This is a genomic window from Inquilinus sp. YAF38, from assembly GCF_052113205.1.
GTDB lineage: Bacteria > Pseudomonadota > Alphaproteobacteria > DSM-16000 > Inquilinaceae > Inquilinus.
This window is the reverse complement of record NZ_JBFRCU010000012.1, coordinates 1-115,343: the sequence shown is the minus strand read 5'-3', so window position 1 is coordinate 115,343 and position 115,343 is coordinate 1. Positions and strand designations below refer to the sequence as shown.

Genomic DNA, 115,343 nt, shown 5'->3' with positions numbered 1-115,343 from the left:
ACCAGTTCGTGGTCTCCTACTTCCTGGCCACGCCCGGCGTCACCACCCTGCCGGTGGAGATCTACTCCGCCATCCGCAAGGGCTTCACGCCGGAGATCAACGCCATCTCCACCATCCTCCTGGGCGCCTCGATGGTCCTGGTTCTCGCTTTTGCCCTGCTGTCGAACATGGGAGGCGCCCGTGAGCGGCGTTAACGGGGTTGAGGTCACGGCCATCAGCAAGCGCTATGGCCCCGCCACCGTGCTGGACCGGATCAGCGCGACCTTCGAGGCCGGGCGCTTCACCAGCCTGCTCGGCCCCTCCGGCTCGGGCAAGACCACGCTGCTGCGCATCGTCGCCGGCTTCGTGGTGCCGGATGAGGGCGAGCTGCGCATCGGGCCCGAGGAGGTGACGCGGGTGCCGGTGTGGAAGCGGCGCATCGGCATGGTGTTCCAGTCCTACGCCCTGTTCCCGCACATGACCGTGCTGCAGAACGTGATGTTCGGGCTGAACCGGCGCGGCGTGCGCGGCCCCTCCGCCGCCAAGGAGGCGCGCGAGGCGCTGGAGCTGGTGCGCCTGACCGGCTTCGAGAGCCGCAGCCCGAAGCAGCTGTCGGGTGGGCAGCAGCAGCGCGTCGCGCTGGCCCGCGCCATCGTCACCAAGCCGACCGTGTTGCTGCTGGACGAGCCGCTGTCGGCGCTGGACCGGCGGCTGCGGCAGGAGATGCAGGTCGAGCTGAAGCGGATCCAGCGCGAGAGCGGCCTGACCACCATCTTCGTCACCCATGACCAGGAGGAGGCGCTGACCCTGTCCGACCGCATCGCCATCCTGGATCGCGGCCGGATCGTGCAGGACGGGGCGCCGGGCGAGATCTACGAGCAGCCGCGCACCCGCTTCGCCGCCGGATTCCTGGGCGACGCCAACTTCCTCGAGGGCACAGTCGTGGCCGGCAGCGTCGAGGTGCCGGGCGGCACGGTGCGGGTCGCCGGTCCGCTGCCGGCGGCCGGGTCCAAGGTCACGCTGGCGGTGCGGCCGGAGAAGATGACGATCCTGGCGCCGAACACCGCCAGCCCGTTCGACAACCACCTGCCGGCGACGCTGCGCGAGGTGATCTATGCCGGCGCCGTCTCGACCTATCTGCTGGCCGGGCCGGACGGGCGCGAGCTGAAGGTCTTCGCCCAGAACCGGTCCCAGGACAGCGCGGCACCGGAGCCCGGCGCGTCCGTCACCCTGGGCTGGTCCGCCGCCCACACCATCGCGCTGGAGGACTGATGCTGCGCTTCGGGCCGCTGTCACCGAACACGATCCACATCGCCATCGACCTGCAGCGCCTGTTCGCCGAGGACACGGTGTGGTCGACCCCGGCGCTGATGGGCATCGTCCCCAATGTCGCCGCGCTGGCCAAGGCCGGCCGCACGCTGTTCCCGCGCTTCGTGACGCCGGAGCGGGCGGAGGACGCCCCCGGCACCTGGCGCCGCTACTACACGCATTGGGCCGCGGTGACCCGGCCGAGCCTGGCGCCCGGCATGCTGGATCTGGTGGCCGATCTCGCCGCCCTGGCCGAACCCGGCAGCGTCATCGACAAGCCGACCCATTCCGCCTTCGCCGCGCCGGAATTCGTCGACCGGCTGGCCGCGTTGGGCGCCGACACGCTGATCGTCACCGGGGTGGAGACCGATGTCTGCGTCCTCGGCACCATCCTCGACGGCATCGACCGCGGCTTCCGCATCGTCGCCGTGGCCGACGCGATGACCAGCTCGTCGCTGCCCGGCCATCACGCCACGCTGGACCTGATCCTGCCGCGCTTCGACCAGCAGGTGGAGATCGTCACGACCGAAGCGGCCCTGCGGGCCTGGAGCTGAGATGCTGCGCGATACCACCGTCCCGCTCGCCCGGGCCTGGAACACCTGGTCCAGCCGCCCGGCCGAGATGGTGTTCCTGCCGCTCGGCGTGCGGGTGACGCCGCTGGCCTATGCCGACAGCAGCCGCAGCGCGACGCTGTTCCCGGCCAAGTCGGTGCGCTACGGCCGCCACGCCCTGGATGGCGGACTGGTGGAGCTGGACCTCGACCATGCCGGCACCGGCCTGGCCTGGCGCTGGGCCAAGCGCGGTCCGTTCGAGCTGTCCGGAACCTGGCGCACCACGAAGACCGGCGAATGGGGCCTGCGGTTCTGGTTCAACCTGTGCCTGTCGGCCGAGGATGGCCAGACCGTGCGCTGGGACCCCGCCGGCGCCGCCGTGGTCAAGGTCGGCCACCGCTTCGTCGCCCTGGCCAGCGCCGAGCCGCCGGTGCAGGTGACCGGCCACGCCACGGTCGAGGCCGTGGCCGCGGATTACGAGACGAACGGCTATTTCCACCTCGCCTCGCGGTCGGAGGCGGCGCCGGTGCTGGTGCTGCGCTTCAACCTGGAGATGATGCGCAATGGCGGCATCGGCGTCGCCGTGGCCGACCGGGCCGATCTGGCGGTCGAGCGCGCCAAGGCGCTGGCGGCCGAGCCCGGCGAGGCCCCTGCCCTGCCCGGCCAGACCGGAACGCAGGCCGGGGCGCTGGACGCACTGCGCGACGTGATGGCCTGGAACACGGTGTGGGACGAGGTCAACCACCGGCCCTACACCTCGATCAGCCGGAACTGGAACCTGTCGAAATTCGGCGGCTTCGGCGTCTGGCTGAACGACCAGCTCTACAACGCGCTGCTGACCGGGTACCTGGACCAGGAGATGGCGCGCGAGAACCTGGCGGCGTCGCTGGCCAGCGCCACGCCGGAGGGCAACCTGGCCTGCCTGCTGACCGCCAACGACGCCTGGGTCGACCGCACCCAGCTGCCGATCGGATCGTTCCTGCTGTGGCTGATCTATCTCCGCGCCCGCTCGCGGCCGATGCTGGAGCTGGCCTATGCCACGCTGGCGCGCAACCACGCCTGGTGGTGGCGCGAGCGCGACCCGCGCGGCCGGGGCTTGGTCTCCTACGGCACCTCGGATGTCGGCGAGGGGCTGTACAAGGGCACCTCCTTCGGCGCCCGCAACGAATCCAGCATGGACAACTCGCCGATCCATGACCAGGCGGCCTACGACCCGGAGACGCGCACGCTGCGGTCGGAGGATGTCGGGCTGAACAGCCTGCTGGCCTTCGACGCCGAGGTGCTGTCCTGGATCGCCGCCGAGCTGGGCGACGAGGCCGCCGCGGCCGCCCATGCCGAGACCGCTGCCCGCACCCGGGCGAAGATCGGCACGGAGCTGTGGGACGACAGCCGCGGCATCTTCGCCAACCGGCTGTGGTCCGGCGACTTCGTGCGCAGCCTGGGGCCGACCAGCTTCTACCCGCTGATCTGCGGCGCCGCCTCGCCCGACCAGGCGCAGCAACTGCTGGCCCATCTCGAGGACCCGGCCACCTTCGGCGGCGAGTTCGTCATCCCCGGCACCACGCGGGACGACCCGGCGGCGAAGGACAATTCCTACTGGCGCGGCCGGATCTGGCCGCCCTTGAACTGGATGGTCTGGCACGGGCTGCGCCGCAACGGCTTCGAGGCCGAGGCCGCGCGCCTGGCCGATGACAGCGTCCGCCTGTTCGCCCGGGCCTGGGACGAGCGCCGGCTGTGCCCGGAGAACTTCAACGCCGAGACCGGCGAGCCGATGGACCAGCCCGACACCGAGGGCTTCTACAGCTGGGGCGCGCTGATGCCGGCTTTGGGCGTCGCCCAGGTGATGGACATCAATCCCTGGGGCGGGTGGGAGCTGGTGAATGGCGGCACCGACGCGACGCTCGGCCCGATCGCCAGCCCGGCCGGCGCGGTGACGGTCGCGATCGCGGACGGCGTGCTGGCGCTGCGCCGCGGCAGCCGGATCCTGCTGGAGACCAATCTCCGGGGCCGGCTGTCGCAGCTGCGCTTCGGCGAGGGCGACATCGCCGTCACCCTGCCGCCGGAGCTGCCGCCTGGCGCCTGGCTGCGCTTCCCGTCGCTGGCGCCGGACCGGGTGCTGGACCTGCGCCTCGGCGACGAATCCGCCACCCCGCGGGCCGAGGGCGGCGTCACCGTGGACCTGACCGCCGGCGCCGCCAGCCGCACCCTGCGGGTGATCCTGGCCGCATAGCGAGACCTTTTCAGAACAGCGGCCCATCCCTTGGCCGTCATTCCCGCGAAAGCGGGAATCTCCCGCCGGTGAGTGCGTTGCGAGATCCCCGCTTTCGTGTTTGGTCCCGGGAGATTGGAGAGTGCCTCGAGCGGGGCGTGGTAGCCGAGGCATTTGAGTCTGGTGCGATTGTAGTCGGCAACGAAGCGGGCCAGGAAGGCATCGCGTTCGGGATGGCTGTCGAACTTGTTCTTGCCGCCGTTGCGGGCGGCGGCGCGGTGGCCGCGGAGGGCTTCGGCGAGGCGACGGTTGAAGCGTTCGACCAGGCCATTGGTCTGTGGCCGGAAGGGCCGGGTGAGCCGGTGGGCGATGCGGTTGTGCTGGCAGACGCGATCGAAGGGGTGTCGTCCGGAAGGGCGTCCCTCAGGCTTGTCGGGCATGTCGACGGCGAAGCGGTCGGTGAACTCGCTGCCATTGTCGGTGAGGATGGTGTGGACCGGGTATGGGAAGTCGGCCAGGAAGCGCTTCAGGAAGGCGGCGGCGGTGACGGCGTCGCGGCGGGTGTGGACTTCCAGGTAGACGTAGCGGGTGGCCCGGTCGATGGCGACGAAGGCATAGCTCTTCTGGCGCTGGAGGGCGGGCAGGTGCTTGAGGTCGATGTGGATGAAGCCGACGGTGGCGTGTTCGAAGACGCCGGCGGGGATCTTGTCGGGTGTCGGCCGGCGGCTCAGGCCGTGGCGGCAGAGGCAGCGATGGATGGCGCTGCGCGACAGGTCGGGGCGGACACAGCGGCGCATCACCTCGACGATATCGTCGAGCGGCAGGGCCAGCATACGGCGCAGCTCGCAGACCAGTGCCTCATCCAGCGCCGTCAGACGGGTGGTCAGCCGCTTCGGTGTGTGCGGGCGATCCCGGACGCTGTCGCGGCCGCGCCAGCGACGGATGGTGGTCTCGCTCACTCCGAGCTCCGCAGCCAAGGCGGCGACCGACTGGTCACTCGTCTGGATGTAGGCCCGGATCTTCGGGGTGGTGGTGGCGTTGGCGTGCAGCTTCAGTTCCATCCGAGCCGCTCCTTCACATACCTGACGCCCTGTTCTACACCAATTCCGTCTCTCCAATCTCCCGGGACCAAACACGAAAGCGGGGATGACGGATTGGGGGGATATGAAAACGTCTCGCATAGCGGGAGCCTCAGCCCACCGGCGCCTCGCCATAGGCTTCGCTGGCGGCGAGCAGCTCCTGCGTGTAGGGGTGCGCAGGCGTGCCGGCGCGCAACGTCGCCGCGTCGAAGCCGTCGACGATCCGGCCGCCCTGCATCACCGCGATGCGGTGGCACATATGGGCGACCACGGCGAGGTCATGGCTGACCAGGATATAGGTCAGGTTCCGCTGCGCCCTCAGATCCATCAGCAGGTTCAGGATCTCCGCCTGCACCGAGACGTCGAGGGCGGAGGTCGGCTCGTCCAGCAGCAGCACCTCCGGCTGCAGCATCAGGGCGCGGGCGATCGCCACGCGCTGGCGCTGGCCGCCGGACAGCTGGTGCGGATAGCGGAAGGCCGCCGTACGCGGCAGCCCGACCGAATCCAGCGCCGTGCCGACCGCATCGGCCGCTGGAACCATGCCCTGGTTGCGCAGCGGCTCCAGCAGCTGCGCCTGGATGGTCTGGCGCGGATGCAACGACCCGTAGGGGTCCTGGAACACCATCTGCACCCGCTTGAAGAAGCCGCGCGGGCGGTGCGGCGGCAGCACCGTGCCGTCGAGCCGAACCTCCCCGCCATAGTCGGTGTTCAGCCCGGCCAGGGCGCGCAGCACCGTCGACTTGCCGCAGCCGGATTCGCCGACCAGGCCGAAGGTCTCACCCGCCGCGACGGCGAAGGAGACGCCGGCCACCGCCGGCGGGGCGTCGGCGAAGCGCACGACCAGATCGCGGACCTCGATCATGGCGTGCCTCCTGCCCCGGCCAGCCAGGCCGGGTCGCGGCGCAGCACCGGCAGCCGGTCCTGGGTACGATGGATCGAGGGCAGCGAGGCCAGCAGGCCGCGGGTGTAGGGATGTTCGGCCCGGTCGAGATCGGCGGCCGGCAAGGTCTCCATCACCCGTCCGGCATACATGATCACCACCCGGTCGCAGAAGCGGCGGACCAGGTTGAGGTCGTGGCTGATCAGGATCAGGCCGAGGCCGCGGCTCTCGATCAGCTCGTCGAGCAGGTGCAGCACCTCGAGCCGCACGGTGACGTCCAGCGCCGAGGTCGGCTCGTCGGCGATCACCACGTCCGGGCCGGCGATCAGCATCATCGCGATCATGACGCGCTGGCCCATGCCGCCCGAGATCTCATGCGGGTACAGGCGCGCCACCCGGGCGGGGTCGCGGATCTTCACCGCCTCCAGGATCGCCAGGGTGCGCTCGCGCGCCTCGCGGACCGGCCCCTTGTGATGCAGCCGCCAGGCCTCGGCGATCTGCTCGCCGACCGGCACGACCGGATTCAGCGAGTATTTCGGATCCTGCAGGATCAGCCCCATGCGCCGGCCGCGCAATTCCATCATCTGCCGCTCGCTCGCCGCCAGCAGGTCGGTGTCGCGGAAGGCCATCCGGTCGGCCGTGACCTTGGCGCCGGACGGCAGCAGCCGCATCAAAGCGCGGCCGACGGTGGACTTGCCGGCACCGGACTCGCCGACGATGCCGAGTTTTTCGCGCCCGAGAGTGAAGGAGACGCCATGCACCACCGGCACCGCGCTGGCGCCGCGGCCGAAGGCGATGCCGAGATTGCGGACCTCGATCAGGGGGCTCATTCGCCGGACCTCGGGTCGAGCACGTCGCGCAGCGCGTCGCCGGCCAGGTTGAAGGCCAGGCTCACGACCGCGATGGCGATGCCGGGCGCGGTGATCACCCAGGGGCAGTCGATCATGAATTCGCGCCCGGTCGAGACCATGGCGCCCCATTCCGGCAGCGGCGGCTGGGCGCCGAGGCCGAGGAAGCCGAGCCCCGCCGCGGTCAGGATGATGCCGGCCATGTTCAGCGTCAGGCGCACCACCAGCGACGGCAGGCACATCGGCAGGATGTGGCGGGTGATGATCCGGGTCTTCGACGCCCCCTGCAGCCGCACCGCGGCGATGAAATCGGCCTTGCGCAGGCTCAGCGCCTCGGCCCGGGCCAGCCGCGCCATCGGCGGCCAGGCGGTCAGGGCGATGGCGATGATGGCGTTGGTGATGCCGGGGCCGAGCGCCGCGGCGAAGCCCAGCGCCAGCACCAGGCCGGGGAAGGACAGGAAGATGTCGGTGACCCGCATCAGCACCTCGTCGGCCCAGCCGCCGAGATAGCCAGCGCAGGCGCCGATCAGCAGGCCGATCGGGGCGACGATGACGGTGACCAGCAGGATGATGTAGATCGTCGTGCGGGCGCCGTAGACGACGCGGGCGAAGACGTCGCGCCCGAACTCGTCGGTGCCGAACCAATGCGCCGCCGAGGGCGGCTGCAGCCGGTTGACCATGTCCTGCGCGATCGGGTCGTAGGCGGTCAGCCAGGGCGCGGCGACCGCCGCCACGACCAGCAGCAGGATGACGGCGAGCCCGGCGAGGCCGAGCGGATGCGTGGCGAAGCGCCGCCAGCCGCGATAGAGCTGCTGCATCGCCGACTGGAAGACGGTGCGCGGCGCGTCCGCCTTGAGCCAGGCGCGCAGGCCGCCTTGGGGGGCGCTGAAGGTCGCGGTCATCGGGTGCGCGGGTCCAGGATGCGGTAGAGCCGGTCGGAAACGATGTTGATGACCAGGAAGGTGATGCCGATCAGCAGCACCGCGCCCATCACCACGTTCATGTCGTTCATCTTCAGCCCCCGGGTGAGGTACTGGCCAAGGCCGGGCCAGCCGAACACCGTCTCGATCAGCACCGCGCCGTCGAGCAGCCCGCCGAAGGTCAGCGCGATAACGGTGAGCAGCTGGACGCGGATGTTCTTGAAGGCGTGGGCCCAGATCATCCGGCGGCGCGACACGCCCTTGGCCCGGGCGGAGACGATGTATTCCTGGCCCAGCTGCTCCAGCATGAAGCTGCGGGTCATCCGGCTGATATAGGCGACCGAGTAGTAGCCGAGGACGGCGCCGGGCAGGATGATGTGGTCGAGCGCGTCGCGGAACACGTCCCATTCGCCCTGCAGCGCGGTGTCGAGCAGCAGCAGCCCGGTGATCGGCGGCACCATGCCTTCGTTCAGGATGTCGATCCGGCCCGAGGCCGCGACCCATTGCAGCTTGGCGTAGAACAGGATCAGTGCGATCAGGCCGAGCCAGAAGATCGGCACCGAATGGCCGGCCAGCCCGACCACCCGCGCGACATGGTCGATCGGCTTGCCGCGGTTGACCGCGGCGACGACACCGAGCGGGACGCCCAGCAGCGTGCCGCACAGGATGGCGACGAGGGCGAGCTCGATCGTGGCCGGAAAGACGCTGAGCAGGTCGGCCGAGACCGGCTGGCCGGTGGTCAGCGACCGGCCCATGTCGCCGGTGACGACCCGGCCGACATAGGACACGAATTGCTGCCAGACCGGCTGGTCGAGGCCGAGCTCCTGGTAGACCCGGTCATAGGTGGCCTTGTCGACCTCCGACCCCGTCACCGCCAGCACCGGATCGGCCGGCAGCAGCCGCCCCATCGAGAAGGTCAGCAGCAGCAGCCCGACCAGGGTGACGACGACCGACAGGGTGCGGCCCGACAGGCGCCGCATGCGCAGGAAGCGCGCCGGCCGGTTGAACGTGTCGATCGTCGTCATCGGCGCCTCAGTTCTTCTTGACGTCGAGCCAGCGCGTCGACCAGGTCGGGTTGCCGGCATAGCCGCTGATGCCCTGGCGGATGACATAGGGGTCGGTGCGCTGCAGCACGATGATCAGCGGCGGCACCGTCTCCTTGAACTTCTGGTCGATCTCGGTGAACAGCTGCGCTCGCTTGGCGGGGTCGGTCTCGCTCTTCGACGCATTGACCAGCCTGGTCAGCTCGGGCGCATCCAGCGCCGTGCGCCACAGGTAGTAGCCGCCGAGCTTCGCCTCGTCGCGGTTGTCCGGGTTGTAGGCGTACTGCACCAGCGTGCCGAAGGGATCGGGCAGCCGCGAGCCGGAGTTGCCGACCAGCACCTGGTACTTCCGGGCGCGGAAATCCGGCACATGCTCGCCGGGGACGACCTCGAACTCGACGCCGGCCTTCTTGGCGCTGGCCTGCAGCGCCACCGCCATCTTCAGGAGCGCGTCGCCCGACGGGTACAGCGTCTTCTTCAGCCCGTCCGGATAGCCGGCCTCGGCCAGCAGCTTCTTGGCCAGCTCGGGATCGTACTGGTAGCCGGTCGGCTCGCCCGTCGGGGCGCCGGGCATGCCCTTGGGGATGATCGACTGCCAGGGGAAGCCGTTGAAGTTCATCGTGGTCTCGGCCAGCGGCTTCCAGTCGATGATATGCTGGAACGCCTCGCGCACCTTGGGCTTGGCCAGGTCCGGGTCCTGGGTGTTCATGGCCATGTAGTAGAAGCCCAGGCCCGGCCCGGGATCGACCACGGCGCCCTTGGCCTTCAGCGCCTCGATATCGCTGTTCGCCATGTACTGGCCGATATCGATGTCGCCGGCCTCGACCTGCAGCCGCAGGTTGCCCGACTCCGGCACGTGCCGCATGACCACGCGCTTCATCGCCGGCGCGCCGCCCCAATAGTCCGGCCGCGCGTCGCACAGCAGGATGTCGTTCGGCCGCCAGGTGGTGAGCTTGAAGGGGCCGCTGCCGGCGCTGTTGGCCTTCAGCCAGTTCTGGGCCAGGTCGCCGTTCTGCTCGTGCTCCAGCGCCGTCTTCTTGTCGATGATGCCGAGCGAGGCGCCGGCCAGCGAATAGAGCACGAGATCGGTCGAGACCGGCTGCGGCAGGCTGATCACCAAGGTCCGCTCATCCTTGGCCTGGACCAGTTGCTCGACATTGTCCTTGGTGAAGCCCCAGAGCGCGATATCGGTCGCGCCGACCTGTCCCATCTTGATCACGCGCTGGATGGTCCAGGCCGCGTCCTCCGCCGTCACCGGGTTGCCGGAGACGAAGGTCGCGCCCTGGCGCAGCGTCAGGGTGATGCTGCGTTTGTCGTCGGCGACGACCCAGCTTTCGGCCAGCATCGGCCGGATCGTCTGCAGGTCGTCGGGCTTCACCATCACGAGGTTGTCGTAGAGATTCGACACCACCTCGGACGGCGTGCGGGCGTTGATTGCCGCCGGGTCGAGCGACGGCACGGCGCTGAGCTGCGTGCCGATCACCAGCGCGTTCGCCGGCGAGGCCGCCTGGGCGCCGGACAGACCGAAGGCGAGCGCAAGGGCCGCGGTCGCGGCCAGTAGGGACAGTCTCATTCTCGTCCTCCCTGTTGGGCGGATGCCCGCCTTTGTTGGTTGTTACGGAAACGCCGACGATCCGTCCGGGCGGCGGCCGACGCGGCGCTCCCAATGGATGTAGCCGTCGGTCTTCAGCACCTCCTCGTCGATCTCGACGCCCCAGCCCGGACGGTCGGGGCGCAGCTCGAGATAGCCGTCGCGCGGCAGATACGGGTCCTTCACGTACCAGGCGCCGGCCGAAGGGTCGGCCTTCGCCCCGCCGCCGCCCGCCTCGAAGGTGTAGTTCGGGCCGTGCGGCAGCCGGTATTCGAGGATGCGGAAATTCGGCTGGGCGGCGGAGAAATGCAGGTTCACCGCCGTGGCCAGCGGGCCCATCGGATTGTGCGGCGCGACGGTGACGTAATGCGCCTCCGCGATCGCCGCGATCTTGCGCATCTCCAGCAGGCCGCCGACGACGCAGATGTCGGGCTGGATGATGTCGGCGCCGCGATGGGACAGCAGGCGCAGGAATTCGAAGCGGTTGTACAGCGACTCGCCGGTCGCCAGGGTGCAGGCCATCTGCCGCTTGATGTCGCCCCAGACCTCGACATTCTCCGGCCGGATCGGCTCCTCGAAGAACAGCGGGTCGTAGGGGGCCAGCGCATTGCCCAGCTGCACCGCCTGGTGCGGCTCGAAGATCCGCGCATGGGCGTCGAAGGCGATCTCGTAGTCGTTGCGCACCGTCTCCCGCAGCGAGCGGAAATACTCGGCGCTGGTGCGCACCACCTCGCCCCAGCGGTTCTCGTAGATGTTGATGCGGTACGGGCTGAGCTTGAAGGCGGTCAGGCCCCAATTCTCGTTGAGCCGGTCGAATTCTTCTCGCGCGGCCGGCGCATCCGGAGCGGTGTAGACGCCGGCATAGACGCGCACCCGGTCGCGGACATTGCCGCCCAACAGCATGTAGACCGGGACGCCGAGCGCCTTGGCCGAGATGTCCCACAGGCAGTGGTCGATCGCCGAGATCGCCGCCAGGGTCAGCGCGCCCGGCGGGAAGCGCGTCTGCTGCATCAGGTACTGGACGATGTACTCGATCCGCCGCGGGTCCTGCCCCTGCAGGAAGGTGAACAGGTACTCGAGCAGCGGCGCCAGTGCCCGGTCGGGCCCGTGATTGTAGCACTCGCCCCAGCCGGTCAGGCCGTCATCGGTGTCGATGGCGACGAGCAGACGCGGACGGTCCTTGTCGCGCGTCATATAGGTCCGCAGACGGTCGATCTTCACGCCGCGTATCCTTCCCAGGCCCTGTTGCTTCCTCGCGGCTAGACTTAACCCGATGAGACCTGATATATCAAGTCTCAAGAAATTGCCGGCGCCGGAAGCCGCCCGATCCAGCAAGAGGACAGCGTGCACCGCCCCTTGACATCCCTCGATCCGAACATGCTGAAGGGGCTGCGCGAGCACGTTCACGAGCAGCTGCGCCAGGCCATCATTTCCGGCCAGCTGCCGACCGGGTCGCTGCTGAACGAGCGCCAGGCGGCGGCGGAGCTGGGCGTCAGCACCACGCCGCTGAAGGAGGCGCTGCGCCGGCTGGAGCTGGAAGGGCTGGTGCGGACCGAGCCGCGCCGCGGCATCCGCATCACCTTCGACGCCGCCCAGGCCGAGGAGATGGCGCTGGCGCGCGCGGCGCTGGAGAGCATGATCGCCCGCCTGGCTGCGGCGCGGATCACGGACGAGCAGATCGCGGAGCTTCGCGCGGTCGGCAACAGCATGCGCCAGGCGACGGCGGCGGGCGTGGTGCGCCGGCTGATCGCGCTGAACGAGACGTTCCACGACACCATCCACGCCGCGTCCGGCTGCCGCTATCTGCAGCGGCTGCTGGCCGGGCAGCTGGTCTATGACAAGGCGACGCGCCGTTTCCTGCTGAACGATCCGGACGAGCGGGGGCGCGCGCTGCAGGAGCATCTGAGCATCCTCGCGGCCCTCGAAGCGCGCGACGAGGACGCGGCCGAACGGGCGATGCGCGACCACATCGTGCGGTCGGGCCGACAACATGTGCAGACGGCGTTCGCGCGCCGGAAGGAGTAGCGAAGAATGGACAACCAGAACGGCCTGCGGCGCGCGCTATGCGGCATCTCGGGCGTGCACGCGACCGCCTATGCCGCCGATGGCGGCGTCGACGCGGACCTGACCGGCCGGATCGTCGAGCGGATTGTCGCCGGCGGGATCCACAACATTGTCGCTGCCGGCAACACCGGCGAGTTCTACGCCCTGTCGCCCGACGAGGTGCGGCTGGTGCACGACACCGCGGTGTCCGCCGCCCGGGGCCGCAGCAACGTCGTCGCGGCCGTCGGCCGGTCGCTGACCGAAGCGATCGCGCTGGGCCGCCGCGCCAGGGAGGCCGGGGCGAACGCGATCATGTCGCACCAGCCGCTGGACCCCTTCGCCGCGCCGCAGGCGCAGGCCGCCTATTTCCGGGCGATCGCCGATGCGGTCGACCTGCCGCTGGTCGCCTATGTCCGGTCCGACGCGATGGGCTTGGCCGATCTGCTGTCGGTCGCCAACCACCCGAATGTCGTCGGGGTGAAGTTCGCCACCACCAACCTGATGCTGCTGGCCGAATGCGTGCGGTCGAGCGATGCCGCCACCGCGGTCTGGGTCTGCGGCCTGGCCGAGGGCTGGGCGGCGCCGTTCTATGCCCTGGGCGCCCGCGGCTTCACCTCCGGCCTGGTCAATGTCGACCCGGCCCGGTCGCTGGCCATCCATGCGGCGCTGGAGGCGGGCGACTATGCCAAGGCCCGCTCCCTGGTGGCCGAGATCGCGCGCTTCGAGACGCTGCGCACCCGCTACGGCAATGGCGCCAACGTCACCGTGGTCAAGGAGGCGCTGGGCCTGCTGGGCTTCCCGGCCGGGGCGGTGCGGCTGCCCGGGCTGCCGGCCCTGGATCCCGCCGACCGCGAGACGCTGGTGCAGGAGATCGCGCGCTGGGGCTTCGGCGGACGCTGATCCGCTGCACGGCCGGCGGGCGGCCGGCCGCGGCCTATCCCCGGAACCGGACGCGGTTGAAGCTGCGCTCGAGCTTGGCCTGGCCGAGCTCGAGGACGATCGACATCAGCCAATAGATCGCCGAGGCCGTGATCAGCATCTCGACATGCCGGAACTCGGTCTGGCCCTGGGTGCGGGCGAGATACATCAGCTCCCACACCCCGATGACGGAGACCAGGGTGCTGTCCTTCAGCATGGCGATGAACTGGTTGCCGGTCGGCGGGATGATGACCCGCATCGCCTGCGGCAGGATCACCTTGCGCAGCACCATATGCGGCGCCAGGCCCAGCGCCCGCGCCGCCTCCCACTGGCCGCGCGGGATGCTTTCGATGCCGGCGCGGAAGATCTCGGTCATATAGGCGCCGTAGCACAGCGATAGGGCGGCGATGCCGGCCGGCACGGCCTGCACGACATAGCCCAGCTGCGGCAGGCCCATATAGATGATGTAGACCTGCATCAGCAGCGGCAGGCCGCGGAAGATCGAGGTGTAGAAGGTGGCGAGCGCGAAGGCGATGCCGTTGCGCGACAGCTTCGCGATCGCCCCGGCCATGGCCAGGACGAAGGCGATCGCGATCGAGGCAGCCGAGACGTAGAGCGTCGTCGTCACGCCCTGGGTGATCAGGAAGCCGATCTTGCGCTGGACGAATTCGAGGCTGAGGTCGAACGATCGGAAGAAGATCACGATCCAGAACATCAGCTCGGTCCAGATCACCCCGATCTGCCAGACCCGTGGCAGGAACACGATGACGTAGAAATTCGCCAGCATCGCCACGGTGATGACCGCCGCGGCGGCGACATTGCCGGCCCAGCCTTCGGCCGCGGGCTCGCCGATCAGCGCGACGCCGATCTGGCCGAGCCAGGTGCCCTTCAGCCCGCAGGCCCAGAACACCAGGAACAGCCCGAGCGCCAGCGCCAGGAAGACAGCCGGCTTGGTGGATAGGCGGGGGTATTCGACCTTGTCCGCGTACATCGTCTCCCCGCTCCGTTCTCGAAGGCCGGCGTTCAGGCGGCCTTGCGCTCGCGCCAGGCGTCCATCGCCTGGTAGGTCCAATAGGTCAGCTGGGCCGCTACCCGTCCGAAGGGGCCGCCGTTCCAGCCCAGCCCGAAGGGCTCGAACAGCCGGTAGCGGTCACTGTCTCCCACGATCGCCTCGGCGATGACCTTGCCGCCGATCGCAGTGGTGTTCATGCCGTGGCCGCCGAAGGCGGTGCAGTACCAGACGCCAGGCTGCAGCCGCCCGATCTGCGGCATCAGGTGGCGGGCATAGGACATCAGCCCTGACCAGGCGATCTCGACCTTGACGTCGGCGAGCTGCGGATAGGTCGTCACCATCTCGCGCCGCAGCCGCTCGGCCAGGTCGCGCGGGTCGCTGGTGCGGGTGGTGATGCGCCCGCCCCACAGAATCCGCTCGCCCCCGACCACCCGGTAGTAATCGCCGGCCCGCCGGTCGTCGCCGATTCCGGCATTGGTCCGGATCGCGTCGGCGATGCGGTCGCGGATCGGCTCGGTCAGGAGGATGTAGGTGGCGATGGGCAGGAAGGCCCGGCGCAGCGCCGGGCAGACGGAATCGGTGTAGCCGCCGCCGGTGAAGACGACGTCGCCGCATTCGACCCGCCCGCCGGCCGTGGTCACCACCTTGCGCGGGCCGTCCAGCTCCGCCCCGGTGACAAGGCTGTCCTCATGCACCACCCCGCCCAGCCGCTGCAGCTCGCGGACCAGGGCACGGGCGTAGTTCAGCGGATGGAAGTGGAAGGAGTCGGCGTCGTAGAGCGCCTGATGGTATTTCGCGGACAGGAGGAGCGACCGGACCTCCTCGCGCGGCATGAAGCGCAGCGGGCGGGCGAAATCGCGCTCCATCCGGTCGCGATAGGCCTGCAGGCCCGCGGCGCCGTCGTAGCGGATCGCGGCGAGAATGCCGGGGACGGGTCCCGCCTCGGCGATATCGAGATCGCGGATGTTGTCGGCGACGATGCGCACGCCTTCGACCGACAGGCGGTACAGGGAAGCGGCGGCGTCGCGGCCGGCCAGTTTCTCGATCGCGCCGAGGCCGGTGGCGTATCCGGGCGACACGAAGCCGCCGTTGCGGCCGGATGCGCCCCAGGCGATGCGGCGCCCCTCCAGCAGCACGACCTGCCGGCCGCGCCGCGCCAGCTCCAGCGCCGCGGTGATGCCGGCGAGGCCGCCGCCGACGACGCAGGCATCGGCGCTCAGCCTGCCAGCCAGGGGCGGGAATCGTTCATCGGCAGCCAGCGTGCGGCTGTAATACGTGTCGGTGTAAGAGGCCGGCATGGAGTCTCCGGGGACGGCTGTCACGAGGCGCGGCCGCCGAACGGCCGCGCCGGCAACGGGTGACCGGACGTCACTTCGCTGTCGAGACCATCATCTGGCTGTAGTCGCGGCCATACCACTTCTGGGAAAATTTCGAGATGGTGCCGTCCGCGCGCATCGCGCCGATAACCTCCTTGAGCTTGGCGTCCCACTCCGCATCGCCCTTGTCGGCGACCACGACCAGCGGCTCGAAGAAGGCGTAGTCGCCCGGCAGCACCTTGACCGGATAGCCGTTCTTGATCGCGCCGAGCGCCGTCTGCTCCGGCGCCACGATGGCGTCGATCCGCATGCCGTCGCCGAGGCGCAGGTCGTCGAAGGGTTCGATCGACCCCGGATAGGTGCGGACCTCGCCCGGCTCGACGTCATAGGTGAAGGCCGGCACGTCGGGCGCGTCGATCTGCAGCCGCCGGTTGATGTAGTCCTCCGACGTGGTCGAGGTCTCGACGCCGATCACCTTGCCGTTCAAATCCGAGCGCTTGGTGGCCTTCGAGTCCTTGTGCACCACGAAGACGTATGGGCTGAAGTAGTAGATTGCCGGAAAATCGAGCACCTGGGACCGTGGCTTGGTCGGCGTGATCGAGCCCACCGCAACGTCCCAGCGCCCCTGCCATCGACCACCGGTCATCACCTGCCATTCCGGCGTGTCGAACTTGACTTCGACACCCAGGCGCTTGGCGATCTCCTTCGCCATGTCGATGTCGAAGCCGTCGAGCTCGTTGGCGTCGTTCAGAAACCCCTGCGGCGGCCAGTTCGCGTTGGTGGCGACGTTCAGCACCTTGGTCGACATCACCCGGTCCAGCGTCTGGCCCGCCTGGGCCGGCGACACTGCGAGGGCCAGCACCGCGACGGCGGCAGCGGCCGACAGAATTTTCCCGAACATGCTCTCCCCTTATGTTGGTTTTATGCTTCGCCGAGCATAGACACAGTGTCTGACGACTGACAAGTCGGGTGCCGCGGAATCATTGCGGCGGGCCGACCGCTATTTGCGCGCGAAGCTGAACGAGAAGGCGCTGCCGCGGTGATAGTCATGCGCGTAGAGGACCGGGCGGCCGGACGCCGAATAGCAGATCTCCGAAATCAGAAAGGCCGGTCCGAAATCCGCAAGATTGTGTGAATCGACAATATCCTGCGGCAGAAAGCCGGCGGAAGCGGTGGCGGCGGAGGCGCGTGGCCGGTGGCCGCAGCGGTCGAGGAGATCGCACAGCGACCCGCCCCAGTCCAGAGCCGTGAGGTCGGCCGGCAGGATGGGCCGCGGCACCAGGTCGACCGAGTAGATGATCGCCGAGCCGCCCTGCAGTCGCAGCCGCTCCAGTCTGACAACCGGTGCGCCCTTGGGGATCCCGAGGGCTGCGGCCGTCTCCTGGTCCGCGCCGATTTCGGACAGGTCCAGAACCTTGTTCTCCGGCGTGTAGCCGAAGTGCCGGACCATGTCGGTCGCGCTCTCGAAACAGGTGATCGGGCGCTTCACCCGCACCGCCGCGGCGGCGGAGACGAAACGCCCCCGGCCATGAACGACCGAGACCATCCCTTCCTGTTCCAGCAATTTCAGCGCCTCGCGCAGCGCTGGCCGGGAGATCCGGAAGCGTTCGGTCAGCTCCGCCTCGGTCGGCAGCTTGTCGCCGGGCTGTAGCTGGCCGCGGTCGATCAGGGCGGTAATCTCGTCCCGGAGCCGGACGCTCAGCGCTCGCTCGTCCCGAAGCGCGGTGGCCATGAACGCCCTCCTCAGCCGATCTGCAGCAGCCGGCGCTGCGGCCGTCAGACAACATCGAGAGAGACGCGGCACACGTCAAGCCTGACCAACAAGTTTTCTGCAGAGTCCGGTTGTCTGACATCTCGCGTGCTGTTACGACAGACAGACCGACCACCTCAGCCAGCCGAGAGGCGATTGCGATGCTGAATTTCGATGAGCAGCGATACATCCGGATCCAGTCGGGCGCGACGGCGACGGCGGAGCAGATCCACGCCGCGATCCAGGCCTGCCTCCGGGCCGGGGCTGAGAACCTGTTCTTCCTGGGCACCGGCGGCGCCGCCATCCTGATGCAGCCGGCCCTGCAGCTGCTGCAGCGCCGCTCCACCTTCCCGGTGTTCGCGGACTCCTCGGCCGAGCTGGTGCTGGCCGGATCGAGGCATCTCGGGCCGAAGTCGATCGTCGTCATCCCCTCGCTGTCCGGCACGACGGCCGAGAGCGTCGAGGCGCTGGCCTTCTGCAAGGCACGCGGGGCGACGGTGCTGGCGCTGGTCGGGCACGGCGGCACGCCGCTGGCCCAGCAGGCCGACCATGCGATCGTCAACTTCGCCGAGGACGACACCTCCTGCGAATCCTTCTACCTGCAGTCGCTGTTCGTGGCCCTGTCGATCCTGGAGCATCGCGGCGAAGGCCCCGACCGAGCCGCGACCATCGCCGAGCTCGGCCGCTTGCCGGAACTGCTGGTCGGCCTGAAACGGGACTTCGAGCCGGAGGCGGAGGCCTTCGCCCGGGCCCTCGCGGCAACGCCCTATCACATCGTCACGGCAGCGGGCTCGGCCTGGCCGCAGGCCTTCTATTACGGCATGTGCATCCTGGAAGAGATGCAATGGATCCGGACCCGGCCGGTGCATGCGTCGGACTTCTTCCACGGCACGCTGGAGCTGGTGGAGCCGGGCGTCAGCGTCGTCCTGCTCAAGGGCGAGGACGAGCATCGCCCGCTGGCCGAGCGGGTCGAGCGCTTCGCCCGGCAATACACCGACAGGCTGCTGGTGCTGGACACCGCCCGGTTCGCGCTGCCGGGCCTGTCTCCGGAGGTCCGGGCGCTGATCTCACCCGTTCTGCTGGCCGCCGCCCTGGAGCGGGTCAGCGCCCATCTCGAGGTGCTGACCGACCATCCGCTCACAACCCGGCGCTACTACAAGCGGGTCGCCTATTGAGGGCATGATGCCGCCAAAGCGGGACGATCAAGGAGCGGCATGAGCGGATTCGAGATCGCGACGGTCGGCGACAACTGCATCGACCGATACCTGCCGGCCCGGCAATCGGCGGTCGGCGGCAATGCGGTGAACGTGGCCGTGCATCTGCGCCGGCTGGGCCGCCGGGTCGGGTATTTCGGCGCCGTCGGCGAAGACCAGGACGGCCGCCGGGTGCTGGCGTGCCTGGCCGCCTGCGAGGTCGACACCAGCCCGGTCCTGCTGCGGCCGTGCCGCACCGCCGTGACCGATCTCGACATCGACGCGGCGGGCGACCGGATCATCGCCTTCGAGGATTTCGGCGCCTGCGCCGGATACCGGCCGCCGGAAGCCGACCGGGCGCGGCTGCGCGGCATGCGCCATGTCCATCTCGGCTGGCTGGACGATAGCGGCGCGTTGCGACGTGAGCTTGCCGCCGCGGGCGTCTCGGTCTCGCAGGACCTTGCCGTCAATCCCGGCGCCCACGGGCTCGCGATCGCCTTCGGCTCGGCCGGCGAGGACCGGGCCCGCGCCCGACTGCTGGCCCGGGAGTTCCTGGATCAGGGCGCCCGGATCGCGGTGGTGACCTGCGGCGCCCGGGGCAGCGTCGCCGCGGACGGCGCGGCGATGGTCGAGGCCGATGCGGCCCCGGTCGAGGTGGTCGACACCACCGGCGCGGGCGACACCTTCATCGCCGCCTTCATCGACGCGCATCTGGCGGGCGGCAGCCTGGGCGCCTGCCTGGAGGCCGCGCGGCAGGCCGCCGCCCTCACCTGCCGCCATCTCGGCGGCTTCGCACAAGCGCTTCAGCCGCTCCCCTGAGCGTCTGTTTCCGCCGAGATCGCCGCCGCCTCAGCGCCCGTTGAAGTAGGGCGCCCGCCGGAGCCGGGTCTGGACATAGACGTGCTCCTGGTGGGTGCCCGGCGCGTAGGACCGGTCGGAGCCGGGCACGGCGACGTTGCGCTCGCTGGGAAAGCGCGCGACGAAGTCCTCGTCGATGTCGCAGCCCAGGCCCGGCGCGTCGGGCACGGCGATCGAGCCGCCTTCCTGCACCGGATGCGGCACCACGGTCCGGGCCCGGCCCGGCCAGTCGGCGTCGAGCCGCTCCAGGATCAGCCCGTTCGGGATCGCGGCCAGCAGGTGCAGCGCCGAGTACTCCGCGACCGGGCCGAGCGAGCCGGAATGCGGCGCCATCATGATGTGGTGCGCCTCCGCCATCGCCGCGATCTTCCGCATCTGGGTCAGGCCGCCGGCCCGGCCGGTGTCGGGCTGGATCACGTCGACCAGATCGTGCTCGATCAGCTCGCGCTCGCCGAAGATCGTCGCCATGCGCTCGCCCGCCGCCAGCGGCACATGGGCGGCGTCGCGGATGCGCTTGTAGCCGTCCAGGTTGTCCGGCGCGATCGGGTCCTCGATCCACAGCAGGTCGTAGGGTTCCAGCGCCCGCGCCAGCCGGGCCGCGTCGGCCGGGGTCAGCCAGGGCGGGCCGTGCAGGTCGATGGCGATGTCGACCTCGTCGCCCACCGCCTCGCGCAGCGTCGCCACCTTGCGCACCGGGTCGGCGACGCCGCCACATTTGATGGTGCGGATGCCGTGGCTCTTCACCGCCAGCGCCGCCTCGGCCGTGTTGGCGTGGGAGTAGATCGGGATCCGGTCGCGCATCTTGCCGCCGAGCAGGTTCCACACCGGGACGCCGAGCGCCTTGCCCTTGATGTCCCACAGCGCGACGTCGATGCCGGTCATGGCCCCGGCACCGACCGTGCCGAGCATGCCGTGCCCCATCGTCGCGACCTGCATCTTCTGCCACAGCCGCTCGATATGCGTCGGGTCCTCGCCGATCAGGAGGCCCTTCAGGTCCTGCACCGCGGTCTCGATCACCCGCGGCCAGCCGGAGCATTCGCCGATGCCGACGATGCCGGCATCGGTGTAGACCTTGACGAACAGCCAGTTGCGGAAGCCGCCGAGCTTGCCCTCCGCGATCGCCGCATGGTTGGTCCGGCCGTCCGTCGCCCATTTGTCGGGGTCCGGCGGGCCGGCCTGCATCAGGAAGGTCCGGATGTCGGTGATCTTCATAGCGCGACGCTCCGCTCGGAGGGTTCGATGTAGCGGGTGCGGTTGTGAATGCCCCGGCGGCGCGGATCGGGCCGCGGTACGGCGGAGATCAGCGCCTTTGTGTAGTCGTGGACCGGCGCCTCGCAGACCTCGTCGGCCTGGCCGATCTCGACCAGCCGGCCGCGATACATCACGCCGACTCGGTCGCACATGTAGCGGATCACGCCGATGTCGTGGCTGATGAAGATGATGGCGAGGTCGAGGTCGTCCTGCAGCTTCAGCAGCAGGTCCAGCACCTGGAAGCGCAGCGAGACGTCGAGCGCCGAGGTCGCCTCGTCGGCGACGATGACGCGGGGGTTCAGCGCGATGGCCCGGGCGATGCCGATGCGCTGGCGCTGGCCGCCGGAGAAGGCGTGCGGGTAGCGCTCGCGCCAGGCGGGTTCGAGGCCGACCTGGCGCATCAGCCCGGCGACGCGCTCGTCCAGATCCTTGCCCCTGGCGATGCCGTTGACCAGCAGCGGCTCACCGATCACCTGGGCCACCGTCATGCGCGGGTTGAGCGAGGAGACCGGGTCCTGGAAGATCATCCGGATCTCGCGCCGACAAGCCAGGAGCGTCGGCTTGTCGGCTTTCGCCAAATCCACCACGGCGCCGTCGGCGCGGCGGTAGCGGATGGACCCGCCGGTCGGGTCGTAGACCCGCAGCAGGCAGCGCCCCATCGTGGTCTTGCCGGAGCCGGATTCGCCGACGATGCCGAGCGTCTCCCCCGCCCTCACCTGCAGCGACACGCCGTCGACGGCGGCGAAGGCGGCGCTGCCGGTGCCGAACTGCATCCGAAGCCCCTCGACCTCGATCACCGGCGGGCGGTCGGCCGGCAGTGTGGGGCGTCGGAGGCGGATCTCGGCCTTGTCCTCGAGCTTGAGGACCGAGCCGATCAGCATCTTGGTGTAGGGGTCTTCCGGCGCGTGGAAGATGCGGTCGGCCGGACCGTGCTCCATCACCCTTCCGTGATACATCACCAGCACGTCGTCGGCGATCTCGGCCACCACGCCCATGTCATGGGTGATGAACAGCACCGCCATGCCGAATTCGGCCTGCAGCCGCTTGATCAGGTCGAGGATCTCGGCCTGGGTGGTGACGTCCAGCGCCGTCGTCGGCTCATCGGCGATCAGCAGCTGCGGGTTGCAGGCCAGCGCCATGGCGATCATGGCGCGCTGGCGCATGCCGCCGGAGAACTCGAAGGTATAGCGGTCGATCGCCCGCTCCGGCCGTGGGATCTCGACCTGCTTCAACAGCTCGATCGTCCGCGCCCGGGCTGCGGCCTTGCTCATGCCGAGATGCAGGCGCAGCACCTCCATGATCTGGTCGCCGACCGTGTGGATCGGCGACAGCGACGACATCGGCTCCTGGAAGATCATCGCGATCTCGCGGCCACGCACCCGGCGGATCGCTCGGCTGCGCGGGTGCAGCTTGGCGAGGTCGACGCTGCTGCCGTCGGCCCGGTTCAGCACCATCTCGCCGGACACGATGCGCCCCGGCGAGTCGACGATCTGCAGGATCGAGCGGGCGGTGACACTCTTGCCCGAGCCGCTCTCGCCGACGACGCACAGCGTCTTGCCGCGCTCGACCGTGAAGGAGACGCCATCGACCGCTTTGACCAGCCCGGCGCGGGTCGGGAAATGGGTCACCAGGTCGCGCACCGCCAGGACCGGCTTCGGACGGCCGGGGAATGGCACCGGGGCGGCGGGAGGGTTCGTCATCGGGCTCTCCGCCGTCACTTGTTGTAGGGGTCGGCCGCGTCGCGCAGGCCGTCGCCGAGCAGGTTGAGCGCCATCACCGCGACGACGACGAAGGCGCCGGGCGCGAACAGCCAGGGTGCGGTCGCGATCGACCGGATGTTCTGCGCCTCGCGCAGCAGCACGCCCCAGGAGATGGTCGGCGGCTGCAGCCCGAGGCCGAGGAAGGACAGCGCCGTCTCGGCCAGGATCATCGCCGGAATCGCCAGCGTCACCGAGGCGATGATGTGGCTGAGGAAGCTCGGCATCATGTGCCGGAAGATGATCCGCCCCTCGCCGCAGCCGTCGAGCCGGGCGGCGGTGACGAACTCCTCGGTCCGCAGCGACAGGAAGCGGCCCCGCACGACGCGGGCCAGCTGGGCCCAGCCGGTCAGGGAGAGGATCACCGTGATCATGAAATACTGGGTGATCGCCGGCCAGTCCTGCGGCAGGGCGGCGGCCATGGCCAGCCAGATCGGGATGGTGGGCAGGGCCAGGACGAATTCGATCACCCGCTGGATCACGAAATCCGGCTTGCCGCCGTAATAGCCCGAGATGCCGCCGAGGACGAGGCCGATGGCGAGCGACAGGAACACGCCGACCAGGCCGACCGACAGCGAGATCTGGGCGCCCTGCATGATCCGGCTCCAGACGCAGCGGCCCAGCCGGTCGGTGCCGAACAGGAACAGCGGCTGCTTCGGGTCGGCCGAGGCCAGGAGGTGGATGTCGGTGGTGAACAGGCCGAGCACTGAATATTCGTAGCCGCGGCCGAACACCGAGATCGCGACCTTCCGGGTCGAGTCCTCCTTATAGACGGCGGCGAGCGTCTCCGGGTCGCGGGTCAGCTTGTGCGGGTGGAGGTAGAGGCCGACCTGCAGGCCGCCATCCTCGCCCCGGTCGAACAGATGGATCGCCTGCGGCGGGTGGAAGGCGGCGCGGGCGTTCTGCTGGCTCGGGTCGTTGATCGCGAAGAAGCCGGGCACCGCGGCGATCACGTAGAGGATGATGACGATCACCAGCGAGGCCATGGCCAGCCGGTGGCGGCGGAAGGCCCACCAGATCAGCTGCCATTGGGAGGCGACGGCGAGCTGGCCGGCGGGCGCGACGGTCGCGAGGTCGGTCATGGAGGCCCCCTATTCGAGGCGGATGCGCGGATCGACCAGCGCCAGCAGGATGTCGCTGATCAGCGACCCGACCAGCGTCAGCGCGCAGATCAGGAGCACGAAGGCGCCGGCGAGATACATGTCCTGCGCCATCAGCGACTGCAGCAGCAGCGGCGCCGCCGTCGGCAGGTTCAGCACGATCGCCACCACGATCGAGCCCGAGACCAGGTTCGGCAGCAGCCAGGCGAGGGTGGAGATGAACGGGTTGAGCGCCACCCGCACCGGATACTTCAGCAGCAGCCGGAACTCCGACAGGCCCTTGGCTCGGGCGGTGGTGACATAGGGCTTGTGGATCTCGTCCAGCATGTTCGCCCGCATCACCCGGATCAGGCTGGCGGTGCCGGAGACCGCCAGGATCAGCACCGGGATCCACAGATGCTGCAGCAGGTCCCACGTCTTGGCGATGCTCCAGGGCGCCTTCTCATAGGCCGGCGAGAACAGGCCGCTGACGTCCTGCCCGAACTCGATGGCGGCGACATACATCAGCACCAGCGCCAGCAGGAAGGACGGGATGGCGAGCCCGGCGAAGCTGATGGTGGTGACGATGTAGTCGCCGATCGAGTATTTGCGCACCGCGGAATAGACCCCGATCGGCAGCGCGATCGCCCAGGTCGCGATCAGGGTCGCCAGGGTCAGCACCAGGGTCAGCGCCATGCGTTCCCAGATCAGGTCGCTGACCGGCTGCTGCCATTCGAAGGACAGGCCGAAATCGCCCCGGGTGATGATGCCGCCGATCCACTTGGCGTATTGCAGCAGCATCGGGTCGTTCAGGCCGAAGCGCTCGCGCAGCGCCGCCGCGGCGTTCTGGTCGACGATCTCGTTCGAGGCGGCCAGCGTCGCGACATAGCTGGTCACGAAGTCGCCGGGCGGCAGCTGGATCAGGACGAAGGCCAGGAAGCTGACCGCGAAGAGCGCGGGCACCATCCACAGCAGGCGCTTGGCGATGAAGCGGAGCATCCGGGACTCTCCTCGGAACGGTCGCTGAGCGGCGGAGGAAAGCCGTCAGCAGTCTCTTGCGAATGGATGCTGCAAACGAGAGTACTTTTCCGACGTGTCATCCTCGGGCTTGACCCGAGGATCCAGAGGCTGTCGAGGCGTCCTGGATTGCCGGGTCAAGCCCGGCAATGACAGTTCAGGATTGGTTCATCGTTACTTCGGTCCGCGAGCACACCCTCAACTGGTGAAGAAGAATTGCTGCGGCATGGCCGGGGCGGGATTCGGCCAGGTCCAGGAATCCGGCTCCTTCTCCGGCACGTTGACGAGATTGTTCTTCACCACGCCGAAGGAGTTGACGGCGAGGCAGATGCCGACCGTCTCGAACGCCTCGGCGGTCAGGTCGAACAGCTGCTTCATGATCGCCCCGCGCTTGTCGAGATCGGCGGTGCTGCGCGCCTGGTCGAACAGCTTCATGCGCTGCTTCTGGCTCTCCGGCGGCTCCTCGCCCGACTGGCCGTTCGAGACGTACCACTGGGTCCAGGGAATGGCGTAGCGCGAACCCTGCGGATGCTGGGCGAAGAAGTCGCGCGGGTCGAACATCGGGTCCAGCCCGCCCGGGCCCGGCCAGACCTGGGCGTCGTGGTCGTTGCTGTCGCCGCGGGTGTAGTACAGCGCACGCTCGATGGTGTTGACCTTGATGTCGATGCCGATCGCCGCCCAGTGCCGCTTCACCAGCTCGAGCACATCGACCAGGTCGGCATAGAGGGTCGGGATCACGTCGATGGCGAAGAAGATCTTGCTGCCGTCGGGATGCAGGCGGAAGCCGTTGCCGTCTTTCTTGTCATAGCCGGCCTGGTCCAGCATCGCGCCGGCCTTGTCGGCGTCGAGCTCGGTGAACTGCCGGGCCAGCGTCTCGTGGTACCAGGGATGGCTCGGCCGCGGCCCGGCCTGGTACGGCTCGGACTGGCCGAAATAGACCAGCTCGATGATCTCGCCCCGGTCGATGCCCAGCGACAGCGCCTGGCGGACCTCCTTCTTGCCGAAGAAGGCCTTCAGCTTCGGGTCCTTGTGGCAGATGTTCAGATAGATCTGGCACTGCTGCGCCGCCGAGGGCTCCAGCTCGATCAGGCGGTAGCCGCCCTTCTCGCGGTTCTGCGACAGGGTCGGCTTGTTCTGCAGCAGGTTGACGTGCCGCTCCTGGATGTCGAGCTTGCCGGAGATGGCGTCCAGCAGCAGCGATTCGACATCCTGCGAGATGCCGAAGTACAGCTCGTCGATATAGGGCAGCTGGTTGCCCTCGGTGTCGACCTGCCAGAAATACGGGTTGCGCTTCATCACCACGCGGGTGGTGCCGCCGACATAGGGCTCGACGACGACCCAGGGGTCGAGCGTCGGCTTCTCCGGATTGGCCCAGCGCTGCGGGATCTCGATATCGCCGTTCTTGGCCCGGAACAGGTCGGTCCATTTCTGCAGGTTGGCCTGCTTCACCTGATCGTCGAGCTTGTCGTTGTACTTGGGATGGAACTGGCTGGCGTAGTGCTTGGCGAACAGCGTCGGGTGCTGGCCCAGCGGGGTCGCCAGCGTCTCCAGATAGGTGGCATAGGGCGCGGCGAAGGTGAATTTCACCGTCGCATCGTCGACCTTGCTGACGACCACCGGCTTGCCGGCGATGGTCAGCTGCGACGGGACCGAGCCGTAGAGCTCACTGTTCTTGGCGCAATCCTCGATCGAGAAGACGATGTCGTCCGCGGTGAAGGGATGGCCGTCCGACCATTTCATGCCCTTGCGCAGGTGGAACACGAACTCGGTGCCGTCGGGGTTGACGTCCCAGCTTTCCGCCACGTTGGGCAGGGCCTTGGTGAAGCCGAGGTCCCAGCGCACCAGGCCCTGGTTGCCGACCACGCGCAGGATGCCGTTGTGGTCGGCCGACCCGCGCAGGCCGCGGTGCAGCGTTCCGCCATAGGTGCCGACCTTGGTCAGCGGCTGCACCACCAGCGGGTTGGCCGGCAGGCGCTCGGCCAGCGGCGGCAGCTTGCCGTCCTTCGCCAGCTGCGCCAGGTCCGGGGCTTCCCCCTTGGCGGACTGCGCATGGGCGAGGCGCACGGCCAGCGGCAGCGCCGCCACCCCGGCGAGCCCCTTCAGGACCATGCGTCGGGCGAACACGTGCGGCGAGGCGCTGAGCTTGTCGTCCATCCGGGACCCTCCCCTGTGTGCTGCGTCGGATCCAGCTTCGCCATGCGTGCCGACCCGCTTCCTTTGCCGCTCCGGTCATATTACAAATATTGACAAATCACAACCGCAATGGCCATGTTCCCGACGTTTTCTGTCGCCCATGCTTGCTACAGCGCAAACAGCGGAAAGCTCAGGGCTGGCGGACCAATTCGGCATGAAAGCCAAGCGGATCACGGCTGTGATCAATCTTGACAACTTGCCGGCGGGGGATGGCGGGGATGAGTGGCACGGACGGCGATGCCGGCCTATTGCCGCGGGACGGCGGACCGCCGGCCCGGCTGAGCGAGGTGGTCTATGACGGCATCGTGTCCCTGATCGCCCATGGCGACTTCGCCGTGAACAGCCGGCTGCCGTCGGAATCGGAGCTGTCGGCACGGTTCGGCGCGTCGCGGCCGGTGGTGCGCGAGGCGCTGGGGCGGCTGCGGCAGGACGGGCTGGTGGTCTCGCGCCAGGGGTCCGGCTCCTACGTCCGGCGGCAGCCGGATCTCGAGGTGCTGCGCTTCGCCCAGGTCCGCTCACTCGCCGATGTGCAGCGCTGCTTCGAGTTTCGCGCCGGGCTCGAGGGCGTTGCCTCAGCGCTGGCCGCCGAGCGCTGGGAGGCGGGGGACCTCCGCGAGATCGAGGATGCGCTCGAGGCCCTGGAAGCCTGCCTCGGCAATGGCGAGCTCGGGGCCGACGAGGACCGGCGCTTCCACGAGGCGATCGCCCGGGCGACGCGCAACCCCTATCACATCGCCGTGCAGTCCTCGCTGGCCTCGCATATCGCCGTCGGCATGAACATCACCCGGCACCTGAGCCGGATGCGGACGCCGGAGCGGATCCGGGCGGTGCAGGACGAGCATGTCGCGATCGTCGACGCGATCCGCCGGCGCGACGCCGGGGCCGCGACGGAAGCCATGCGCCGGCATGTCCTCAATGCCCGGCAGCGGATGTTCGAAGGAGTCTGAATCGTGACCTCACCCGTTCCGCCCGGCGGCAGCGCCGCCGGCGCCGAAAGCATTGCGTCCGCCAAGTCGATCGTGCTGACCGGCGGCGCCGGCAATGTCGGCCGTGTGCTGCGCCGCGCGCTGGCCGGCCGGATCGGCGCGGTGCGCATCCTCGACATCGCCGATCCCGGCCCGCTGGCGGAGCATGAGAGCTGGGTGCCGGCCGACATCACCGACCTGGCGACGCTGACCGCGGCGGTGGGGGGAGCCGACGCCATCGTCCATTTCGCCGGCTATCCGAATGAGCGCGCGGCAGAGGACATCCTGCGGGTTAACGTGCTCGGCACCCACAATGTCTATGAGGCGGCGGTCCGTACTGGCATCAACCGCGTGGTGCAGGCGTCGAGCAACCATGTGACCGGCTTCTACCCGCGCGATGCCCGTGTCGGGGTCGAGGACCAGATGCGGCCGGACGGCCTCTATGGCCTCAGCAAATGCTGGGGCGAGCTGGAGGCGGGCGTCTATTTCGAGAAGGCCGGCATCCGCACTCTGGCGATCCGCATCGGCAATGCCGGCGAGCGGCCGTTCGACGCCCGCGGCCTGGCTGTCTGGATCAGCCCGCGCGACCTGGCCCAGCTGGTGCTGATCGGGCTGGAGCATCCCGACATCGACTGCACCACCGTCTACGGCGCCTCGGCCAATGACGCGGCCTGGTGGGACAATTCGGTGGCCACCGCGCTGGGCTACCGGCCGCAGGACCGCACCGTCGACTTCGCCGCTCCCGAGGCCTTCCAGGTCAAGCCGTCGGACCTGCCGCAGGTGACCGACCATTTCCAGGGCGGGTGGTTCAGCGCCCAGGGCCATGACGGGATGGTGCGCCGGCGACGCATCTGGCGGAACCGGAGCTGATGCCGGATGCCGTCATGCGCCTGACGGATGTTCACAAGCCGGGCCCGGCGAGGGCAGCTTAAGCCTCGGCGCCGCCATTTCGCGGCGCATTTGGTTCCCCCGGGAACAACCGAGGGCGCCGGATTTCATCTGTAACGATTTCGGCCGGTTCTGAAATCCGCAATTAACGCGGCTGACGACACTTGGCTCCTGCAGCCGGTGGTTCCCACCGGCCCGGATCGGGGGCCCTCCCGGTCCGGCGACATCAGCACGAGCCGACCGGCGGCCATTGCCGGGCAGGCATCACCACGACCCGTCGTTTCCGTCACAGGAGCGCCCGTCCCCACGGGCCTCTCCTGCGAGAGGGGAGAATCATGTCCGAACTCGCTTTCACCCGGAAGACCTCGATGGAGCGGCCGCAGCCGGCCCTGATCGTCGGCGGCCGCCAGGCCGCACCGCAGCGGCCAATGCCGAATCTGGCCTCGGTCGACCTGAACCTGCTGGTGGCGCTGGAAGCGCTGCTGCAGTTCCGCAACGTCACCCATGCCGCCCAGCATGTCGGCCAGAGCCAGCCGGCGATGAGCCGGGCGCTGGCCAGGCTGCGCGGCATGTTCAACGACGAGATCCTGGTCCGCACCTCGACCGGCCTGGCGCCGACGCCGCGCGGCGAACGCCTGGCCGTGCTGCTGCCGTCGGTGCTGGACTCGATCCGTGAGATGGTGACCAGCCGCAGCTTCGCCCCTGGGGAGTGGCGGTCGAGGGCGACGATGGCGATGCCCGACCACCAGGCGCTGGTGCTGCTGCCGCGCCTGCTGCCGCGGCTGCGCGAGCGCGCGCCCCTGCTCGACGTCGTCACCGATCCGTTGCTGGCCGGCGCGCTGCGGCGGCTCGAGCAAGGTGAGATCGACCTCGCCGTCGGGCAGATCGGCGACACCCCGCCCGGCTATTTCCGGCGCAGTCTGTACTCCGACCGCTTCGCCTGCCTGCTGCGGCAGGACCATCCGGCCCTGGCGCAGGAGTGGACGATCGAGAGCTTCTCGACCCTGCGCCACGCCGTCATCGCCTCGGGCTCCGAGGACGGCTTCGGCCAGGTCTATGACGGCCTGGCCAAGCTGGACCTGCCGGATCGCGACCCGATGCTGGTGCCCAACATGCTGACGGCGCCGGCGATGATCGCCGAGACTGACCTGGTGCTGACGGTGCCGCACCGCGTCGCCACCCGCATCGCCGCCATGATGCCGCTGGCGGTGGTCGAGCCGCCGCTGGAGCTGCCGCCCTATGAGGTGGCGCTGATCTGGCACGAGCGGCGCCATCGCGACCCGGACCACAGCTGGCTGCGCGGCGAGATCGCGGCGGCGGCCCTGGCGGCGGTGCAGGGCAACCAGCAGCTGGCCGAGGCGTCCTGATCCTCTCCGTGGATCATGCCGGTCCGGAACGACCGGGCCGGCCGCCTCAGACGCGCTCGCTATCCGCGGGCGCCAGGCAGGAGGACAGGCTTTCCGCCAGCAGCCGCGACCGCAGCGGCTTGCGGAGGACCTTGAGGACCCCGGCGGCCTCGATCTCGGTGGAATCGAGACCGCCGAAATGGCCGGTCATCATCAGGATCGGCAGGCCGGGACGGAGGCGATGCGCCTCGGCGGCCAGCTCGATCCCCGGCACCTCCGGCATCAGCGCATCGGTCAGGATCAGGTCGAAGCGGTCGGGATCGGCGCGGAAGGCGGCCAGGGCGGCGGCGCTGCTGTCGAAGCCGACCGGCTCGTAGCGCAGGGCGGCCAGCATCTCCTCCAGCAACAGCACCAGCGGCGTCTCGTCATCGACCACCAGGATGGTCTCGCCGCGCCCCCACAGGCCCGAAGCGTCGGCGATCTCATCCTCATTCACCACCGGTTCTTCGGTCAGCGGCAGATAGGCCTCGAAGGTGCTGCCGGCGCCGGGCCGGCTCTCCACATTCATGGCGCCGCCCTGCCCGGTGACGATGCCGTAGACCGTCGGCAGGCCGAGGCCGGTGCCGCTGCCCACCGCCTTGGTGGTGAAGAAGGGCTCGAAGATCCGCTTCATCACGCCGGCGTCGATGCCGTGACCGGAATCGGCGACGCTGAGGCGCACATAGTCGCCGGCCCCCAGGGGGCCATGCGACAGCACCGTATCCGACGGGAAGCGGGCCAGGTCGAGGCCGATCTCGATCCGGCCCTGCCCGTTCATGGCATGCGACGCGTTGGTGCACAGATTCATGACGATCTGCTGCAGCTCGGTGACGTCCCCGAGGATCGCCGCATCCCTGGCCTCGAACCGCCGGTGCAGCGCGACCGACGGCGGCAGGGAAGCGCGCAGTAGCTCCAGCGCCTCGGCGACCACGGGCTCCGGGTGGATCGCACGATAGCGGCGCTCGCGGCGGCGGCTGAAGGCCAGGATCTGGTCGATCACCGACTGCGCCCGCGTGCCCGCGGTCATGATCTGTTTCACATATTGCTGGGTCGAGCCGCTGCGGGTCAGCGTCGACAGCGCCAGCTCGCCATAGCCGAGGATCGCGCCGAGGATGTTGTTGAACTCGTGAGCGATGCCGCCGGCCAGGGCGCCGAGCGATTCCAGCCGCTGGGATTGGGCCAGCTGGATCTGCAGCGCCTCGCGCTGGACCTCGCCGCGCTCGCGCTCGATCGCGTTGGCGAAGCTTTCGGCCGCGGTGCGCAGCAGGGCGACGTCGGCCGTCGACCAGCGCTTCTCGGCCGTCACCCCCTCGAACATCAGCACGCCGGAGCGGTTGCCGGCCTTGCCCAGGGGGATCGACAGCCAGGAGCGAAGGCCGAGCAGCACCAGGCGGTCCTTGATCGGGCCGTCCGGCAGGGCGACGACGGAGGGCACATGGATCGTCCCGTCATCGGCCCCGGCCGAGATCGGCCAGTCATTCGCCAGGTCGAGCAGCATCCGGCCGGTTTCGGCGGTGTTCGGCACCTGGGGCTGCGACCATGAGTATTCGCGGGGCGCCGTGTCCAAGCCCCAGACGAAGATATGGGCGCGATCGAACAGCATGTGCCCGGCCAGCCGCGCCAGGCCCTGTTCGATGCCGTCGTCGAGGCTGGTCCGGGGCAGGTTGATGAAGTCGGTCGAGATCGTGGCGATCAGGTTTTCCAGGGCCAGGCGCTTCTCCAGCGCCCGCGCATTGGCCCGCAGCCGCAGGAACAGGTAGCAGACATAGGCGCCCAGCCCGACCGCCACGGCATAGAGCAGGAGGCGGAAATACAGGGCCCGCGTCGCGGCCCGGGCATAGGCGGAAAAATAGGCCTGCTTGATCGTCTGCGCCTGCTCCGCGATCGGTGCTGCCTGCAAGCGGGCGACGAGGCTGTCCACGGTCGGCAGGGCTGCGAGGATCAGGTGCCCGTGCATCACCAGGGCATCGACGTTCGGGGCCGCGTCGGCCGGCACGTCCAGGCTGCGCAGCCGGTCGAGCGCGGCCGACAGCTCGGCCGCCATCTCGCTTCTGGGGTCGGCCGCGAACAGCAGCATGGCGCTGGCCAGGCTGCCGATCTCCGACGCCAGGGCGGTCTGCCGCACGCCCTCCGCCTGATCGAGCTGCCGGGCCGTGTGATTGAAGAAGCTGAGCGAGTTCTGCAGCAGCGCGTTGCTGGATTTGAAGTCGTCGACCAGCCCTTCCTCGTCATCGACCGCCGCGGTCAGCTGCGCCACATCCTGGTCGATGGCGGTGCGCGCGTCGCCATCGGCAATGTCGCCGGCGGTCTTCAGGCTGACCGCCGCCTGCCGCAGCGCCGCGACGGATTGTACCAGCGGGTCATAGGTCCGCAGCAGCCCGGTGCGGGACCGCAGCACGTCGCGCTGCAGCGCGGCATTGTTGAGGTCGAGCGCGCGCAGTGCATCCAGGGTGCGCTCATGCTGCGCCGCGTCGGGCGTGGCGCCGTGAACCAGCAGATAGGTCAGTGCCAGCAGCAGGGCCAGAAGGGCGGCGCCCAGCGTTCTCATCGGGCTTCGGCGGCGGTGATCTGCGACAGCGGCCTGCCTTCGTATTCGCCGGTCAGCGTGCCCAGGAAGGCGATGATCAGGTCGCGGTCTTCCTGCGGCATGGTGCGGCCGAGCTGGGCCTGGGCCATGATCGTGACGGCCGCGTCGAGCGTGTCGGCGCTGCCGTCGTGGAAATAGGGCGCGGTCAGCGCGACGTTGCGCAGGCTGGGGACGCGGAACACCCGCCGATCCGATTCGCGACCGGTGATGGCGAAGCGGCCCTGGTCCGCGACATCGTCATCCTGCCGACCCGCGAAGGGATCGGAGAAGATGCCGAATTTCTGGAACAGGTTGCCGCCGACATTCCGGCCCTGGTGGCAGGCGATGCAGCCATAGGCCTTGAACAGCTCGTAGCCGCGCTTCTCGTCGGCGGTGATGGCCGTGGCGTCGCCGCGCAGGTAGCGGTCGAAGCGGGCATTGGGCGTCGACAGCGACCGCTGGAAGGTGGCGAGCGCATCGAGCACGGCTTCGCGGCTCGGCCCGGTGCCATAAGCCGATTCGAAGGCGCTGCGGATGCCGGAATCCTTGTTCAGTTTCGCTAGCACGTCGGGCCAGCGCGCATTCATCAGCCGAGGCTCCAGCAGCACCACCTCGTTATGGACCTCCAGAATCCGGTGGTTGCCGCGCCAGTTAAGGCGGAAATCGCCGGCGACATTGAAGATCGTCGGCGTGTTGAAGGGCTCCAGCTCGCCATTGGCGCCTTGCGAATGGGAGAGGCCATCGGCCCCGCCGCGATTGAATTCGTGACAGGAGGTGCAGGAGCGGACATCGCCGCCGGACAGCCGGACATCCGAGAACAGCGCTTTGCCGAGCGTCACCTTGGCGGGGTCCAGGGTCCGGTCCGGCTCGATCGGCGAGATCGGCTCGTCCCGGACTGGGTCGACGCCCTGCCCCAGCGCCACGCCGAACACCAGCACCGCCAAGCCGGCCGCAACGCCCCACACCAATCCCCGCGAGGCTCTCATCACAGCGACTCCACGACGGGGGCGAAGACGTAACCGATGCCGCGCTCGGTCCGGATCAGGGCCGGGTCGCTGGGATTGGCCTCGAGCTTGCGGCGCAGGCGCAGGACCAGCACGTCGACGCTGCGGTCGAACACCTCGGCGTCGTGCACCCGGCTGGTGACCAGCAGTTGCTCCCGGGTCATCACCCGCTGCGGCGACCGGACGAAGGCGGTCAGCAGGTTGAACTCGCCGGAGGTGAGGCTGACCTCGGCGCCCGCCGGGGAGGTCAGGCGCCGCCGGGCGATGTCGAGCTCCCACCCCTCGAAGCGGTAGCGGGCCCGGCTCTCGCGCCGGCGCGCCCGTTCCCCTGCCGATTCGAGGCGCCGGAGGACGGTGCGGACCCGCGCCACCAGCTCGCGCAGGGCCAGGGGCTTGGTCAGGTAGTCGTCGGCGCCGAGCTCGAGCCCGATGACCCGATCCATCTCCTCCAGCCGGTGGCCGGTGATCAGGATCACGGGCGCGTCCGAGCTGGTGCGCAGGCCGCGCATCAGATCCATCCCGTCCTCCTGCCCCAGCTTCAGGTCGAGGATGACCAGGTCGATCTCCTCCGTCGCCAGGATCCGCGTCATTGCCGCACCCGAGGCGGCCGGCCGGACCTCGAAATCATGGCGTTCGAGATATTCACAGATCACGTCGCGCATCGCCGGATCGTCATCGACCACGAGAATACGTTTCACCGCGTAACCTCGCCCGCGAGTTCGCCCAGATCTGTCTCCACACGATTGAACATGGCGGTGAGCGGCAAAAGCATTGGAAATACTGCCTCATCTGCCGGAAGCGCCACCCCGCCCGGAGACATAGCACCATACCACTTTCGTATGAAGAGATTCCGCCCCGGGGCCGCCTAGGATGAACCCATGGCGCGCACACAGGCGGAACGGGAGGAACGGTTGCGGAGAGACAGCAAGGCCCCTCCGGCCCGGTAGCCGCATGATCGAGCATCGATACGACTGGGCGGCGAAGACCGATGCCGGAGCCGTCCGCCGGCACAATGAGGATGCGTTCCTCCTGCGGCCCGAGCAGGGTCTCTGGGCCGTCGCCGACGGCATGGGCGGCCATCTGCGCGGCGACCACGCCAGCCGCACGGTCATGGACGCCCTGGCACAGGGCGATCCCAGCACCTCCGTCGAGGAGATCCGCACGCGAATCGCCGCGGCCCACCAGGCGCTGCTGGCCGAGGCCGCCGGCCTCGGCGACGGCGCGGTGATCGGCGCGACGGTGGTCGTCCTGGCCGTCCAGGACGGCCGCTTCACTTGCCTGTGGGCGGGGGACAGCCGGCTGTACCGGCTGCGCGACGGGGTGCTGCGGCAGCTCACCCGCGATCATTCCTATGTCCAGCGCCTGATCGACAGCGGCAGCCTGACCGCTGAGGAGGGGCGCCGCCATCCCGGCGCCAATGTGATCACCCGCGCGGTCGGCGCCGCGGGACCGCTCGAGCTCGACATGGTGCAGGGCGACAGCCGGCCCGRCGATATCTACCTGCTGTGCAGCGACGGCCTGAGCAATGTTGTCGCCGATGCCGAAATCGCCGACCGGCTGGCCACCCTGCCCTGCGAGCAGGCATCCGCGGCGCTGCTGGAGCTGGCGCTGGCGCGCGGTGCCCCCGACAACGTCACCCTGGTCGTGCTGGCGCATCTCGCGGACGCCTGACCAGCGAGTTCACATCAGACTTCTCCCCAGAAGAATCGTCATTGCGAGGAGGTGAAGCCGACGAAGCAATCCAGGGCTCCGCCAAGCGGCCCTGGATTGCTTCGCTGCGCTCGCAATGACGATCTTTTCCTGGGCAGTCGGTATCAGGCACCTTCCGCTACTTCGCCCGATCGATCCCGGGCCGTCCTCCGCGTGCGGAGGCCGGCCCGGCGAGCATCTACGCCGCGGCCGCGACAGCCGTGGTTTCGATGCGCTTGAGACCCTTGCTGACACTGTCGAGCCCCTCCCGCAGCGTCTCGCCGACGGCCCCCTGGCCGACGTCGAAGGGGGGATTGTCGAGCAGGCCAATAATGGTGTTGCCCTCCAGATAGCTGAGATTCGCCTGGACCGTACCCTCGACGATCTGGATCGCCTTCGACCTGTCGTCGCCTTCCTGCTCGACGATAGCGGCGAGCTGGTCGGAGATCTTGCCGTCGATCCGCGTGAAGATATCGTCGACATGCCGCCAGGTGCCGCCGAGGTCTTCCACCTTGACGATCTGGTTGACCCTGCGCTTCACCTCGTCCTTCTGCTGGATCGCTGCGTTGCGGTGCGCCTCCCACATCTCCTTGATGCTTTCGACCAGGCTGGCGACGAGGTTGTCCCCGTCGGCCGTATCCGCTTTCTTGAAGCCGAGCAGGCCGATGAGTTGGTCGTCCTTCGCGAACATCTGCTGCACGACGGCGACCAGGCGCTGCACGGCCTTGCGCTTGCCCTCCGCGTCGCCGTCCTGCTTGGGCCATCCCGATGCCACCATGCCTGCGATTCGGTCGGGGCTCGCCTGGTTCAGCGGGTAGGGCAGAAGGCGCTCCTGGGCCCGCGCCTTGGCCAGCTTGAACAGGCTTTCCGTTACCTCCTCCGGGTTGACGTCGTCGGTGGAAACGCTGTCGAGATCGATCCCGTTCACCAGGACCTTCTCGCGGGCCGGCTTGTCCTGCTCGCCGTCGTCGGCCGGCGGGGTCGTCTTCACATACTGCAGGTTCCGCAGGTTCTCGGGATAGGCCAGCATCAGCAGCAGCCGGCTGGTGAGGTTGTGCAGCCGCATCTCCCGCTCTTCCGGCGACAGGCCGGCCAGCATGTCCTCGAGCCAGGCCGTGATCTTGTCGGTCAGCGGGCCCAGCTCGGCCTTCCGCTCGACGCCGATCTGCCGGCTCAAGCTCAGCGCGTGGCCGGCAATGGTCGCAGACGCGGTGGCGATGCCCGTCTTCAACTCGTCCGAGAGGGGCTTGTCGCCGTCATCCTCCTCGTCCTCGCTGTCCGACTCCTCCACGCCCTCCGTCCCATCTTCCTCGGGGAGGTTGTCATCCCTGGCCACGCCGGCCTCGGGCGTCAGGATCGGTGAGCCTTCCGAGTCCGAATCCGCGTCCTGGCCGCCCGCCGGGCCGGGCTGTTCGGCCACGGTCGCATGCGGATCGACATCGGCCTCCTCGGACGAGAACTTCTGCTGGTTTTCCGCCTCGGTCTGAGCGAACAGGTTCTCCTGATCCTCCGGAAGAGCGACCTCCGGAGCGATCGAGTTGTAGGGAACCGGTATGCCGAAGCCGTCCTTGAAATACTCCTTGAGACCCTTGCCCAGGGACTTCGCGCTGCCCTTCTTGAGCCTCACATTGAGAACGCCCTCCTGGTCCAGCCTGACCAATCCGAGCGCCACAAGCTTGAAATCCTTGTCCTTCTTGACGTCGATCTTATCGGGCTTCCCCTCATAGTTCATGTTCTTCAGCTTGTTCGACAGTCCGTTAAGGCCCGCCGGCATGACGAGCGCTACCGGCTGATCGGCCTTCCCGATAAAGGCCAGAGCGATGCAGCACTCGGCGTTGTTCCTGCTCGTCTCTTCGATCCAGTCCCGAGACTTCTTGGCCCGGGCCTTGTTGTGCACAAACGTCGCCATGATTCACCTCTCTTGAACAAAACGGTTGAAGAACTCGGATGCGGGATGGGTTTTGCCGATCCTCACAGGTCCCGGTCCCATTCGGCGGATTTGGCTTCGCCGCCGGCCGGCGGCCTGACCGACCAGCCGTGCCGTGCCCAGCGGCCGTCGACCAGGGCCGCAAAGCCATCCGGCGCGACCAGTCCGGCGCTGACCGCCACGCCCGGCGGCACATGCCGGGCGCCGGTGGTCCACCACATGGCCCCGCGCCCGGCCAGTGCCGCGACCGCAGCCGGTGCCGCCGAGGCGATCGGCAGCTCGACCCAGGTGCCGGACCCGTTCTCCCGGGGCGGGGACTGAGGGACTGCCGCGCTGTGGACGACCGACCAGGGCGGCAGGTCGCGGCCGAGTTCGGCGAGGTCGAAACCCTCGCCCAGGGCGTCGAGCGCCAGGGCCTCGGCGGCGGCGAACCAGGGGCCGCTGCCCGCCATCAGCCCGATCGGATCGACCGGCCGCTCGATCTCCTGCCCCAGCATCAGCGGGAAGCAGCGCCCGACCGCGTCGACGCTGGGCATCAGCACGCCGATCAGCGTGAACCGGCCGCAGGCGCCGGCGGGCAGGATGAAACGCCACAGCGGCGCGACGAAGAACAGCTCGGCCCAGTCGGCGCCGATCGCGGCCTCGCCGGCGGCCAGCGACTGCTGCAGCCAGGCGTCCCAGCGGCCGACGGTCTCGGGCCGCAGCCCGGCGCCGATGAAATCGGCACGGGCCGGCAGCTTGCCGTAGAAGCCGCAGGGCCGGTCTGCGGCCGGCCCTGCCACCGCCCGGGCGCTCACAGATCCTGCGGGCATCGGAACTGCGCCAGCAGCTTGCCGGACAGCGGGTTCATCACGCTGTCGGCCTGGAGGATGAAGGTCGCCCAATGGGTGCCGGCCGCCAGCCGCAGCTGCAGCCGGTCGGAGCCGCCGAGGCGCTGCGAATCCGCCTGGTCCAGCAGCCGGAACAGGCCCCAGGCGCCGGCCCGGGACAGGGTCGCGTCCTGATCGCCGGTGAAGGTGACCGAGGCTCCGCCGACACCGCCGGTCGCCGGCCAGCGGAAATGCATCGCCCCGGACTGGCCCCGCCGGCTTTCCAGCCGCTGGCCGTCGATGTCGACCACCACCGTGTCGGTGGACGGATCGGTCTCCGCAACCGTCAGCACGAAGCCGACCGAGGGCTGCGCACCGGCATCCTGGAACATGCTGTCGCGGATCGCCGCCGCCCGCTGGAACTGGGCCAGGGTGCCGCGGTCGAGCCGGAAATCGACATTGCCCGCCGGCCGCACCTTCCACGTCCCTTCGGACATGTCGACGAAGGGGGCCAGGTTCGCCGTGAAGAAGCCGTCGATCGCGCCGTTGCGGCCGAACAACCGGGCGAAGTCGCTGAGGGGGACATCCTGGCCGGAGCCGGGGCTGAAGGGATACCGCCCTTCGGTCGCTTGCTGGCACAGGGCGCCGGGGCCGCTGCTCCAGACGCTGGTCAGCTGGCGCTTGGCGCCGGTGATCGACAGGTCCGAGCTGGTGCGGCTGACGCCGAGGATCCATTGCCGGATCGGCTCGGGCAGGCTGGACGCCCCGGCCTCGATCTGGCGGATCGCGACGGCCGCCTGGTCGCCCTTCTGCAGCGAGCCGCCGCCCAGCCCCTGCATCTCGCTGAGCGAGCGGTACAGGCCGCCGAGGTCGCGGATGGCGCTGTCGATCGGCGCCTGGGCGTCGGCCTGGCTGTTCGGCGGCACATCGACCAGCTGGTGCAGCGACTGGAAGTGATCGTTCAGGTAGCGCCGGGCGATCCCCTCGGGCGTGTCCACTGCCGACTGCGACCGGAACAGCGCCTCGAGCTTGCTCGGCGGCACCTTGCCCGGCGGGGCGGCGCCGTCGCCGGCCGGCGGCGCGTCCGCGGGCGCCGGCGGCCGCTCCAGCTTGGTCTCCTGCGCCGCCGCGACCAGCAGCAGGCGGATCGGCGAGGTCGGCGCGGCCAGCGTGTTCAGGGTGCGCAGCGAATCGTCGACCGTCCGCATCGGTCGGATGGCGATGTCGCCGATCAGCTGGTCCCAGCGCAGTGCGAATTCCTGGGCGTAGAGCGCCGACGCCTCGCGCTGCAGCTTCAGGCCGGCGTCGCTGCCGGCCGGGGCCGCGGCCGCCTGCGGGTCCAGCACCCAGCCATCGGCGGCGACGGCGTCGGCCACCTGCGGCAGCAGCGGCAGGAAGGCGTCGTAGAAGCCGGCGCTGGTGTAGATGCCGGGGATACCGGCGCTGAGCGGCTGCCCCGACCGGCGGGTCAGCACGCCCTCGGCCACCGGCCCGGCATGGTCGGCCAGGCGCCAGCTCGGCTCCCGTCCCGCCTCCGGGCTGGCCACGACGGCATCGAGCACCCGGCGGGCGAGCGAGATGCCCTGCAGCTTGGCGCGGCTCTTCTCGATCAGGTCGCCGTTCAGCCCGATATTCGACAGCGGGCCTTCCAGCATGGCGTCGAGATGGCCGGCCAGCGCGCGGCGCAGCCCGGCATCGGCGTCGCCCGGAAACTGCACACCCCAGTCGAGCGCCATCCAGTTGCTGACCACGTCGCGCTGCATCGGCCCTTGCTGGCCCAGGATCAGATAGACCTTCAGCGCCTCGTAGAGGAATGCCGGGTCGTCCTGCCGCTCCGCCAGCACCGTCTCCAGCCGCAGGACCAGCCGCGGCAGCAGCAGGGTGTTGAGAGCGTGGCGATAGGCTGCCCGCGTCTGCACCCCGAGCTTGTCGCTCTGGTCCAGGCCGAAGCCGGCGAGGCGGTCGGGCGCGGCATCGCCTGACGCATAGCCGGTCGGGATCTCACGCAGCTTCTGCAGCAACGGCACGATCGGCCGCAGGTCGGCGCTGTCGACCCGGTCGAGCTTCAGGGTGTTGGCCTCCGCGGCGTAGCTGCTGGCGGTCAGTTGCACGCTCTCGATCAGGTCGACATTCCGCTGGTAGCTGACCGTCCACAGGATGCCGGCCGCCGCTACCACCGCCGCGATCCCGGCATAGAGGCCGTATTGGATCCGCCGCCGGCGCCGCTCGGCGCGGGGGTCGGCATTGACCAGCCCGGCTTCGGCGAAGACCACCTCGCGCAGCAGCCGGCTGATGAAATAGCTGCGCTTTTGCCCGCCGAATGTCGGGCGCGGCGGCCGGGCGACGTCGAAGGTCCGCGCCATCGCCTCGACCACGCGGTCCAGCGGCGTGCCGACCTGCGTGCCGCTGACGAAATAGACGCCGCGGAGCATGATCGGCTCCTCGAACGAATTCGGGGCGAAGGCCTCCTGCATGAACTGATGGGTCAGGTGCTTCAGGCTGGCGACCTGCTGCGGGAAGCCGAACACCAGGGCCCGGCGCTGGATATCGCTCTCCTGCTGCATCCGCTCCAGCAAGCGCTCGCCCAGGCGGCCGACCAGCGCGTCGTATTCCGCCTCATAGGCCTCGATCGAGCCGCCCTCACGCTCCGGCTCATGCGCGAAGGTGAAGCCCCAGACCGATTCCCGCCCCTCGCGGCCGAGATCGTCGAAGAACTCGACGAAGCCGGCCAGCAGGTCGCTCTTGGTCAGCATCACATAGACCGGCAGCCGCAGGCCGAGCTCCTTGTACAGCTCGAGCACGCGCTGGCGGATGCGGGCGGCGTGGTCGAGCCGCGCCTCCTCGGAGGTCGAGGTCAGCTCGCTGATCCCGATCGCCACCAGCACGCCGTTCAGGGGCTGGCGCCGCCGATTACGCTTGAGCAACCGAAGGAAACCCAGCCAGGCGGCCTTGTCCTGCTCGGCGTCGCTGTCCTGGGTCATGTAGCGGCCGGCGGTGTCGATCAGCACGGCGTCGTCGGTGAACCACCAGTCGCAGTTGCGCGTGCCGCCGACCCCGCCGACCGCCTTGCGGCCGAACTTGTCCGCCAGCGGGAAGCTGAGCCCGGAATTGACGATCGCGGTGGTCTTGCCCGACCCCGGCGGGCCGATCATCACGTACCAGGGCAGCTGGTACAGCCAGCGCCGGCCGCTGGCCCCGGCGAAGCGGCGCCCCTTCAGCGTGCCCAGGGCCTCGCGGAAGCGGCCGGAGATCGTCTCCAGCTCCTTGCCCGCGGCTCCGTCCCGCCCGCCGGCACGCGGGGATTGCGCGGTGCCGGTCTCCTCCGTCTGCCCGGTCCCGAATCCGGTCAGCGCATTCGAGACCCGCGACTGCACGAGGCTCTGGAAATGCGACTGGATCATGTAGGTGACGGTGTAGCCGACCGGGATCAGCATCGACGCGATGATCTGGCTGCTGAGGTTGTCGAGCGGGGCGAAGCCCGCGATCGAGATCAGCGGCCCGAGCGTGAAGATCAGGGCACAGACGATCCCGGTGCCGAGGCCGACATAGAGCCATTTCGACCGGAGTGCGCTCTTGATGGACTGCATGGCCGTCCGTCCCCTCAACTATTCGTCGACTTGCTGATGATGATCTCGGTCCGGCGGTTCTGCTGGCGGCCCTCCGGCGTGTCGTTCGACGCCACCGGCTCGGTGCTGCCCCGGCCCTCTTCCCGCACGCGCCCGGGCTCGTTCATCTTCGAGGTGATGATCTCGCCGACCGATTTGGCGCGGGCGAGCGACAGGTGATAGTTCGACGGGAAGGCCAGCGACCGGATCGGCGTGGCGTCCGTGTGCCCGGTCAGCAGGACGGCCCCCGGCTGGTCGTTCAGCGCCTCACCGATCCGCCGCAGCAGCGGCTCGAACTGGCTCTTCACGATCGGGCTGGCGGAATCGAACATGCCGGCGCCGCGGATGGTGACGACGATCTGCTGGGCGTCCTCGGCCACCGTGACCAGCCCTTCGCGGATCTCGGGCTCGAGGAAGCGCCGCAGCCGGTCGCCGCGCATCACGATCACCGGCGGCGGCGGCGCCACCCGCGCCAGGGTGACCGCACCGGTCGGCGGCAGCGCGGCGAGGTCGTCGAAGACCGGGTCGGAGCGGCCGTTCAGCGCGAACAGCAGCCCGGCATAGAGCAGCAGCAGCAGCGCCACGCCTGCCGCCCCGACCACCCAGGCGGGAACGATGCCGCGCAGCAGCTTGCGGGCGGCGGCTACACCCCGCCAGTGGGGGGAGATGTCGCGTTCGAACTCGCCGCGGGCCGCGCGGATCAGGCGGTAGACGTCCTCGCGCAGCACGCTGAGCTCGGACGCGCCGCGGGGCGCGATCCGGAACCGGCCCTCGAAGCCCAGGCTCATGCAGTAGTAGAGCAGCTCCAGCAGGTCGACATTGACGCCCGGGTCCTTCTTCAGCTGCGCCAGCAAGTCGAAGAACCGGTCGCCGCCCCAGGTCTCGCTGAACAGCGATCCGACCATGCTGCGCGTGGTCCAGACGCTGCGGCTGCCCCAGGGCGTGTTCAGGACGATGTCGTCGATCGTGGCGCAGAGCGCGTATTTGCTGGCCTTGATCGCCCGCGGCGCCAGGCCCAGCGGGGTGACCCGGCGCTCGAAGGCGTCGATCTCGCGCAGCACCCGGAGGCGCAGGCCCTCGACATCGGGATGGCTGCTGCTGTTCTTGAGCTGGGCGCAGAGGCCCAGCAGCGCCGCCGCGGCCGCTACCAGCGGGCCGAGCCGGTCGAGCGCCAGCGCCTCCCAGAACCGCTCGGCCGGCGAGGCCTGGGATGGCGGCGGGGGTACCAGGGTCAGCCGCCCGCCCGGATTGGGGCGGGCGGGCCCCCGCGGCAGCAGGACGGTTTCCTCAGTCATCGCCATCCAGCCCTTCTCCTTCCGGACGGGCGCTGCCATCCGTGTCCTTGCGTTCCGGTCCCCGCGGGCGCGAGGTTTCGGCGCGATAGGCGCGCGCGAAATCGGCGCCGAAGATGCGGAGCGCGTCGTTCTCGAGGCCGGAGACCACGTCGTCGAAGATCCGCCGGTACTCGTCCCAGCCCCGGGCCTTCCTGGTGCCCGGCCAGTGCCAGCCGGCCTGCCCGACCGTCCGCTCGACCGAGGTCGGCGACAGACGGTCGCAGACGCTGCGCAGCGCCTCCTGCAGCGCCGCCAGCATGGCGACCTCATGCGCCCTGATGTCGGAGAAGGCCTGCTCGACCGCCGCGTCGCCGCGGATGAAGCCCGGGATCTCGACGCAGAGCAGCGTGTGCATCGCCTCCTTCGCGTCCAGCGTGAACTTCAGCGGGTTGTTGCCCGAGCGCTCGATCATCGTGCGCTCGATGCCGAATTCCTGCTTCGCCAGCTGGCGGGCCGAGAGGATGCCGTGCAGCCCGGCGACGGAATGCAGCAGCATCCGCCCCGCCCGATCCATCATGGTCGTGAGGTCGGCCGCGCCGACATCCGCAGGCGACAGGCCGCAGGCGGCGAGGAAGGCGGCCACGGCGCGATCGGCGTCGCCGCCGGGGGCTGCAGGCTGATCCGCCACCGGGCGAGGTGGTGGGGCAGGCTGCACCTCCGGCTGCGATGGCGGCGGGGCCTCGAGGATGTCGTCGTCGTCCGGTGGCCTGACGGTGTCGACCCGGGTGAAGGCCGGCGCGGGTTTTGCCGTCGGAGCAACGCCGAGCTCGGCCATGATGTCCCAGTCGTCGGGGATCGCCTCGACGCCCGACCTCGGCTGCACGAAGACGACGGCGTGCTCCGGCACGTGGTCGGCATAGGAGGCGGCCGGCTTGCGAACCGCCGCCCAGTCGTCCGCCGGCGGGTCCCGCGGCGGGCCGAAGCCCGAGGCCGGCAGCAGGTCGCCGTCGATCTCGCCGAGCAGCGGCTCCTCGCGCCGGCTGGTGATGCCGCCGCCGAGCGAGGGGCCCATCTGGACCGTGCCGAGGAAGCTCAGCTCCTCCGCCGGCGGTGCGGTGCGTTCCGGCTCGTCGGCCTCGACCACGGGCGGCGTCGAGCCCGGCGCCGCGATGACGTCGATGCGGTAGCTGCCGATCTGGATGACGTCGCCGGCCTTGAGCGCCACCGGCACCTCGCGCGGCAGCGCCTCCGACTCGTCATTCAGGAAGGTGCCGTTGCGGCTGCGGTCGATCAGGACGAAGCGGCCCTGCGCCGGCTCGATCGAGCAGTGGTGCTTGGAGATGGTCTGCTGCGCGTCACGCAGGACCAGGCCGTTGTCATCGGCCCGGCCGATGGTCAGCGCGTCCTCGGCCTCGACCAGACCGTCGGCTCCGACGGTCTCGGGCAGGCTGGAGTCCGGGCTGTCTACGCGTAGGACGAGGGCCATGGGGGACACCTGGTCGGTTGCGGGTTGCTACTGGCCACGGATGGCCCAGAGCGCCATTTCGAGGTTCGGGAAGTCGCCGGCGACATGCAGCGCCAGGCCGCCGGAATGGCGCATGTCCTTCCAGAACGGGCTCTGCTGATCGACCTCGAAATAGGTGACGCCGACATGGAAGGGGATCTGACGCGGCGCCACCGGCAGCGGGTTGATGATGATCCCTGGCAGCGCGACGTTGACGAGCTCCTTGATCTTCTCGGCCGGGCCGATCTTGATCTGGGTCGGGAATTCGCGGCGCAGCCGGTCGACCTCGACATCGGCGCGGGCGGCCAGCACGAAGGTCGCGGTCGTGAACAGCGAGCGGTCGGCGACCTCGGCAATGTGGACGCCGTATTTGTGCTGCTTGAGCGGCACCGGCACCGCCGTCTGCTCCAGGACGGCGCTGAGCGAGGATCGGATCGACTGGATCACCGGCCGGAAGCTGAGCGCCAGGTCCTCGTGCCTGTAGCCGCCGAAGGCCGGCGGCCGCTTCTCGGTCCGGGCATAGGTGGCCAGCTCGCCGGCGAGCTGGACCATCAGGCCGTACAGCGCTTCCGGATGCACCACCGCGGCGGCGGAGAGATGGGAGAAATAGGGCTCGTAACGGTTGATCGCCTGCAGCAGCAGGAAGTCGGCGATCTCGGCCACGCCGCGCGTGCCCGATTGCGACACCCGGGCGGCCAGGGCCTCGCCGCGGTGATGCAGCAGGCCGGTGATCTCGGTGATGAAGTTGGCGAGGATGCGGGAGCCGGCGCAGTCCATGGTCGGGGGGATATGGGTGTCGTCGAGCACGACCTGCCGGTCGGCCCTGACCTCGACCAGCCGGGCGATCGGCAGGCAGGAGAAGCCGGCCCGGTCCGCACCGTCCGGCAGCAGTTGGAAGCGCAGCCGCGCCACCTCGATCGAGGCGCCGTCGCGCTCGCCGGCATTGGTGTCGACCAGGTCCTGGTCCGCCACGGCGAAGCGGATCGGCACGTCGGTCGCCGCGCGCCCGTCGGTTTCGACTGCCCCGGGCTGATACAGCGGCACGGCCAGGTGGATCAGCGAATCCCGCAGATGCTCCGGCACCTCATAGGGGGTGGGCTGGTCGGCGTCGTCGGGGATGCTGAACGGCGTGCCGTCCTCCATCACGCCACGGGCCGTCTCGATCGCGATCTTGCCGAGGCTGAGCAGCTCACGGTTCAGCCGCAGCTCGGTGACGCCCCAGCCATAGCCGCGCAAGGCGGCCGTGCGGCTGCGGACGAGCTTTTCGACATAGCGGTCGCTCTGCTGGAAATGCTGCGGCCGGAGGAACAGCCCTTCCGACCAGACGACCCTGTTGTCCCAAGACATCCTGCGCTCCGCTTCATCCGAGGCCGCCCGGGTACGGGCCAGCGATCAGGGATGCGGACACTCTGACGGCATCCGGCGCGTCCCTTACATGCGCAGTTGATATCCGGGCATTCGGGATCGGGATGCGGCAAGCCTGCCGCAACATGCCCGCATATCAATCGCGCATGCAGTGCGGCGCCAAGGCTTCGCTAGATTTCCGAAATCGAACGACCGCCCCTTCCCCCGGATCTTCTTGGCTTTACTGCCGGGACCCGAAGGCGGCGCGAACCGGAAAGCCGTAGTGACGGACATGGTCATGCTCGACGCAGATCATCTGCTGAAGCCGGTCGACGACAGCGACGCGTGCGGCGAGGCCCTGGACTACGATCTGGGCTTCCTCGAGCTCGAGATGGCGTCGCAGGGCAAGCCGGGCCAGCAGATCGGCGATGCCGTGGTGGCCGAGGAGCCCCCCGACTGGCGCGAGGTCTGGCGCCTGGGCCTCGACCTCGCCGGCCGCACCAAGGATTTGCGCATCGGGGTGCTGCTGGCGCGCTCGGCCCTCAACCAATCCGGCTTCACCGGCCTTCGCGGGGGGCTGGAGCTGCTCGCAGGCTATGTCGAGCAGTTCTGGCCAAACCTGCATCCGCGGCCGGATGCGGAGGATGGCGACGATCAGACCGTGCGCCTCAACACCCTGGCCAATCTCTGCGACCCGGCCGGGCTGATGGCGGAGATTCGCCAGGTACCCCTGACCGCGTCGCGGCAGTTCGGCAACTTCACGCTGCGCGACTGCATCGAGGCGCAGCGGCCCGGCGAGATCGACCTCGCAGCCGTCGAGCGTGCCTTCGGCGACACCGATCCCGGCCGGCTCGACCGGGCCGGCGCAGATCTCGACGCCGCTTTGGCCGCCGCGATCCGCCTGGATGCCGGCATCAAGCAGCGCGTCGACATCACCGAGGCGGTCCGCTTCGATCCGCTGATCGCCCTGCTGCACCAGGCCAAGGAGCTGGTCGACGCCCACCGGCCCAGCGCCGCGCCGGCAGCCGAGACGCCGCAGGGAGCGACGGCCCCCACAGCCCTGACCGGCGAGATCCGCGATCGCAACGACGTCATCGGATCGCTCGACCGGATCTGCCGCTGGTACCGGGCGAATGAGCCGGCCAGCCCGGTGCCGGCCCTGCTGGAACGGGCGAAGCGGCTGGTCTCCAAGGACTTCATGGCTCTGCTCCTGGAGCTCGCGCCGGAGGGCGCCGCCCATTACCGCTCGATCGCCGGCCTGGCGGCCGACGAGAGCCCCTGACGACCGGAGCCGCCCCACACAAGGAGAATTGAAGAGATGGCAAAGGCCAGCAGTCAAAAATTCATCGCGCGCAACCGGGCGCCCCGGGTCCAGATCGAATACGACGTCGAGACCTACGGCTCGAACAAGAAGGTCCAGCTGCCCTTCGTCGTCGGCGTCATGTCCGACCTCGCCGGCAACCCGACCGAGGCACTGCCGCCGGTGGCCGATCGCAAGATGATGGAGATCGACATCGACAATTTCGATGATCGGCTCCGGTCCATCAAGCCGCGGGTGGCGCTGCGGGTGCCGAACCGGCTCACCGGCGAAGGCCAGCTCGCGGTCGACCTGACCTTCGAGAGCATGGAGGATTTCTCGCCGGCGGCGGTGGCCCGCAAGGTCGACAGCCTGAATCGCCTGCTCGAGGCGCGGACGCAGCTGTCCAACCTCCTGACCTACATGGACGGCAAGAACGGCGCCGAGGAGCTGGTCGCCCGGCTGCTCGCCGACCCCACGCTGCTCAGCGCCCTCGGCCACGCGCCCAACCCCAAGGACCAGCCGGACACGGTTCCGTCCCCGGCCCCAGAGACGGAGGAGAACTGACCATGTCGTCCGCAGTCACCCGGTCCGCCGAGGCGCAGGCCGCCCCGGCCACCACGGTCGATCCCGGCGATTTCGCCAGCCTGCTGCAGCGCGAGTTCAGGACCCGGTCGGACCAGGCCCAGGAAGCGGTCGAGACCGCCGTCCGGACGTTGGCCGAGCAGGCCCTGCGCGACACCTCGGTGATCAGCGACGACGTCGTCGACACCATCCAGTCGATCATCGCCTCGATCGACGAGAAGCTGTCGGCGCAGATCAACGAGGTGTTGCACCATGAGGAGTTCCAGCAGCTGGAATCGGCCTGGCGCGGCCTGCATCACCTGGTCTTCAACACCGAGACCGACGAGACGCTGAAGATCCGCGTCTTCCCGATCTCGAAGAAGGAGCTGTCCCGCAACCTGCGCAAGTACAAGGGCATCGCCTGGGACCAGAGCCCGCTGTTCAAGAAGATCTACGAGGAGGAGTACGGCCAGATCGGCGGCGAGCCCTATGGCTGCCTGATCGGCGACTATTACTTCGACCACAGTCCGCCGGATGTCGAGCTGCTGTCGGCGGTGTCGCAGATCGCGGCCGCCAGCCACGCGCCGTTCATCTCCGCCGCCTCGCCGCATCTGCTGCAGATGGACTCGTGGCGCGAGCTGGCCAATCCGCGCGACATCACCAAGATCTTCCTGACCCCGGAGCACGCCGCCTGGCGGTCGTTCCGCGACGGCGAGAACTCGCGCTACGTGGCGCTGACCATGCCGCGCACCCTGGGGCGCCTGCCCTATGGCGCCAAGACCAACCCGGTCGATGAATTCGCCTTCGAGGAGGAGTCGGACGGCGGCGACAGCTCCAAGTATCTATGGACCAACGCCGCTTACGCCATGGGCGTGAACATCACCCGATCGTTCAAGCTGTATGGCTGGTTGTCGCGGATCCGCGGTGTCGAATCCGGCGGCCTGGTCGAGGACCTGCCGGTCCACACCTTCCCCAGCGACGACGGCGGCGTCGACCTGAAATGCCCGACCGAGATCGCGATCAGCGACCGGCGCGAGGCCGAGCTGTCCAAGAACGGCCTGCTGCCGCTGCTGCACCGGAAGAACACCGATCTCGGCGTCTTCATCGGCGCCCAGACCGTCAATAAGCCGATCAAATACGAGGACCCGGACGCCTCGGCCAATGCCGAGCTGAGCGCCCGGCTGCCCTACATCTTCGCGACCTGCCGCTTCGCCCATTACCTGAAGTGCATGGTCCGCGACAAGATCGGCACCTTCAAGGAGCGGCACGAGGTCGAGGAGTGGCTGAACCAGTGGATCCAGGGCTACGTCCACCCGTCGCCTGAGCTGGGCAGCGAGGAGAGCAAGGCGCAGCAGCCGCTGTCCTCGGCCGAGGTCAAGGTCGAGGAGGTCGCCGACAACCCTGGCTACTACACCGCCCGGTTCTACCTGCGGCCGCATTACCAGCTCGAGGGCCTGACCATCTCGCTGCGGCTGGTGTCGCGCTTGCCGTCGGCCCGCAAGGCCTGACGATCCGCTCCATCGGCGGAAGGAGGTCGCATGCGGCACGGCTGATCACTCCCGAGAGACTTCAACCCCATTCCAAACCACCAGATGAAGGAAGACGAACATGGCGTTCGACGCAGTCATGGTGTTCACGGCAGCATCCAAGGACGGCATTCAGCCCAAGGGTGAATCCCTCATCCTGAAGGACGGCATCACGCTGGCCGATGAGTGGAGCTTCTCGCTCGAGAACAAGCTCAACATCGGCCCGCACACCAGCGGCGCCGGCTCCGGCAAGGCCGAGTTCGAGGTCTTCACCGTCAAGAAGCAGGTCGATACCGCCTCGCCCCACCTGTATGTGGCCTGCGGCCGCGGCGCCCATTTCAGCAATGTCGACCTGAAGCTGTTCAAGGCGACCGGCTCCGGCACCAGCACGTCCGGCACCAACCTGTTCCTGCACTGGACCTTCAACATGCTGGCCGTGGAGAAGGTCGAGTGGTCCTACGCCGAGGAGGCGCCGGAGGAGACGGTCACCTTCCGGTTCGGCGCCTGCAAGGTCATCTACTACAAGCAGAACGACAAGGGTGCCCTGACGAAGCAGGGCGAAGGCATCTGGAACCAGATCGCCAACAGCACCGACTTCACCAAGCTCGTCGCCTGACGGGTTCGCGACCGGCCGGTGCCCCGGCCGGTCGCCCTTCCCCCGATCCTTCCCACCCAGGTGAATCATGGCCAGAGCCGTCAAGCGGGACCTGGTCCAGCCGTCGCTTCTCGACCGGCTGACCGACGACCAGCCGCGCAGCGCGACCGAAGCGCAGGACCGGCGCAGCTTCTCGGTGCGCCAGCTGCGGGAGGTGATCCTGCGCGACATCTCGTGGCTCCTGAACACCAACCAGCTGGCCGCGACCGTGGACCTGCAGGCCTATCCCCATGTCGCATCCAGCACGCTGAACTACGGCATCTGGCCGCTGGGCGGGCACATCCGCGAAGGCGTCGATGCCAGCGCGCTGCGGCAGGAGATCGTCGCCAGCCTGCACCGCTTCGAGCCGCGGCTGCTGCCCGACAGCCTGAGGGTCACGGCGATCGAGGACGGTCAGGACATCGGCTCGCTCCATTTCAAGATCGAAGCCGATCTCTGGGCCCATCCGGTGCCGCTGCGCATGGTGATGCGCACCGAGGTCGACCGTGAGCTCGACGTCGTCCGCGTCGTCGAGATGCGCGCGGAGGCCAGTTGATGGATCCCCGGCTGCTGCGCCTCTACAATGACGAGCTCGCCTATATGCGCGACATGGGCGCCGAGTTCGCCCGCTCCTTCCCGAAGGTTGCCGGCCGGCTCGGCATGGAGACGACCGAGGTCGCCGACCCCTATGTCGAACGGCTGCTGGAAGGCTTCGCCTTCATGGCGGCGCGGGTGCAGTTGAAGCTCCAGTCGCGCTTCCCGGATTTCACCCAGCACCTGCTCGAGCTGGTCTACCCGCATTTCCTGCCGCCGGTGCCGTCGATGGCGATCGTCCGGTTCGAGCCGGACCCGGAGGCCGGGCGGCTGGAGAACGGGTACCTGGTGCCGCGCGGGACCAAGCTGTTGAGCCAGCTCGCCCCCGGCGCGGTCACCCATTGCGAGTTCCGCACCGCCCATGACGTCCAGCTGTGGCCGGTCGTGGTCAGCGGGGTCGACTACTATGCGACGCCGGGACAGCTGTCGGCCCTGCACCTGCCGGGCCGGCAGGCGGTGAAGGCGGCGCTGCGACTGCGGCTGCGGACCACCAACGGGCTGCCCTTCAACAAGCTGGCGCTGAAGGCGCTGACGCTGCATCTGACCGGGCCCGGCGGCATCGGCGCGATCCTGGCCGAGCAGCTGGTCGCCGACACCCGCGCCATCGTCGCCCGGCCGCTGAGCCGGCCGGTGCCCTGGCAGGAGACGATACCACGGCAGACGCTGCGGCAGGTCGGGCTGGAGCCGGGGTCGTCGCTGCTGCCCGAGGTCCCGCGCTCCTTCGACGGCTACCGCCTGCTGCAGGAATACTTCGCCCTGGCGGACCGGACCCTGTTCGTCGAGCTCGGCGGGCTGGCCAATGCCGTGGCGCTCTCGGCCACCGAGGAGCTCGAGATCGTGTTCGCGCTCGGCCGCGCCGAGCCGCGGCTGGAGCGCCATCTAGGGCCCCAGAACATCGCCCTGTTCGCGACCCCGGCGGTCAACCTGTTCGAGCGCCAGGCCGACCGGATCCATGTCAGCGACAAGCAATACGAGCACCATGTGGTTGTCGACCGGATCCGGCCGCTCGACATCGAGCTGCACTCGATCCTGGAGATGAGCGGCGAGGGTGAGAGCAACGACGCGGCCCCGCTGCCGTTCCTGCCCTTCTACAGCATCCATGAACACGGGCGGCGGGAGCAGCATTCCAGCTACTACACGGTGCGGCGCGAGCAGCGCCTGCTGTCCGAGCACCAGCGCCTGCACGGCACCCGCACGGGCTATATCGGCAGCGAGACCTTCGTCTCGCTGGTCGACCGCCAGGCGGCCCCTTACTCCGCCGATCTGCGCCAGCTGTCGCTGCGCTGCCTGTGCTCGAACCGGGACCTGCCGCTGCTGCTGCCGGTCGGCCGGGGCGAGACCGACTTCACGCTCGAGATCGGCGCCCCGGTGACCAGCGTCCGCTGCCTGTCGCTGCCGAGCCGGCCGCGACCGTCCTTCGCCAATGGCGACGTCGCCTGGAAGCTGATCAGCCATTTGTCGCTGAACTACCTGTCGATCACCAATTCCGACCGGGCCGACCATCAGGGCGCCGAGGCGCTGCGCGAGCTGCTGCGTCTCTATGTCGACCCGGACGACGCCTCCGCCACCCGGCAGATCGACGGCATCCGGGAGGTCCGGTCGAAGGCCGTGGTCCGGCGCCTGCCGGGCGGCGGGCAGGCCGCGGTGGCGCGCGGGATCGAGATAGGCGTCACCCTGGACGAGGCGGCTTTCGAGGGCGTCGGCACCTTCCCGCTGGCCTCGGTGCTGAACCTGTTCTTCGCCAAGTATGTCTCGATCAACGGCTTCACCGAGATGGTGCTGTCGACCCTGCAGCGCGGGGAGGTGATGCGATGGCCGCCGATGATCGGCCGCCGGGCGGTGGTCTGATGCCGGACGCCCTCACCAGCTTTTTCAGCGCGGTCGCCGCCGAACCGCACGATTTCGACGTCTTCCAGGCGCTGCGGCGGATCGATGCCCTCAGCCCGGACCGCCCGCGGCTGGGCGAGTCGAGCCGGCCGGGCTCGGACCCGGTGCGGATCGGGCAGCAGCCGGCGCTCGCCTTTCCGACCCGGCCGATCGCGGGCCTGACCGAGACCGATGAGGAAGGTGGCCCCGCCCGGCTGGCCACCTATGTCTTCGGGCTGTTCGGGTCGAACGGGCCGCTGCCGCTGCACCTGACCGAATACGCCCAGATGCGGCAGCACAACGCCGGCGACGAGACGCTGGTCCGTTTCGCCGACATCTTCCACCACCGCATGGCCTCGCTGTTCTTCCGCGCCTGGGCGGAGAGCGAGCCGACGGTGAGCCACGACCGGCCGCAGCAGGACCGCTTCGCCCTGCAGCTCGGCGCCCTCGCCGGTCTCGGCATGGAGTCGCTGCAGGACCGGGACGCCATGCCCGACCTGGCCAAGGTCCATTTCACCGGCCGGCTGGCCTCGCACACCCGCAACGCCGAAGGGCTGGGGGCCATCCTGGCCAGCTTCTTCGCCGCGCCGGTCGAGATCCGCGAATTCGTGCCGAAATGGGTCCAGCTGCCGCGCGACGCGCTGTGCGTGCTGGGCCGCGACCCGGGTACCGGCACGCTGGGCAGCACCGCCACCGCCGGTGCCCGGATCCAGGTCTATCACCACCGCTTCCGCATCGTCATCGGCCCGCTGGAGCTGGCCCAGTACGAGCGGCTGCTGCCCGGCGCCCCCGGCCTCGACAAGATGGCCCAGACCGTCCGCAACTACATCGGCGACGAGCTGGACTGGGAGGTCAACTTGGTCCTGCGCCGCGACGAGGTGCCGGCGGTCCGGCTGGGCCGCAGCGGCCGGCTGGGCTGGACCGGGTGGATGGGCAAGCGCCGCTCGCGCCGCCACGCCGACGACCTGACGACGACCCCGCCGCTTCCTGGCCCGACGGACGCGGCATCCCCCGAAACAGCCTCGTGGAGTCCGTGATGACGGGCATCAGCCGCCGGAACCTGTTCAGCAAGCTGAACGCGCCCTGCTACGCCGCGATCGAGAGCGCCACGGCGTTCTGCAAGCTGCGCGGCAACGCCTATGTCGAGCTGGTCCACTGGCTGCACCAGCTGAACGAGGTCGCCGAGTCCGATTTCGGGCGGATCCTGCGCAACTTCGGCGTCAACCCGGGCATTCTGGCGCGCGACCTGACCCGGGCGCTCGACAAGCTGCCGCGGGGCGCCACCGCCGTCTCCGACCTGTCGCAGCACATCGAGGACGCGACCCAGGAGGGCTGGCTGGTCGCGACCCTGGCCTTCGGCGACGACCGCATCCGCTCCGGCCATCTGCTCTATGGCTGCCTGTCCAGCCGCCCGCTCAGCCACGCTTTGCTCGCGATCTCCCCCGAATTCGGCAAACTGGCGCTGGACCGGCTGCGCGACGGCTTCGAGGCGATCACCCGTGGCTCGCCCGAGGCCACGGCCGCGCAGGCGCCGCTGGAAGCCGCCGACGGGGCGACGCCATCGGCAGCGGGCAGTCGCGGGGGCGCCCTGGCGCGCTACACCGTGGATCTGACCGCGAGCGCCAGGGCCGGCAAGCTCGACCCGGTGATCGGCCGCGACCCCGAGATCCGGCAGATCATCGACGTGCTGATGCGGCGGCGGCAGAACAACCCGATCCTGACCGGCGAGGCCGGGGTCGGGAAGACCGCGATCGTCGAGGGCCTGGCCCTGCGCATCGTCGCCGGCGAGGTTCCGGCGCCGCTGCGCGACGTCGCCCTGCACGCGCTCGACCTCGGCCTGCTGCAGGCCGGTGCCGGGGTGAAGGGCGAGTTCGAGCAGCGCCTGCGCGACGTCATCGCCGAGGTGCAGGCGGCGCCGCATCCGGTGATCATGTTCATCGACGAGGCGCACACGCTGATCGGCGCCGGCGGCCAGGAAGGCACCGGCGACGCCGCCAACATGCTGAAGCCCGCCTTGGCCCGCGGCACGCTGCGGACCATCGGCGCCACCACCTGGGCCGAGTACAAGCGGTACATCGAGAAGGACCCGGCGCTGAGCCGGCGCTTCCAGGCCATCCCGGTGGCCGAGCCGGACGAGCCGCAGGCCGTCACCATGATGCGCCGCATGGTGCAGGCGCTGGAGAAGCATCACGGCGTCGAGATCCTGGACGAGGCGGTGGAGGCGGCAGTGGCGCTGTCGCGGCGCTACATCCCCGCCCGCCAGCTGCCGGACAAGTCGCTGAGCCTGCTGGACACCGCCTGCGCCCGGGTCGCCGTCAGCCGCCATGCCCGCCCCGACCGGCTGGAGCATGAGCGGCAGCGGATCGACGCCCTGACGCTGGAGCTGGAGATGCTCGGCCGCGAGGAGGCCGATGGCGGCGATGTCGGCGAGCGCCGGGCGGAGGTGGAAGAGACGCTCGAGGAGGCCAGGCAGGAAGCGGCGCGGCTCGATGTCCGCTGGCAGGCCGAGCGCGGCCTGGTCGAGGAGATCCAGCGGGCCCGGGCCGCGCTGCGCGCCGACGGCGATGCCGATCCGGCCGAGCTGCGGCGGCTGGACGGCGAATGGCGCGAGATCCAGGAGGAGGCGCCGCTGGTGCTCGACCGGGTCGACCGCAACGCCGTGGCCGCCGTGGTGCAGGACTGGACCGGCATCCCGGTCGGCCGCCTGCTGAAGGACGAGGCCACCACCCTGCTGTCCCTCGCCGACGCGCTGGGCCGGCGCGTCGTCGGCCAGGATCATGCCATGGAGGCGATCGCCCAGCGGGTGCAGACCAGTCGCGCCGGCCTGGACGACCCCGCCAAGCCGATCGGCGTCTTCCTGCTGTGCGGCCCGTCCGGCGTCGGCAAGACCGAGACGGCGCTGGCGCTGGCCGAGACCCTGCTGGGCGGCGAGAGCAACCTGATCACCATCAACATGAGCGAGTTCCAGGAGGCGCACACGGTCTCGTCGCTCAAGGGCGCCCCGCCCGGCTATGTCGGCTACGGCCAGGGCGGCGTTCTGACCGAGGCGGTGCGGCGGCGGCCGCATGCGGTGATCCTGCTCGACGAGATCGAGAAGGCGCATCCGGACGTCCACGAGATCTTCTTCCAGGTCTTCGACAAGGGCGTGATGGAGGATGGCGAGGGCCGCAAGATCGACTTCCGCAACACGCTGATCCTGCTGACCTCGAATGTCGGCGGCGAGCAGATCGCCCGGCTGTGCGCCGCCGAGGCGCGGCCGGAACCGGAGGTGCTGGAGAGCGCGCTGCACCGCCCGCTGCGCGAGGTCTTCCCGCCGGCCCTGCTGGGCCGCATGACGCTCGTCCCATACTACGCGTTGAGCGACGGCATGCTGGACCGCATCGTCCGCCTGCGGCTGGAGCGCATCGCCGACCGGATGATGCAGGCCCACAAGGTGCCGCTGACCTGCGACGACGCCGTGGCCGAGCTGATCGCCCGGCGCGCCCGCCAGGTCGACAGCGGCGGGCGCATGGTCGACGCCATCCTGACCAGCACGCTGCTGCCGGCGGTCAGCCGGCACATCCTGGCCGAGCAGCGGGACGGCCGCCCGGTCGGCGCGCTGCATATCGGCGTGCGGGACGACACCTTCCACTACCAGTTCGACGGCGGCCTTCCCGCCGCATCCCTGCAGCCCAGTGACTAGGCGACATCACCATGCCCCTGTCGACGATCGAAAGCCTGCTGAAGGACAACCGTTTCGCGGCGGTGACCTCGGCCGCCTTCCAGCTGAACGAGGTCTATCTCCGGCGGCTGAGGGGCGTCGAGCGGCTGGGCGAGCCCTTCGTCTACGAGGTGACGCTCGCCAGCCCCGACCCGATCCAGACCTTTGCCAAGGTGCCCGGCCAGAGCCTGACCGTCGGCCTCAAGCTCAAGGGCACGGCGACGCGGTTCTTCCACGGCATCGTCACCCGGTTCCAGTATCTTGGCCTGGACGACACCGAGCGCCTCAACTACGTGGCGGAGGTGCGACCCTGGCTGTCGCTGCTCGACTATCGTCGCAACAGCCGGATCTTCCAGAACAAGACCAGCCTCGAGATCATCACCCAGATTTTCCAGGAGCATAAAGGAACCTTCAAGGGCCGGCCCACCGGGCGGCTGCCGCGGCGCCCCTTCTGCGTCCAGTACGACGAGACCGACCTGGCCTTCGTCAGCCGGCTGATGGAGCAGGACGGGATCTACTATTACTTCGAGCATGCGGAGAACCGGCACGACCTGGTGCTGGTCGACAACGCCTCGAGCCACAAGCCGTGCACGCCGCAGGTGGTGGAGACTCACCATAACCTGCGGCCAGCCCGGAACCTGCACCAGGAGGACCTGATCCTGCGCTGGGAGGAGATGGTGTCGATGCAGCCGGACAGGGTTGTCTTCAACGACTACGACCACGAGAAGCCGACGGCGAATCTCGAGGCCGTGGCGCGCGTCCCGTCCGTGAAGGTCGGCGGCATCCCGCCGCGCAAGACCCTGGCGGGCGGCGCCGCCTCCCGGCGTCCCGGGGGCTCGCCGGTCGCACCGGTGACGGCGACGAAGACGTCGACGGCCGCCGGCACCTCGCCGACGCAGGAGACCTTCGTCTATCCGGGCCGCTACATCGAGAAGAAGGACGGCGATTTCTACGCCACGATCCGGGCCGAGGAGCTGGCCTGCAACGCCTACCGCGCGCGGGTCGAAAGCACGGCACGGCAGATCACGACCGGGGCGATCTTCACCGCGGCGAACCCGTTCTACTACGGCGACGTCGATTCCCGCCCCAAGCCCACCGAGCGCTTTCTGGCGGTTGGGAACGAGTTCACGGTCGTCGGCGAGGTCGGAGAGGTCGGCGGTGCCGGGGAGAACGCCGTCGACGCGAAGGGCGACCGCTTCCTCTACCGCAGCATGGTCGAGATCATCCCGGCGACCACACAGTACCGCTCGCTGCGCCGCACGCCGGCGCCGGTGATCCAGGGGCCGCAGACCGCCGTCGTGGTCGGCCCCAAGGCCGAGACGATCACGACCGACAAGCTCGGCCGCATCAAGGTCCAGTTCTTCTGGGACCGCGAGGGCAAGAGTGACGAGAACAGCTCCTGCTGGATCCGGGTGGCGCAGAGCTGGGCCGGCAAGGGCTTCGGCGGCCTGATCATCCCGCGCAAGGGCCAGGAGGTCGTGGTCGACTTCATCCACGGCAACCCCGACTGGCCGCTGGTGACCGGGGTCGTCTACAACGCCACCAATCTGCCGCCCGAGACCCTGCCGGCGGACAAGACGCGCTCGACCTTCCGGACACACACCGACCGCGGCGCGGTCAACGCCTATAACGAGCTGCGCTTCGAGGACAAGCAGGACCGCGAGGAGGTCTATCTGCAGGCGCAGAGGCAGTACAACGTCAAGGTCCTGCAAAAGCACGCCGTCGATGTCACGGAGAAGTTCGTCCTCACCACCGGAGCGGCCACGGAGGAAAAGACATCGCCGATGCCGTCCCTTCCCGGGGAGGAGAGCTCCCGCATCGAGGTCACGCCGGACAGGATCCGATTCCTGGTCAACAGCCAGAAGGGATGGCAGCTCATGGAACTCGGCCCGGACGGCCTGATCATCCTCGCCAACGGCTTCTCGATGATCACCACCGACAAGGCCGAATCCTTTCCGCCGATCCTGCCCGGACGGCCACCGAAGGAGGCCGCCAAGGCCAAGCTGGAGCTGAGCATGGAGACGAGGCAGGGCCTCGAGCCCGGCATCGGAGAGGACAGCCCCAGCAGCAAAGTTTTGGGCGCCGTGTAGAGCCATGTCCCAGGACACGAAGGGGTGAGCGCCATGCGCCGTCGGGTATCCATCGCGGGCTGCATCCTGGCCCTGCTCGGCGGCCTGGCGGCGATCCATGTCTCGAACCGGCGCGTCGCCGACCAGGCGCAGGCCGCAATCGAGAGCGCACAGGCGGCGACGCCCGCGCCTGACGCGGCGCCGGACGAGCCCGCGGCCGCGCTGCCCGCCCTCGATGCGCTGGCCGCCTCGCCCTTGGCGGACCTCGCCCCCCTGCCCTGGTGGCGGCGGCTGAGCCTGAACGCCGCACCGCTGGAGGACCTCGCCGCCGCGACCGCCGGGCTCGACCACGCGCTGCTGCGGGACGCGTTCCTGCGCCGCTTGGCGCAGCGGATCCTGGCCCGCATCGATCGGCCGGACATCACCTCGGACCTCGCCTTCGACGGGCTGAAGGCGGCGCTGGCCATCGCCGGCACCGGGCCACGGCAGGACGGGCTGATCCGGCTCTGGGCGTCGACCGACTGGTCGATGACCGCCCCGGATCAGATGCGACAGACTCTGCTGGTGCAGCTCGACCGCGCCCGGGCGGCCGAGCCGCGCCTCGCTCCGCCGTTGGACATGGCGGTGGTGGGGCGGATCCGGGCTCGCCTGCGCGACGAGCCGCTGTCGGCCCGGGCCTATGCCGCGATCCGCACCTCGGACGCGGCCCAGGCCCTGCCGCCCTTCCGCGCCGACCTCGTGCTCGGGACGGACAGCTGGGCGGTGCGGCGCCGGTCGGGCACCTCGCTGGCCACGCCGATTCCCGGGCTGCTCACCGCCGACGGCTTCCACCGGGTGGTCGTGCCGGGGCTGATGGATCTGTCCGCCTCGCTCGGCTCTGACGACTGGGTGCTCGGCGCGGCGCCGTCGGGCGGCGGCGACCTGACTGCGTCGGTGCTGGCGCTCTATCTCGACGACGTAGCCCGCGCCTGGGACGGGCTGCAGGACGACCTCGCGCTGGTTCCCGCTACCGATCCGGAGACGGCGACGCGCCTGCTCGCCGCACTGACCCGGTCGCAGGGACCGCTGCTGCGCCTCGCCGTTGCCGCCCGCCGGGCCACGCTGTTCGACCACGGCCAGGGCGATGACGCGGCTCTCGCGGCCTTGGCCCGGAAGCTCGGCGGCCTGCGCCTGTGGACCGCGATCGACCGCCGCTATGCCTGGCTCGACGGTGCGGAGCTGCAAGGCGCCCCGCTGCTCGACGACGCCACTCGCCGCTTCGTCGCTACCGCCGGCAGCATGCCGGCCGACGCCGCGCCGCCGGCCGGGGCTCTCGACTGATGCCGCGGGACGTTATTGCCGAGCCCCCCGGCATCGCCGCCGGCACTGCCGGAGCCACGTGCCTCTGCCGCCCCGAGATCGGGCTCTGGGCCGTAGTCGCGGCCGGGAATGCGCGATACCGAGGCTTGGTCGAGGCTCTCACCGCGCTCGAAAGTGCCCCTGATGAGGCGCAGCTGGCGCGCATCATGCAGCGGAAGACCGGCGTCTCGGCAATGATCGTCCTGTTGCGGCCGCCGCATCTGCTGTGTTTGCGGCTGGGCGGAGGCAGCGTTCATCGCCTGGGCCGGGCCGGCCTCGTCCCCATCACCGAAGAGGTGAACGTCGGGACGGTCCGCGTCCGGCTGGATGCAAGCGATCGCGTCATCCTCGCCGCACCGGCCATCGCCGACATCGTCGACGGGACCGCGCTGCTGCTCGAAAGACTGCCGCCCGATGCCGCCGCCCGGCTGCTGGTGCAGCGCGCCGAGGCTGCCGGCCGGCATGGCAGCGGGGCGGTGGTGCTGGCGCTGCCCGACCGGCTGCCGACGTTGGCGCAATCGGTGGAGATCCCTTCGCCGGCCCGCCCCCGGACGCAATCCCACATCCGGCCTGTAGCCGTCAGCGCCGCGGCGGCCCTCGCCTTGTCCTTCACCGCGGCGCTCGGCATCGCCGTCTTTCGGGACGCCCCCGAAACGATGCCGCAGCGCCAGGTCGCGGAGGCGCCGTCCCAGGAGAGCGGCCCGTCATCGACGGATGAGGGCGATCTGGCCGCAGCCGACCGCCGCTTCACCCAGACGGCGCGGCTGGCCGTGGCCATCGCCGCCATTGACCGCACGGTGCAGCAGCTCGACCTGCCGCCGCTGGCGGGGAATCACACCACCGCGATCCGCCCGTTCGCTCCAGATGCGATCGATGCGCAGGCCCGGGCGCTGGCCGCGCGCCTGCCCGGCTGGCCCCTCGCCGTGCCGCTGCGCGTGCCCTTGCGGCTGTCCAGCCCCTTCGGCTGGCGGGTCCATCCGGTGACTGGCGTTCCCACCCTGCATGCCGGGCTGGACCTGGTGGCGCCGGCGGGAACCCCGATCTACGCCACCGCCGACGGCCGCGTGCTGCGGGCCGGGCCTGCCGGCGGCTACGGCAACATGGTGGAGATCCAGCATGCCGACGGCCTGGTCACCCGCTACGGCCACATGCAGTCGATTGCGGTCGAGGCGGGTCAGGAGGTGACGGCGGCCACGGTCATCGGGCAGCTCGGCTCGACCGGCGTGTCGACCGGGCCGCACCTGCATTACGAGATCCGGCGCGCGGAGGAAGCGGTCGATCCAATGCCCTTCCTGCAGGCCGGGCAGGCGCTGAAATCGATGCTGGTCGCCGTCGCTTCAAATTGAAAGGGCGGCCCGAAGCCGCCCTCCATCTCCTCTCCGGGATCGATCCGAGGCTCAGCTTGCCCCGGCTGCCGCGACCGGACCGGCCGCGGCGGCAGGCGCGGCGACGGGAACGGCCTGCACCGGCGTGAACACACCGGTCTCGCCGACATCGGACGGCTTCGCAGCCTCTCCGGCTTGCGCGGTGGTCCCGGGAACCGGCTGCCCGTCGCCGATGGTGTTGACCAGGCCGGAGACCGAGACGATCAGGCCGCTAAGATCGTTGATCGTCGACGCCTGCTCGGTCCAGCCGGCGGCCTGGTCGCCGGTGGAGATCCGGGCCTGCACCATGCCGCGCCGGACCTGGCGTTCCGCCTGCCGCAGCGCCGCATACTGCTCCGGGGTGCCGTTCGGGCCGAGATTGGCCCTGGCCTCGATCACCAGCTTCTTCAGGGTGCTGAGCCGCTGCTGCACCGTATCCATCGCACGGTCGAGCGTGACCCGCGAGGACTGCGCCTTGCGGGCGATGACCTCGATCGGCAACGTCGTGACCGCGACGGGCGTCACCGGCACTGTGCCCGCGGCTGTGGCCTCGGGCCCCTTGCCGAAATGGGAAAACGGCTTCGGGTCCGGCAGGCGATCGGCGCAGGCGGTGCACAGCAGGCCCAGACCGAGCACGATCATCGGCGGCTTGAACGGAGACATGGGCAGCGCCTTCTCGAAGGTGGGTCGCAAAAGTCTCGCATCCTGCCCCCGGCGCAGCCGCGATAGAGCATGCGGAATTGGCATGATCGTATCCAGACCGAAATGCCGGTGAATTCTGGCCCGCCTCCAGATCACATCGCATATTCGCCGAGAACAGCCCCGACCTGGAGGCCATGATGCCAATCGCAAAACGCGCCTTTGCGGTTCTTTTCTTCCTGTTATTGACGGCACCAGCCGCGATCGCACAGCAGATCGCGTCCGCACCGGCTTCGGCGTCGGCGCCGGATCCGACAGCCCGGCCATACTATCTGGCTGCCACCCTGACCGGCGCGTTCCGGACCGATCCCCTGCCGATCGGCGTGCTGGCGGGCGGGCGCAGCTCGGTCGTTGGCCTGGCCGCCGACTGTGTCGGCAACATCACGCCGGAACGCCCCGATGCGACCATCGATCTCGAGGACGTCCACGGCCCGGTGAATTTCTACGTCGCGGCGGGCACGGACACGGCGCTGGTGGTGCACACGCCCGCCGGGCAATGGCTCTGCACCGACGACAGCGAGGCAGGGGGCGTCAACCCGGTGATGACGCTGACCTCTCCTGGCAACGGTCCCTATGCCATCTGGGTCGCTTCGGTCGAAGCGCCCGATCGACCGGTGCCGGCCGTGCTGGTCATCAGCGAGCTGCCGCCGGTCTGGTAGCCGAGCCATGATCGCCGATCCGATCCGCGACACCGAGATGCCGCCGGCCGACGAGACACGCCTCGTCGGCCCGGCCGGGCCGAGCGCCTCGGCCGCACCGAGCGCTCCGACAGCGCCGAGCGAGGACGGGCCGTCGCTGGCGCCGGGCACGGTGGTGCTGCACACCTACCGCATCACCCGACTGATCGGCCGCGGCGGCATGGGCGAGATCTACCAGGCCGAGCATTGCGACCAGCGGACGCTGCACGCGATCAAGATCATCCGGCCCGACCTGGCCGGCGACGAGTCGATCGTCAGCCTGTTCCTGCGCGAGGCCGGGGCCCTGCGCAAGATCCGGCACGCGGCGATCGTCAGCTATGACGGCCTGTTCCGCGACGCCACCGGGCGGCTGCACCTGGTGATGGAGTATGTCGATGGACCGTCATTGCGCGACCGGCTGCGCCAAGGCCCGCTGGCGCCGCACGAGATCGCGCAGCTGCGCGACCGCCTGGCCGCCGGCCTGGCCGAGGCGCATGACAAGGGCATCTATCACCGCGATCTGTCGCCAGACAACGTGATCCTCGAGCATGGCCTGCTCGAACGGGCGAAGCTGATCGATTTCGGCATTGCCCGCTTCGCCGACCCCAGCATGCGGACACTGGTGGGCAGCCGCTTCGCCGGCAAGCTCTCCTGGGCGTCGCCGGAGCAGATCGGGCTGTTCGGCGCACAGGTCGACGGGCGGTCCGACATCTACAGCCTGGGCCTCGTCCTCGCCGCCGCCGCGCGCGGCCGGCCGCTGGAGATGGGCAAGACCATGATGGCCACGGTCGAAGCCCGCAAGACCACCCCCGAGCTGGACGGCGTGCCGCCCGGCCTCGTCACCCAGATCACCCGCATGCTGGCCCCAGACCCACGCGACCGGCCGCAATCGATGCGCAGCCTGGTCGACGAGGCCGAGCCCGACCGGTCCCGCTGGCCCGCGCTGCTGCGGTCGCGGCCGGTCCAGGGTGCTGCCCTGCTGCTGGCCCTGGCAGCCCTCGGAGGAGGGTGGTGGTCCGGTTCGGGAGCGCCCCCAGCAGCACCGGCACCCGCACCACTGATGTCGGCATCGCCGAGCCCGGCAAGGCCGCCAGCCGCGGCGCAGGAGCTCGACCGCCGTCAGCTGCCGCGGATCCTGGCGCTCGCGCCGGCCGAGATCTTCGCCGCCGGCCAGCGCTTCCTGACCGAGCAGCACGACGCCGACACGGCGCTGGTGCTGTGGGAGGAGGCGTCGCGGCGCGGCAGCGGCGACGCCGCCTTCGGCCTCGCGCAGTTCTACGACCCAAACGCCCGGACCACCGGCCCGAACCCGTTCAGCGCCCCCAACCCGACCAAGGCGCGGGAGTTCTACGCCCTGGCCCTGCAGCGCGGCATTGGCATCGCCCGCGCCCGGCTGCAGGCCCTCGACAACGCGGAGTCCGCGCGATGACGACACCAGCCTTCCGGCTACGCCTCGCCGCACTCTTGGCCCTGGCCTGGCTGGCGGCCTGCGCCGCCCCGGCGATCGCCCAGGATCCGGCGCCGCCTGCCGGCGCCCGCAAGCCGCTGCTGATGACGGGCACCACGAGCCTGTGGCAGCGGGTCCTGACCCGCCCGGGCGCGCGGCCGTCCCAGTCACCGGGCGGGCCGCCCGCCGAGGCCGAGATCCCGCCGTTGACCATGTTCTTCGTCTATGCCCGGACGGCAGGCGACGGCGGCAACTGGCTCGAGGTCGGGCCCACCACCGGCGGCCAGACGCTGGGCTGGCTGCCCGAGGCCGAGGCGATCGACTGGAAGCAGACCCTGGTGGTGAATTTTACCAACCCGGTCAACCGCGACCGCGCCCTGTTCTTCAAGGATTCCGCGCCGCTGCTGTCGATCATGGAGGCTCCGGATGCCGACGCGCAGGCCGGCGCACTGCGCCAGGCCGCCGTTTCCGGGACGTTGCCGCCGGACAGCCCGATCGCGGCACTCGAGCCGTCGACCTGGGTCGACCCGGCCAAGGATTTCTACCTGCTGCCGATCCTGAACTGGACCGACGGCTATTTCGCCAAGGGCTTTCCCGGTCTGGCGCTGCAGGTGGCGGCGACCTCGCTGCAGGAGCCGGCCGATCCGCCGCCGCAGGCGACCGATCCGGGCAACGCGGCGCAGGTGATGGCCGGCTACCGCGCCGGCGTCATCTTCGTCGTCGATACAACGGTGTCGATGGACCCCTATGTCGCCCGGACGCGCGAGACCATCCGCGCCCTGATCGAGAAGCTGCATGCCGAGGAGGGCGACAAGCTCAGCCTCGGCCTGGTCGGGTTCCGCGACGTGCTCGAGGATGGCCGGCCGGACGAGTACATCGCCAAGGTGTTCGCCACCCTGTCCGACGGGCTCGACCCGAGAGGCTTCCTCGACCGCTTCGACGCGGCCAAGGTCTCACATGCCGACAACCGCGACTTCCGCGAGGATTCCTTCGCCGGGGTCAAGGCCGCGCTGGACGACATCGACTGGACCGGGGTGGCCGGCCGGCTGATCGTCCTGATCACCGATGCCAGCCCGCGCCGGGCCAACGACCCCTACTCCTCCACCCATCTCGACCCCGACCAGCTGCGGCTGCTGGCCCAGTCGAAGGGCGCCGCGGTGCTGGTCATCCACCTGAAGACCGCCGCCGGCAAGGACGACTACGCCGCCGCCGAGGATGCTTATCAGCCGCTGTCCGACTATCCCAATGTCGGCAGCCTGTACTTCCCGATCGAAGGGGGCGACCTGCGCAGCTTCGGGTCAGTGATCGACCGGATCGCCGGGATCATGCTCGGCCAGATGCAGACGGCGGCCGAGGGTCAGGTGGCTCCCGCGGCGGATGCGTCTGCGGTTTCCACCAAGGCCGACGATCCGAGCAGCGAGGCGCTGGCCCGCACCGGTCTGGTCGGGCGCGCCATGCAGCTCGCCTATCTCGGCCAGAAGGAGGGCGGGCAGGTCCCTCGCCTGTTCTCGTCCTGGATCTCGGACCGCGACATCGCCAACCCGGCCCGCAAGGCGCTCGACGTGCGCGTCCTGATCAGCAAGAACCAGCTGTCCGACCTGCAGACGACGCTCGCGGCGATCATCGATGCCGGCGAGGCGACGCGGGTGGCGCCGAACGACTTCTTCCGCCAGCTGCGCAGCGCCGCCGCGACCATGGCCCGGCGGCCGGAAGGCGTCGGCCGGGAGGATGCGCGGCACCTGGCGGAGCTCGGCCTGATCGGGGAGTACCTCGAAGGCCTGCCCTATCGCAGCCGGATCATGGAGCTGACCGAGGATGACTGGCTGTCCTGGAGCTTCGGCCAGCAGCGCCAGTTCCTCGACGACCTGCAGGCCAAGGTGACCCTGTACCAGCAGATCTACGACAACACCGACCTGTGGATCGCGCTCGATGGGCAGCGCACCGGCGGCGATGCGGTCTATCCGATGCCGCTCGATGCGCTGCCATGATCGGCCCCGCCCCCGTCTACACGCTGCGCAATGTGGTGCTGCGGCGCGGCGCCGGCACAGCCGGGTTCGAGCTGAATGTCAGCAACCTGGTGGTGCCGCGCAGCGAGATCCTGTTCCTCAACGGCCAGTCCGGCTCCGGCAAGTCGACCCTGCTCGACCTGCTGGCGGGAACGCTGGCGCCGGACCGGGCGGAGACCTTCGAGCTGGCGGCGCTCGGCCGCCCGCCGCTGGATCTCGCCGCACTGTGGCGCCGGCGGCGGCAGGACGCGTTCGCCGCAATCCGGGCCAGCAGCATCGGCTATGTGCTGCAGACCGGCGGCCTGCTGCCCTATCTCTCGGTGGTCGAGAACATCGCCCTGACCGCTCGCCTCGCTGGCCGCTACGATCCCGGCCATGTGCGCGAGCTTGCGGACCGGCTGGGCCTGAGCCGGCTGCTCGGCCTCCGGCCGGACCGGCTGTCGGTCGGCGAGCGGCAGCGGGTCGCCATCGCCCGAGCGCTGGCCCATCGCCCCGACGTGCTGCTGGCCGATGAGCCCACTGCCTCGCTCGATCCGCCGACGGCCGACCGGGTCTTCGCCCTGCTGGTCGAGACGGTCGAGCGGTTCCGCACCACCGCCGTGATCGCCTCGCATGACTGGGCCCGCACGCAGGCCACCGGGCGGCGGATCATCGGCCATGCGCTGCGCCGCGAGGACGACGTGGTGCGCGCCTACTTCTGGACCTGAGCCGATGACCGGACGCATTGCCATGGCGGCGCGCCTCGCTACCCGGGATTTCGGCCATGACTGGCGCATCGCCCTGTGCCAGGTGCTGGGCCTGGCGGCCGTGCTCGCGCCCCTTCTCGTCCTGTTCGGGCTGCGCTTCGGCCTGATCGACACCCTGGCCCAGCGCCTGATCGAGGATCCCCGCAACCGCGAGATCGCCGCCGCCGGCAGCGGCCACTTCACCGACGCCTTCTTCACCGAACTCGCCGCCCGGCCGGATGTCGCCTTTGTCACCCCGGCGACCCGGGCGATCGCCGCCGGCGTCACCCGGCTGCGCAGCGAGGCCGGCGGCCGCACCCTGTCCGGCACGCCGCTGTTGCCGACCGGGCGCGGCGACCCGATGCTCGGCACGGCCGAACCCCCGTCCGGCAGTTCGGTGGTGCTGACACGGCGGCTGGCCGAATCCCTGGGCGTTGCCGAGGGCGGCCGGCTGGTCGCCGAGATCACCCGCCAGCGCGACGGCGTGCTGGAGGCGCAGCGCATCCCGCTCACGGTTTCCGGCATCACCGACCAGTCGGTCTCGCCGGGCGAGGCGATGCTGGCGCCGCTCGACCTGCTGGTCGCCACCGAGGACTGGCGCGACGGCTACGCCGTCGACGACCGCGGCTGGCCCGGGGCGGCGCGGCCGCAGGCCGAGCGCAGCTTCGCCCGGTTCCGCCTCTATGCCCGCTCGATCTACGACGTGGCCGGGCTGGAGCAGGCGTTCCGAAGCCAGGACATCGCGGTCCGCACCGCCGCGGCCGACATCGCCCAGATGCAGTCGCTCGACCGCAACCTCGGCATCGCCTTCTGGCTGATCGCCGGCTGCGGCGGCTTCGGCTACCTGATCTCGCTGGCGGCCGGGCTGCGCAGCCATGTCGAGCGCAAGCGGCGCGACCTCGCCCTCTTGCGGCTGATCGGCCTGCCGACCCGCGCCCTGATCGCCTTTCCGGTCACCCAGGCCGTGCTGATCGCCTTGCTCGGGCTCGTCCTCGGCGGCGCGGTGTTCCAGGGGGCCGCCACCGTGCTCAACACCGTGTTCGCCACCGGGCTCCTGCCCGGCGAGCGCATCTGCCGCCTGCTGCCCGTCCATCTCGGCGTGGCCGCTGCGGCGACGATGGCGGCGGCGCTGCTGTCGGCCAGCTGGGGCGGCCTGCTGGCAGCCCGGATCGAGGCCTCCAAGGAGCTGCGCGATGGCTGAGCGCCGACCATCGTCCCTCCGGGGCTTGCTGATCGTCGCCTTCCTCCTGGCCGCCGCGAACCCGGCCTCCGCCGACGACGCCTCTTGGCCGGCGGAGGCCTACAACCCCGCTCCGGCGGAGGGCGACGTGATGCTGCCGATGCCCTGCGGCGGCGCCATGGCGTTCCGCCGCGTCGCCCTGCCCTCGACCGGTGTGCTCGACGATGTCCGGGTCCAGTTCGGCGACGCCCAGCCCGAGCTCGGCTTCTTCAGCGACCGGCGATATGACGTGATCGCCGGCGCCTTCGGCGACCCGGCCGCGCCCGGCACCCGCTATTTCCTGATCGGCAAATACGAGGTCACGCGCGCCCAATGGGCCGCGCTGTCCGGTGATGCCTGCCCGGATCCCGGTCTGCGGCAGCGGGTGCCGCAGACCGAGGTCTCGTGGTTCGACGTGATCGGCTTCGCCAATCGCTATTCGCAATGGCTGCTGGCCCATGCCCGCGACGCGCTGCCGGCGGAATCGGGCACCCCCGGTTTCCTGCGCCTGCCGACCGAGGATGAGTGGGAATACGCGGCGCGCGGCGGCATGGCCGTGTCCTCCGAGGATTTCCTGGCGGCCCGGTTCCCGATGCCGGAGGGCGCCGCCGACTACATCTGGTACCAGGGCACCGGCTCGGCCGAGGGCCGGCTGCGCCCGATCGGCCTGCTCAAGCCCAATCCGCTGGGCCTGCACGACATCCTCGGCAACGCCGCGGAGATGATGCTGGAATCCTTCCGGCTGAACCGGCGCGGCCGGCTGCACGGCCAGGCCGGCGGCTTCATCGCCCGCGGCGGCGACTATAACACCCCGCTGAGCCAGATCCGGTCCGGCATGCGGGTCGAGATGCCCTATTACGCAGCGGGCGCCGCCACGGCCACGGAAAGCCGGCAGCTCGGCTTCCGCCTGGTGGTCGCGGCGCCGGTGGTGACCTCGCCCGAGAAGCTGACGGAGATCGAAAAGGCCTGGGAGGCGATGCCGTCCTCCGGCGAGACCCCCTCGACCGCGCGCCGCGAGGATGCCGCGCTCGGCACCATCGACCGCCTCGCCGACCAGGCGGGCGACGAGACGGTCCGCGCTCAGCTGCGCGACGCCGGCCGGTCGATCCGCGAGGCGCTGGTTGACCGCAACGACGCGCGCGACCGGACCATCCGGCTGCTGATCAATGTCGGCGCCCTGCTCGGCAACAAGCTGCGCGTCGACCATCAGCGGCTGCTGGCGGTGCAACGGGCGATCGAGGGTGTGGCCCGGCCGGCGCTGCGGCAATTGCAGGCCCGGCGCCAGGATCCGCAGATCCGCAAGGCCATCGCCGACGCCACCGCGCGGATCGGCGAGATGGAGGACCAGCGGGACGGGTTGGAGGACACCGTCAAGACTTCGCGGGAGACCTATGTCGACACCGTGCTCAGCACCGGCAGCGACTATTCGGACGAGGTCATCGCCGCCCAGCTGCCGGCGCTGAAGGCGGAACTGCACGCCCGCGGCTCCGACACGCTGCTGCCCTATGTCGACCTGTTCGTCCGGCACATGCGACGGATGCGCGACAACAGCGCCGTCGACCCGCAGAGCCTGATCGACGACCTGACCCGGTGAGGCGGCGGCAGCCGATCGGCTTCCGCCGCCTCACCGCCTTCAGGCGTCGATAATGACGGTGCCCTGGGCTTGGCCGATGCAGGCGAGGAAATAGCCGTCCGCGATCTCGGGATCGGACAGGGCGGTCTGGCCGTCCATGCTCACGCTGCCGCTCAGCTTCCGCATCCGGCAGGTGCCGCAGACGCCGGAACGGCAGGAGCTCTGGACCGGGATCGCATGGCGATCCGCGGCGTCGAGGATGAATTCGTCGGAACCGCAGTCGATCGTCCGGTCGCTGTTGCGAAAGACCAGCCTGGCCTCGGCGGGAGTGGTGATGGCCGGGGCCGGGGCAGCCACAGCGGTCGTCTTCGGGGCCGGTGCGACCTGCACCACTGGCAGGGCCTGCGGCGCCGGCAGGGCGGGGGCCGAGGCCAGCGCGCCGCCGAAGCTCTCCTCATGGTAGCGGGCCATCGGGAAGCCCCGCGCTTGCAGCAGCGTCTTGACCATCGCCATGTAGCCGCCGGGGCCGCAGACGAAGACCTCGCGCTCCAGAACATCCGGCGCCAGCAGCCGCAGCAGCGCCTCGCTGAAATGGCCGGTCGGACCGTTCCAGGACTGTCCCGGGGACACCCGCGCCGGCACGATGGCGAGACGGAAGGCAGCGCCGAGGCGCGAGCTGAGATGCTGCAACTCCTGCCCGAAGATCACGTCGTCCGGCGTCCGGACATTGTTGATCAGCACGATATCGGCGGCGCAGCCGGTGTCGGCGAGCCACCGCAGCATCGACATCGCCGGCGTGATGCCGCTGCCGCCGGCCACGAACAGCAGCTTGGCGGCGGGCCGGTCGACACAGGTGAAATGGCCATGCGGGCCGATCAGATCGAGCTCGAACCCCGGCGCCATGGTGTCGTGCAGCCAGTTCGAGACCCAGCCCTTGGCCACACGCTTGACCGTGATCGACAGGGTGTAGGGCCGTGACGGCGAGGAAGAGATCGTGTAGCTGCGGCGCAGGGTGCGGCCGTCGACCGGCAGCTCCAGCGTGACGAACTGGCCCGGCTTGTAGCTGAACAAGCGGGGCGGGTCGGCGGCGAGGGTGAAGGTCCTGGTGTCCCGCGTCTCGTCGATGGCGGCGATGCAGCGGACCTTGATCCGGCCGCCCTGCCACACCGGCGCCTCGCCGATCGCCACCCGGGCTCCGGTCCAGGGGTCCGCGCCTGCCGTTGAAATCGGCTCCGGCTTCGGGTCGATGTCGGCGTCACGCGGCTCGGTCGCCGCGAGGGTCGGCGTCGGGTGCGCCAGCAGCGTCTCGAGTTCCTGTCGGGCACTGGCCCGTCCCCTGGACTCGCCAAGGGCGAAGCGGACGCCAGCACGTGACGGCCCCCGGCTGACGCGCTGCACCAGGTCGGCAAGAGCCGCCTTCAGCGCATTCGCCCGTTCGCTGCCGAACTCCTGCTCGAACCGGGCCAGCTGGCGGGCAATCGCATCGCTGTCCGCCACCAGCGTCCCGGCCTCGTAATCGGCCCAGGTCGCCGTGTAGTTGAACCGCAGTGTCGTCAGCGCCCGGCACATATCCTCATTGTCGGTCCAGTGGAGATCATTCATCAGCGTCTGGAAACGCTGCACCTCCTGCGGCGTGATGTCCTTTTCACTGTCGGAGACATAGATGAAGACCAGGAACACGAGAACCGCGAGATCGAGTCCCTGTGCTTCATCTGCAATGTTTTCGGTCAGCGTATCCATGCGCATGGACCTCCATGTCTGGTCGGTTCTTGGTCTGGTTGGATCCGTCGATCAGCTGGCGTAGCGGAGAGACGGCGTGAGATCCGCCACCTCGGCGGCGACCGGCAGCGGCTGACGGGCCTCTTCGGGCACCGCTGCCAGCAGGTCGGGCCGCCGGATGGTCATGACGATGGCGAAGTCGCTGACGATCTCGTGCGTGCCGTCGCCCGGTTCGATCAGGTCGCCGGCCTCGAACAGGCGTTCGGACATGCGGATCGATCCGAACTGAAGGAAGCGCATCTCGCCGGAGGCGGCCGCCGCAGGCAGCGCGTCGCGGGCCCGGAAGCGCCCGACCCGGCAGTCGCGGACGATCTCGGCGAGAGCGGACAGGCCCAGCGGTCGCAGGGCCGGGCTGCGGGCCAGCGCCACCAGCCGCAGTGCCGGGTCGAAGGACCGCAGGCAGCGGCTTTCGGCGGCGTCCTGCCAGTCGATCCGGAGACTCGGCCCGGCGCTAGGACCGAAGGTCAGGATGGCGTCGCGACGGAGGACGGCAGACTCGCCGTCCTGGGCGACTCCGTCGACGAAGATCCCGGCGCCGTCGAGCCGCAGGATGCGGACCTCGCCATGGGCCGAGGACAGCGCCATGTGGTACGGCCACACCGCCGGGCCGGGGATGATGATGTCGTTGCCCGGGCCGCGGCCCACGGTGATCACCGGCTGCGCATGCGTCGAGCGGCTCTGCGTGCCGTCGGGCAGCGCGACCACGGCATGGATCAGCGGCTCGGACGCGCCGGCCTCCTCCGCGGCTGCGGCGGCGCCGGTCAGGATGTCCACCGTCTGCCGCAGCAGCCAGTGGCCGTCGGCTTTCCCGTCCTCCGCGAGCCGGCGCGCGGCGCCGCGCGCCAGGGCATCGTCGACGTAGCTGAACGCGGTCAGCGTCAGGACGCGGACGACCGGCGCCTCGTGCTCCAGCAGCAGCTCCAGGCTGGCGGCGCGGTCGAGTCCGGCGGCAATGACCTCGCGGAACGACCGACGCGGCAGCTCCGCCGGCCGCTTGCCGTCGATGTCGGGCGCCGCGGCCGCGCCCTGCAGGATGGCGGTGATCGCTTCGCCGAGCGCTTCCTCCCAGCGGACCTCCTCCTGTCCCGAGACCGGACGCGACAATGCGTCGATCACGCCGTCGCCCGCCAGCGCCGCCAGGTCCTGCGCATACCAGCGGCCGAGCTTGCCGCCGCCAAAGGCGTGCAGGCAGGACAGGCCGGCTTCGTGCAGCGCCCCGAGCCGGTCCGCACCGGCCGTCAGCAGCAGCTCGTTCAGCGTGCGGGCGAAGCGGTCGGGCAGGCTGGAGCTCTGCAGGCAGAAATACGCCCCCTGCAGCTTCACCAGGGCGTCGAGGATCGACTCCATCTGCCGGGCCAGCATGCCGCCCGGCGCGGTGAACTCCGCGATCACGTCCCGATGCTCGGCATCGGTGATCTGCAGGCTGGTGCGGAGGGTCCTGATCGTCGCCTGCATGCCCGGATCGGTCCGGACCGTGTCAAGCGTGCGGCCGGACGCGACATGGGCAACCAGATACCGGCCGAGGATCTGGTGATAGTTGGCGACGCAGGCCATCCGCTCCTTGGTGGTGGTGCGGACCGCACCGAGCACTGCCGCCTCGGAGATCTCCGGCTCCTCCAGCAGCCGCAGATGGTCCTCGTCGCTGATCTCCATCTGCTGCCGCACGTCGTGCAGCAGCTCGGCCGACGACACCGCCCCGGTCTTGCCGGTGGTGATGGCATCGTCCAGCAGGTTGCGGTAGGCCTCGAGCTTCTGGTCGTGCGGCAGCTCCGGCAGCACCTTCGCCAGGACGTAGATCTCGTCGGGCTTGAGGTCGCCGACCGACCGGCCATCCAGGTATCGGCTGAAGTCGATCTTCAATTTTTTCAATTGATTGAGCAAATTTGACGAGATCTTCTCACGCTCATACTTGAACGCCGAGCGATTGAGCGTCTGCCACAGCCAGATGGTGCTGAGCGAGACGATCAGGATATCGACGAAATGGATCGCGGATGACGGCAGCATCAGCAGGCTGGGCCGGCCGCCATGCAGGTAGAAGATGTTGATCGACAGATAGGCGCTGACAGCCAGGCAGTGGTTGACGATCTCCGTTTCGGGGATGGTCTTGCCGCCACGGCTTCGCAGCCAGCGATAGGCCAGCTCCAGCCCGGTGCCCAGGGCCAGCGAGGCCAGGACGGCGGTCGCCATGACCAGCGGCACGGCGACCAGCTTGGGGATCGGGATCCCCTGGCCGGCGAGATACAGGCCCGGATCGAGCAGCCGGCCGAGCGCCCCGGCTTCGTGGCTCCAGATCCCCGACAGGTAATAGTCCCAGCTGCCGGCATAGAGGAAGAAATACCAATAGAAGCCGATGATCAGCCCGTTAAACATGTAGTAGATGCGCCGCCGGGCCGGGTCGAGGATCGAGCTCCAATAGGATTGTTCGAGATCGATGTCGCCGCAATTGGCGGCGCAGCCGACGCAGGCGCTGCGGTCGCCATCGGGGCCGCTGGTGCGGCACATCGACTGCGGCACGGCCGGGCGCAGCAGGTGCGGCGCGCTTTCCAGCAGGCCCCGCGGCTCGGTGTAGATCTTCTGCACGATGTTCGCCGGGCAGAAGTAGTTGCACCAGGACTTGCCGCCCCAGAGGAAGCCGACGAGGAACGCCGCGGCCAGCACCAGAAGCAAGGCGCCGGCCAGAGCGTAGCGATCGCTGTTGATGAACAGGATCCGCGCGTTCAGCCCGGCGAACAGGATGCCGAACTGGACGTACCAGGCGTTGCGGTCGAGCCAGCCGCCGCGGGGGATCAGGGCCAGTGTGCGCTCGAGCTTGCCGGTCCGCCGCCGCACTACGGTGCGCTGCCGCTGCCAGCCCAGATAGCGCGGCAGCTGGGACATCAGCGACAGCGGGCAGATGCGCCGCCAGGCCTCGTGCCCGAACACCATCAGGAACAGCGGTATCAGCGGGACGATGATGGTCCAGAACATCCGTGCCCCGACCTGATAGGGCTCGCTTTCCAGCACCCCGTCCTGGACCGCGACCGCGGTGCCGGCATGGGTCCAGCCCATCGAGACCGGATCCCAGAACAGCGAGGCGATGAGCCCGGCCCATCCGGTCAGCAGCACGCCCCGTATGACGAGCATCTTGCGTTCGGCGGTGCGCGCGAGCATGTCAGGCCTTCCCTGCAGTTGCGGTTGAGCAACGACCGGTGGAACTCTCAAGTCCTGGCCGGCGGTGCGCGACGCTCGGGGCTGGTGTCAGCACTCTGTTCCCAGAGGCCCGCGGTTCCTGACGGTATCGCAACGGCCGAGGCTCTCCGCCCATCACTGCGATGATGCGGCCATAACCAGATCGCATAGTGCGGAGATCTTCTTCCGGCAGACACTAATTCCAGTCACGCATCCACGTCGTGGCCACGAATTCGTCAGGGCGGCAGAAGATGAAACGTGATCTCGACCTTCAGCATTGGCGCGCAACAGGACGGGTTTCGGTCCCAACCGTCGGACGGCAGTTGTTGATCGCCGCCCTGCCGGCCCTGGCCCTGGCGCTTCTGGGCCCTGCCCTGGTCGAGGCGCAGACGCCGGAACCGATCGCGCCGATCCCGTTCCAACTGGAGCTGGACCAGCGCAAGGTCGATCTGGGCGAGGCCCTGTTCCACGATGTCCGGCTGTCCAAGGACAACGAGAACGCCTGCTCGTCCTGCCATGACCTCGACAATGGCGGCGACGACGGGCTGGCCAAGTCGAAGGGGCTCGCCGGCAAGGCCGGGAAGCGGAACACGCTGACGATCTTCAACTCGACGCTGAACTTCCGGCTGATGTGGGACGGCCGGTTCGCGTCATCGGAGCAGCAGGTCGAGGCGGCCATCCACGATCCGAGCGTGATGGGCGAGACCTGGCCGGCGATCATCGACAAGCTGGCCCAGGACCAGGCGCTGAGCCAGGCTTTCGCCGGCCTCTACCCCCAGGGAATGCAGCCGCAGACCATCACCGATGCGCTCGTCGTCTACGAACGGTCGCTGACCACGCCCAATGCGCGGTTCGACAAGTTCCTGCGTGGCGACATGGCGGCGCTCGGTGCCGGCGAGATCGAAGGCTACCGCCTCTTCAAGACCTATGGCTGCGCCTCCTGCCATCAGGGGGTGAATGTCGGCGGCAACATGTTCCAGGTGTTCGGGGTGCTCGGGACGCCCGGGGACTATTTCCGGTCGCATGGTTCGCCCGACACCCTCGATTTCGGGCTCTACAACACCACCAGGGTCGAGGAGGACCGGTTCGTCTTCCGTGTCCCCAGCCTGCGCAACGTCGCGCTGACGGCGCCCTATTTCAACGACGGCTCGGCCGCGACACTTACTGAAGCCGTCGACGCCATGGCGAAATACCAGCTCGGCCGCCAGATCCCGGCCCGCGATAACGCGCTGATCGTGGCGTTCCTGCGCAGCCTGACCGGCGAATACAAGGGGCGGTCTCTCGACACCCGCCCTGCGCAGTGAATTTGTCCACTGCAATCGAAAAGACGGTGACGGAGGTCATGTCATGATCATCAGATCCAGGATCGTCTGCATAGGCTCCATCGCCGTTCTTCTCACGGTACTGGCCGCTCTTCTGGGCATGCTGCGCACGCCGGACACCCGGCCGTCGGAGCTGCTGGCCAGCCTGGCCGAAATGAAGCAGATCGACGCGCTCTGGAGCGCCGACGTCCTCAGCCTGGAGCTGGGCCTGAACCCCAACTACGACTCCGTGGCCGCGCCCGTCGGCAGGCTGGCCGAGCACTACCGGACGATCGAAACGCTGACCGCAGGTGACCCGGCGGAGACCCAGGATCTGTCATCCTCGCTGGCCGCATATCGCTCAGCGATGGACGACAAGATCCGCATCGTCGAGCGGGTCAAGGCGCAGTATTCGATCATCAGCAACTCCTCGCGCCTGTTGCCGATCGCCGCGGCGGATCTGTTCGCCGAGCTCGAGAGCAGCGTGGACAAGCCTGCTCCCGGCCCGTCGATCGCGGATCTCCTGACCCGCATCGTCATCGACGTGGCGAGCTACATCGTCACCCCCAGCGAGCAGTTGCGGCAGGTGATCGACGACCAGATGACCGCCTTGCGCGAGGCCGCCGGCCGGACATCGCCCGAGGCGGCGGCCAAGGCGGACACGCTCCTGGCCCATATGGCGGTCATGCTTCGCCAGAAGCAGCTCGGCACCAAGCTGATCGTGGACCTCACGGCCGTGCCGACCGCCCAGGCCATCGACCGCCTCCAGCGCGACGCCCAGGCCCTGGAGGCCGATCAGAACCGGTACCGGTCGCTGCTGCGCGACCTGGTGCTGGTGTGCTCGTTCCTGCTCGTCCTGGCGATCACCTGGGCCGCCTATCTGCTGCGCCGCCATTACAAGCGGCTCAACCGGGACAACTCGGCGCTGCAGCAGGCCAATGAGGATGCGCAGTCACAGCTGATCCAGTCGTCCAAGCTGTCCGCCATGGGCCAGATGGTGGCGGGCATCACCCACGAGATCAACACGCCGCTGGCCTATGTGAAGGCGGTGTTCTGCCTGATCCGGGACCAGATGGCCGAGATGCAGGCGGGCAGGACATCAGTCCTCGGCGCCGTCGCGGAGCTGCGGCCGGCCACGGCGGACGGGCTGCCCGACGATCAGCTCGGCGAGCTCAACATGCTGATCGACGAAGGGCTGCACGGCCTCGACGAGATCACCAATCTGATCATCACGATGAAGAACTTCTCGCGCCTCGACAAAGGCCGCCTCGAATATATCGACATCGAGGAAGCCCTGGACGGCGCAGCCCTGATCGCCCGGTCGGAAGTCAAATACATCGCGGATACGGTCAAGGACTACGGCAAGATTCCCAAGATCCATGCCTCGTCCACGCAGCTGAAGCAGGTGTTCCTGAACCTGATCAACAATGCCGCCCACGCCATGGCCGATCAGCCCAAGCGCGGCAAGCTGACCCTGCGCACGCGGGCGGAAACCGAGGACATGATCCGGATCGAGATCGAGGACAGCGGGACCGGCATCCCGGCGGACGTGCTGCCCAAGATCTTCGATCCGTTCTTCACCACCAAGGATGTCGGCAAGGGAACCGGCATGGGGCTGTCGATCTGCTACCGGATCATCCAGACCCATGGCGGCACCATCTCGGCCAGGTCCCAGCCCGGCATCGGGACCACCTTCATCATCATCCTGCCGCATCGCGCCAAGACCGAATCCGAGCATCGGCTCGAGCAGGCCGCCGCGTGAGGCATATCCGCCCCACCCCTCCCATGACACTTCGCAGGTATGAAGGAGAGCGAGATGACTGACAGGCCCAGCCTGCTCTTCGTGGATGACGAAGAGCGCATCGTGAAGCTGCTCAAGGTGATGTTCCGGTCCAGCTACGACGTCTACACCGCGACCGGCGGGCGGGAAGCCCTGGCGATCCTGGAGGCCCACCGGATCGACGTGATCGTCTCCGACCAGCGCATGCCGGAGATGGTCGGGATCGAGCTGCTGTCGCAGGTCTGCAAGCGGTGGCCCAACACGGTGCGCATCCTGCTCACCGGCTACAGCGACCTGGTCGCCATCATCGGCGCGGTCAACGAGGGAGAGGTCTTCCGCTTCCTCAACAAACCGTGGAATCAGGACGAGCTGCGCCAGGTCATCGCCGAGGCGGCCGAGATCGCGCGCGCCGCCCCGGCCGCGGCCGAGGAGGCGGAGGCAGTCCTGACACCGCCGCTCGGCGTCGCCACCAAGCTGCTGGCGATCGACGGCCTGGCCAGCGACCGCCAGGAAATGCTCGAGATGTTCACCCGCGACTACAGCATCCTGACGGCGTCTACCATGGAGGAGGCGCTGGAGATCCTGCAGCAGGAGGAGATCGGCGTCATCGTCACCAACAGCGAGGTCGACGGCGTCGATGTCACCGACATGCTGGCGCAGGTCGCCCGGATCGATCCCTCGATCACCGTGGTGGCGACGACCTCCTCCCCCGACGCCGACACCATCGTCAAGCTGATCAACCAGGGGCAGATCTACCGCTTCGCCATCAAGCCGCTCAGCCCCAACGTCTTCCGCCTCGCGGTCAGCGCCGCCATCCGCGAGCATCGCCGGCGCCTGGTCGATCCGAGATTCGCCCGGCAGCCGGTGCCGAGGCCGGTCGAGGCCGCGACGGCGGAGGGCAGCGGCGGTCTGCTCGACAACATCGTCCGCAGCCTGGGCCGCTTCACCAAGGTCAGCTAAAGCGGAATGAATTGAGATCGGATCACCTCAGTACATCGAGCAGGGGTCGACAGGATGCTGAGCGTTTTCACGTTGCCTCTTCCGCAAGCGAGAGCTTTTCACAACGCCCATCCCTTACCGTCATTGCGAGGAGGCAAAGCCGACGAAGCAATCCGGGGGCAGCACGAGCCGCCCTGGATTGCTTCGCTGCGCTCGCAATGACGATGTTTGAAATTCTGAAAAGGTCTCGCAGGCAGGAGAGACAACAGATCCAGGGCAATCGGATGAAGAGGCTCAACCATTTCGTGTTTGTTATTTCCTGTCATTGCCGGGCGTGACCCAGCAATCCAGAAGATGTCGACATCCTCTGGATGCCCGGGTCAAGCCCGGGCATGACAATAAAATAGGCAAATTGTCCCTCACCTGGTTGTCCCGGTAACAAATCGCCGGATCGAGATGACCCGATCTGACCTGAACTCATCTGGCTCCAGGTAACCGGACGTGGCCGGAAATCAGGCGCCTTGTCGCGACGCGACGATGGTCCGACCAAGGCGCTCCGCCAGGGGCGAGCCCGGGGTGCCCAGCGCGGTGGCGATGCTCATGTGGTTCTCGCCCGGGAGGGTGGCGAAACTGCTCGCGACGCCTGCCGTGGCCAGACGGTCGGCGAAGGCGCGGCCCTGGTCCAGGAAGGGTGGCGTCTCGTCTGCGCCGGCCACGACATCCACCACCGGCCCGGGCGCCGATGTGGCCGCGAGCGGCGACCAGGCCGCCACCTCCTCCGCCGTCAACCCGATCTCCGGCTGCAGGAAGCTGCTAGTGATCGGGCCCAGGTCGTAGATGCCGCTGACCAGCAGCAGGGACTTGACCGGCAGGGCCGGCGGTGCCGCCTCCCGCGCCCCGCGGCAGGCCAAGAAGCTGGTGAGATGGGCGCCGGCGGAGGCGCCGCTGGCGCTGAGCGCCGCCGGGTCGCCGCCCCAGCGCCCGGCATTCGCCGCCAGCCAGGCCACCGCCCGGCGGACCTGGCCGACCAGCGTCGCCATCCGCGCCTTCGGCATCAGCGAATAGTCGATGATCGCGGCGATCGCGCCGTGGGCGGTGACGGCGTCGGCGACGAAGGCGAAGTCGAGCTTGGAGAAGGCGCGCCAATAGCCGCCATGGACGAAGACATGGACCGGGAACGGCCCCTCCCCCTCCGCCGGCAGATAGAGGTCGAGCTTCTCGTCCGGATGGTCGCCATAGGCCAGGTCGCGCACGCCGCGCAGCGACTGCCGGGTGCGCTCGCTGGCCCGGCGATAGGTCGCGAGATGGGTTTCGAAATCCGGCACATGGGCGCGGATCATGAAGGGATCGGTCATGGCAGGACGGCCTCGGTGACGAGAGGGGGATCGGTTGGCAGAATAGGCACAGCGGCTTCCGGCAGATCCAGAGCTTCCAGCGCCGCCTTTGCCGCCGGCAGGTCGCCGGCCGGCACGCGCAGCAGCAGCACCGCGCGGACCTGACCGTCGGCGCCGCGTATCGGCCGCGCCGCTTCGGCGAGATTCGGACCGGCCTCGCCGGCCAGGGCGGCAACGCGCTGACCGCCTTCGGCCCGGATCGCCGCCACCAGCTCCGGCAGCGTCAGCGAGGCGTCGCGCCGCGGCCGGGCATGGGCGGCCAGCAGCCAGCGCAGCCGGCGTTCCGGCAGCTCGGCCACCAGCAGGCGCCCGGCCAGGGTCCAGTTCACCGGGGTGCGGCCGCCGACCGCGATCGGCGGCACCGCGGGTGCGGCCCCGGGCGCGGCTCGGCCGAGGGCGATGGTGCAGCGTTCGCCATGTAGCACCGCCAGCGCCGCGGCCCCACCGACCGAGCGCGCCAGCCGGTCCAGCATCGGCTCGGCCGCGGCGGCGAGGTTGGCGATGCCGATCGCGGCGAAGCCGGCCGCCCGTGCCCGCGGCCCGGCGCGGATCCGACCGCGGCCGCCGCGCTGCAGAAGCCCATGCCCGGCTAGCGGACCCAGGAGGTCGTGCAGCGAGGAGCGCGGCATCGCCACCGCTTCGAGCAGATCAGCGATGCCGGCCTCGCCGCCATGCGCCCTGAGCCAGACCAGGATGTCGAGCGTGCGCAGGATCGAGCGGGCACCGCCATCGGCCGCCGCCCCTTTGCCGACGGCGCCTCCCTTCCCTGGCGTGAAGCTGGTCGGATCATAATCCTCGCCCATGCCGTGGCCGAGGATCAGACTCGGCGGCCGGTCCCAGCGCACATGGTCCTCGACGAAGACGTCGGCGCGGACCGAGGCGGTCTCGCAGCCACGGCTGATCACCAGCGGCGTGTGCACCTCGATCCGCCGCGGCAGAGTACGGCCGGCCAGGATGTCGAGCCCGGCCTCGACCGAGCGGATGCCCATGGCCGGCGGGAAGTCCATTGCCGCCAGCTTGACGCCGTGCAGGATCGCCAGCTGGTAGACCGCGTTCTGGTCGCCGCCGGTGTGCGGCGGCACCCGGCCGTCGCGGCCGGCATCGACCCAGGCCTGGATCGACCCGGCGCCGTGCAGGCCGCTGTCGCACCAGACGCCGTCGATGCCGTCGCCCCAGCGCTCGATCAGCCCGGCCATGGCGCGCCGGCCGGCCGCGACCGCCAACTCGGTGTGCACCGTGTCGAGGATGCGGATGCCCGGCGCCAGGGCGAACACCTCGCGCGCCGCCCGGGACCGGCGCAGCAGCGGCCCGATCTCCGGATCCCCCACCATCATCACCACCGCGCCGCGGCCGCCCAGCGTCTCGACCAGCCACTGCGCCGGCAGCCGGCCGATGGCAGTGTCCGGCCCGACGACCTGGACCAGCGAATGCGACGCATCGCCCAGCACGCGGTCGACCATGATGACCGGGAGCCCGGCGGCGCGGGCCCCGGCTAGGGCCGGCAGCAGCGCCTCGGTCTCCAGCGGGCTGACGATCAGGGCGTCGACGCCCATGGCCAGGAAGGCGTCGAGGTCGCGCGCCTGAGCCGCCGCATCCTCATCGGCATGGGCGATGCGCAGCGTGGCGATGCGGTCGGCGTGTTCGGCGGCGGCGAACTGAACGCCATGGATCAGCCCCTGGCGCCACAGATTGGCGCGGGAGCCGTTGGAGAAGCCGAAGACATAGGGCGGCGGCCGGGCGAAGGGGGCGGCGTCGACCAGTTCGGTGAAGTTCGGGTTCCACAGAAAGGACCGGACGGTCGGCACCCCCGCGGGCCGCCGCGCCGAGGCAGGGCCGGTCCCGGACCGCGCCTCCGCCTCCAGCGCCACCGCCAGGTCGAACCAGGCAGCGCCGAGCTGGACGGTGCCGCGCCGCGGCGCCTCCAGCCAGCCGGAGGCCAGCATCGGCCGCAGCACGGCATAGAGGCTGGAGCGCGGCACAGCGAGACTCTCGGCCAGGACGGCGACGGTCGCCCCGCCAGGCGCCGCGATCAGCACGCCGACGACCCCGAGCAGGATGTCGACGCCCGACTGCCGGTGCCCGGGATCCGCCAAGGCGTCACTCGGCCGCCGCTGCGGCCCGCATCGCCCGCCGCGGCGACAGGCGGTGCATGGCGCCGTCCTTCATCACCATGCGGATGGCGCCGTGGTCGTGGATCAGGGCGATGTCCTTGAGCGGATCGCCATCGACCAGGATCAAATCGGCCAGGAAGCCCTCGCGCACCTGGCCCAGCCGGTCGTCCATGCCCATCAGCTCGCCGCCGATCCGGGTGGCGCATTGCAGCGCTTCGGACGGGGTGTAGCCGAACAGCTTGACGAAATGCTCGACGTCGCGGGCGTTGGTGCCCTGCGGCGTCCAGGCGAAGCCGTAATCGCCGCCGATAACCACGCGGATGCCGCGGCGGCGCATCTCGGCATAGGTGCGCTGGCTGGCCTCCAGGCACAGATGCATGCCCAGCTTGCGCGCCTTCTCCTCGTCGATGCCCCAGGGCCCGGCCTCGTGGATGGTGTTGTAGATCAGGCCGATGGCGGGGCCGACGAAGATCTGGTCCTTCTTCGCCTCCAGCATGTCGAGCGCCTCGGTATCGGCCTGCTCGCAATGATAGATCACGTCGACCCCGGCGCGGATGGCGCGCTTCACCGCCTCGCTGGCCCGGGCGTGGCAGTTCACCTTGCGGCCGAAATCATGCGCGGTCTCGACCGCCGCCTCGACCTCGACCCGCGACATCACGGTCATGCCGCCCTTGGCCGGGTCGACGAAATCATCGCCGGAGATGTTGATCTTGATGTTGTCGACATCCTCGCGGACGCAGACACGGACGGCATGGCGGATCGCGTCCGGCCCGTCGCAGACCCAGCCGAAGCTGGCGCGCGACAGGTGCAGCCGGGTCTCGTCGCCGAGGCCGCCGGTGACCGTGATCTCGGGACTGGCCGCCTTGATCCGCGGGCCCTTCAGCCGGCCCTGATTGACCTTGTCGCGGATCACTACATCCAGCCGGGTCTTGGCGCTGGCCGCCGAATAGGCGCTGGTGAAGCCGTGGTCCAGCAGCAGCTCGGCATTCCACATCGTCTCCAGCACATGCTCCTCGGTCGGGATGTCGCCGAGATCGGTGTTGCGGGCCGCGCCGCAGAAGGACAGGTGGGCGTGGCCCTCGACCAGCCCCGGCAGCAGCGTGGCGCCGCCGCCGTCCACCGCCTCGCAGCCGCCGGCATCGAGCCGCTCCGAAGCCGGGGCCACAGCGTGGACGCGCTCGCCGCGGACCACGACCTGGCCGGGATAGGGGTCGCGGCCGCTGCCGTCCCAGATCATCGCGCCGGTGATGTGATAGTCGCCCATGGGATCCTCCGCCCTGAGCGGAAGGCAGGTCGGCCCGCCTCCCGCATATTATCGATTTGCCGATCCATCGCTGCGGGCAATCCGGCATCTCTTCGCGTGACGATCGCCCGCGCCCTGGATCTTTTTTGGAAGGATGAGGTTCGCGTCAGGCCGGCGTCAACGCAGCGGCGCGGTCGGATGTCCGATATTCTGGACAAATCGGCGCGACGGCAGCCAAGCGGGTTTCGTTCGTGAACCGGTAACGTACCTCATCCTATGGCTGCAGCCGCAAAGCTGATGACGTGTCGTTTCATCATTGAAGCCAAAAACCGGAACCGGTAACGTACGTCAAAATACGCCGAGGGAGGCCGCCATGTCCGTGCCGTCGGGTTTCGCGCCCGATCCCGAGATCCGTTGCCGTGACCATCGCATCGGCGCGATCGGAGCCGGGTTCATCATGGCGGATGTGCATCTGGCGGCGTATCGCGAGGCCGGTTTCCCGGTGGTCGCCATCGCCAGCCGCAGCCCAGATAAGGCGCGGGCGGTGGCAGAGCGCTGGGACATCCCCCGGGTGCACGACACGCCGGCGGCGCTGATCGAGGACCGCGAGGTCGAGATCCTGGACATCGCCTTCCCGCCCGACCAGCAGCCGGCCCTGATCCGCCACGCGCTGCGCCAGCCGCATATCCGGGCGATCCTGGCGCAGAAGCCGCTGGCCATGGACCATGCCGAGGCGCAGCGCCTGGCCGCGGAGGCCGCGGCCGCCGGCAAGCTGCTGTCGGTCAACCAGAACATGCGCTTCGACCAGTCGATGCGGGTGCTGAAGCAGCTGCTCGACCGCAACGCGCTGGGCACGCCGGTGCTGGCGACCATCGAGATGCGGGCGATCCCGCATTGGCAGCCCTTCCTCGAATCCTATGGCCGGCTGACCCTGCTCAATATGAGCATCCACCATCTCGACGTGCTGCGCTTCCTGTTCGGCGACCCGGTCGAGATCTACACCGCGGCACGGACCGACCCGCGCACCGGCTTCGCGCATCGCGACGGCATCTGCTGCTCCACCCTGTCCTTCCCAAGCGGGCTGATGGCGGTGAGCCTGGAGGATGTCTGGTCCGGCCCGCGCGCCGATGGCTTCGACAGCGACATCTACATCAAGTGGCGGGTCGAAGGCACCGATGGCTTGGCCCAGGGCACCATCGGCTGGCCGGACTATCCGAAGGGCAGCCCCAGCACCCTGGCCTATTGCGCGCCGGAGACCGACGGAAAATGGGTGCAGCCGCGCTGGGACACGATGTGGTTCCCGCACGCCTTCAAGGGCGTGATGGAGCAGCTGCAATACGCGGTGCAGACCGGCGAGCCGCCGCTGCTGAGCGCAGCCGACAACGTCCGCACCATGGCGCTGGTCGAGGCCGCCTACCGCTCGCTGAGCGAGAAACGCGCCGTCCGCCTGGCGGAATTCGGCGCCTGACAACAACAAGCAACACGGAGGAACGCGTTATGATCCAGGTCGGCATCTTCACCGGATACTTCCCCTATTCGCTGCCGGAGACGGCGAAGAAGATCCGCTCGCTGGGGTTCAACACCGTCCAGCTCGACCTCGCCTTCAAGGACATAGACCTGTCGACCAGCGCGATCACGCGGGAGAAATGCCGCACCATCCGGGAGACCTTCCGTGACCACGACCTGCCGGTCTGCGCCATCAGCGGCTACACCAACATCATCCATCCCGACCCGGCGGCGCGCCAGGCCAAGCTGGAGCATCTGCGGACGCTGATCCGCCACGCCCGCGACCTGGGCAGCCCCTATGTCATCAGCGAGACGGGCACCTTCGCCACCGACAGCGACTGGGTGCACCACCCGAAGAACAAGACCGAGGAGGGCTACGAGGAGTGCCGCACGGTGGTCGAGGATCTGGCCCGCACCGCCTATGACCACGGCGCCGTCTTCCTGCTCGAGACCTATGTCAACAATGTCATCGGCTCGGTCGACGAGACGCTGCGCCTGTTCGCCGACGTGCCCAGCCCGGGCCTGGGCCTGCTGATGGACCCGACCAACTATTTCGAATCGCACAACATCGACCGCATGGACCGGGAGCTGAACCGGATCTTCGATGCGCTCGACGACCGCATCCGGATCAGCCACGCCAAGGACGTGAAGCGCTCCGGCACCGACAAGTCGGAGAAGCATGCCGACATCGACGCGTCGGAGGCGCACAGCTTCCGGGGCGTCGGCGAGATCGAGCTGCCGGCGCCGGGGCTGGGGTCGCTGAACTACGATCTGTACCTGCAGCGCCTGTCCCGCCGCCACCCGAACATCCCGCTGATCATCGAGCATCTGGAGGAGGCCGACGTGCCCCGCGCCAAGGCCTTCATCGACGGCAAGCTGCGGGCGCTGGGGGTCTAGGCACGGCATGAGGCAGGACACCACCGCCATGGACGCCGGCAAGAAGGCCCGCATGGTCGACATCGCCCGCGAGGCCGGGGTCAGCCTGGCCACGGTCGACCGGGTGCTGAACGGCCGCGACGGCGTCAACGCCGAGACCGCGAGCCGGGTCCAGGCGGTGGTGCAGCGGCTGAACTACGCCCCCAACCTGGCCGCCAGCCTGCTGTCGCGCGGCAGGATTCTGCAGTTCGACATCGTGCTGCCGGCCGGCAGCAACACCTTCATCCGCGACCTGGGCGAGGCGGTGCTGGCGGCGGAGCGCGACTTCACCACCTTCGGCGTGAAGCCGCGGCTGCACCTGATCGACGGCTTCGACCCCGACGCCCTGGCCGAGGCGCTGCGCCGGGTCGGCCAGGGCAGTGACGGCGTCGGATTCATCGCCCTAGACCACCCGGCGGTGCGCGAGGCGGTGGCGGAGCTGACGGCGGCCGGGGTGCCGGTGGCGACCATGGTCTCGGACCTGCCGCAATCGGCCCGCATCGGCTATGTCGGCGTCGACAACCGCGCCGCCGGCCGCACCGCGGGCGACTTGATGGGCCGCTTCCTGGCCGGGCGCAGCGGCGAGGTCGGGCTGATCGCCGGCAGCCTGGCCTATCGCGGCCATGAGGAGCGCGAGGCCGGCTTCCGCAGCGTGCTGCGCGAGCGCTTCCCGAACCTGGCTGTCCCGGCCCTGGTCGAGGGCCATGACAGCGTCGAGCAGAGCGCCGCGGTGACCGCCCGGCTGCTGGCCGCCCATCCCGGCCTGATCGGCCTCTACAACATCGGCGGCGGCAACCGCGGCGTCGCCGAGGTGCTGCGCCGCCGGCCGGCGGAGGCGCCGCACCTGGTCTATATCGGCCATGAGCTGACGCCGCACACCCGCCGCTTCTTGATCGAGGGCGTGATGGACGCCGCGATCAACCAGAACCCGCGGGCCGAGGCGGCGGAGACGCTGCGGCTGCTGCTGGGCCACCACATCCGCCCAGGCCCGGACGAACCCGCTGCCCCGGTGCGGATCGAGATCTTCACCCGCGAGAACCTGCCTTGAAGACCAGGAGGACACCATGCCCTTTCCCCAGCTGACCGAGGCTGACCACGCCGCCTTCTGGCGCGACGGCTATGTCGTCAAGCCCGGCTTCTTCGACGCCGAGGAGATCGGCCTGCTGCAGCAGGCAATCGCGCAGGACGAGGGCATCCGCAGCCATGTCGTGGCGCTGAAGGACAGCCTGGGCGGGTCGACCGAGCTGGCGCTGTGGAACCACCCGGGCGACGACCTGTTCGGCGCCTTCGCCCGCTGCGAGCGCATGGTCGGCGGCGCCGAGCGGCTGCTGGGCGGCGAGGTCTACCACTACCATTCCAAGCTGACGATGAAGCGGCCCCGCGCCGGCGGCGCCTGGGATTGGCACCAGGATTACGGCTACTGGTACAACAATGGCTGCCTGTACCCCGACATGATGTCGGTCGCCATCGCGATCGACCGGGCGACCAAGGAGAATGGCTGCCTGCAGATGATCCGCGGCAGCCACAAGCTGGGCCGGATCGACCATGGCCGGGTCGGCGGCCAGACCGGCGCCGACATGGAGCGGGTGAACCAGGCGCTGGAACGGATGCCGCGCGACTATATGGAGATGGCGCCGGGCGACGTCTGTTTCTTCCACGCCAACACGCTGCATGCGTCGGAGCAGAACAAGTCCGAGCATTCGCGCAACGTCATGCTGTGCTGCTACAACGCCGCCTGGAACGATCCGTACAAGGCGCATCACCATCCCGGCTACACCAAGCTGGAGAAGGTGCCGGACGAACGGATCAAGGGGCTGGGCCTGACGCTCGACGCCGGCCACCGCGCCTTCTTCGACCCGGAGCGCGACGAAACCGTCGAGGCGCAGACGCAGCCGGAGGGCGCCGCACAGCGCTGAGGCCAGGCGATCCGCATCGCTGGGCCGCCTGTAGCTATGTCAGTCTCGATGCATGTCCGCCCATCGATCATGAGAAGGCGGCGATAACAGGGGAGGAAACGCATGTTCAGGCGATTGTCGCTGCTGCTCTGCGGCGTGCTGCTGGCGCTGGCCGCGCCGGCCGCGGCCCAGGCCAAGACCTTCTACTGGATCTCGCACGGATCGCCGGCCGATCCGGTCTGGACCTATTTCCTGGCGGGCGCCAAGCAATGGGCCGCCGACACCGGCCAGACGGTGAACACCTCGTTCCACAACGGCGACGTGCCGTCGCACCAGGAAGCGGTGCGCGCCGCGATCGCGGCCAAGGCCGACGGCATCGTCACCACCAGCCCCGACCCGGGCAGCCTGATCGAGGTGGTGAAGGAGGCCAAGGCCGCGGGCATCCCGATCATCAACTTCAACACCCCCGACCCCAAGGCCGCCTTCGACGCCTATGTCGGCGGCGACAACACCACCTTCGGCCGGAACTGGGCGCAGTACCTGGTCGACAAGGGCCTGGTGAAGTCCGGCGACTTCGTCTGGATGCCGGTCGAGGTTCCCGGCGCGACCTATGGCGTGCAGGAGGAGGAAGGCATCGCCAGCGTGTTCAAGCCGCTCGGGATCACCTGGGAGGTGACGGACTCCACGCTGGACCAGGCCGAGATCATCAGCCGGATGGTCGATTACCTGACCGCCAACCGGACCAAGATCAAGGCCGTCATCGGCCTCGGCGACCTGGTGACCGGCAGCATCAAGCGCGTGTTCGACCAGGTCGGCGTCAAGGCCGGCGAGATCCCGGTCGTCGGCTGGGGCAATTCGCTCGACACCACCCAGGAGGTCCTCACCGGCTACGTCAACGCGGCGCAGTGGCAGGACCCGCAGGCGACCAGCTATGTCGCCCTGTCGCTGGCGGCGATGGCGTCCGGCGGCATCCCGCCCGGGTTCAACGTCATCACCGGCGCGCTGTACGAGAAGGACACCGCGGCGGTCTACGACAAGATCCTGTCCGGCAAGTAGGGCTCCACCGGTCTGCGCGGCCACAGCGCCGCGCAGACCCCTTCTCGGGACCAGCCATTGGAACATCGATCGATCGTCCACCGCCTGGTGGCCAAGCCCGAATTCGGGCCCCTCGTCCTGCTCGTGGTCGAGCTCGCCGCCTTCTGGGCGATCAACCCCGAATTCCTCTCGCCGCAGAACATCAGCAACACCCTGGCCTTCACGGTCGAGCTCGGCCTGATCGCGCTGGCGATGACGCTGCTGATGACCTCCGGCGAGTTCGACCTTTCCGTCGGCTCGGTCTTCGGCTTCTCGCCGGTGCTGATGTGGACGCTGTTCAACAGCGGCACCGCCCCGCTGGAGGTCGGCTTCGTCGCCGCCCTGGCCGTCGCCGGCCTGATCGGGCTGGTCAATGGCTGGTTCGTGACCGGGCTGAAGATCCCGTCCTTCCTGGTGACGCTCGGGATGCTGCTGGTGGTGCGCGGCACGGCGCTGTTCATCACCGACGGCTTCCCGCAGCGGACGTGGAACACCGGCGGCAACTGGCTGGCCTGGCTGCTGGCCGGCGACTTCTTCATCGCCGGCTTCCGGGTCTACATGTCGCTGTTCTGGTTCATCGCCGCCGCGCTGGCGATGGGCTACGTCCTGAACCAGACCAGGGCCGGCAACTGGATCCAGGCCGCGGGCGGCAATCCGGGCGCGGCGCGGGCCCGCGGCGTGCGCGTCGGCCGCACCAAGATCGCGCTGTTCGTGCTGTCGTCGATGATGGCCGCTTTGGCCGGGGTGATCAGTTCGATCCGCACCTCGGCCGCCAACCCGAACAGCGGCACCAGCTATGAGCTCGAGGTCATCGCCATGGTGGTGATCGGCGGCACGGCGCTCAGCGGTGGGCGCGGCACCATCCTCGGCACCGTGCTGGGCATCTTCATCCTGCGGGTGATGCGCAACGGCATCGTCCTGATCGGCGTGCCCGGCCTCGCCTACAACATCTTCATCGGCGCGATCATCCTCGGGATGATGGCGCTGCACTCCTGGCTTGAACGCCGGCACCAGGCGGGGACCTGAAACCATGGCCGAACCCCTGATCCGCATGGCGCATATCAGCAAATTCTACGGCCGGGTCCGGGCGCTGGAGGATGTCAGCCTGGCGGTGGGCGAAAGCGAGATTGTCGGCCTGCTCGGCGATAACGGCGCCGGCAAGTCGACGCTGATCAAGATTCTGTCGGGCGCCGTGCCGTACACCAGCGGCGACATCTTCATCCGCGGCCGCAAGGTCGAGATCGGCAGCACCACCGACGCCATCGCCCTTGGCATCGAGACGATCTACCAGGATTCGGCGCTGGTGACGCAGCTGTCGATCGCCCGCAACCTGTTCCTCGGCCGCGAGCCGATCCGCGGCCCGCGCCTGCTGAATCGCATGGACCATGCCGCCATGGACGCGGTCGCGCGCGACCTGCTGAAGCGGGTCGGCATCAGCAAGGACATCCCGCCCGACACGCCGATCGGCTCGCTGTCCGGCGGCGAGCGCCAGGCCGTGGCGATCGCCCGCGCCATGCATTTCGACAGCGACCTGATCATCCTCGACGAGCCGACCAACAATCTCGGCGTGGCAGAGACGCAAGGGGTGCTGCGCTTCGTCCGCAACGTCCGGGATTCCGGGCATTCCTGCATCTTCATCGCCCACAACATCCACCATGTCTTCCAGGTGGTCGACCGCATCGTCGTGATGCGCCGCGGCCGGGTGGTGGCGGACGACATCGACCCCAGGCACACCAGTGTCGAGGCGGTGGAGCGGGTCATCACCGGAATGACGGAAGACGGTATCGCGCTGGCCCGGTAGAGCGCCGCGCGGTCAGCCGGACGGTCCGCTCCCGTCCGGCAGCAGGAAGGTCAGGGTGTGGGTGCCGGGCGGCAGGATCGCCTCGCCCCGGACCGGCGCGTCGCCGAGCCGCGGGTCGCCGTGGCGCGGGCCGGGACGGAAACGCCCCTCGCAGCCCTCGGGCAACGTGAGCGTGTAGACCACCCGCCGGCCTTCGCAGGACCAGGACGCCTCGATCCGGCCCTGCCGGACGTCGTGGAAGGCCGAGACCGACGACAGGGTGGGGATCGGCGCCGGGTCGACGAGGACACGGACGAAGCCCGGCGCCCCGGGGTCGGGCGCCAGGCCGGCGACGCTCTCGAACAGCCACTGGCATACGGCGCCATAGGCGTAGTGATTGTAGCTGTTCATGCTGGGCTCGTAGATCGAGCCGTCGGGCGCCATGGCGTCCCAGCGCTCCCAGATCGTCGTCGCGCCCTGCGCTACCTGGTACAGCCAGCCCGGCACCTCCGGCTGCAGGAACACCTTCGCCGCCACGTCGTCGAGACCGAGCTTGGTCAGGGCCGGCAGCAGCGCCGGCGTGCCGATAAAGCCGGTGCCGATCTTGTGGTCGGCGTCGATGACAATCTGCCGGAAATAGCCCTTCGCCGCCTCGCGCTGCGGCTCCGGCACCAGGTCGTACAGGAAGGCGAGCGCGTAGGAGGTCTGGTCGTTGTGCGCCAGCCGGCCGGATGGCGCGATGAACTCATGCACGAACGCGGCCCGGATCGCCTCCGCCCGCTGCCGCATCCGCGCTGAGAGGTCCGCTTCGCCCAGGACGCCGGCGATGCGGGCGAGCAGGTCGGTCGAGATGAAATGGTAGATCGTCGCCGCGCAATCGTCGGCGATGGTCGGCCGCGGCTTGCGGTTGTCGCCGACCGGCTGCAGCCAGTCGCCGAAGGTGAAGCCGCGCTCGCCCCAATGCGACGGCGGGCGCACCACCGGGCCGTCGGAGATCGACCACACGAAGTCGACCCACTTGACCATCGCGGGCAGGCATTCGGCCAGCACGTCGCGGTCGGCATAATGGGTGTACAGCACCCAGGGGATGACCACGATCGCGTCGCCCCAGCCGGTCGATCCGAAGAAGCCGGGGAAATGGTGCGGATGCAGCCGCGTCGGGTCGGGCGAGACATGCGGCACCGCGCCGTCCTCGCGCTGGTCCGCCACGACGTCGCGCAGGTATTTGCGCAGGAAGGAATGGCTGTCGGCGAGCCAGCAGGCCGTGCCGGCGAAGACCTGGGCGTCGCCGGTCCAGCCCAGCCGCTCGTCGCGCTGCGGGCAGTCGGTCGGCACCTCGATGAAATTCGCGCGCTGCGACCAGATCGTGTTCTGCACCAGCCGGTCGACCAGCGGATGGCCCGAGGCGAAGCCGCCCGCGGGGTCAGGCACCGAGGAGATCGGGATCGACCGGATCGCCTCGACCACCGCTTCGCCGGTGACCGTCACCCGCGCATAGCGGAAGCCGTGGAAGGTGAAGTGCGGCGCATAGGTCTCGGCATCGCCGCCCTTCAGCGTGTAGCGGGTCTCGGCCTCGGCCCGCCGATAGTTGCGGTTGTCGAAATGCCGGTCCGGGCCGAGCACCTCGGAATGCTCCACCCGCACCTCCGCCCCGGCACGGCCGCGGAGGGTGGTGCGCACATAGCCGGCGACATTCTGGCCGAAATCGTAGACCGTGCGGCCCTCGGCGTCGGTCCAGGACGCCACCGGTGCCAGCGGCGGCAACTCGCGGACCGGCGCCGTCTCATGGGCGACGAGAAGAGCCGTGTCGAAGGCCAGCACCTCGACGCCGTGGCTATCGGCCAGGGCTTCGCGTCGGGCGTCGTAGGTCTCGCCGAAATAGATACCGGACTTCCGGACCGGCAGCTCGCCACTGACCCAGGCTGCATCGGTGCGTAGAAGGATTCCCTCCGGCCCGGCCACCTCGGCGATCGCCGCCACCCGGTCGCCCCAGCAGTTCCGGATCGGCTTCTCCCCCCACATGATCGGCGAGCGATACCAGCCATCGGCGAGCCAGATCTCGATCCGGTTCTCGCCGGGCCGCAGCAGCGGCGCAACGTCATAGGCTTGGTAGGCGATACGATCGTCATAGCAGGTCCAGCCCGGCGTCAGCAGATCGTGCCCGACGCGCTCGCCATTGACGAAGCAGCGATAGAGGCCGAGTGCCGAGACGAACAGGGTGGCCTCGGCCGGAACGGTGGCGAGGTCGAAGCCGCGCGCCACGAAGCTCGCCGGCCCGCCCTCTCCCTGGTCCGCCCGGGGCGCGATCATCTCGGCATCCCAGCGCCGACGCCGAAGGGCTGTTGCCTCTGTCGTCATCTCGCTCCTCCCCTGAGCCTGGCATTTGTAGACCGATCTACACATGCTTCACCATTCCCTTGGCCGGCGCAACCGGAAATCAGGCTTCCGCGCCCGCTACCGATCGGAATTGGTGGATCGGCGCACGATCAGTCGAGGCTCCGTCACGGCGTGGATCTCGCTCCGCCGCCCATCGATCCGGTCGATTAACAGATCCGTCGCCTTCCGCCCCAGCGTGACCGCGTCCTGGTCGACCGATGTCAGCGAGATCTGCAGCAGGCCCGCGACCCAGGAATTGTCGTAGCCGACGACGGCGAGGTCGTCCGGCACGCGCAGGCCGAGCTGGTCCGCCGCCGCCAGCACGGCGATGGCCACCTTGTCGGTCCAGGCGAAGATCGCCGTCGGCCGATCCGGCCGCGCCAGCCATCCGGCGGCGAGGTCGCGTTCATGCAGAGAATCGGGGCTCCACCGGCTGTCGACGATGGTGGCCTCCAGGCCGTGGCACGCCATGGCCTCGATATAGCTTTCGCGGCGCACGGTCGCGGAATTGGTCCCGCGGGCGCCGCTTTCCTCGAGGCCGAGGAAGCCGATGCGGCGGTGGCCCGCCGCGACCAGATGGTCGACCACGGCGGCGGCGCCGGCGCGGTCGTCGTTGTTGACGGTGTCGAAGCCGCCGCCGCTGTCGTGCCATCCGATCACCACGACCGGCACGTCCCGCGCGACCTCGACCAGATAGTCGCGCTCGAGATGCGGCCCGATCATGACCAGCCCATCCAGATTGCGGTCGAGCATGGTCTCGATCAGGCTGCGCTCGGTCGCGTCGGCCGAGGGGCGGACACCCAGCAGCGGCTGGTACTTCGTCTGTTTCAGCCGGGCGACGACGCCGTCGAAGATGTCCGGGAAGAACGGGTTGCGGATGTCCGACATCAGGACGCCGAGCGTGTCGGTCGACCCGCGCAGGCCCCGCGCCGCCATCTGCGGCCGGTAGGCCAGCTCGCGCATCGCCGCCTCGACCCGGCGGCGCATCTCGTCGGACAGGCCGTAGGCGTTGCGCAGCACTTTCGACACGGCGGCGCGCGAGACCCCGGCCCGGTCGGCGACATCCTGGATGGTGGCACGCTTGCTCAATCGACGATCCCCGCACGGCAGCACGCATCGGTCTATTCCGGCGCGCGCGTCCGGACAACTGGTCAGCCTTTGACGGCCCCCGAAGTCATGCCCTCGACGATCTGCCGGTTGAAGAACAGGAACATCACCAAAGGCGGGATGGTGATGATCAGGATGTTCATGAACAGCAGGTTGAACGACGTGTTGAACTGGCTCTGGAAATTGTAGAGCGTCAGTTGCACCGTCGCGTTCTGCGCCCCCGGCAGGTAGTAGAGCGGGTTGGTGAAGTCGTTGAAGATCGCGACCGACTGCACGACGATGGTGGTGACGACGACCGGCTTCAGCAGCGGCAGGATGACCCGGAAGAACAGCTGCAGCGGCCTGGCGCCGTCGATGATCGCCGCCTCGTCCAGGTCGCGCGGGATCGTCGCAATAAAGGCGCGGAACAGCAGGATCGAGAAGGACAGGCCGTAGGCGACCTCGATCAGGATCAGGCCCGACAGCGTCTTGAACAACCCGAGCGACTGCATCACCCAGATCGTCGGCACCACCGCCGGCGGCATGATCAGCCCGGTCAAGACGAGGAGGTTGATCACCCCGTTCCAGCGCGACAGCCGCCGCTGCAGCACGAAGCCGACCATGGCGGCGAAGACCACCAGGAGCGTCACGCTGGCGACCATCAAGATGGTGCTGTTGACGAAGGCGGTCAGCAGCATGTGGTTCCGCGTCGACACCACCTCGCGGATGTTGTCCCAGAGCCGGATCGTCTCCGGCCAGGTGAACTGCAGCAGCGCGGCCTCCTGCTTGTCCTTCAGCGCCGTCACCACGATGAAGGCGAAGGGCACGAGGAAGACGAGGGCCGAGACCAGCAGCGCCGCGATGCCCCAGCCATAGTAGCGGGCCCGGCTCATGCCTCGACCTCCCGGCGGTTGAGGTACAGCGACAGCGGCACGACCAGCAGCGCCACCAGCAGGAACAGCACCACGTTGCCGGCGGTGGAGAGGCCGTAGAAGCCGGCCTGGTACTGCTTGTAGATGACCGAGGCGATCACGTCGGAGGTGAAGCCCGGCCCGCCGCTCGTCATCGCCCAGATCAGGTCGAAGGACCGCAGGCCGCCGATGAAGGACAGGATGATCACGGTGGCCGTCGCCGGGCGGATCAGCGGCAGGGTGATGTGGCGGAAGCGGTCGAACGGGCCGGCGCCGTCGATCTTCGCCGCCTCGTGGTAGTCCCGTGGGATCGAGACCAGGCCGGCGATATAGATGACCGTGGCCAGGCCAACGCCCTTCCACACATCGACCAGGGCCACCGACAGCAGCGCCAGGTCGGGGTCGGTGAGCCAGGCCGGCCCCTGCAGCCCGAACAGCGACAGCCCCACATTGATCAGCCCCCTGGTGGGATGCATCATCACCGAGAAGGCGATGCCGACCCCGATGGTCGAGACCAGGACGGGGAAGAAGACGATCGCCCGCAGCAGGTCGCGCCCGAAGATCGGCGCCGTCAGCAACAGCCCGAGCAGCAGCCCCAGCACCACCTTGAGGCCCGAGGTGACAGCGGCGTAGATCAGCGTGTTGGTAATGCCCTGGAACAGGAACGGCTCGCGGAAGAACTGCCGGAAGTTGTCGAGCCCGATGAAGGCGTAGCTGAACAGCGTCCACCGCGTCAGGCTGAAGAACAGCGACGCCAGGGTCGGCACCAGGAACAGCGTGCCGAAGACGATCGCGGCGGGCAGGTGGAACCACAGCGGATAAGCGTTGCCGCGGCGGCGCCGGGACGGGGAGGAGCGGGAGCGTCGCGCCATGGCCGCCGACGAGGCGGGGCCGGGCGGGCTGGTTTCGGGCAGCATCACTCCCAGCCGGACAGGCCAAGCTGCAGCGCCTGCTTGCGCACGTCCTCATCATAGAGCGCCGCGCCGTCGGCGGCGGGGCGGATGCCGGAGCCGACCTCGACCGTGATCTGCTCCAGTGCCGGGCCCTTGATCGGCGACAGGAACTCCAGCGCCGGCGCAGTGGCGCCGTCCTTGCCGAAATAGCCGAGCAGATCGGAGACGATCGGCGGGATGTCCGCCGGCAGGACGCAGCTCTTCAGGAAATAGGGGCCGGTGGCGCCGATGGCCCTGGTCTGCGCCTCGCATCCTTCCTTCGAGGCGATGAAGTTGACGAACTTCCTGGCCTCGTCGAGATGCTCGGTGCTCTTCGGGATGTAGATGCCCGCGAGCATCCAGGTGGTCAGGCCGTTGGCGTCCGGGTCGTCCCCCGGCATGGCGAAGAAGCCGACATCGTCGATGAACTCGCCGTAGTTTTCGCGGATGTTGCCGACGGCGTTGGTGAGCATCGGATAATGCGCGCCCTCGCCCTTGGCGATCATGCGCAGCCGTCGTCATAGGTGGCGGAGGCGAAGTCGGGGTTGAGGTAGCCCGCCTTGAACACTTCCTCCTGGTGCTGGAAGCCTTTCAGGGCCGCGGGGCTGGTGGCGAATTTCGCCTTGTTGGCGGTGTAGCGCTCGAGGAAGTCCGGCTCGGCTTTCAGCACGTTGTAGAAATCGCCAAGCACGAAGAGCTGCGAGGTCCAGGTGTCCTTGAAGGTCTGGATCACCGGCGCAATGCCGCCCTTGGCCTTGATCGCCGCGTTGTTGTTCATGAACTCGGCCCAGCTCTTCGGCACCGACAGGCCGAGGGTGGCGTAGATCTTCTTGTTGTAGAGGATGCCGCCGCCCATGGCGCCCTGGATCGGCGCCCCGTAGACCCGGCCGTTGGCGCTGACCACACCCTTGAAGATGTCGAGCACGTCGGCCTGGAACGGCTCGTCGGTGAGATCGACGAGGGTCTGCTCCGGATTGATGGCGTGGAACAGTGACCCGGCATTGTAGAGGAACACATCGGTCATGTCGCCGGTCGCCAGCCGGGTCTTGATCAGGTTGTCGCCTTCCGCCCCGCCCGGCCGGGTCTCGACCTCGATCTCGATGTCGGGATTCCGGGCGGTGAACTCCGTCGCCAGGGTCTCGGCGACCTTCACCGTGGACGGGGCGTTGTCGACCAGGAAGGTCAGGCTGACGGTGTCGGCCCGGGCGGGCGCAGCAAAAGCGAGGCCGACGGAGACCGCGGCGAGCAGGAGCGGCCGGAGGAGGCTCATGGCGTTCTCTCCCTTCTGATCCGTCCGACAGGGCATCAGATGGGAGGGCCGCGGAAACGCCGGCATGGGCCGCGGCGTCCGGCGTCGACCGTCCGAGATCGCGCGGTGCCTGGCGCCCGGACCTCGTCCTCCCTGCCCCCTCTTCTGGATGGGTCACAGGGAAGTGTAGATCGGTTTACATTATCGGAAAAGCGCTATTGCCGTCGGTCCTTCCGTGAGGACCTGATCGCCTCAGGCCGGCGCCAGGATCTCCGCGTGCCGGGCCAGCAGGTCGCGCAGCTGCGCCATCTCCTCCGGCTTCAGGTCGGTCAGCGGCGGGCGCACCGGGCCGGCGGAGCGGCCGAGCACGGTCAGCCCGGCCTTGATGATCGACACGGCATAGCCCTTGCCGCGGTTCCGGATCGCCAGCAGCGGATAGTAGAAGTCGCGCAGCAGCGCGTCGGTGGTCGCCGTGTCGCCGTCGCGCAGGGCGCGGTAGAAGCGCTGCGCCAGCTCCGGCACGAAGTTGAACACGGCCGAGGAATAGGTGGTCACGCCGGCGGCGAAATAGGGGGCCGCGAACACCTCATGCGTCGGCATGCCGCCGATATAGGCCAGGCGGCTGCCCATCCGGCGGGTGATCTCCAGCACCAGATCGACCTGGCCGTGGCCATCCTTGAAGCCGACCAGGTTCGGGCAGGCATCGCACAGCCGGGCGATGGTGTCGGCCGACAGCACCGCATTGTCGCGGTTGTAGACGATGACGCCGATGCCGACCGCGTCGCACACCGCCTTGACATGGGCGTAGAGGCCCGCCTGCTCCGCCGTCATCAGATAGGGCGGCAGCAGCAGGGTGCCGTCGGCCCCCGCCGCCTCGGCGGCCCGGGCGATCTCGACCGCGGTGTGGGTGCCGTAGCCGCAGCCGGAGACGATCGGCGTGGACCCGGCAGCGTCCTTCGCCGCGCGCACCACCTGCGGCACCTCGGCCGGGGTCAGCGAGAAGAACTCGCCGGTGCCGCCGGCGGCGAACAGCACCGCGGCGTCGAAGCCGCCGAGCCAGCCGACATGCGCCTCGTAGCCGGCGCGGTCGAAGCGGAAATCGGCATCGAAATGGGTCACGGGGAAGGACAGGAGCCCTGCGGACAGGGCCCCTTTGAGCTGCTGGGGATCCATGAAGGCCTCGTTGTCGGATCGGCGGGCGGTCGGATCAGCGGGTCACGGACCCCGGATAGAGCTCGCTCAGCGCCTGGAGCTGGGCGGCGATGTAGCCGTAGCAGAAGGCGAAGGCGACGCCTTCCGGGTCGCGGCCGCTGATGGTCGGCACATGATCCGGCATCACCATGTAGGGGTAGCCGAGCTCGGCGTAGAGCTTCATCGACCGCCACATGTCCATGTCGCCCTCATCCGGGAACGTCTCCATGAAGGAGAGCTTGCCGCCGCGGATGTTGCGGAAATGGACGTTGAAGATCTTGCCGCGGCTGCCGAACCAGCGGATCACGTCGTCGATCTCCTTCCCCGGGTTCTCGAGCATCTCACCGATCGAGCCCTGGCAGAAGTTGAGGCCGTGATAGGGGCTCTCGCGCATCAGCACGAACTTCTTCAGCCCCTCGACCGTGCCCAGCACCCGGGTGACGCCGCGATAGCCGGGCGGGGTGTAGGGGTCGTGCGGATGGCAGGCCAGCCGGATCCGGTTCGCCGTGGCGACCGGGATCACGCGCTCGAGGAAATAGTCGATGCGCTCCCAGTTCTCATCCTCGGACAGGGTGCCGATCACCGTCGGCGGCGCGTCGTGGTCGGCCTTGTCCCAGCGGAAGGAGGCGTTCAGCGACCCGCCGCGCCCCGGCTCGTCCGGCGTGCGCGGGATGCCGATGATGTTGAGGTTGTACTTGGCGGCTGGAATCCCGGCCTTGGCCAAGTTCTCGATCAGCCGGCAGATCGAGTCGATCTGGCGGTCGCGGTCCGGGCCCGCCGACAGGATGTCGGGACTGTCCGACTGCTCGATCGGGCGGGAACCGAGCGGCAGTTGCACCATGTCGAGCACCAGGCCGAAGCTCTCAAGCTTTTCGCGATGGCGCAGCAGCACGTCCAGCGACCAGTCATGCGGGTTGCCGGGCGGGTTGTCGTTGAGGTGGCGGACGCCGAGCTGGGCCATGACCCGGTAGTCGTCGTCGTCTCGAACCCCGTTCTGCGTTCCGAGATACATGCCCGCACCCTCCCTGCTATCGGCTTTGTTGGCTGAGCTAATATGACATCATATGACTGATGACAAGCCGGAACGCGGCGACACTGGTCAGGATTCGGCGTCGGCCGGCAACCCGCCCAGGGCGCGGTAGCGGCGCTGGCTTTCGGTCAGGTGGTGGCGCATCGCCAGGCGGGCGCCATCCGGATCCTGGCGCTCGATCGCCTCGATGATCCTGGCATGCTCGACGATCACCTTGCGCAGATAGCCGGTGGTCGCCTCGGCCGATTCGCCCAGCCGGCTGCGCGGGATGGTGCGCTTGCCGAGATAGGTCAGGACGTCGGTGTAGAAGTGGTTGTTGGTGGCCGCGGCGATTGCCAGGTGCAGCCCGAAATCGGCATCGACAGCGCTGCCGCCGATATCGACCGCAGCGATCATCCGGTCATGCGCCAGCAGGATCTCGGCCTCCTGCCGCGACGACCGGCGCTGCGCCGCCAGGCCAGCCGCCTCGATCTCCACCCCCATGCGGAACTCGAGCAATTCCAACACTTCTGACAGCCGGGTGAAGTCGCCCGACAGGAGGCCGGGCTCGGGCTCCGCCCCCGTCGTCACGAACACGCCGACGCCCTGGCGCGGCTCGACCAGCCCCTTGGCCCGCAGCTCGGCGATCGCCTCGCGCACCACGGTCCGGCTGACGTTGAATTCGTCGATCAGGCGCTGCTCGGTCGGCAGCCTGGCGCCGACCGGCAAAGCGCCGTTGGCGATCCGGCTGCGCAAGGCCTCGGCGACTGCGGTGGCCAGCTTCTCGCGACGCCGTGGCGGCCCCGCTTCGGCTCCAATTGGGTTCGGCACCGCTCCTCCTGATCGCTTCTTCGTTGGGGGCGTGCCCTCCGCCCATCCGTCCGACGGCAGTCACACATTTGACTCTTGCGAAGTCAAGATCGGCAATGATAAGTCATCAGACAACAGACATCATATAAAATTAGGGAGGCCCGGACCATGGGGAAATGGGGTAGAAGGCTGCTGACCCTGGCGGTCGCACTGGTGCCGGTCTGCGGCACCGCCGCGGCCAAAACACCGGCGGACCAGCTGGTGATCGGGGCGTCGCTGGCGCAGGTGCTGTCGCTGGATCCGGGACAGGCCACCGAATCCGGTTCCTGGATCATCACCTCAAACATCTACGACCGCCTGGTCTCGACCGATCCGAACGACGCGACCAAGCTGGTGCCGCAGCTGGCCGAAAGCTGGGAGGTCGACGGCCGGTCCATCGTCTTCCATCTGCGCGACGCCAAATTCGCCAGCGGCAATCCGGTCACGGCCGAGGATGCGGCGTGGTCGCTGCGGCGCATGCTGAAGCTGAACCAAGCCGCCGCGTCGCTGTGGAAGCCCTACGGCTATGACGAAAAGAACATCGACGATTTCCTCGAGGTGGTCGACCCGAAGACCTTCCGCCTCAAGCTGCCGGAGGGCACGATCGCCGAATTCGTGCTGTTCGCCCTGTCGGGCAACAACGGCGCCGTGATCGACAAGGCCGAGGCCACCAAGCACGAGGCCAACAACGATTTCGGCAATGCGTGGCTGCGCGCCAACTCCGCCGGGTCCGGCCCGTTCGTGCTGCGCCGCTGGTCGCCGAACGAGATCATCCTGATGGACCGCAACGACGCCTTCTGGGGCGGCGCGCCGGCGATGAAGCGGGTGGTGCTGCGCCACGTCGCGGAAAGCCAGGTGCAGCGCCTGCTGCTGGAGCGCGGCGACATCGACGTGGCGACGGCGCTGGCCGCCTCGGACATCGCCGCCTTCGACGGCAAGGCCGGCTTTGTCACCCAGCGGGTGCCGACCGGCGGCTTCTACGTGCTGGCGATGAACACGCAGAACCAGTACCTGGCCAACCCAGATGTCCGCCGCGCCATCGCCTGGGGCCTGGACTATGCCGGCATGCAGAAGACGATCATGGGCCCGTACGGCCGGGTCCGCCAGGTGCCGGTGCCGGAGAACTATCCGACCGCCCTGCCCGACCCGGGCTATACGCTGGACGTCGCCAAGGCCAAGGAGCTGCTGGCCAAGGCCGGCTTTCCGGACGGCTTCCCGCTGGTGCTGAAGACGATCGCCGAGACCCCGCGCGTCGACCTGGCCACCGCGATCCAGGCCTCGCTGGCCCAGATCGGCATCAAAGTCTCGATCGAGCAGGGCAATGGCAGCCAGATCATCGCCTCCCACCGCGCCCGGGAGTTCGACCTGCTGATGCCGCTGACCGGCGGCGGCAACATGGCCGATCCGATCGGGTCGCTGCAGAACTTCACCTACAACCCGGACAACAGCCCGACCGGCAATTCCGGCTACTTCACCTGGCGGTCGGCCTGGGACATCCCGGAGCTGACCAAGCTGACGGTGCAGGCCCGCGGCGAGGAAGACCGCGCCAAGCGCGAGGCCCTGTACACCGAGATCCAGAAGCAGTTCCTGGCCAGCGGCCCGGCGATCCTGCCGATGTTCGAGCGATTCGCGCCGGTGGTGGTGGCGGCCAATGTCGAGAACTTCATCGGCCAGGGCTTCCGCGGCGTCCGGCTGGATATCGTCAGCAAGAAGGCCGAGTGACCGCGATGCGGACCGGCGGATGGGAGACGACATGACCCGCGACCTGCCGCTCAAGCTGCTGCGCCGCGTCTTCAGCCTGGCTCTCAGCCTTCTGGTCCTCCTGTGCCTCACCTTCGTGATCGGGCGGCTGATGCCGTCCGATCCGGTGGGCGCCATCGTCGGCGAGCTGGCGGACCCGGCGGCCTATGCGGCGATGCGGGCCAAGATGGGCCTCGACCTGCCGATCCCCGAGCAGTTCTGGGTCTATCTGAAGAACATGGCCCAGGGCGACCTGGGCACCGCGGTGCTGACCGGCAACCCGGTTGCGTCGGACCTGGCCGCAGCCTTCCCGGCGACGCTGGAGCTGGCGACGCTGGCCATCATCCTCAGTGTCGCCGTCGGCGTGCCGCTCGGCCTGCTGGCGGCGCTGTACCGCGACACGCTCCTGGACCAGATCGCCCGGGTGTTGGCCCTGCTGGGCCATTCTCTGCCGGTGTTCTGGTTCGGCATCGTCGGGCTGATCGTGTTCTATGCCGGGCTGCAATGGGTCGGCGGGCCGGGCCGGATCGACGTGTTCTACGAGGACATCGTCGAGCCGCGGACCGGCGCCATCCTGATCGACAGCCTGCTGGCCGGCGAGCACGAGATCTTCTGGAACGCGCTGAGCCACCTGATCCTGCCGGCCTGCATCCTGGCCTATGCCGCGATGGCCTATATCGTCCGCATGACCCGCAGCTTCACGCTGGAGCAGCTGGGCCAGGACTACATTATCGCCGCCCGAGCCAAGGGCTTGCGGCTGCCGGCCGTGGTCTGGGGCCACATCCTGCCGAACATCGCGGTGCAGCTGGTCACCATCCTGGCGATCTCCTACGGCCATCTGCTGGAGGGGGCGGTGCTGGTGGAGATCGTGTTCTCCTGGCCCGGCATCGGCCAGTACATGACCAACGCGCTGATGATCGGCGACATGAACGCCATCTTGGCCTGCACCCTGCTGATCGGCCTGATCTTCATGATCCTCAACGTCCTCGCCGACGCCGCCTATCTGGCGCTCGACCCCCGCACACGGGAGGCCCGCTGATGTCGATGCAGGCAGAGCAGCCGATCGTGCCAATCGCGGCCGAACCGGCCGCCGGCGGCGCCTGGTCGGTCCAGATCCGTCGCTTCCGGCGCGAGAAGCTGGGCATGGCCGGGCTGGCCGTCATCGGATTCCTGGTGGTCATCGCCCTGCTGGCGCCCTGGATCGCCCCCTACGACCCGGCCGTGCAGAACCTCAACAACGTGCTGCAGCCGCCCGGTTGGGGCCATCTCGCCGGCACCGACGAGCTCGGTCGCGACATCTTCAGCCGGCTGGTCTGGGGCAGCCGGATCACGCTACAGATCGTCGGCACGGTGACGCTGATCATCGGCCCGATCGGCCTCCTCATCGGCGTCGTCGCCGGCTATTGCGGCGGGCATGTCGATGCCGTGCTGATGCGGGCCACCGACATCGTCCTGTCCTTCCCGTCGCTGGTGCTGGCCCTGGCCTTCGCGGCGGCGCTGGGCGCCGGGCTGGGCACCGCGATCGTCGCCATCTCGCTGACCGCCTGGCCGTCGATCGCCCGGCTGGCGCGGGCCGAGACGCTGGTGGTGCGCCAGGCCGAATACATCGCCGCGGCGCGGCTGTACGGCGCCTCGCACCTCCGCCTGATCGGCCTCTATGTGATGCCGATGTGCATCCCGTCGGTCATCGTCCGCCTGACCCTGTCGATGGCCGGGGTCATTCTGACCGCGGCGGGCCTCGGCTTCCTCGGCCTCGGCGCCCAGCCGCCGGCGCCGGAATGGGGGGCGATGATCTCCAGCGGCCGCAAATTCATGCTCGACGCCTGGTGGGTCTCGGTGATGCCCGGCCTGGCGATCCTGGCGACCAGCCTGGCCTTCAACCTGCTGGGCGACGCCCTGCGCGACGTGCTGGATCCCCGCCATGCCCGCTGACGCCCCCATGCTTCAGGTGGAGAACCTGTCGGTGACCTTCGGCCACGGCGCCTATGCCGTCCGGGCGGTGCGCGACGTCAGCTTCGCGCTGGGCCGCGAGCGGCTGGGCATCGTGGGCGAATCCGGCTCCGGCAAGTCGACGGCCGGGCGCGCGATCATGCGGCTGCAGCCGAAGGGCGCGCAGGTGCAGGCCGACACGCTGCGCTTCATGGGCCGCGACCTGCTGGCCCTGCGCGAGCGCGAGCTGACCCGGATCCGCGGCCGCGACATGGCCCTGATCCTGCAGGACCCGCGCTATTCGCTGAACCCGGTGAAGCCCATCGGGGCGCAGATCGCGGAATCGGCGCGGGTCCATCTGAAGCTGGGCGGCCGGGCGGCGCGCAAGGCGGCGCTGGAGATGCTGGGCCATGTCCGGATCCGCGATCCGGAACGGACCATGGCGCTGTACCCGCACGAGATCTCGGGCGGCATGGGCCAGCGCGCCATGATCGCCATGATGCTGCTGAACAAGCCGAAGCTGGTGATCGCCGACGAGCCGACCTCGGCGCTCGACGTCAGCGTGCGCCAGGACGTGCTGACCTTGCTGGACGGGCTGGTGCGGGAGAACGGCTCCGGCCTGATCCTGATCAGTCACGACATCCGCATGGTGGCGCGCTTCTGCGACCGTATTCTCGTCATGTATGCCGGCCGGGTGGTCGAGGAGCTGCGCTCGCTCGACGAGGCCGCGCATCCCTATACGCGGGGCCTGATCGCCTCGATGCCCGGCTTCGACGGCCCGCGGCCGCACCGGCTGCCGGTGATCGACCGGGCGAGACTCGCCGCCTTCGAGGAGGCCGCCCGATGAGTTCCGGCGAGGCGATGGTCCGGGTCGCGGATCTCGATGTCCGCTTCCAGTCCCGCCGCGGCACCGCGCATGCGGTGAAGAGCGTGTCCTTCGCGGTCGAGCCCGGCGGCGCGCTGGGCATCGTCGGCGAATCCGGCTGCGGCAAGTCGACGGTGCTGCGGTCCCTCGCCGGGCTGGAGCAGCGCTGGACCGGCCGGATCGAGCTGGCAGGGAAGCCGGTCCAGCCGAAGCGCGGCCGCGACGAGCTGGCCCGGGTGCAGATGGTGTTTCAGGACCCCTACGGGTCGCTACATCCGCGGCACCGCATCGGCCGTGCCCTGGCCGAGCCGCTGATCGCCATGGGCCTGCCGGACCCGTGGGACCATGTCCCCGGCGCCCTGGCGCGGGTCGGCCTGCCCGCCCGCTTCGCCGACCGCTATCCGCATGAGCTGTCGGGCGGCCAGCGGCAGCGCGTCGCCATCGCCCGGGCGCTGGCCCTGCGGCCGTCGATCGTGCTGCTGGACGAGCCGACCTCGGCCCTCGACGTCTCGATCCAGGCCGAGATCCTGAACCTGCTGATGGCGCTGCGTGAGGAGCACAGGCTGACCTATGTCTTCGTCAGCCACGACCTCGCCGTGGTCGGCCAGATGTGCGACCGGGTGCTGGTGATGAAGGACGGAGCCTGCATCGAGGAGCTGTCCTCCGACGCGCTGCGCGCCCGCACCGTCGCCGCGCCCTACACCCAGGAGCTGATCGCGAACAGCTTCCTCTGACCGGCGGCAGTTGCGCGATTTGCTCGAGCCACACGTGACGCGGACGGCGTGCTGTTTCTCCCAACCTCCGTCACCTGCAGCTACGATGGCCCCTTCGACGCTGCCGCGGCGCGGAAGTCCACCGCGCCCAGGCCGCCCGGAGCGACCAGATCCTGGATCGCCCCGGCGAGGCCGCGCTCACGGTCGGCGACGAAGCGCTCATAGAACGCCACGTTGGCCCGGCCGATGCCGTGCTCGGCGCTGAAGCTGCCGCCGAAGCGCCCGGCCGCCTCGCCGAACACCAGCTCGCGCAGCGGCGCCGGGTCGCGCGCCAGGGCGGAGTCGCGCGGCAGCACCAGGTTGAAGTGCACGCCCCCATCGCCGACATGGCCGAAATCGCAGATCCGCGCCTCCGGGAACCGCTGCGCCAGCATCTCGGTCATCGCCCGGCGGAACGGCATCACGTCGGCGCGGGCGAAGCCGAGGTCGAAGGCGACCACCCGGCCCTCCGCCGCCAGGCTCTCGCTCAGCACATGCCGCAGGGCCCAGAAGTCAGAGCCGCGGCCCGGCATGGCGTCGGCCAGCGGGGCGCCTGGCAGGTCCCAGATCTCCGTCAGCGCCTGCTCCATCAGGGCATCGATCGACGGCTCCTGCTCCCGCGCGGCCCAGGAGCGCTCGATCTCGACCAGGATGCAGAAGGGTGGCGGCGGATTCGGCGCGAACGGGTTGCGCAGCCGCTCATGGTGCTTCAGCGCCAGCTCGACCGCGGCGCCCGACAGGCCCTCGAACGCCGCAAGATGGTCGCCGACCCGCTCCTCGAACGCGGTCAGCAGCGTCATCACCGAATCATCATCGCGCGGCACCAGGATGGCCGTGGCCGATTGCTGCGGCAGGCGGCGCAGCTCCAGCACCGCGCGGGTGACTAGGCCGTAGGCGCCGCCGGTGCCGATGAAGAGCTGCTTGAGGTCGAGCCCAGTGTTGTTCTTGCGCAGCGGCCGCATCAGGTCGAGCACGGTGCCCTGCGCGTCGGGCAGCACGACCTCCAGCCCCAGCACGTGCCGGCGCATGTCGCCGTAGCGGATGAACCGCGCGCCGCCGGTGTTGGTCGCGACCATGCCACCGACCATCGGGTCGGCCCCTAGATCGATCGGCAGGGTCAGGCCGTGCGGCGCCAGCACCTGATTGAGGGCGGACAGGCGCAGGCCGGCGCCGACGGTGGCGCTGCGGTTCGCCACGTCCACGTCTAACGGACCCGTAAATCGGTCGAGGCTGAGCACGCCCTGCGCCCCGCCGGGGTCGGGCGTCGAGCCGGCGACGAGGCCGGTGTTGCCGCCCTGCGGCACCAGCCGGATGCCGTGGCGCACGCAATGGGCGACGACGGCGGAGGCCTCGGCCGTGGTCGCCGGGCGGGCGACGAAGGCAGCGCGGCCGTGGTCGTAGCGGGCGCCGGTCTCATAGGCGGAGAGGTCATCGGGCGCCGCGAGCAGGCCGCGCTCTCCGAGCACCGCCCCCAGGGCTTGCAGATGGGTGTCGTTCACTCGCAGGCTCTCCCGGCGCGGGCCCGGGCGGCGGCCGGCCTCCCTGCCGGTCGGGCCCGCCCCGCAGGACGGATACGGCAGCCGGGGCCGCCGCCTGCCGACTCTGCGTTGTCACCGCCGAACTTGTCAACTTATGCTTTTTTCAGACAAGCAAACTGCAGCCGCTTGGATTGATCGTCGTCAACCCGTTGATTTGTCGTAAATAAATAGTCCGAGTCGCCTTGCCCGACCGGCCGGAGGCGGGATTGCCTGGCCCCTGACAACTATCGCCGAAGAGCCGCTTCGGGCCGCCACTTGTCAGGCAACCGGGTCGCCGGCCGCCGCGGCCGCCGCTACAGGTGGATGCCGTCGAACACCCGTTCCTGCGCGTTGCGGATATGGGCCTGCATCGCCTCGCGCGCCTTGACCGCATCGCCGTCGCGGATCGCCTCATACACCGCCGCATGCTCGCGCTGGACCATCGCCAGGTGCCCGGCCGAATGCAGCATCGAGAAGCTGCGCGCGAGGTCGATGACATAGTCGAGATGCGGCCGCACCGCGGCCAGCGCCGCCTCGAAATACTGGTTCTGCGTCGCCCGGGCGATCGCGGTGTGGAAGTCGCTGTCCTGCTGCACGCCGATCTTGCCGGTGCGGATCGCCTGGTCGATGGCGTCGAGCTCGCCCTTCACCGCGGCCAGCAGCGCCTCGTTGCGGTTCAGGGCGGCGGCGTAGGCGACCTCGCCCTCCAGCGCGACGCGGAACTCGTAGATGCGCCGGACATCCGAGATCGTCTGGATGCCCTGGCCGCCATTCGCCAGCCGCGGCGGCGGCTCGGCCACGCCGACGACGAAGCTGCCGGCGCCCTGGCGGGACTGGATCAGCCCCTCCTCGCGCAGCCGGCGCAGGGCCTCGCGCACGATCGGCCGGGACACGCCGAAGCTCTGGCTCAGCTCCTTCTCGGACGGCAGCTTGCCGTCCCCCGGAAACTGGCCGCGCTGGATCCGCCCCAGCATGTCGCCATACAGGATATCGCTCAGTCTTGGACGTTGGGACACCGGAACCCTTTGCCGCCTGCGGGCCTGATTGTTTGCAAGTGAGGTTACACGTTATGCCGGGAAGCTCAAAGCCCGGCCGTTCCGGAAAATGGCACGATCGCGCGGCTTCAAGCCTTCCTCGTTGTCTCGGGCGGACTGCACCGCTTCGCCCACATGTCAGTTGACATGTAATTTTCAGCCGGATAGATGTCAAAAACAAGAGCCCGGACCACATCGGGCAAAAATCGACATCTCGGCCGCGGGCCATGCCGCCCGCGCGCCAAAACAGGGGATGGCACCATGGTCGGGGATAGAAGCTGCATGACCACGACGCGCCGCGCGCTGCTGGGGGCCGGGCTTTCTTTGCCCCTCCTCTCGCTGCCGGGCCTCTCGCTGCCGGCACGGGCCCAGTCGGCCGACGGCATCCTGCGCTACGGTCTGTCGGCCTTTCCGCCCAACCTGCAGCCCTGGGTCAGCACCGGCGCGGCCGCCGGCACAGTGAAGCTGATGCTGCACCGCAGCCTGGTCGGCTATGACAGCAAGGGCCAGCTGCGCGGCGAGCTGGCCGAATCCTGGTCGGTCGACGACGAGGGCGCCTGGGTGTTCAAGCTGCGCCCCGGCTGCGTCTTCCAGAACGGCGACCCGGTCACCGCCGACGACGTGAAATGGTCGATCGAGCAGATCGCCGGCGAGACCTCGACCGCCTATATGCGCACCCAGTTCCAGGGCATCGCGCGCATCGAGATCCCCGACCCGCAGACCGTCCGCCTGGTGACCAAGACGCCGACGGCGACGCTGCCGGCCTGGTTCGCCAACTACAACACCTTCGTGCTGTCGCGGAACTCGACGCCGAGCGAGCCGATCGGCGCCGGGCCGTTCCGCTTGGCCGGGCAGGAGCGCGGCACCTCGATCGAACTGGCCGCCTTCGACAAGTTCTACAAGCCGGGCTACCCCAAGCTGAAGGGCATCCGCTTCACCGTCTATGCCGACGAGAACCTGCGCGTCGCGGCGCTGCAGAGCGGCGATGTCGACATGATCGAATACGTGCCCTGGCAGTCGATGGGTGCGGTCGAAGCCGACCCGCGGCTCAGGCTCGACACGGTCGAGGGGCCGTTCATGTGCGTGCTGTTCAACGCCACCCGGCCGCCCTTCGACGATCCGCGCGTGCGCCGGGCGATTGCCCATGCGGTGAAGCGCGAGGACATCGTCAAGGCCGCCTTCTTCGGCCGCGGCAAGCCGCTGGAAGGGGTACCGATCACCGCCGGCACGCCGTGGCACGACGACGAATTGGCGCATGGCTGGGCCTACGACCCCGCCCGAGCCAAGGCGCTGCTGGCCGAAGCCGGGCATCCGGACGGATTCCAGACCACGCTGCTGGCCACCGCCCAGTACGGCATGCACAAGGACACCGCCGAGGTGGTGCAGCAGCATCTCGCCGCCATCGGCATCCAGTGCGAGCTGCAGCTGCCGGACTGGTCGACCCGCGTCGCCCGCGGCACCAAGGGCCAGTACGACATCGCCATCCACGGTCTGGCCGCCGACAACAACGACCCCGACGGGCTGACCGGGGTGCTCGACACCTCGCTGGCGCCGACCCATGGCCGCTCCTTCGGCCTCAAGGCGCCGAGGACCGTCGACGCGCTGGCCCGTGGCCGGGGCGAGTTCGACCCGGCCAAGCGGGTCGAGATCTACAAGGAGATGCAGCGCGCCGCCCTCGAGGAGGTGCCGCTGGCCGGGCTGGCCTGGCGGTCGCAGGGCTACGGCCTGGACCGGCGCCTCACCGGCTTCACCAACCTGCCCGGCGCGCTGACCACCTCCTCCGGCGCGACGCTCGAGGAGACCATGTTCGGATGATCGCCGGGCTGCTCCGCCGCATCGGAACGTCGCTGGCCCTGGCCTGGATCGTCGCCACGATCGTGTTCCTGGCGCTGCACATGGTGCCCGGCGACCCGGCGGAGCTGCTGCTGTCGACCGGCGGCATCGCCCCCGACCCGGCCACGGTGGCCGAGCTGCGCGAGAAGCTGGGCCTCGACCGGCCGCTGGCCGACCAGTATCTCGACTTCCTGTCCGGCCTGCCGCGGGGCGACCTGGGCAACTCCCTGGTCGACGATTATCCGGTGGCGCAGGAGATCGCGTTGCGCCTGCCGCGCACGCTGGAGCTGATCGCCGCCGGGGCGCTGCTGGCCGTGATCTTCGGCATCCCGGCCGGCACCTACGCCGCGATGCACCGTGGCGGAACCTTCGACCGCATCGCCTCCGGCCTCGCCGCGCTGCTGCTGGCGGTGCCGGTGTTCGTGGTCGGCACCCTGCTGATCCTGCTGATGGCCCAGGCCTTGCGCCTGATGCCGGCCGGCGGCTTCGTGCCGCTGGCCCAGGATCCGATGAAGCACCTGACCCTGCTGGCCCTGCCGGCGATCGCCATCGCCAAGGGCCTGACCGCGATCGTGTTTCGGATGACGCGGTCCTCGGTGCTGGACGCCCTGTCGCGCGACTATGTCCGCACCGCCCGGGCCAAGGGCCTGTCCCCCGCCCGGGTGCTGGTTCACCACGTCGTGCGCAACGCGCTGAGCCCGGTGCTGACCGTGCTGGGCCTGCAGATGGGCACCATGCTGGGCGGCACGGTGCTGGTCGAATACGTCTTCAACTGGCCCGGCCTGTCGACGCCGCTGCTGCACGCAGTCGAGGCGCGCGATTATCCGATGGTGGTCGGGATCGTCCTCACCGTCTCCGGCCTGTTCCTGCTGATCAACCTGGCGATGGACATGCTCTACGCCGTGCTCGATCCGCGGATCCGCGCGGCATGAAGCGCCTGTGGCTCCCGGGCGCGCTGGTCGCCGCCGTCATCCTGCTGGCGCTGCTGGCGCCGTGGCTGGGCCTGGCGGACCCGGTCAAGCAGGACATCGCCCAGCGCCTGGCCGGGCCGATGCCAGGATCGCCGCTGGGGCGTGACGAGTTCGGCCGCGACGTCCTGTCCCGCCTGATCTGGGGCGCCCGCACCAGCCTGGGCGTCGCCTTCGCCGCCGCCGCGATCGCCGGCATCCTCGGCACCGCGCTGGGGCTGGTAGGCGGCTGGTTCCGCGGCATCGGCGAGCTGCTGGCGGTGCGCAGCATGGACATCATCCTGTGCTTCCCGCCGGTGCTGCTGGCGCTGCTGGTCGTCACCCTGCTCGGACCCGGCGCCGGCACGCTGATCCTGGTCCTGTCGGTGCTGTACCTGCCCGGCTTCGCCCGGGTCACCTATGCCGAGGTGCTATCGGCCCGCAGCCATGACTATGTCGAGGCGGTGCGCGCCCTGGGCGCCCCGACCGGCCGGATCCTGCTGCGCACCGTGCTGCCGAACATCGCCGGGCCGGTGCTGGTGCAGCTGTCGCTGGCCGTCGCCGCCGCGGTGGTGCTGGAGAGCGGCCTGTCCTTCCTCGGCCTCGGCGTGGTGCCGCCCGCCCCGTCCTGGGGCCTGATGATCCGCGGCGCCCGCGCCACCATGGAGCAGTCGCCGCTGCTGCTGCTGTGGCCCTGCGCGGCGCTGAGCCTGACCATCCTGGCGATGAACCTGCTGTGCGACGGGCTGCGCGACGCGGTCGACCCGCGCACCCCGGCCGCCCGCCCCCGGCCGCGCCTGATCGACCGCATGCTGCCCGGGCTGCTGCCGCCGCCGGCACGGACCGATGCCGTGCTGGACCTGCAGGGCCTGACCGTCGAGATCGCCACCGCGCGCGGCATCATCCGGCCGGTCGAGGATGTCTCGTTCTCGGTCCGCCCCGGCGAGACCATGGCCATCGTCGGCGAGAGCGGCTCCGGCAAATCGGTGACCGCCACCGCGCTGATGGGCTTGCTGCCGCCGGCGGCGCGGCCGGTCGCCRGCGCCGCCTGGCTGGGCGAGCGCGACCTGCTGCGGCTGGACGAGCCGGCGCTGCGGGCACTGCGCGGCGGCGCCATGGCCATGGTGTTCCAGGACCCGATGAGCAGCCTGAACCCGGTGCACCGGGTCGGCGACCAGGTGGCCGAGGCGATCCGCGCCCATCGCCGGATGTCGGCCAAGGCGGCGCGGGCCGAGGCGCTGGGCCTGTTCCGCCGCGTCGGCATCGCCGATCCGGAGCGGCGGCTGGACGCCTGGCCGCACGAGCTGTCGGGCGGCATGCGCCAGCGCGTCATGATCGCCATGGCGCTAGCGAACCGCCCGGGCCTGCTGATCGCCGACGAGCCGACCACGGCGCTGGACGTCACCGTCCAGGCCCAGATCCTGGAGCTGCTGGCCGAGCTGCAGCGCGAGACCGGCACGGCGATGATCTTCATCACCCACAGCCTGGGCGTCGTCGCCGAGATCGCCGATCGGGTCACGGTGATGTATGCCGGGCAGGTGGTCGAGCAGGGCGACGCCGCCGCGGTGTTCGCCGCTCCCCTGCACCCCTACACCCGCGCCCTGCTGGCGGCGACGCCGGATGGCGACGGCCAGCCCGCCGGCATTCCCGGCGTGGTGCCGCAGCCCCATGCCTTCCCGGCCGGCTGCCGCTTCGCGCCGCGCTGCAGCCATGCCGTCGCAGCCTGCACGGCGGCGCCGGTGCCGCTGGACGAGGCGCGGGCGGGGCATCGGACCCGCTGCATCCGCTGGCAGGAACTGGCGAACGGGACGGAGGCCGCGGCATGACCCATCCCTCGGCGACGCCGCTGGTCGAGGCCCGGGGCCTGTCCAAGGTCTTCCACACCGGCGGCCTGTTCCGGCGCGGCCGGGCGGTGCAGGCGGTGCGCGCGGTCGATGCCGGCGTGGCCCGCGGCGAGGTGCTGGGCGTGGTCGGCGAATCCGGATCGGGCAAGAGCACGCTGGGCCGGCTGATGCTGGGGCTGATGCCCGCCAGCGGCGGGACGGTCAGCTTCGACGGCCAGCCGCTGGGCCGCCCCTCCGGCCGCGAGTGGCGGGCGCTGCGCCGGCGCATGCAGATCGTGTTCCAGGACCCCTATGGCAGCCTCGACCCGCGCCGCCGGGTCGGCGCCCAGGTCGCCGACGGCCTGGCCATCCACCGCGTCGGCGATGCCGGGCAGCGCGCCGATCGTGTCGCGGGGATGCTGGAGCGGGTCGGCCTCGACCCCAGCTATGCGCAGCGCTACCCGCATGAATTCTCCGGCGGCCAGCGCCAGCGCATCGGTCTGGCGCGCGCCCTCGCCAGCGGGCCGGACTTCCTGGTCGCGGACGAGCCGGTGTCGGCGCTGGACGTCTCGATCCAGGCCCAGATCGTGCAGCTGCTGGCCGAGCTGCGGCGCGACCTGGGCCTGGCCATGCTGTTCATCAGCCACGACCTGCCGGTGGTGCGGCACCTGTGCGACCGGGTGATGGTGATGTATCTCGGCCGGGTGATGGAGGAAGGCCCGGCCGAGGCCGTGTTCACCAGCCCGGCCCACCCCTACACCCGCGCTTTGATCTCGGCGACGCCGCAGTTGCGGCCCGACCGCCGCGCCGGCCGGATCCTGCTGGCTGGCGACCCACCGAGCCCGTCCAACCCACCCTCCGGCTGTGTCTTCCGCACCCGCTGCGCCCATGCGCGGCCGGCCTGCGCCGAGACGGTGCCGGAGCTGCGCCCCCACGGCGAGGCCCGCCGTGTCGCCTGCATCCGGGCCGAGGAGATCGCCTGATGACGATCCGGCCCGCCCACCGATCTGCCGACGAGGAGTAAGAGCTTTGGCCGCGAAGACGGAACCGAAGGTGCATCTGGGCACCATCACGGGCGGCGAGGCCCGCGAGACCCTGGCGCAGAACCCGGTGATCCTGCTGCCGATGGGCAGCCATGAGGACCAGGGGCCGCACGCGCCGATGGGCGACTACCTGCTGGCCGAGAAGATCGCCGAGCTGGCGGCCATCCGCGCCAGCCAGCGCGGCATCCGGACCCTGGTGGCGCCGGTGCTGCCCTATGGCGGCGTCGACTGGTTCGGCCCGATGATCGGCGGCATCGCCCTGTCGCAGTCGACCCTGACCAGCGTCATCACCGACATGGTGTCGTCGCTGCACAAGACCGGCCTGACCCGGCTGGTCGTCATCAACGGCCATGGCGGCAATGTCGGGCCGATCGCCGAGGTGGCGCGCAGCCTGTACCTGCGCGACGGCACGGTGCTGCCCAGCCTGTATCTGTGGCGCATCGGCTATGGCCTGCTGCCCGGCATCGTCGGGGCCGAGGTCTCCGCCAAGGTGGCCGGTCACGGCGCCGACCCGCTGACCAGCATCGGCCTGCACCTGTTCCCGGAGCTGATGCGCCCGGAGATGATGCCGACGGAGCGGCCGGCGAAGCGCGACCCGGTGCTGGACCTGCCCTTCACCGGGCTCGGCACCGCCAGCTTCGACGGCGCCGAGATCGGCATGCCGAACCAGTATGACGAGGTCTACACGCTCGGCGTCGGCAAGGGCGATCCGCGGCTGTGCTCGGCCGAGACCGGCGCGGCGCTGACCGAGAAGCTGACCGAGATCTGCGCCCGCTTCGTCGCGCATTTCGCCGACAAGGTCGCGGCCTGAGACAGGCCGGGCCGCAATCAACGCCGCCCCGAACGGGGCCAACAATGGGGGCTTCCAGATGCTGACGCGCCGTCTTCTGCTCCAGACCGGGGTCGCGACCCTCGCGGCCCCGGCGATCCTCCGGGCCCAATCGCCTTCCGGCCAGATCCGGCTGATGTCCTATGCCGACGGCACCTTCCAGGACAACTACGTCAAGACCGTCATCGAGCCGTTCCAGCAGGCCTTCCCGGGCGTGCAGGTCGTCTACGCGCCGGGCGGCACCTCGGCCGAGATGCTGGGCAACATCCGCGCCCAGAAGGCGGATCCGCAGATCGACGTCACCATCCTGGACGTCACCGCCTCCAACATCGGCAACGCCGAGGGGTTGTTCGACAAGCTGAGCCCGGCCGAGGTGCCGTCGCTGGAGGAGCTGGTCCCTGAAGCCCGCGCCGCCGGCGGCGAGTTCGGGCCGGCCGTGACCTTCGACCATCTGGTGCTGGTCACCGACGCCGTGAACCTGAAGCCGCCCCTGGCCAGCCTGGCCGATCTGTGGCGCCCGGACCTCAAGGGGCTGCTGGGGATCAGCGCCCCGCCCAACATCCAGGGCCTGGCCCTGACCGTGATGGTGGAGAAGATGCTGGGCGGCGACTACCGGCAGTCGATCGATGCGGCGATCAAGAAGCTGGCCGAGCTGGCGCCGTCGGTGAACACCTGGAACCCCAATCCCGACGGCTACTCGCTGATCCAGAACGGCATCGTCCGCGTCGCCACCGGCTGGAACGCCCGGTCGCAGCGCAAGATCGACGAGACCCAGGGCAAGCTGGGCGCGCTGCTGCCGCCGGAGGGGTCGGTGTTCCAGATCAACACCATCAACCTGACCGCCGGGTCGAAGAACCGCGCCACCGCCGTCGCCTTCATCAACCACGCCTTGTCGCAGCAGGCGCAGAAGGCCTTCACCGAGCGCGTGTTCTACGCGCCGACCAACGGCAAGGCGCAGATCGACCCCAAGGCGATGGCCCGCACCGCCATCGCGCCGGAGAACCGCAGCCGCATGATCGAGGTCGACTGGAGCGAGATCGTCAAGGTGCGCGACAAGTGGAACAACCGCTGGCGCCGCGAAGTGATCTCGGCCGGCTGATCCGATGAGCTATCTCCAGCTGCAGGGCCTGGCCAAGCGCTATGGCGGCTTCGTCGCGGTCGACGATGTCACGCTGACCGTCGGCCGGGGCGAGGCGGTGGCGCTGCTCGGCCCGTCCGGTTGCGGCAAGACCACGACGCTGCGGATGATGGCCGGGCTGATCGCGCCCGATGGCGGCACCATCCGGGTCGACGGTGCCGACATCACCCACGAGCCGGCGCACCGCCGCAACATGGGCTACGTCTTCCAGTCCTACGCCCTGTTCCCGCATCTCAGCGTGGCGCGCAATGTCGGCTTCGGGCTGGAGGAGCGGCGGGTGCCGCGCGCCGAGGCCGCCGCCCGGGTCGAGGAGGCGCTGGCCATGGTGCGGCTCGGCGCGCTGGGCGGGCGC

Annotated in this window: 92 protein-coding genes and 1 pseudogene (1 of these 93 running past the window's edge); 51 read left to right on the top strand and 42 right to left on the bottom strand. The window is 69.4% G+C overall.

Going from position 1 to position 115,343, the window contains the following annotated elements; translation table 11 throughout:
- The 4 genes and pseudogenes from AB4Z01_RS08090 to AB4Z01_RS08075 all read left to right on the top strand — a co-directional run.
- A protein-coding gene (locus AB4Z01_RS08090) for an ABC transporter permease (protein WP_441692294.1) crosses the window boundary here: on the top strand, positions 1-194 show its final stretch. Its footprint begins 586 nt before the window's first position; only the last 194 of its 780 coding nucleotides appear in the window; its start codon lies beyond the left edge, outside the window; its stop codon occupies positions 192-194.
- Positions 181-1,251, top strand: a complete 1,071-nt coding sequence (locus tag AB4Z01_RS08085) for an ABC transporter ATP-binding protein (RefSeq protein WP_441692292.1) — start codon at positions 181-183, stop codon at positions 1,249-1,251. The genes AB4Z01_RS08090 and AB4Z01_RS08085 overlap by 14 nt, the downstream gene beginning before the upstream one ends.
- Positions 1,251-1,841 carry a cysteine hydrolase gene (locus AB4Z01_RS08080; protein WP_441692290.1) on the top strand — a complete coding sequence of 197 codons (591 nt, stop codon included), beginning with the start codon at positions 1,251-1,253 and terminating at the stop codon, positions 1,839-1,841. The genes AB4Z01_RS08085 and AB4Z01_RS08080 overlap by 1 nt, the downstream gene beginning before the upstream one ends.
- Position 1,842: 1 nt before the next feature.
- Positions 1,843-3,603: pseudogene (locus AB4Z01_RS08075) on the top strand (MGH1-like glycoside hydrolase domain-containing protein); the annotation flags it as partial.
- 32 nt (positions 3,604-3,635) lie between these two features.
- Here the strand turns inward: AB4Z01_RS08075 and AB4Z01_RS08070 are convergent.
- The 7 genes from AB4Z01_RS08070 to AB4Z01_RS08040 all read right to left on the bottom strand — a co-directional run bounded on the left by AB4Z01_RS08070 (position 3,636) and on the right by AB4Z01_RS08040 (position 11,629).
- The gene (locus AB4Z01_RS08070; RefSeq protein ID WP_441692289.1) at positions 3,636-5,108 is read right to left on the bottom strand and encodes a DDE-type integrase/transposase/recombinase; all 1,473 of its coding nucleotides are present in this window, start codon (positions 5,106-5,108) and stop codon (positions 3,636-3,638) included.
- A gap of 130 nt (positions 5,109-5,238) precedes the next feature.
- Positions 5,239-5,988, bottom strand: coding sequence for an ABC transporter ATP-binding protein (locus AB4Z01_RS08065; protein ID WP_441692287.1), 750 nt, complete (start codon positions 5,986-5,988; stop codon positions 5,239-5,241).
- Positions 5,985-6,836: an ABC transporter ATP-binding protein gene (locus AB4Z01_RS08060; RefSeq protein ID WP_441692286.1), complete on the bottom strand. Its 852-nt coding sequence runs from the start codon at positions 6,834-6,836 to the stop codon at positions 5,985-5,987. Before AB4Z01_RS08060 ends, AB4Z01_RS08065 begins: the two co-directional genes overlap by 4 nt.
- Positions 6,833-7,756: a nickel transporter permease gene (gene nikC, locus AB4Z01_RS08055; RefSeq protein ID WP_441692284.1), complete on the bottom strand. Its 924-nt coding sequence runs from the start codon at positions 7,754-7,756 to the stop codon at positions 6,833-6,835. The genes AB4Z01_RS08060 and nikC overlap by 4 nt, the downstream gene beginning before the upstream one ends.
- A complete protein-coding gene (locus AB4Z01_RS08050) occupies positions 7,753-8,799 on the bottom strand; it encodes an ABC transporter permease (protein ID WP_441692282.1) in 1,047 nt (348 codons plus the stop codon). Before AB4Z01_RS08050 ends, nikC begins: the two co-directional genes overlap by 4 nt.
- 7 nt (positions 8,800-8,806) lie before the next feature.
- Positions 8,807-10,390, bottom strand: a complete 1,584-nt coding sequence (locus AB4Z01_RS08045; RefSeq protein WP_441692281.1) for an ABC transporter substrate-binding protein — start codon at positions 10,388-10,390, stop codon at positions 8,807-8,809.
- 42 nt (positions 10,391-10,432) lie between these two features.
- Positions 10,433-11,629, bottom strand: coding sequence for a mandelate racemase/muconate lactonizing enzyme family protein (locus tag AB4Z01_RS08040; protein ID WP_441692279.1), 1,197 nt, complete (start codon positions 11,627-11,629; stop codon positions 10,433-10,435).
- Between the two features lie 135 nt (positions 11,630-11,764).
- Here AB4Z01_RS08040 and AB4Z01_RS08035 point away from each other — a divergent pair, with 135 nt between their 5' ends.
- A complete protein-coding gene (locus tag AB4Z01_RS08035) occupies positions 11,765-12,433 on the top strand; it encodes a GntR family transcriptional regulator (protein WP_441692277.1) in 669 nt (222 codons plus the stop codon).
- Between the two features lie 6 nt (positions 12,434-12,439).
- Positions 12,440-13,351: a dihydrodipicolinate synthase family protein gene (locus AB4Z01_RS08030; RefSeq protein WP_441692275.1), complete on the top strand. Its 912-nt coding sequence runs from the start codon at positions 12,440-12,442 to the stop codon at positions 13,349-13,351.
- A 34-nt stretch (positions 13,352-13,385) separates the two neighbouring features.
- On the opposite strand, the gene AB4Z01_RS08025 is transcribed toward AB4Z01_RS08030, so the two are convergent.
- From AB4Z01_RS08025 to AB4Z01_RS08010, 4 genes are all read right to left on the bottom strand, one after another.
- Positions 13,386-14,360, bottom strand: a complete 975-nt coding sequence (locus AB4Z01_RS08025; RefSeq protein ID WP_441692273.1) for an amino acid ABC transporter permease — start codon at positions 14,358-14,360, stop codon at positions 13,386-13,388.
- 32 nt (positions 14,361-14,392) lie between these two features.
- On the bottom strand, positions 14,393-15,679 hold the full coding sequence (locus AB4Z01_RS08020; RefSeq protein ID WP_441692271.1) for an NAD(P)/FAD-dependent oxidoreductase: 1,287 nt from the start codon (positions 15,677-15,679) through the stop codon (positions 14,393-14,395).
- Between the two features lie 70 nt (positions 15,680-15,749).
- Entirely contained in the window at positions 15,750-16,598 is an 849-nt protein-coding gene (locus AB4Z01_RS08015; RefSeq protein ID WP_441692269.1) for a transporter substrate-binding domain-containing protein, read from the bottom strand.
- A 99-nt stretch (positions 16,599-16,697) separates the two neighbouring features.
- Entirely contained in the window at positions 16,698-17,429 is a 732-nt protein-coding gene (locus AB4Z01_RS08010; protein ID WP_441692267.1) for a GntR family transcriptional regulator, read from the bottom strand.
- Positions 17,430-17,608: 179 nt separating this feature from the next.
- Between AB4Z01_RS08010 and AB4Z01_RS08005 the strand changes: the two genes are divergently transcribed.
- Both AB4Z01_RS08005 and AB4Z01_RS08000 read left to right on the top strand, forming a co-directional pair.
- Positions 17,609-18,622: an SIS domain-containing protein gene (locus tag AB4Z01_RS08005; protein ID WP_441692265.1), complete on the top strand. Its 1,014-nt coding sequence runs from the start codon at positions 17,609-17,611 to the stop codon at positions 18,620-18,622.
- A 39-nt stretch (positions 18,623-18,661) separates the two neighbouring features.
- Positions 18,662-19,459, top strand: coding sequence for a PfkB family carbohydrate kinase (locus tag AB4Z01_RS08000; RefSeq protein WP_441692263.1), 798 nt, complete (start codon positions 18,662-18,664; stop codon positions 19,457-19,459).
- Positions 19,460-19,489: 30 nt separating this feature from the next.
- Here AB4Z01_RS08000 and AB4Z01_RS07995 read toward each other — a convergent pair whose 3' ends face one another.
- The 5 genes from AB4Z01_RS07995 to AB4Z01_RS07975 form a co-directional block, all read right to left on the bottom strand.
- The gene (locus AB4Z01_RS07995) at positions 19,490-20,710 is read right to left on the bottom strand and encodes a mandelate racemase/muconate lactonizing enzyme family protein (protein ID WP_441692261.1); all 1,221 of its coding nucleotides are present in this window, start codon (positions 20,708-20,710) and stop codon (positions 19,490-19,492) included.
- Positions 20,707-22,449, bottom strand: coding sequence for an ABC transporter ATP-binding protein (locus AB4Z01_RS07990; protein WP_441692259.1), 1,743 nt, complete (start codon positions 22,447-22,449; stop codon positions 20,707-20,709). Before AB4Z01_RS07990 ends, AB4Z01_RS07995 begins: the two co-directional genes overlap by 4 nt.
- Positions 22,450-22,463: 14 nt before the next feature.
- Entirely contained in the window at positions 22,464-23,588 is a 1,125-nt protein-coding gene (locus tag AB4Z01_RS07985; protein ID WP_441692258.1) for an ABC transporter permease, read from the bottom strand.
- A gap of 9 nt (positions 23,589-23,597) precedes the next feature.
- A complete protein-coding gene (locus tag AB4Z01_RS07980; RefSeq protein ID WP_441692256.1) occupies positions 23,598-24,584 on the bottom strand; it encodes an ABC transporter permease in 987 nt (328 codons plus the stop codon).
- 216 nt (positions 24,585-24,800) lie between these two features.
- Positions 24,801-26,756 carry an ABC transporter substrate-binding protein gene (locus tag AB4Z01_RS07975; protein ID WP_441692254.1) on the bottom strand — a complete coding sequence of 652 codons (1,956 nt, stop codon included), beginning with the start codon at positions 26,754-26,756 and terminating at the stop codon, positions 24,801-24,803.
- Positions 26,757-27,013: 257 nt separating this feature from the next.
- Between AB4Z01_RS07975 and AB4Z01_RS07970 the strand changes: the two genes are divergently transcribed.
- The 3 genes from AB4Z01_RS07970 (at position 27,014) to AB4Z01_RS07960 (ending at position 30,015) form a co-directional block, all read left to right on the top strand.
- A complete protein-coding gene (locus AB4Z01_RS07970) occupies positions 27,014-27,742 on the top strand; it encodes a FadR/GntR family transcriptional regulator (protein WP_441692252.1) in 729 nt (242 codons plus the stop codon).
- A gap of 3 nt (positions 27,743-27,745) precedes the next feature.
- Positions 27,746-28,630, top strand: coding sequence for an NAD-dependent epimerase/dehydratase family protein (locus AB4Z01_RS07965; RefSeq protein WP_441692250.1), 885 nt, complete (start codon positions 27,746-27,748; stop codon positions 28,628-28,630).
- A gap of 353 nt (positions 28,631-28,983) precedes the next feature.
- Positions 28,984-30,015, top strand: coding sequence for a LysR family transcriptional regulator (locus AB4Z01_RS07960; RefSeq protein ID WP_441692248.1), 1,032 nt, complete (start codon positions 28,984-28,986; stop codon positions 30,013-30,015).
- Positions 30,016-30,061: 46 nt separating this feature from the next.
- On the opposite strand, the gene AB4Z01_RS07955 is transcribed toward AB4Z01_RS07960, so the two are convergent.
- From AB4Z01_RS07955 to AB4Z01_RS07945, 3 genes are read right to left on the bottom strand one after another with little or no spacing between them, the layout of a single operon-like run.
- A complete protein-coding gene (locus AB4Z01_RS07955) occupies positions 30,062-32,581 on the bottom strand; it encodes a two-component system VirA-like sensor kinase (protein WP_441692246.1) in 2,520 nt (839 codons plus the stop codon).
- Positions 32,578-33,585 carry a cytochrome-c peroxidase gene (locus AB4Z01_RS07950; RefSeq protein WP_441692244.1) on the bottom strand — a complete coding sequence of 336 codons (1,008 nt, stop codon included), beginning with the start codon at positions 33,583-33,585 and terminating at the stop codon, positions 32,578-32,580. Before AB4Z01_RS07950 ends, AB4Z01_RS07955 begins: the two co-directional genes overlap by 4 nt.
- On the bottom strand, positions 33,585-34,301 hold the full coding sequence (locus tag AB4Z01_RS07945) for a response regulator (protein WP_441692243.1): 717 nt from the start codon (positions 34,299-34,301) through the stop codon (positions 33,585-33,587). Before AB4Z01_RS07945 ends, AB4Z01_RS07950 begins: the two co-directional genes overlap by 1 nt.
- A gap of 253 nt (positions 34,302-34,554) precedes the next feature.
- Between AB4Z01_RS07945 and AB4Z01_RS07940 the strand changes: the two genes are divergently transcribed.
- On the top strand, positions 34,555-35,274 hold the full coding sequence (locus tag AB4Z01_RS07940) for a PP2C family protein-serine/threonine phosphatase (RefSeq protein ID WP_441692241.1): 720 nt from the start codon (positions 34,555-34,557) through the stop codon (positions 35,272-35,274).
- Between the two features lie 217 nt (positions 35,275-35,491).
- Here the strand turns inward: AB4Z01_RS07940 and AB4Z01_RS07935 are convergent, their stop codons facing one another.
- The 6 genes from AB4Z01_RS07935 to tssK all read right to left on the bottom strand — a co-directional run bounded on the left by AB4Z01_RS07935 (position 35,492) and on the right by tssK (position 45,758).
- Complete coding sequence (locus AB4Z01_RS07935; RefSeq protein ID WP_441692239.1) at positions 35,492-37,201, bottom strand: hypothetical protein; 1,710 nt, start codon at positions 37,199-37,201, stop codon at positions 35,492-35,494.
- Between the two features lie 62 nt (positions 37,202-37,263).
- A complete protein-coding gene (gene tagF, locus AB4Z01_RS07930; RefSeq protein WP_441692237.1) occupies positions 37,264-38,031 on the bottom strand; it encodes a type VI secretion system-associated protein TagF in 768 nt (255 codons plus the stop codon).
- Complete coding sequence (tssM, locus tag AB4Z01_RS07925; RefSeq protein WP_441692235.1) at positions 38,013-41,615, bottom strand: type VI secretion system membrane subunit TssM; 3,603 nt, start codon at positions 41,613-41,615, stop codon at positions 38,013-38,015. The genes tagF and tssM overlap by 19 nt, the downstream gene beginning before the upstream one ends.
- A 14-nt stretch (positions 41,616-41,629) precedes the next feature.
- The gene (gene icmH / locus AB4Z01_RS07920; protein ID WP_441692234.1) at positions 41,630-42,928 is read right to left on the bottom strand and encodes a type IVB secretion system protein IcmH/DotU; all 1,299 of its coding nucleotides are present in this window, start codon (positions 42,926-42,928) and stop codon (positions 41,630-41,632) included.
- Positions 42,921-44,393 carry a type VI secretion system-associated FHA domain protein TagH gene (gene tagH / locus AB4Z01_RS07915; protein ID WP_441692232.1) on the bottom strand — a complete coding sequence of 491 codons (1,473 nt, stop codon included), beginning with the start codon at positions 44,391-44,393 and terminating at the stop codon, positions 42,921-42,923. The genes icmH and tagH overlap by 8 nt, the downstream gene beginning before the upstream one ends.
- Before the next feature lie 27 nt (positions 44,394-44,420).
- Positions 44,421-45,758, bottom strand: coding sequence for a type VI secretion system baseplate subunit TssK (tssK, locus tag AB4Z01_RS07910; RefSeq protein ID WP_441692230.1), 1,338 nt, complete (start codon positions 45,756-45,758; stop codon positions 44,421-44,423).
- A 295-nt stretch (positions 45,759-46,053) separates the two neighbouring features.
- On the opposite strand from tssK, the gene tssA reads away from it, so the two are divergent.
- From tssA to AB4Z01_RS07855, 11 genes are all read left to right on the top strand, one after another.
- Positions 46,054-47,037 carry a type VI secretion system protein TssA gene (gene tssA, locus AB4Z01_RS07905; protein ID WP_441692229.1) on the top strand — a complete coding sequence of 328 codons (984 nt, stop codon included), beginning with the start codon at positions 46,054-46,056 and terminating at the stop codon, positions 47,035-47,037.
- A gap of 36 nt (positions 47,038-47,073) precedes the next feature.
- Entirely contained in the window at positions 47,074-47,619 is a 546-nt protein-coding gene (gene tssB / locus AB4Z01_RS07900; RefSeq protein ID WP_441692227.1) for a type VI secretion system contractile sheath small subunit, read from the top strand.
- A gap of 2 nt (positions 47,620-47,621) precedes the next feature.
- Positions 47,622-49,124 (top strand): type VI secretion system contractile sheath large subunit, encoded by a 1,503-nt coding sequence (gene tssC, locus AB4Z01_RS07895; protein ID WP_441692226.1) that lies wholly within the window; start codon positions 47,622-47,624, stop codon positions 49,122-49,124.
- Positions 49,125-49,224: 100 nt separating this feature from the next.
- Complete coding sequence (locus AB4Z01_RS07890; protein ID WP_429232265.1) at positions 49,225-49,758, top strand: type VI secretion system tube protein Hcp; 534 nt, start codon at positions 49,225-49,227, stop codon at positions 49,756-49,758.
- 67 nt (positions 49,759-49,825) lie between these two features.
- The gene (tssE, locus tag AB4Z01_RS07885) at positions 49,826-50,332 is read left to right on the top strand and encodes a type VI secretion system baseplate subunit TssE (protein WP_429232266.1); all 507 of its coding nucleotides are present in this window, start codon (positions 49,826-49,828) and stop codon (positions 50,330-50,332) included.
- Complete coding sequence (tssF, locus tag AB4Z01_RS07880) at positions 50,332-52,218, top strand: type VI secretion system baseplate subunit TssF (protein ID WP_441692224.1); 1,887 nt, start codon at positions 50,332-50,334, stop codon at positions 52,216-52,218. The genes tssE and tssF overlap by 1 nt, the downstream gene beginning before the upstream one ends.
- A complete protein-coding gene (gene tssG / locus AB4Z01_RS07875; RefSeq protein ID WP_441692223.1) occupies positions 52,182-53,273 on the top strand; it encodes a type VI secretion system baseplate subunit TssG in 1,092 nt (363 codons plus the stop codon). The genes tssF and tssG overlap by 37 nt, the downstream gene beginning before the upstream one ends.
- Positions 53,273-55,918, top strand: a complete 2,646-nt coding sequence (gene tssH / locus AB4Z01_RS07870) for a type VI secretion system ATPase TssH (RefSeq protein WP_441692222.1) — start codon at positions 53,273-53,275, stop codon at positions 55,916-55,918. Before tssG ends, tssH begins: the two co-directional genes overlap by 1 nt.
- Before the next feature lie 11 nt (positions 55,919-55,929).
- On the top strand, positions 55,930-58,026 hold the full coding sequence (locus tag AB4Z01_RS07865; protein ID WP_441692220.1) for a type VI secretion system Vgr family protein: 2,097 nt from the start codon (positions 55,930-55,932) through the stop codon (positions 58,024-58,026).
- A gap of 33 nt (positions 58,027-58,059) precedes the next feature.
- Complete coding sequence (locus tag AB4Z01_RS07860) at positions 58,060-59,325, top strand: ImcF-related family protein (protein WP_441692219.1); 1,266 nt, start codon at positions 58,060-58,062, stop codon at positions 59,323-59,325.
- A gap of 185 nt (positions 59,326-59,510) precedes the next feature.
- The gene (locus AB4Z01_RS07855; protein WP_441692217.1) at positions 59,511-60,689 is read left to right on the top strand and encodes a M23 family metallopeptidase; all 1,179 of its coding nucleotides are present in this window, start codon (positions 59,511-59,513) and stop codon (positions 60,687-60,689) included.
- A 51-nt stretch (positions 60,690-60,740) separates the two neighbouring features.
- Here the strand turns inward: AB4Z01_RS07855 and AB4Z01_RS07850 are convergent, their stop codons facing one another.
- Complete coding sequence (locus AB4Z01_RS07850) at positions 60,741-61,505, bottom strand: hypothetical protein (protein WP_441692216.1); 765 nt, start codon at positions 61,503-61,505, stop codon at positions 60,741-60,743.
- 38 nt (positions 61,506-61,543) lie between these two features.
- On the opposite strand from AB4Z01_RS07850, the gene AB4Z01_RS07845 reads away from it, so the two are divergent.
- From AB4Z01_RS07845 to AB4Z01_RS07820, 6 genes are read left to right on the top strand one after another with little or no spacing between them, the layout of a single operon-like run.
- Complete coding sequence (locus tag AB4Z01_RS07845; RefSeq protein ID WP_441692215.1) at positions 61,544-62,065, top strand: hypothetical protein; 522 nt, start codon at positions 61,544-61,546, stop codon at positions 62,063-62,065.
- Between the two features lie 7 nt (positions 62,066-62,072).
- On the top strand, positions 62,073-63,512 hold the full coding sequence (locus AB4Z01_RS07840) for a serine/threonine-protein kinase (RefSeq protein WP_441692214.1): 1,440 nt from the start codon (positions 62,073-62,075) through the stop codon (positions 63,510-63,512).
- Positions 63,509-65,518: a vWA domain-containing protein gene (locus tag AB4Z01_RS07835; protein WP_441692212.1), complete on the top strand. Its 2,010-nt coding sequence runs from the start codon at positions 63,509-63,511 to the stop codon at positions 65,516-65,518. Before AB4Z01_RS07840 ends, AB4Z01_RS07835 begins: the two co-directional genes overlap by 4 nt.
- Positions 65,515-66,243: an ABC transporter ATP-binding protein gene (locus AB4Z01_RS07830; protein WP_441692210.1), complete on the top strand. Its 729-nt coding sequence runs from the start codon at positions 65,515-65,517 to the stop codon at positions 66,241-66,243. Before AB4Z01_RS07835 ends, AB4Z01_RS07830 begins: the two co-directional genes overlap by 4 nt.
- Before the next feature lie 4 nt (positions 66,244-66,247).
- The gene (locus AB4Z01_RS07825; RefSeq protein ID WP_441692208.1) at positions 66,248-67,462 is read left to right on the top strand and encodes an ABC transporter permease; all 1,215 of its coding nucleotides are present in this window, start codon (positions 66,248-66,250) and stop codon (positions 67,460-67,462) included.
- The gene (locus tag AB4Z01_RS07820) at positions 67,455-69,074 is read left to right on the top strand and encodes a formylglycine-generating enzyme family protein (RefSeq protein WP_441692207.1); all 1,620 of its coding nucleotides are present in this window, start codon (positions 67,455-67,457) and stop codon (positions 69,072-69,074) included. The genes AB4Z01_RS07825 and AB4Z01_RS07820 overlap by 8 nt, the downstream gene beginning before the upstream one ends.
- A 39-nt stretch (positions 69,075-69,113) precedes the next feature.
- Here AB4Z01_RS07820 and AB4Z01_RS07815 read toward each other — a convergent pair whose 3' ends face one another.
- Positions 69,114-70,793, bottom strand: a complete 1,680-nt coding sequence (locus AB4Z01_RS07815) for a 2Fe-2S iron-sulfur cluster-binding protein (RefSeq protein ID WP_441692206.1) — start codon at positions 70,791-70,793, stop codon at positions 69,114-69,116.
- A gap of 51 nt (positions 70,794-70,844) precedes the next feature.
- Positions 70,845-73,982, bottom strand: coding sequence for an FHA domain-containing protein (locus AB4Z01_RS07810; RefSeq protein WP_441692205.1), 3,138 nt, complete (start codon positions 73,980-73,982; stop codon positions 70,845-70,847).
- 344 nt (positions 73,983-74,326) lie between these two features.
- On the opposite strand from AB4Z01_RS07810, the gene AB4Z01_RS07805 reads away from it, so the two are divergent.
- The 3 genes from AB4Z01_RS07805 to AB4Z01_RS07795 are packed head-to-tail and all read left to right on the top strand — an operon-like array spanning position 74,327 to position 78,041.
- Positions 74,327-75,304, top strand: coding sequence for a cytochrome-c peroxidase (locus tag AB4Z01_RS07805; RefSeq protein WP_441692204.1), 978 nt, complete (start codon positions 74,327-74,329; stop codon positions 75,302-75,304).
- A gap of 43 nt (positions 75,305-75,347) precedes the next feature.
- Positions 75,348-77,063, top strand: coding sequence for a DAHL domain-containing protein (locus AB4Z01_RS07800; protein WP_441692202.1), 1,716 nt, complete (start codon positions 75,348-75,350; stop codon positions 77,061-77,063).
- A gap of 54 nt (positions 77,064-77,117) precedes the next feature.
- Positions 77,118-78,041 (top strand): response regulator, encoded by a 924-nt coding sequence (locus tag AB4Z01_RS07795; RefSeq protein ID WP_441692201.1) that lies wholly within the window; start codon positions 77,118-77,120, stop codon positions 78,039-78,041.
- Between the two features lie 491 nt (positions 78,042-78,532).
- Here AB4Z01_RS07795 and AB4Z01_RS07790 read toward each other — a convergent pair whose 3' ends face one another.
- Genes AB4Z01_RS07790 through AB4Z01_RS07780 form a run of 3 tightly spaced genes read right to left on the bottom strand, consistent with a single transcriptional unit; the run spans position 78,533 to position 82,789 of the window.
- The gene (locus AB4Z01_RS07790; RefSeq protein WP_441692200.1) at positions 78,533-79,375 is read right to left on the bottom strand and encodes an alpha/beta hydrolase; all 843 of its coding nucleotides are present in this window, start codon (positions 79,373-79,375) and stop codon (positions 78,533-78,535) included.
- On the bottom strand, positions 79,372-81,507 hold the full coding sequence (locus AB4Z01_RS07785) for a substrate-binding domain-containing protein (protein WP_441692199.1): 2,136 nt from the start codon (positions 81,505-81,507) through the stop codon (positions 79,372-79,374). The genes AB4Z01_RS07790 and AB4Z01_RS07785 overlap by 4 nt, the downstream gene beginning before the upstream one ends.
- Before the next feature lie 4 nt (positions 81,508-81,511).
- Positions 81,512-82,789 carry an amidohydrolase family protein gene (locus tag AB4Z01_RS07780; RefSeq protein ID WP_441692198.1) on the bottom strand — a complete coding sequence of 426 codons (1,278 nt, stop codon included), beginning with the start codon at positions 82,787-82,789 and terminating at the stop codon, positions 81,512-81,514.
- A gap of 352 nt (positions 82,790-83,141) precedes the next feature.
- Here AB4Z01_RS07780 and AB4Z01_RS07775 point away from each other — a divergent pair, with 352 nt between their 5' ends.
- From AB4Z01_RS07775 to AB4Z01_RS07745, 7 genes are all read left to right on the top strand, one after another.
- Complete coding sequence (locus AB4Z01_RS07775) at positions 83,142-84,236, top strand: Gfo/Idh/MocA family protein (RefSeq protein ID WP_441692197.1); 1,095 nt, start codon at positions 83,142-83,144, stop codon at positions 84,234-84,236.
- Between the two features lie 29 nt (positions 84,237-84,265).
- Entirely contained in the window at positions 84,266-85,171 is a 906-nt protein-coding gene (locus AB4Z01_RS07770) for a sugar phosphate isomerase/epimerase family protein (protein ID WP_441692196.1), read from the top strand.
- A gap of 7 nt (positions 85,172-85,178) precedes the next feature.
- Complete coding sequence (locus AB4Z01_RS07765; RefSeq protein ID WP_441692195.1) at positions 85,179-86,237, top strand: LacI family DNA-binding transcriptional regulator; 1,059 nt, start codon at positions 85,179-85,181, stop codon at positions 86,235-86,237.
- A 16-nt stretch (positions 86,238-86,253) separates the two neighbouring features.
- Positions 86,254-87,105 (top strand): phytanoyl-CoA dioxygenase family protein, encoded by an 852-nt coding sequence (locus AB4Z01_RS07760; protein ID WP_441692194.1) that lies wholly within the window; start codon positions 86,254-86,256, stop codon positions 87,103-87,105.
- A 102-nt stretch (positions 87,106-87,207) separates the two neighbouring features.
- Positions 87,208-88,140 carry a substrate-binding domain-containing protein gene (locus tag AB4Z01_RS07755; protein WP_441692192.1) on the top strand — a complete coding sequence of 311 codons (933 nt, stop codon included), beginning with the start codon at positions 87,208-87,210 and terminating at the stop codon, positions 88,138-88,140.
- A gap of 57 nt (positions 88,141-88,197) precedes the next feature.
- Positions 88,198-89,184, top strand: coding sequence for an ABC transporter permease (locus tag AB4Z01_RS07750; protein ID WP_441692191.1), 987 nt, complete (start codon positions 88,198-88,200; stop codon positions 89,182-89,184).
- A 4-nt stretch (positions 89,185-89,188) separates the two neighbouring features.
- Positions 89,189-89,959, top strand: coding sequence for an ATP-binding cassette domain-containing protein (locus AB4Z01_RS07745; RefSeq protein WP_441692190.1), 771 nt, complete (start codon positions 89,189-89,191; stop codon positions 89,957-89,959).
- Between the two features lie 12 nt (positions 89,960-89,971).
- Here the strand turns inward: AB4Z01_RS07745 and AB4Z01_RS07740 are convergent, their stop codons facing one another.
- The 9 genes from AB4Z01_RS07740 to AB4Z01_RS07700 all read right to left on the bottom strand — a co-directional run bounded on the left by AB4Z01_RS07740 (position 89,972) and on the right by AB4Z01_RS07700 (position 99,523).
- Positions 89,972-92,248, bottom strand: a complete 2,277-nt coding sequence (locus tag AB4Z01_RS07740; protein WP_441692189.1) for a family 78 glycoside hydrolase catalytic domain — start codon at positions 92,246-92,248, stop codon at positions 89,972-89,974.
- A gap of 144 nt (positions 92,249-92,392) precedes the next feature.
- On the bottom strand, positions 92,393-93,403 hold the full coding sequence (locus AB4Z01_RS07735) for a LacI family DNA-binding transcriptional regulator (RefSeq protein WP_441692187.1): 1,011 nt from the start codon (positions 93,401-93,403) through the stop codon (positions 92,393-92,395).
- 62 nt (positions 93,404-93,465) lie between these two features.
- On the bottom strand, positions 93,466-94,293 hold the full coding sequence (locus tag AB4Z01_RS07730) for a carbohydrate ABC transporter permease (RefSeq protein WP_441692185.1): 828 nt from the start codon (positions 94,291-94,293) through the stop codon (positions 93,466-93,468).
- The gene (locus AB4Z01_RS07725) at positions 94,290-95,228 is read right to left on the bottom strand and encodes a carbohydrate ABC transporter permease (protein WP_441692184.1); all 939 of its coding nucleotides are present in this window, start codon (positions 95,226-95,228) and stop codon (positions 94,290-94,292) included. Before AB4Z01_RS07725 ends, AB4Z01_RS07730 begins: the two co-directional genes overlap by 4 nt.
- A complete protein-coding gene (locus tag AB4Z01_RS07720) occupies positions 95,228-95,749 on the bottom strand; it encodes an extracellular solute-binding protein (RefSeq protein ID WP_441692182.1) in 522 nt (173 codons plus the stop codon). The genes AB4Z01_RS07725 and AB4Z01_RS07720 overlap by 1 nt, the downstream gene beginning before the upstream one ends.
- Positions 95,746-96,513, bottom strand: coding sequence for an ABC transporter substrate-binding protein (locus tag AB4Z01_RS07715; RefSeq protein WP_441692180.1), 768 nt, complete (start codon positions 96,511-96,513; stop codon positions 95,746-95,748). The genes AB4Z01_RS07720 and AB4Z01_RS07715 overlap by 4 nt, the downstream gene beginning before the upstream one ends.
- Positions 96,514-96,744: 231 nt before the next feature.
- Positions 96,745-97,665 (bottom strand): 5-dehydro-4-deoxyglucarate dehydratase, encoded by a 921-nt coding sequence (kdgD, locus tag AB4Z01_RS07710; RefSeq protein ID WP_441692179.1) that lies wholly within the window; start codon positions 97,663-97,665, stop codon positions 96,745-96,747.
- Positions 97,666-97,699: 34 nt separating this feature from the next.
- Positions 97,700-98,695 (bottom strand): mannonate dehydratase, encoded by a 996-nt coding sequence (locus AB4Z01_RS07705; RefSeq protein ID WP_441692177.1) that lies wholly within the window; start codon positions 98,693-98,695, stop codon positions 97,700-97,702.
- 87 nt (positions 98,696-98,782) lie between these two features.
- Positions 98,783-99,523: a FadR/GntR family transcriptional regulator gene (locus tag AB4Z01_RS07700; protein WP_441692175.1), complete on the bottom strand. Its 741-nt coding sequence runs from the start codon at positions 99,521-99,523 to the stop codon at positions 98,783-98,785.
- Positions 99,524-99,670: 147 nt separating this feature from the next.
- On the opposite strand from AB4Z01_RS07700, the gene AB4Z01_RS07695 reads away from it, so the two are divergent.
- From AB4Z01_RS07695 to AB4Z01_RS07675, 5 genes are read left to right on the top strand one after another with little or no spacing between them, the layout of a single operon-like run.
- Positions 99,671-101,263 carry an ABC transporter substrate-binding protein gene (locus AB4Z01_RS07695; protein WP_441692174.1) on the top strand — a complete coding sequence of 531 codons (1,593 nt, stop codon included), beginning with the start codon at positions 99,671-99,673 and terminating at the stop codon, positions 101,261-101,263.
- A gap of 31 nt (positions 101,264-101,294) precedes the next feature.
- Positions 101,295-102,320 carry an ABC transporter permease gene (locus AB4Z01_RS07690; RefSeq protein ID WP_441692172.1) on the top strand — a complete coding sequence of 342 codons (1,026 nt, stop codon included), beginning with the start codon at positions 101,295-101,297 and terminating at the stop codon, positions 102,318-102,320.
- On the top strand, positions 102,320-103,213 hold the full coding sequence (locus AB4Z01_RS07685; protein ID WP_441692171.1) for an ABC transporter permease: 894 nt from the start codon (positions 102,320-102,322) through the stop codon (positions 103,211-103,213). Before AB4Z01_RS07690 ends, AB4Z01_RS07685 begins: the two co-directional genes overlap by 1 nt.
- Positions 103,203-104,057, top strand: a complete 855-nt coding sequence (locus AB4Z01_RS07680) for an ABC transporter ATP-binding protein (protein WP_441692170.1) — start codon at positions 103,203-103,205, stop codon at positions 104,055-104,057. The genes AB4Z01_RS07685 and AB4Z01_RS07680 overlap by 11 nt, the downstream gene beginning before the upstream one ends.
- The gene (locus AB4Z01_RS07675; protein ID WP_441692168.1) at positions 104,054-104,809 is read left to right on the top strand and encodes an ABC transporter ATP-binding protein; all 756 of its coding nucleotides are present in this window, start codon (positions 104,054-104,056) and stop codon (positions 104,807-104,809) included. The genes AB4Z01_RS07680 and AB4Z01_RS07675 overlap by 4 nt, the downstream gene beginning before the upstream one ends.
- An 80-nt stretch (positions 104,810-104,889) precedes the next feature.
- Here the strand turns inward: AB4Z01_RS07675 and AB4Z01_RS07670 are convergent, their stop codons facing one another.
- Together AB4Z01_RS07670 and AB4Z01_RS07665 are read right to left on the bottom strand one after the other, a co-directional pair.
- The gene (locus AB4Z01_RS07670; protein WP_441692167.1) at positions 104,890-106,326 is read right to left on the bottom strand and encodes an FAD-binding oxidoreductase; all 1,437 of its coding nucleotides are present in this window, start codon (positions 106,324-106,326) and stop codon (positions 104,890-104,892) included.
- Between the two features lie 332 nt (positions 106,327-106,658).
- A complete protein-coding gene (locus AB4Z01_RS07665) occupies positions 106,659-107,360 on the bottom strand; it encodes a FadR/GntR family transcriptional regulator (protein WP_441692165.1) in 702 nt (233 codons plus the stop codon).
- A 300-nt stretch (positions 107,361-107,660) separates the two neighbouring features.
- Here AB4Z01_RS07665 and AB4Z01_RS07660 point away from each other — a divergent pair, with 300 nt between their 5' ends.
- The 7 genes from AB4Z01_RS07660 to AB4Z01_RS07630 all read left to right on the top strand — a co-directional run.
- Complete coding sequence (locus AB4Z01_RS07660; protein ID WP_441692164.1) at positions 107,661-109,193, top strand: ABC transporter substrate-binding protein; 1,533 nt, start codon at positions 107,661-107,663, stop codon at positions 109,191-109,193.
- Positions 109,190-110,143 (top strand): ABC transporter permease, encoded by a 954-nt coding sequence (locus AB4Z01_RS07655; RefSeq protein WP_441692162.1) that lies wholly within the window; start codon positions 109,190-109,192, stop codon positions 110,141-110,143. The genes AB4Z01_RS07660 and AB4Z01_RS07655 overlap by 4 nt, the downstream gene beginning before the upstream one ends.
- Complete coding sequence (locus AB4Z01_RS07650) at positions 110,140-111,984, top strand: dipeptide/oligopeptide/nickel ABC transporter permease/ATP-binding protein (RefSeq protein WP_441692161.1); 1,845 nt, start codon at positions 110,140-110,142, stop codon at positions 111,982-111,984. The genes AB4Z01_RS07655 and AB4Z01_RS07650 overlap by 4 nt, the downstream gene beginning before the upstream one ends.
- Positions 111,981-112,964, top strand: coding sequence for an ABC transporter ATP-binding protein (locus AB4Z01_RS07645; RefSeq protein ID WP_441692159.1), 984 nt, complete (start codon positions 111,981-111,983; stop codon positions 112,962-112,964). Before AB4Z01_RS07650 ends, AB4Z01_RS07645 begins: the two co-directional genes overlap by 4 nt.
- A 46-nt stretch (positions 112,965-113,010) precedes the next feature.
- Entirely contained in the window at positions 113,011-113,835 is an 825-nt protein-coding gene (locus AB4Z01_RS07640) for a creatininase family protein (RefSeq protein WP_441692158.1), read from the top strand.
- A gap of 58 nt (positions 113,836-113,893) precedes the next feature.
- Positions 113,894-114,952, top strand: a complete 1,059-nt coding sequence (locus AB4Z01_RS07635; protein WP_441692156.1) for an extracellular solute-binding protein — start codon at positions 113,894-113,896, stop codon at positions 114,950-114,952.
- Positions 114,953-114,956: 4 nt separating this feature from the next.
- On the top strand, positions 114,957-115,343 hold a 387-nt coding region (locus tag AB4Z01_RS07630), incomplete at its 3' end, for an ABC transporter ATP-binding protein (protein WP_441692155.1).

What these genes read in the sequence shown, in the direction of transcription:
- AB4Z01_RS08080 (WP_441692290.1), top strand. Translation starts at nt 1,251, where the DNA reads ATGCTGCGCTTCGGGCCGCTGTCACCGAACACGATCCACATCGCCATC.
- AB4Z01_RS08070 (WP_441692289.1), bottom strand. Translation starts at nt 5,108, where the DNA reads ATGGAACTGAAGCTGCACGCCAACGCCACCACCACCCCGAAGATCCGG.
- AB4Z01_RS08065 (WP_441692287.1), bottom strand. Translation starts at nt 5,988, where the DNA reads ATGATCGAGGTCCGCGATCTGGTCGTGCGCTTCGCCGACGCCCCGCCG.
- AB4Z01_RS08060 (WP_441692286.1), bottom strand. Translation starts at nt 6,836, where the DNA reads ATGAGCCCCCTGATCGAGGTCCGCAATCTCGGCATCGCCTTCGGCCGC.
- nikC (WP_441692284.1), bottom strand. Translation starts at nt 7,756, where the DNA reads ATGACCGCGACCTTCAGCGCCCCCCAAGGCGGCCTGCGCGCCTGGCTC.
- AB4Z01_RS08050 (WP_441692282.1), bottom strand. Translation starts at nt 8,799, where the DNA reads ATGACGACGATCGACACGTTCAACCGGCCGGCGCGCTTCCTGCGCATG.
- AB4Z01_RS08045 (WP_441692281.1), bottom strand. Translation starts at nt 10,390, where the DNA reads ATGAGACTGTCCCTACTGGCCGCGACCGCGGCCCTTGCGCTCGCCTTC.
- AB4Z01_RS08030 (WP_441692275.1), top strand. Translation starts at nt 12,440, where the DNA reads ATGGACAACCAGAACGGCCTGCGGCGCGCGCTATGCGGCATCTCGGGC.
- AB4Z01_RS08025 (WP_441692273.1), bottom strand. Translation starts at nt 14,360, where the DNA reads ATGTACGCGGACAAGGTCGAATACCCCCGCCTATCCACCAAGCCGGCT.
- AB4Z01_RS08020 (WP_441692271.1), bottom strand. Translation starts at nt 15,679, where the DNA reads ATGCCGGCCTCTTACACCGACACGTATTACAGCCGCACGCTGGCTGCC.
- AB4Z01_RS08015 (WP_441692269.1), bottom strand. Translation starts at nt 16,598, where the DNA reads ATGTTCGGGAAAATTCTGTCGGCCGCTGCCGCCGTCGCGGTGCTGGCC.
- AB4Z01_RS08010 (WP_441692267.1), bottom strand. Translation starts at nt 17,429, where the DNA reads ATGGCCACCGCGCTTCGGGACGAGCGAGCGCTGAGCGTCCGGCTCCGG.
- AB4Z01_RS08005 (WP_441692265.1), top strand. Translation starts at nt 17,609, where the DNA reads ATGCTGAATTTCGATGAGCAGCGATACATCCGGATCCAGTCGGGCGCG.
- AB4Z01_RS08000 (WP_441692263.1), top strand. Translation starts at nt 18,662, where the DNA reads ATGAGCGGATTCGAGATCGCGACGGTCGGCGACAACTGCATCGACCGA.
- AB4Z01_RS07995 (WP_441692261.1), bottom strand. Translation starts at nt 20,710, where the DNA reads ATGAAGATCACCGACATCCGGACCTTCCTGATGCAGGCCGGCCCGCCG.
- AB4Z01_RS07990 (WP_441692259.1), bottom strand. Translation starts at nt 22,449, where the DNA reads ATGACGAACCCTCCCGCCGCCCCGGTGCCATTCCCCGGCCGTCCGAAG.
- AB4Z01_RS07985 (WP_441692258.1), bottom strand. Translation starts at nt 23,588, where the DNA reads ATGACCGACCTCGCGACCGTCGCGCCCGCCGGCCAGCTCGCCGTCGCC.
- AB4Z01_RS07980 (WP_441692256.1), bottom strand. Translation starts at nt 24,584, where the DNA reads ATGCTCCGCTTCATCGCCAAGCGCCTGCTGTGGATGGTGCCCGCGCTC.
- AB4Z01_RS07975 (WP_441692254.1), bottom strand. Translation starts at nt 26,756, where the DNA reads ATGGACGACAAGCTCAGCGCCTCGCCGCACGTGTTCGCCCGACGCATG.
- AB4Z01_RS07970 (WP_441692252.1), top strand. Translation starts at nt 27,014, where the DNA reads ATGAGTGGCACGGACGGCGATGCCGGCCTATTGCCGCGGGACGGCGGA.
- AB4Z01_RS07960 (WP_441692248.1), top strand. Translation starts at nt 28,984, where the DNA reads ATGTCCGAACTCGCTTTCACCCGGAAGACCTCGATGGAGCGGCCGCAG.
- AB4Z01_RS07955 (WP_441692246.1), bottom strand. Translation starts at nt 32,581, where the DNA reads ATGAGAACGCTGGGCGCCGCCCTTCTGGCCCTGCTGCTGGCACTGACC.
- AB4Z01_RS07950 (WP_441692244.1), bottom strand. Translation starts at nt 33,585, where the DNA reads ATGAGAGCCTCGCGGGGATTGGTGTGGGGCGTTGCGGCCGGCTTGGCG.
- AB4Z01_RS07935 (WP_441692239.1), bottom strand. Translation starts at nt 37,201, where the DNA reads ATGGCGACGTTTGTGCACAACAAGGCCCGGGCCAAGAAGTCTCGGGAC.
- tagF (WP_441692237.1), bottom strand. Translation starts at nt 38,031, where the DNA reads ATGCCCGCAGGATCTGTGAGCGCCCGGGCGGTGGCAGGGCCGGCCGCA.
- tssM (WP_441692235.1), bottom strand. Translation starts at nt 41,615, where the DNA reads ATGCAGTCCATCAAGAGCGCACTCCGGTCGAAATGGCTCTATGTCGGC.
- icmH (WP_441692234.1), bottom strand. Translation starts at nt 42,928, where the DNA reads ATGACTGAGGAAACCGTCCTGCTGCCGCGGGGGCCCGCCCGCCCCAAT.
- tagH (WP_441692232.1), bottom strand. Translation starts at nt 44,393, where the DNA reads ATGGCCCTCGTCCTACGCGTAGACAGCCCGGACTCCAGCCTGCCCGAG.
- tssK (WP_441692230.1), bottom strand. Translation starts at nt 45,758, where the DNA reads ATGTCTTGGGACAACAGGGTCGTCTGGTCGGAAGGGCTGTTCCTCCGG.
- tssA (WP_441692229.1), top strand. Translation starts at nt 46,054, where the DNA reads ATGCTCGACGCAGATCATCTGCTGAAGCCGGTCGACGACAGCGACGCG.
- tssB (WP_441692227.1), top strand. Translation starts at nt 47,074, where the DNA reads ATGGCAAAGGCCAGCAGTCAAAAATTCATCGCGCGCAACCGGGCGCCC.
- tssC (WP_441692226.1), top strand. Translation starts at nt 47,622, where the DNA reads ATGTCGTCCGCAGTCACCCGGTCCGCCGAGGCGCAGGCCGCCCCGGCC.
- AB4Z01_RS07890 (WP_429232265.1), top strand. Translation starts at nt 49,225, where the DNA reads ATGGCGTTCGACGCAGTCATGGTGTTCACGGCAGCATCCAAGGACGGC.
- tssE (WP_429232266.1), top strand. Translation starts at nt 49,826, where the DNA reads ATGGCCAGAGCCGTCAAGCGGGACCTGGTCCAGCCGTCGCTTCTCGAC.
- tssF (WP_441692224.1), top strand. Translation starts at nt 50,332, where the DNA reads ATGGATCCCCGGCTGCTGCGCCTCTACAATGACGAGCTCGCCTATATG.
- tssG (WP_441692223.1), top strand. Translation starts at nt 52,182, where the DNA reads ATGGCCGCCGATGATCGGCCGCCGGGCGGTGGTCTGATGCCGGACGCC.
- tssH (WP_441692222.1), top strand. Translation starts at nt 53,273, where the DNA reads ATGACGGGCATCAGCCGCCGGAACCTGTTCAGCAAGCTGAACGCGCCC.
- AB4Z01_RS07865 (WP_441692220.1), top strand. Translation starts at nt 55,930, where the DNA reads ATGCCCCTGTCGACGATCGAAAGCCTGCTGAAGGACAACCGTTTCGCG.
- AB4Z01_RS07860 (WP_441692219.1), top strand. Translation starts at nt 58,060, where the DNA reads ATGCGCCGTCGGGTATCCATCGCGGGCTGCATCCTGGCCCTGCTCGGC.
- AB4Z01_RS07855 (WP_441692217.1), top strand. Translation starts at nt 59,511, where the DNA reads ATGCAGCGGAAGACCGGCGTCTCGGCAATGATCGTCCTGTTGCGGCCG.
- AB4Z01_RS07845 (WP_441692215.1), top strand. Translation starts at nt 61,544, where the DNA reads ATGATGCCAATCGCAAAACGCGCCTTTGCGGTTCTTTTCTTCCTGTTA.
- AB4Z01_RS07840 (WP_441692214.1), top strand. Translation starts at nt 62,073, where the DNA reads ATGATCGCCGATCCGATCCGCGACACCGAGATGCCGCCGGCCGACGAG.
- AB4Z01_RS07835 (WP_441692212.1), top strand. Translation starts at nt 63,509, where the DNA reads ATGACGACACCAGCCTTCCGGCTACGCCTCGCCGCACTCTTGGCCCTG.
- AB4Z01_RS07830 (WP_441692210.1), top strand. Translation starts at nt 65,515, where the DNA reads ATGATCGGCCCCGCCCCCGTCTACACGCTGCGCAATGTGGTGCTGCGG.
- AB4Z01_RS07825 (WP_441692208.1), top strand. Translation starts at nt 66,248, where the DNA reads ATGACCGGACGCATTGCCATGGCGGCGCGCCTCGCTACCCGGGATTTC.
- AB4Z01_RS07820 (WP_441692207.1), top strand. Translation starts at nt 67,455, where the DNA reads ATGGCTGAGCGCCGACCATCGTCCCTCCGGGGCTTGCTGATCGTCGCC.
- AB4Z01_RS07815 (WP_441692206.1), bottom strand. Translation starts at nt 70,793, where the DNA reads ATGGATACGCTGACCGAAAACATTGCAGATGAAGCACAGGGACTCGAT.
- AB4Z01_RS07810 (WP_441692205.1), bottom strand. Translation starts at nt 73,982, where the DNA reads ATGCTCGCGCGCACCGCCGAACGCAAGATGCTCGTCATACGGGGCGTG.
- AB4Z01_RS07800 (WP_441692202.1), top strand. Translation starts at nt 75,348, where the DNA reads ATGATCATCAGATCCAGGATCGTCTGCATAGGCTCCATCGCCGTTCTT.
- AB4Z01_RS07795 (WP_441692201.1), top strand. Translation starts at nt 77,118, where the DNA reads ATGACTGACAGGCCCAGCCTGCTCTTCGTGGATGACGAAGAGCGCATC.
- AB4Z01_RS07790 (WP_441692200.1), bottom strand. Translation starts at nt 79,375, where the DNA reads ATGACCGATCCCTTCATGATCCGCGCCCATGTGCCGGATTTCGAAACC.
- AB4Z01_RS07780 (WP_441692198.1), bottom strand. Translation starts at nt 82,789, where the DNA reads ATGGGCGACTATCACATCACCGGCGCGATGATCTGGGACGGCAGCGGC.
- AB4Z01_RS07775 (WP_441692197.1), top strand. Translation starts at nt 83,142, where the DNA reads ATGTCCGTGCCGTCGGGTTTCGCGCCCGATCCCGAGATCCGTTGCCGT.
- AB4Z01_RS07770 (WP_441692196.1), top strand. Translation starts at nt 84,266, where the DNA reads ATGATCCAGGTCGGCATCTTCACCGGATACTTCCCCTATTCGCTGCCG.
- AB4Z01_RS07765 (WP_441692195.1), top strand. Translation starts at nt 85,179, where the DNA reads ATGAGGCAGGACACCACCGCCATGGACGCCGGCAAGAAGGCCCGCATG.
- AB4Z01_RS07760 (WP_441692194.1), top strand. Translation starts at nt 86,254, where the DNA reads ATGCCCTTTCCCCAGCTGACCGAGGCTGACCACGCCGCCTTCTGGCGC.
- AB4Z01_RS07755 (WP_441692192.1), top strand. Translation starts at nt 87,208, where the DNA reads ATGTTCAGGCGATTGTCGCTGCTGCTCTGCGGCGTGCTGCTGGCGCTG.
- AB4Z01_RS07745 (WP_441692190.1), top strand. Translation starts at nt 89,189, where the DNA reads ATGGCCGAACCCCTGATCCGCATGGCGCATATCAGCAAATTCTACGGC.
- AB4Z01_RS07740 (WP_441692189.1), bottom strand. Translation starts at nt 92,248, where the DNA reads ATGATCGCGCCCCGGGCGGACCAGGGAGAGGGCGGGCCGGCGAGCTTC.
- AB4Z01_RS07730 (WP_441692185.1), bottom strand. Translation starts at nt 94,293, where the DNA reads ATGAGCCGGGCCCGCTACTATGGCTGGGGCATCGCGGCGCTGCTGGTC.
- AB4Z01_RS07725 (WP_441692184.1), bottom strand. Translation starts at nt 95,228, where the DNA reads ATGCTGCCCGAAACCAGCCCGCCCGGCCCCGCCTCGTCGGCGGCCATG.
- AB4Z01_RS07720 (WP_441692182.1), bottom strand. Translation starts at nt 95,749, where the DNA reads ATGATCGCCAAGGGCGAGGGCGCGCATTATCCGATGCTCACCAACGCC.
- AB4Z01_RS07715 (WP_441692180.1), bottom strand. Translation starts at nt 96,513, where the DNA reads ATGAGCCTCCTCCGGCCGCTCCTGCTCGCCGCGGTCTCCGTCGGCCTC.
- kdgD (WP_441692179.1), bottom strand. Translation starts at nt 97,665, where the DNA reads ATGGATCCCCAGCAGCTCAAAGGGGCCCTGTCCGCAGGGCTCCTGTCC.
- AB4Z01_RS07705 (WP_441692177.1), bottom strand. Translation starts at nt 98,695, where the DNA reads ATGTATCTCGGAACGCAGAACGGGGTTCGAGACGACGACGACTACCGG.
- AB4Z01_RS07695 (WP_441692174.1), top strand. Translation starts at nt 99,671, where the DNA reads ATGGGGAAATGGGGTAGAAGGCTGCTGACCCTGGCGGTCGCACTGGTG.
- AB4Z01_RS07690 (WP_441692172.1), top strand. Translation starts at nt 101,295, where the DNA reads ATGACCCGCGACCTGCCGCTCAAGCTGCTGCGCCGCGTCTTCAGCCTG.
- AB4Z01_RS07685 (WP_441692171.1), top strand. Translation starts at nt 102,320, where the DNA reads ATGTCGATGCAGGCAGAGCAGCCGATCGTGCCAATCGCGGCCGAACCG.
- AB4Z01_RS07680 (WP_441692170.1), top strand. Translation starts at nt 103,203, where the DNA reads ATGCCCGCTGACGCCCCCATGCTTCAGGTGGAGAACCTGTCGGTGACC.
- AB4Z01_RS07675 (WP_441692168.1), top strand. Translation starts at nt 104,054, where the DNA reads ATGAGTTCCGGCGAGGCGATGGTCCGGGTCGCGGATCTCGATGTCCGC.
- AB4Z01_RS07660 (WP_441692164.1), top strand. Translation starts at nt 107,661, where the DNA reads ATGACCACGACGCGCCGCGCGCTGCTGGGGGCCGGGCTTTCTTTGCCC.
- AB4Z01_RS07655 (WP_441692162.1), top strand. Translation starts at nt 109,190, where the DNA reads ATGATCGCCGGGCTGCTCCGCCGCATCGGAACGTCGCTGGCCCTGGCC.
- AB4Z01_RS07645 (WP_441692159.1), top strand. Translation starts at nt 111,981, where the DNA reads ATGACCCATCCCTCGGCGACGCCGCTGGTCGAGGCCCGGGGCCTGTCC.
- AB4Z01_RS07635 (WP_441692156.1), top strand. Translation starts at nt 113,894, where the DNA reads ATGCTGACGCGCCGTCTTCTGCTCCAGACCGGGGTCGCGACCCTCGCG.